Source organism: Umezawaea sp., from assembly GCF_057122925.1.
Genome location: NZ_DBNGPQ010000081.1, coordinates 57165 through 144212, shown reverse-complemented (window position 1 = coordinate 144212; position 87048 = coordinate 57165). Strand labels below are relative to the sequence as shown.

Genomic DNA, 87048 nt, shown 5'->3' with positions numbered 1-87048 from the left:
CCTGGGAGGAAATCGGCTACGCGTTGGGGATTTCGCCTCAAGGTGCTCGCCAACGGCACCTTCGCAAGCGGGAAGGATCGGGTGCGGCTTCCCAGCCGCAAGTGTCGCGAGCAGCGATTGGGCGTGTTGACGCTGGCCAGGGCGATGAAGTTGCGAGCGAGCGGCCTTGTGGACGAGCTACTAGTTGTCCGATTCGGGATCATGGTTGTGGGTAGGTCTCTATGACATTGCGGCGGGCGGCGATCTTGGGTTCGGCCTGGTAGGTGCGGTGCTCGGCGAGTCGGTGCGACTCGTGTTCGACGGATCTGGTCATCCGGCAAGGCAGCAGAACCACGTGTCCATGACTCCACAAGATTGTCCACAGTGGATGTCATGTGTTGCTCTACTCAGGGCGGTCTTCGTACCGAGGACGTACCGAAGTGGCCTGGCTGGGACGGGAAACACCAGGTGAGACCACATGACGGGAACGGTCTGTAAATCCGTCGGCTTACGCCTACGTAGGTTCGAATCCTACACCCGCCACATTTGGGTAACACCCCGTGACCTGGGAAAACAGGTCACGGGGTGTTTTTTGTCCCGGTGTTGTCACCATTCGTTCCGCTGAAGCGTTCTGCGTCTGCCCGGTGTCCTCGCTCCCGCGTCGTCGTCCTGCTCTCACGTGTGAACTGCCCCCGCTGTCGGACCCGGTTGGTACAACTGGCCAACGAAGGTGGGCGACGGTTGGGGGACGCGTGGGGGCATGGTCGCTGTTGTCGTTCGGCGAGGACCGTCATTTCCAGGGCAACACGGGGTACGCGGACGTGCTCGAGCTGATGTACCTCTACGACTCTTCGGTGCCCAACTCCACCAAGGTCTCCGCGGGTGACCTGGTTGTGGTTCGGGACAAGACCTCGGTGCGAGGGCTCGGTTGGGTGCGGCAGATCGCCGAGGAGCCCGGTGCGACGAAGCTGCGCAAGAGGTGTCCAGGGTGTGGCGCGACCGGCTTCAAGAGGCGGATCAAGCGAACGCCCCAGTTCCTCTGCCCTGGTTGCAGGCACGAGTTCGACACCCCGAACCAAGAGACGATCACGGTCACCAGGTACGTGGCCAACTACGCCGGCACGTGGCACCCGCTCAACGGTGCGCTGAGCCTGGGCGACCTGAACCAGCTCGCCGTCAGCAACGCTCAGCAGCATTCGATCCGGGCGCTCAGGCCCGAACCGGTGGAGCGGGTGCTGCGCGATCTGGGCCTCTCGTCGACGCCACCGAACTCCGTACCGGTGGCCAAGATCGACGGCGGACGCCGGATCGCCCTCGTCTCGGTGCGGATCGGCCAGCAGTCGTTCCGGCAAGCCCTGCTGAACAAGTACGGCGCCACCTGCGCCGTGACCGGAGCCTGTCCGCAGGAGGCCCTGGAGGCCGCGCACCTGAGGGCCTTCGCCATCCACCAGAGCCACGAGGTCGACGAGGGGTTCCTGCTCAGGGGTGACGTCCACCGCCTGCTCGACCGCGGTCTGCTGGCCGTGCACCCCGACACGCTCGAGGTGCACGTCTCGCCGAGGCTGGACGGCTACCCGCTCTACACGGCTTTGCGCGGTCGCAGGCTGGAGGTCGTCCCGCCGAGCAGGGAAGCCCTGGCCGACCACTTCTCGGCAGCGTCGGCCATCTGGTCCTAGCGGTCCGACGCGAGTGTTCCGCCGATCGCCCAGTTCTCCGGCTGCACTTCCCGCAGCACCACCCACACGGCCTCGCGCTTCACGTCGCACGTCCGCGCCATCGCCTCGGTCAGCTCGTGCACGAGCGCGCGCTTCTGCTCCGGCGTCCGGCCGGGGAACATGTCTACGGTGATCATGGGCATGGACGGACCTTGAACTGGACGAGGCCTGCGCGCAAGGGCTTCCTCTCCCTTGCGTGCAGGCCTCGCGCGAGCAGCATAACGCATGTCGAACACATGTTCGACTGGTCAGGCCGCTCCGAGTGCCGCCCTGCCCTCGTCGGTCAGCTCGGCGGGCACCCGCTGGCCCCACGCCACCACCGAGGTGGGGCGCAGGAGACCCGCGTGGACGAGGTGGTGGGTGACGGTCTGGTCGCAACAGGGGAGGCCGTCGACGTAGAGGTCGGGCTCGCGCGCGCCGGTGAGTTCGGCTCGGCCCGCGCCGACCGCCCGCAGCGTCGCGAGTTCCCTGCCGGACAGTTCCCGTGTGGTGGTCATCGGCTTCCCCCGCTTCTTCCGGTCTGCTCCCTGTACATCAGGAGGGAAGACGTTCCCGGTGAAATACCTCCCCGGTCCCCGCCCTCCCACCTTGCTCCGATCGGGCGTGCGGACCGCGTCGCCACGCCGATCGGCTGAGCTGTTCAGCCCAACCGAAGTTCGGCGACCGGCCGGCGCTCGGTTCGGGCCCGTTGTCGCGCGAGGGGGCGGCCGACCGGCGCCGGGTGCCGATGACGGGACATGAGCGAAATCCTGATTGCCCTGGCCGCCCTCGCCACCGGGGTGCTGTTCGGCCTGTTCCTGCGTCGGCCGCGCGCTCGCTCAGCACCGCCGTCGCCGAGACCGGCCCTCTCGCGCTCCACGCACAGGGAACTCCTCAACGCCGCAGATGACCTCGAGTACGCCTTGACCACCATCGGCAACTTCGGTCCGCTCAGCGCGTCGGAACTCCACAACGTCGACCTGCCGGCGAAGCTCGACCGGCTCGCCGCCGAGGGCGCGCCACCGGACGTGGTCGCGGAGCTGCGCAAGCGGACCGGTCACATCGCGCTGCACCCGTTCCCCGAGCAGCGGGAACTGGTGTCGGCGGTGCGCTCGGACGAGCAGCCGTCGCCGCTGTCCGCGGTGTGGCTGCTGATCCGGGAGGCGTCGGGCAGCGGCGCGGCGCAGCACCTGGCGGCGGGCGAGGCGAGGAACTGCCTGGAGGAGCTGCGGCGGGTCCTGGCGCTCGACGCGCCCGAGGACGAGCGGGTGCTGGTCTAACCTTGAGCCGCGTGGAGATATTCGTGGTGGACGCGTTCACCGACCGTCCGTTCTCCGGCAACCCGGCCGGGGTGGTCCTGCTCCCCGAACCCGCCGATCCCGCGTGGATGCAGTCGGTCGCCGCGGAGATGAAGCACGCCGAGACCGCCTTCGTGGAGGTCGGCGGCACCGAACCGCTGCCGCTGCGCTGGTTCACGCCGACGACCGAGGTCGACCTGTGCGGCCACGCGACCCTCGCGACCGCGCACGTGCTGGGCGGCTCGGCCGTGTTCAGCACCCGCAGCGGGTTCCTCACCTGCAAGGCGGGCCAGGACGGCTGGGTCGAGATGGACTTCCCGGCCGACCCGCCGGTGCCCGTCGACGCCACGCCGCTGCTGCGCGCGTCCCTGCCCGGCGTGACGATCAAGGCCGTCGCCCGAGGCGTGTCGGACGTGCTGGTGGAGGTCGGGTCGGCGGCGGAGGTGCGCGCCCTGCGGCCGGACCTCGTGCTCCTCGCCGAGGTGCCCGGCCGGGGCGTGGTCGTCACGGCCCGCGGCGACCGGCCGGACGTCGACGTCGTCAGCCGGTGCTTCTACCCCTCGTTCGGCGTGCCCGAGGATCCGGTGACCGGATCCGCGCACTGCACGCTCGCCGCGTGGTGGGCTCCGCGCCTCGGTCGAGTGTCGTTGCTCGGCGAACAGGCGTCCCCACGCGGCGGACGTGTTCAGATGACGCTGCGTGACGACAGGGTCGGATTGGCGGGCCAAGGTGTCACCATGTTGCGCGGAGAGCTGACCGTGTGACCGGTTTCGTCACTTCACGTGGTATATGCCTCGTCGACCTGCCATTTCATCGCCCAACCGAGGTACATTGATGCTCTTAGAGGGGTCCTGGTAGCTGTTCGGGACCCCTCAGTCACGCCGAGTTCGACGGCCGCGACCCGGCCCACCGACACGAGGGCCGACGAGGAGGCTGGATGTCCGACCGCGCGTCGGCCACACTGTCGGACTCGGCAGTACGCGGGTCAGGCAAGACCGCCAACAGGTCGTTGAACTTCAACCTCTTCGCCGTGGTCCTCCTGGTGGCCGGGGTCGCCTCCGCGATAGCCGTCGGCGGCTGGCTGCCCGACCACCCGGTCGACGCCCGCCTGCTGTGGACCGGCCCGCTGCTGGTCATCGGCTTCCTGCTCGCCGAGCAGCTCGCCATCAACGTCGACGTCCGCAGCGGCGTCGCGTGGACCATCTCCTTCACCGAGATCCCCCTGGTGCTCGGCCTGCTGGTCGCCCCGTTCGAGGTCGTGCTCGCCGCGCACGTCGTCGCGGGCGTCGGCACGCTGCTCGGCCGCCGCGTCCTCAACCGCGTCGCCTACAACGCGGGCCTGATGTTCATGGAGATCTCGGTCGCCTTCGCGGTCGCCCACGGCGTCAAGCAGCTCGTCGGCCCCGACGGCCCGTTCTGGGCCGGGCCGTTCCTCGGCACGATCGCCGTCCCGCTGCTGGCCAGCGTCCTCGGCCTGACCGCGCTGCGGATCATGGGCAAGGGGATGCGGGTCACCGCCAGCCTCCGCCTGGTCGGCCAGACCCTGATCGTCGCCCTGCTCAACACCTCCGCGGGCCTCGTGGCCTACGAGATCGCGTCGACCACCCAGTGGGGCGGCCTGCTGATCGCGCTGGTGTTCGCGGGCATCACCGCCATCTACGTGGCCTACTCGTCCCTGCTGCGCGAGCAGCGCGACCTGGAGGCCCTCAGCGAGGTCTCGCTCCGCGTCGCCAGGTCCGGCCAGAACGCGACCGGCCCGCGCACCACGTCCCCGCGGGACGAGGACGGCGACGAGGACGACGAGTGGCAGCTCATCGCGGAACGCATCCGCGAGCAGCTCAACGCCAACCGCGTCGTCCTGCGGCTGCGCACGGACCCGCAGGAGCCGATGCGGACCCTGGTCGCCGGCGACCCGCTGCCGGACGGGATGCGCGAGTCCGACTCCCGCGTCGTCCGCGAGGACCCGATGCTCCAGCTCCCCGGCACGCACGTCCGGTACTTCCGCGTCGTCGACTCGAACGAGGACACCACCGAGGCGCTGGCCCGCCGCGACGCGCAGGAGGCGCTCGTGGTGCCGCTGCGCGGCGCGACCCAGCTGCTCGGCGCCGTCGAGGCGCACGACCGGCTGAGCCGGTGGCGCGGCTTCGGCAAGGCCGACATCCAGCTCCTGCGCACGCTCGCGAGCCACCTCGCCACCGCCGTCGACAACCGCAGGCTGCTCGCCCGCCTGCGCCACGACGCCTACCACGACCCGCTCACCGGCCTGCTCAACCGCGCGGGCTTCCGCGAGGCCGCCGCCGAACCGCTGCGCGAGCACACCGGCGCCGTCGTCCTGCGCATCGACCTCGACGTCCTGTCGACCGTCTCCGACGCGCTCGGCCAGGCGTGGGGCAACCGCATGGTCGTCGCCGCGGGCCGCAGGCTGCGCGACGAACTCGGCCCGGAGGTCTCCCTCGCCCGGCTGGAGGGCGGCATGTTCGCCGCGCTCCTGGTCGACCGCAAGGCCGAGAGGGCCCAGGAGATCGCCGAACGGCTCCGCGCGGCGCTCTCCGTGCCGTACCCCGTCGACCGCCTCACCGTCGAAGCCAGCGCCGTCGTCGGCTACGTCTCGACCGACGAGTCCGAGGACGACCCGGACGTCGACGTGCTCCTCCAGCGCGCGGACGTCGCCGTGCGCGCCACCAGCGAGGGCGAGCCGGTGCGGTCGTACGTGCCGAGCATGGGCCAGATCTTCCTGCGCCGCTTCCAGCTCGTCACCCAGTTCCGCCAGGCGCTGGAGACCGGCCAGATCTCCGTGCACTACCAGCCCAAGGTCGCCCTGCCGAGCCGCCAGGTCGTCGGCGCCGAAGCCCTCGTGCGCTGGAAGCACCCCGAGTTCGGCCGCGTCGACCCCGACGAGTTCGTGCCGGCCGTCGAGGCCACCGGCCTGGTCGACGTGCTCACCGACTTCGTCATGGACAAGGCGCTGGAACGCGTCCGCCTCTGGATGGACCGCGGCCTGCGCATGTCCATCGCGGTCAACCTCTCCGTGCGCACCCTCGCCGACGAGGAGTTCCCGGACCGCGTCGCCAAGGCGCTGGAGCACCACGACGTGCCGCCCCAGCTGCTCACGTTCGAGCTGACCGAGTCCGGCGTGATGGCCGACCCCGAACGCGCCCTCCCGGTCCTGCGGAGGCTGCACGCGCTCGGCGTCGTGCTCGCCGTCGACGACTTCGGCACCGGCTACTCGTCGCTCGCGTACCTCCGCCAGCTCCCGGTCGACGAGGTGAAGATCGACAAGAGCTTCGTGCTCGGCATGGGGACCGACCTCGGCGACATGGCCGTGGTGCGGTCGATCGTCGAACTGGGCCACTCGCTCGGCCTCACGGTCGTCGCCGAGGGCGTCGAGGACGACGCCGCCCGCGACCAGTTGGTCAGCATGGGCTGCGACATCGCCCAGGGCTACCTGATCTCCCGCCCGCTGTCCGAGGAGCGCTTCGAGGCGTGGCTGGGAGCCAGAACGGTGCAGGTCAGGGGAGCCCGCGATGAGACGGTGCTCACCTTGGTGCACTAGAGGGACCCCCCGATTTCCCTTCGGTGGCACCCGTTGTGTAGAGTTCTTCTTGCCCCGCAAGGAGCAAGTGCCCCAATAGCTCAGTCGGTAGAGCGTTTCCATGGTAAGGAAAAGGTCTACGGTTCGATTCCGTATTGGGGCTCCACAACCCGGCCGCGGTGCAGAGCAGTAAGCACCGCGGCCGAGTCGTGTAAAGCGGTGTAGCTCAGTTGGTAGAGCAAGCGGCTCATAATCGCTGTGTCGCCGGTTCAAGTCCGGCCACCGCTACACAGGTGGGAGAGGTGTGCTCGCGGAGATCGTGAGCCTTGCCCGCTCCGCATCACATTGGGGGCCCAGCCCTCAAACCCCGGCCAGGGGGCGAGCCCCCTGGACCCCCAGGTGGTCGCCTTCACCGGTGATCTCCCGAAATCCGGTGGTGGACTTTGTTGTTGAGGTCTCCCGTCGTGCCAGGATCCCCGCCAGGGTGGTAAGCCCGCCCTGGTCGCCCAGTTGGGCCGGGGCTGTCGAGCTCTAGAAAGGCAAGGCCGTGGCTGCAACCGACGTACGTCCGAAGATCACTCTCGCGTGCGAGGAGTGCAAGCACCGGAACTACATCACCAGGAAGAACCGTCGGAACGACCCCGACCGCCTGGAGATCAAGAAGTTCTGCCCGAACTGCAAGACGCACCGCGCGCACAAGGAAACCCGCTGACACCAGCGTTTCCCCCAGGTTCACGAAGAGGCCGTCCCCGTCCGGGGGCGGCCTCTTCGCGTAACCTGCCCCGGTGGCACTGGACCAATCGTTCATCGGACGCACCTACCCCCCGTCACCCGCGTACGAGGTGAGCCGGGAGAAGATCCGCGAGTTCGCCGACGCGGTGGGCGAACCCAGCGAGCTCCACCGAGACCCGGAAGCGGCCAAGGCCGCGGGCTACCCGGACGTGATCGCCCCGCCGACCTTCGCGATCCTGGTGTCGATGAAGGCCAACGAGGTCCTCGTCATGGACCCGGAGCTGGGCCTCGACTACACCCGCGTGGTCCACGGCGACCAGACGTTCGCCCACCACCGCCCCATCCAGGCGGGTGACCGCCTCGTGGTGACGACCCACGTGGACGCCATCAACTCCCGCATGGGCAACGACATCGTCTCCGTCCGCGCGGAGATCAGCACGGAAGACGGCGAACAGGTCACCACCGCCCGCTCGACCCTGGTAGCCAGGGGCACCGCCGCCACGGAGGACCAGTCGTGATCCGCGCAGCAGACGTGACCGTGGGCGACACCCTGCCCCCGCTGACCCTCACCATCACCCGCGCGGACCTCGTCCGCTACGCGGGCGCGTCGCTCGACTTCAACCCGATCCACTGGAACGAGCGCTTCGCGCAGGAGGTGGGCCTCCCCGGCATCATCGCCCACGGGATGCTCACCATGGGCATGGCCATCCGCGTGGTCACCGACTGGACGGGCGACCCGGCCACCGTGGTCGAGTACGGAGTCCGCTTCGGCAGGCCCGTACCGGTGCCCGACAACGCCGAGGGCGCCACCGTGGAGGTCACGGCCAAGGTCACCAAGGCCCTGGACGACGGCACCTTCAAAATCGCGATCACAGCCGCCTACGAGGGCAAGTCGGTACTGGGCGGCGCCACGGCCCGAGTACGCCTCCCGTAACACCGGAGGCCTTGGCGACCCGCGGCCCAACAGCAAGGCGCGGGCAACGGGACGTGGCCGATGTGACTCGGGGTCGTGAGCCTTGAGATCGATGATCGGGCAGGCTTTCGGGACTGCCCCTCTGGCCCGATCAAGGCTCACGAGAGGGGCCCCCGGTCACATCGGCCGCACCACGCTGGACCGGTGGGCACGTGACGGTGGGAAGCCGAAGCCCTCGGCGACCCACGGAGCACGACCCCAAGGGGTCCCCCCACCGCGGGGCCCCCGATTCACACCCTACGACCCGCCACCGACAAATCTGGGAACGCCCAACACCCGCCCCCGCCCGCCTCAGAACCCACTGCACAACGCGCTGCTGAACGCCCCTGACCCGGTGGCGGACTTCTGCTCCACCCCGTCCACCGTGATCTTGCAGGCCACCGCCCCACCCTCGGCCCCGGTGGTCACCACCAGGGTCCCGCCGCTCAACACCCCCTTGGCCGTCATCTCCTTCCGCCAGGGCAGCGCTGTGAGCGCCTCCTCGCTGGTGGAGCTGCTCCCGTCGCTGAACGTCGAGTACCGCACGCTCGCCCCCACCGCGTCGCCGGACACCTCGTACACCACCACGTGCTCCCGATCGGCCTCCTGGTCCACCTCGTTGACCACGGCCCCGAAGAACGCCGTCCACAGGATGCACACGAGCAGCCCCAACCCGGACAGCACGGCGCCCGCGATGGCCAGCCCGCGGTTGTTCGCGACGCCCTTGCCGGCGCGCGAGATCCCCACCACCGACAGCACCAGGCCCACGACGACCAGCGGCCAGGCGACCACCCCGACGATCGGGACGAAGCTGAACAGCAACCCGATCAGGCCGAGCACGAACCCGGCGGTCCCCACCCCGTTCCGCGGTGCGACGACGAGCTGGGGCTGGAAGTTCGACACGCTCATGAACGTCTCCCTGTGAACCGGCGACACGACTGAACAGACCATCGCGATGGTCCGTTCAGCGGTTACCGCGTTCACCCGTTCAGGTTCGTGCGAGCTGCTCCCGAGGGCCTACTCGACCGACCCCAGCAGGTCCACGACCCGCGTCACGCCCTCGATCAGGTCGGCGTCGCCCAGCGCGTACGACAGCCGCAGGTACCCCGGCGTCCCGAACGCCTCTCCGGGCACGACCGCGACCTCCGCGTGCTCCAGCACCAGCGAGGCCAGGTCCGCCGAACTCCCGATCACCGACCCCCGGAGCGTCCGCCCGATCAACGCCTTGACCGACGGGTAGACGTAGAACGCGCCGCGCGGCGCGGGGCACTCCACACCGGGGATCTCCGACAGCATCGACACGATCGTCCGCCGCCGCCGGTCGAACGCCTCGCGCATCTCGTGCACCGCCTCCAGCGACCCGGACACGGCCTCCAGCGCGGCCCGCTGCGACACGTTGGCCACGTTCGACGTCAGGTGCGACTGGAGGTTCGCCGCGGCCTTCACCACGTCCGGGGGGCCGATCAGCCACCCGACCCGCCACCCGGTCATCGCGTACGTCTTCGCGACGCCGTTGATCACGATCGTCCGATCGGCCGCCGCGGGCACGGCGGCGGGCAGCGACACCGCCTCCGCGCCGTCGTAGACCAGGTGCTCGTAGATCTCGTCGGTCACGACCCAGATCCCGTGCTCGACCGCCCACTCGCCGATCTCGACGATCTGGGCCCGCGAGTAGACCGAGCCCGTCGGGTTCGACGGCGAGCACAGCAGCAGCGCCTTCGTCCGCGGGGTCCGCGCCGCCTCCAGCTGCCGCACCGTCACCAGGTAGTCGGCCGACTCGTCCGCCGTGACCTGCACCGGGACTCCGCCCGCGAGGGTGATCGCCTCGGGGTAGGTGGTCCAGAACGGCGCGGGCAGCAGCACCTCGTCGCCGGGGTCGACGATCGTCGCGAACGCCTGGTAGACGGCCTGCTTGCCGCCGTTGGTGATGAGCACCCGGCTCGCGGCGACCTCGTAGCCCGAGTCGCGCAGCGTCTTCGCCGCCACGGCCTCGCGCAGCTCGGGCAGGCCCGCGGCGGGCGTGTAGCGGTGGTTGCGGGGGTCGGCGCACGCGGCCTGCGCCGCCGCGACGATCTTCGCCGGGGTCGGGAAGTCGGGCTCGCCCGCGCCGAAGCCGATCACCGGACGGCCCGCGGCCTTCAGCGCCTTCGCCTTCGCGTCGACCGCGAGGGTGGCGGACTCGGCGATGCCGCCGATCCGCTTCGACACCCTGGAACGGGGAGAACTGCTGGTCACGGAGGTCGTCTCAGGCGAGGGCATGGCTGCCATCGTGGCAGACGAGAAGGTTTTTCCGGCCCTCGGACAACCCTCTTCCCACGGTGTGGGTAGGCTGTGTCCCGACAGTCCAGTCAGTGCGCTGACCGGGGCGGTTGGAGTGTGCGGGTGTTCGTGCCGTATGCTTCCGGACTTGGAAGTCCAACCAGGTGCCCCATGGGTAGCTATGGGGAGGCTGGAAGGCGTCCAAAGCCAGGGGCAGCAGGTGGGTCCCAAAGGGGCGTAGCTCAATTGGCAGAGCAGCGGTCTCCAAAACCGCAGGTTGCAGGTTCAATTCCTGTCGCCCCTGCGTCGAAATGCACGGCGAGTGGAGGACGGCATGAGCGACGACCGCCAGCAGGATCAGCCGGAGGAGCGCGACAGCGCGGCTCGGCCGGTCACCGCTGCGGCCCGGCGTGAGCGTCGTGCTTCCGCCCGTCCGGCTTCCCGCAAGGACGACGCCAAGAAGGTGTCCAAGTCCGACGAGGACGAGGACGCGGCGTCGAAGAAGGGCCGCCCCACGCGGGCGCGGGAAGCGCAGGAGAAGCGCCCGTCGCTGATCTCCAGGGGTTTCCGCTACATCCGCGAGGTCGTCAGCGAGCTGCGCAAGGTCATCTGGCCGACGCGCAAGCAGCTCGTCACGTACACGTCGGTCGTGCTGGTCTTCGTGATCGTCATGGTCGCCTTCGTGTACGGCTTGGACCTGGGCTTCGGCTGGGCCGTGTTCGAGCTGTTCGGCTGAGCCGAGCAGCGACGGCCCCCGGTGAGGTGGCCGAACACGTGATGCACGAAAGGAAGCGAGACCCGCAGTGACCTCCGAGAACGGCGTTGACGCCCACGAGCTGACCGACCTGACCGACGAAGAGGTGTTCGCGGCCGCTCAGGACGGCGACTCCGTGCACGTCGAGCCGGTTGGTGAGCTGGAGGACACCGAGGAGTCCGCGACCGACGAGGTCGACGGCGACGACGCGACCGACGCCGACACCGAGTCCGGCGACGACGCCGAACCGGGCGACGAGGACGGGGACGAGGCGGCCGCTGCCGAGCTGCCCGACATCCACGCCGAACCCGCCGACCCGGTGGCCGAGATGCGCGACGCACTCCGTGCGGCGCCCGGCTACTGGTACGTCGTGCACTCGTACGCCGGGTACGAGAACAAGGTCAAGACGAACCTCGAGACGCGCATCCAGACGCTCGACATGGAGGACTACATCTTCCAGGTCGAGGTGCCGACCGAGGAAGTCACCGAGATCAAGAACGGCCAGCGCAAGCAGGTGCAGCGCAAGGTGCTGCCCGGCTACATCCTGGTCCGCATGGAGCTCAACGACTCGTCGTGGAGCGCGGTGCGCAACACGCCCGGCGTGACGGGCTTCGTGGGCGCGACCTCCAAGCCCTCCCCGTTGACCATCGACGAGGTCCTGAAGTTCCTCCTCCCGCAGGTGGAGCCGAAGGCGGCCGAGGGCAAGAAGGCGGCGACCGGTCCGGTCAAGTCGACCATCGAGGTCGACTTCGAGGTCGGCGAGTCCGTCACCGTCATGGACGGTCCGTTCGCGACGCTGCCCGCGACGATCAGCGAGGTCAACGCCGACGGCCAGAAGCTGAAGGTCCTGGTGTCGATCTTCGGTCGCGAGACCCCGGTCGAGCTGTCGTTCAGCCAGGTTTCCAAGATCTGACCGATCCCCTCGGGGATCGTCGGCCACGCTGCGGCTGGCAGGGCCGCGCGCGGACACTGCAATAACAGGAAGTATTGAGATGCCTCCCAAGAAGAAGAAGCTGTCAGCGATCATCAAGCTGCAGATCAAGGCCGGCATGGCGAACCCCGCCCCGCCGGTCGGCCCCGCGCTGGGTCAGCACGGCGTCAACATCATGGAGTTCTGCAAGGCCTACAACGCCGCGACCGAGTCGCAGCGTGGCACCGTCGTGCCGGTCGAGATCTCCGTGTACGAGGACCGCACGTTCGACTTCAAGCTCAAGACCCCGCCCGCCGCGAAGCTGCTCCTCAAGGCCGCTGGCGTCGAGAAGGGCTCGGGCGAGCCGCACCGCGTCAAGGTCGCCAAGGTGACCATGGCCCAGGTCCGCGAGATCGCCGAGGGCAAGATGGTCGACCTCAACGCCACGAACATCGACCAGGCCGCGAAGATCATCGCGGGCACCGCCCGTTCCATGGGCATCACGGTCGAAGGCTGATCCACCAAACACCGCAGCACGTGGGAGAGCTCAGCGCAGCTCGCACCACAACTGATCCACTGAGTTAGGGAACAGACATGAAGCGCAGCAAGGCCTACCGTCAGGCCGCCGAGCTGGTTGACCGGGAGCGGCTGTACTCGCCGCTGGAGGCAGCCAAGCTCGCCAAGGAAACTTCCAAGGTCAAGCTCGACGCGACCGTCGAGGTCGCCATCCGCCTGGGCGTCGACCCTCGCAAGGCCGACCAGATGGTCCGCGGCACCGTGAACCTGCCGCACGGCACCGGCAAGACCGCACGCGTCATCGTTTTCGCGACCGGCGACAAGGCGACCGAGGCTGAGGCCGCGGGCGCCGACGCCGTCGGCTCGGAAGACCTGATCGAACGCATCCAGGGCGGCTGGCTCGACTTCGACGCCGCGATCGCCACCCCCGACCAGATGGCCAAGGTCGGTCGCATCGCCCGCATCCTCGGCCCGCGTGGCCTGATGCCGAACCCGAAGACCGGCACCGTGACGCCCGACGTCACCAAGGCGGTCCAGGACATCAAGGGCGGCAAGATCAACTTCCGCGTTGACAAGCAGGCCAACCTGCACCTGGTCATCGGCAAGGCCTCGTTCGACACCGAGAAGCTGGTCGAGAACTACGCGGCCGCTCTCGAAGAGGTCCTCCGCGCCAAGCCCTCCGCGGCCAAGGGTCGGTTCCTGAAGAAGGTCACCGTCTCCACCACGATGGGCCCCGGCATCCCGGTCGACCCGAACCGCACGCGCAACCTGCTGGTCGACGAGGTCTGATCGACCCGCACGCCTGACGAAGCCCCCGGCAACCTCGGTCGCCGGGGGCTTCGCCGTTGGTCAGGGCCCGACGCAGTCGGCGGGTTCGGCCGTGTAGTCCGAGATGATCCACGTCTTGTTGACCTGCTGGGTCAGCACGAACGATCCGAGCCGCGGCCCACCCGTGACGACCAGGTCCTTGCACGAGCTGACCTCGGCGGTCGAGGTCAACGGCTCCTTGTACATCGACTCCGGGAACGCCGGCTGCTCGTACGCCGAGACGTCCAGGACCTTCGCCTTCAGCCCGCGGACCGCCGCGCCGCAGTCGGACGCCGCGAACGCCGCGGTGAACTTCTGCCGCGCCCGCCCGTCCTCGGCGAACAGGTTGCACGCCTGGAGGTCGGACCCCTGCGACACGTGCTTGTAGAACAGCCCCACCGTGCCCTGCGTGCCGTACGCCTTGAGCGGCGCGATGATGTTGCCCTTCGTGCCGCCGCTGTCGCTGGCCACGTCACCCGGATCGTCACCGCCGCCGAACCAGCGGTTGTAGCCGTAGTTCGCCAGCAGCAGCAGGATCAGCAGCATCACCAGCCAGCGCACGAGCTTGCTGCTCAGGACGATCTGCCACACGGGCTTCGGTTCGGGCTTCACGTACACGGTCTGGATGGGCGGCGGCACCGCGGGCGGCTGGGACGCGGGCCCGACGTGCCCCGGTGGCAGCGCGAGCGGCCCCTCTCCCCGCTGCGCCTGCTGGAACTTCTGGTACTCCTGGAACCGCTGGAACTCCTGGAACTGCCGCAACTGCTCCGGATCGATCTCCGCAGGTGGCTGCGGTCCGTTGCCTGTGCTGCCCGTGCTGTCCGTCACCCGTACATCATGCCGCCTCGATTTGGAGCCGCGACCGCTCATCGGCTACCTTTGAGGCGTTCCACCAAAGACCGCCGGTCTTCCCGCAAGGGAACGAAGGCCCCGTTGCAATGGGGGCGGCCCGCGCAGGAGGACGAGGAAGCATCCCGGTCGCGGTCCGCCGCGTCTGAAGATCCACGCCCCGTGCCGCTCTGCGCCGGGGCGTTTTTGTTGTTTCGGGACCTCTCAGGCCGCGGTAACACCCAGCCCAGAGAGGAGGCGATCATGGCGAAGCCCACCAAGGTGTCGGCCGTCGCCGAGATCACGGAGAAGTTCCGTGGCAGCTCGGCAGCAGTCATCACCGAGTACCGTGGCCTCTCCATGGCGCAGCTCACCACGCTGCGTCGCGCTCTCGGCACGGGCGCCACGTACACCGTCTCGAAGAACACGCTGGTCAAGCGTGCCGCTGAGGACGCCGGCGTCGAGGGCATCGAAGCCCTCCTCATCGGCCCGACCGCCATCGCCTTCATCGAAGGCGAGCCGGTCGACGCGGCCAAGACCCTGCGCGACTTCGCGAAGGACAACAAGGCCCTGGTCATCAAGGGCGGCTACATGGATGGCCGCTCCCTCTCGGTGGACGAGGTCACCCGCATTGCGGACCTCGACTCCCGTGAGGTGCTGCTCGCCAAGCTGGCGGGCGCGATGAAGGGCAACCTGTCGAAGGCTGCGGGCCTGTTTGCCGCCCCCGCCTCCCAGGTCGCCCGCCTGGCCCAGGCACTTGCGGACAAGCGCGCCGCGGAGGGGTCTTCGGACGCCGCTCCGGCCGCTGACGCCGCAGAGCCCGCCGAGAGCTGATCACAACACCCACGCACTCGCGTCCGCTGTTGTCGGACGTGGTCATAGAAAGGACCGCCATCATGGCGAAGCTCAGCAACGACGAGCTGCTCGACGTCTTCAAGGAAATGACCCTCCTGGAGCTGTCCGCGTTCGTGAAGCAGTTCGAGGAGACCTTCGAGGTCACCGCCGCTGCCCCCGTCGCCATCGCGGGCCCCGCGGGCCCCGGTGCCGCGGCCGCCGAGGTCGAGGAGCAGGACGAGTTCGACGTCGTCCTGGAGTCGGCTGGCGACAAGAAGATCCAGGTCATCAAGGTCGTCCGCGAGGTCGTCTCGGGCCTGGGCCTGAAGGAGGCCAAGGAGCTCGTCGAGTCCGCCCCGAAGGCCATCCTGGAGAAGGTCGCCAAGGACGCCGCCGAGGCCGCCAAGGAGAAGCTCGAGGCTGCCGGCGCCAAGATCACCGTCAAGTGATCTAGCACAGCCAAGAACGGCGGGTGTCCCACAGGGACACCCGCCGTTCTTCATTGCGCAACAAAAACCAACAGGGGCCCCGGCCCAAACCGGTCCCCCGCAGAACAGCGACCAACCGCACTTCCCCAACCTTCCGCCAGGCCCACCCCGAGCGAAGAACTCGCGGACCCGCAGCACCAGGGGACGAGCGACCCGACCCGACCCGCAGCACGACGCGACGCCTCCCAGCGTTATCCGTCCGCAACCCCGCTAGGCCAACTGGTGAGTAACCTCCCAGCTCCGGGCTCGTTGCACCTATGTGTCATGACCCCGAACCGGGAGGTGTGATGGGCGTCGAGGTGGTCGTCGAGGGTCTGACGAAGTCCTTCGGCAAGCAGACCATCTGGCGGGACGTCACCCTCAGCATCCCGCCGGGCGAGGTCAGCGTCATGCTCGGACCGTCAGGAACCGGCAAGTCCGTCTTCCTGAAGTCCCTGGTGGGGCTCCTGAAACCAGAGCAAGGCAAGATCGTCATCAACGGCACGGACCTCGTCCGCTGCTCCGAGCACAAGCTCTACGAGATCCGGAAGATGTTCGGCGTCCTCTTCCAGGACGGCGCCCTCTTCGGCTCCATGAACCTCTTCGACAACGTCGCCTTCCCCCTCCGCGAGCACACCCGCAAGACCGAGGCCGAGGTCCGCCGGATCGTCCTCGAGAAGATGGAGATGGTCGGTCTCGTAGGCGCCGAGAAGAAGCTCCCCGGCGAGATCTCCGGCGGTATGCGCAAGCGAGCGGGCCTGGCCCGAGCCCTCGTCCTCGACCCCGAGATCATCCTGTGCGACGAGCCGGACTCGGGCCTCGACCCGGTCCGCACCGCCTACCTGAGCCAGCTCCTGATCGACCTCAACGCCCAGATCGACGCCACGATCCTCATCGTCACCCACAACATCACCGTCGCCCGCACGGTCCCGGACAACCTCGGCATGCTCTTCCGCCGGGAACTGGTCATGTTCGGCCCGCGCGAAGTGCTCCTGACCAGCGACGAACCGGTGGTGGAGCAGTTCCTCAACGGCCGCAGGATCGGTCCGATCGGCATGTCGGAGGAGAAGGACCAGGCGACCATGGCCGCCGAGCTGGCGCACCGGGACGCGGGCCACTCCGACGGCTCGCCGGACGAGGACGTGCGCGGCGTGGTCCCGCAGATCGAGCCGACCCCCGGACTCCCGGCGAGGGACGCCGTGCGCCGTCGCAAGGACCGCGTCATGAGCATCATCCACACGCTCCCGCCCGAGGCCCAGCAGGGCATCATCGCGAGCCTCACGCCCGCCGAGCAGAGCAGGTACGGCGTGCTCGCGGGCGCGACCCCGAAGACGCCGACCCCCTACCCGCGCGGCCAGGACACCGGGTGGCGGCGCCGGGCCGGTGACCTGTGAGCAGCCCCGTGTCGTTCCCCGGCGCGGGAGCACTGCGGGAGACCGGCAAGCTCTTCGCGCTCGGGATCGACGTCACGCGCAGCGCGTTCAAGCGGCCGTTCCAGCTGCGCGAGTTCATCCAGCAGAGCTGGTTCATCGTCAGCGTCACGGTCCTGCCGACGGCACTGGTCTCCATCCCCTTCGGCGCGGTCATCGCGCTCCAGCTCGGCTCGCTGACCAGGCAGATCGGCGCGCAGTCGTTCACCGGCGCCGCCAGCGTGCTGGCGATCATCCAGCAGGCCAGCCCCATCGTGACGGCGCTGCTGATCGCGGGCGCGGGCGGCAGCGCGATCTGCGCGGACATCGGCTCGCGCAAGATCCGCGAGGAGATCGACGCGATGGAGGTGCTGGGCGTCTCGCCGATCCAGCGCCTGGTCGTGCCGCGCGTGCTGGCCGCGATGCTGGTCAGCGTCCTGCTCAACGGCATGGTCAGCGTCGTCGGCGTCATGGGCGGCTACTTCTTCAACGTCGTCCTCCAGGACGGCACGCCCGGCGCGTACCTGGCGAGCTTCTCCGCGCTGGCCCAGCTCCCCGACCTGTGGATCAGCGAGTTCAAGGCCCTGATCTTCGGGTTCATCGCGGGCATCGTGGCCGCCTACCGCGGCCTCAACCCCGCCGGTGGCCCGAAGGGCGTCGGCGACGCCGTGAACCAGGCCGTGGTCATCACGTTCCTGCTGCTGTTCTTCGTGAACTTCGTGCTGACCACGATCTACCTGACGGTCGTCCCGGCGAAGGGGAGTTGAGGTGGCCATCGACTTCCGCAAGGCCGCGAACCGCCCGCTCCAGGCGCTGGACGGCTTCGGCGACCAGCTCTGGTTCTACCTCCGCGCCCTCGCGTGGACGCCGCGCGTGCTGCGCCGCTACCTGCGCGAGACGCTCCGGCTGCTGGCCGAGGTCAGCTTCGGCAGCGGCGCGCTGGCCGTCATCGGCGGCACGATCGGCGTGATGATCGGCCTGTCGGTGTTCACCGGCACGGTCGTGGGCCTCCAGGGCTTCACCGCGCTCAACCAGATCGGCACGTCGGCGTTCGCCGGGTTCGTCAGCGCGTACTTCAACACCCGCGAGATCGCCCCGCTGGTCGCGGGCCTCGCCCTCTCGGCGACGGTCGGCTCCGGCTTCACGGCGCAGCTCGGCGCGATGCGGATCTCCGAGGAGATCGACGCGCTGGAGGTCATGGGCATCCCGTCGATGCCGTACCTGGTCACGACCCGGATCATCGCGGGCTTCGTCGCGATCATCCCGCTGTACGTGATCGGCCTGCTGACCAGCTACCTCGCCGCCAGGACGATCACCGTGCAGTTCTACGGCCAGTCCGCGGGCACGTACGACCACTACTTCACCCTGTTCCTGCCGCCGGTCGACGTCCTCTGGTCGTTCGGCAAGGTCCTGGTGTTCGCCGTGGTGATCATCATGACCCACTGCTACTACGGCTACCGCGCCAGCGGCGGCCCGGCGGGGGTCGGCGTGGCCGTCGGCCGCGCGGTGCGCACCGCCATCGTCACCACGAGCCTGCTCGACTTCTTCCTGAGCCTGGCGATCTGGGGCACCACGACGACGGTGAGGATCGCGGGCTGATGATCAGGCAACGGCTGCTCGGCGTCGTGTTCCTCACCGTCATCGTGGTGTTCCTCGCCCTCACGGTGGCGCTGTACGACAACGCGTTCACCAAGGTCGTGACCGTGACGCTGAAGACCGACCACGTCGGCAACCAGCTGCTCGCGGCGTCGGACGTGAAGGTGCGCGGCCTGATCGTCGGCGAGGTCCGCGAGATCCGCAGCACCGGCGACGGCGCCGAGCTGGAGCTGGCGCTGCAACCGGACAAGGTCGACCTCATCCCGAAGGACGTGTCCGCGCGGCTGCTGCCGAAGACGCTGTTCGGCGAGCGGTACGTGAGCCTGGTGCTGCCGAAGGACGGCGGCGGGGACCACCTCACCGAGGGCTCGGTCATCGAGCAGGACCGCTCCAGCAGCGCCATCGAGCTGGAGCAGGTGCTCAACGACCTGATGCCGGTGCTCCAGGCCGTGCAGCCGGAGAAGCTCGCGACCACGTTGACCGCGGTCTCGCAGGCGCTGGACAACCGAGGCGAGCCGCTCGGCCAGACCCTGGTGCAGCTCGACTCCTACCTCGGTGAGCTGAACCCGCAGCTGCCCGCGCTCAAGGAGGGCATCAGCAGGCTCGCCGACGTCAGCGACGTCTACTCCGACGCCGCGCCGGACCTCGTGCGGGCGCTCACCGACGCGACCACCACCAGCCGGACCATCGTCGAGCAGCGCGACAACCTGCTGGCGGTGTACGGCGACCTGACGACGACCTCGCGCGACCTGACCGGGTTCCTGGCGGTCAACAAGAACAACCTGATCCAGCTCGCGGGCACCAGCCGTCCGACGCTGGAGCTGCTGGCCAAGTACGCGCCCGAGTACCCGTGCCTGCTCAAGGGGCTCACGGAGTTCGCGCCGGTGATCAGCGAGGCGTTCGGCGCAGGCACGAACAAGCCCGGCCTGCACATCACCATGGAGATCACCGCGAACCGCGGCAAGTACCTGCCGAACCAGGACGAGCCGGTGTACGGCGACAAGCGCGGCCCGCGCTGCTACGACATCATCCCGCGCCCGGACCCGTTCCCGCAGTACCCGCCGGAGGGGCCGCTGGTCGACGGCTCGACGCCGCCACCGGCCGCCCGCAGCGCCAACGACGGCGTCCTGCCGCCCGCCACGGCAGCCAACGGGGGCACGACGAGCCCGTCGGCCGTGTCGGCGCAGAGCATCGCGAACTCGCCGGAGGAGCAGCGGATGCTCGCCGTCCTGCTCAGCGCCGAGGTCGGCGTGCGCAGCGACGAGATGCCCAGCTTCACCAGCCTGCTGCTCGGCCCGCTCTACCGCGGGACGGAGGTGACGGTGAGGTGAGAGGACTCGCGGCCCCGCTGATCAAGCTGATCGCCTTCGCCGTCGTGACGGTCCTGGCGACCACGCTGCTCGCGGTCACGATCGCCAACGTGAGCCTGACGAGCGCCACCGGCTACACCGCGCGCTTCACCGACGTGACCGCGCTGAACGAGGGCGACGACATCCGCATCGCGGGCGTCCGCGTCGGCCAGGTCGAGGACGTCCGCGTGGTCGACCGGCGGCTCGCCGAGGTCGAGTTCAGCATCGACGGCGACCGGGCGCTGCCCGCGTCGGCCACCGCGACGATCAAGTACCGCAACCTCGTCGGCCAGCGGTACATCGCGCTGGAGCAGGGCGTGGGCGACGTCGGCGCGGTGCTCCCCGAGGGCGGTGTGATCCCGCTGGAGCGCACCAGGCCCGCGCTCGACCTGACCGTCCTGTTCAACGGGTTCAAGCCGCTGTTCCAGGCGCTCAACCCCGAGGACGTCAACAAGCTGTCCTACGAGATCATCCAGGTCCTCCAGGGCGAGGGCGGCACGATCGACAGCCTGCTGCGGCACACCGCCTCGCTCACGTCGACGCTCGCGGGCAAGGACCAGGTCATCGGCGAGGTGATCGACAACCTCAACGGGGTGCTCGACACGGTGAACTCGCGCGGCGAGCAGCTCTCGACGCTCGTCACGACCGTGCAGCAGCTCGTGTCCGGCCTGGCGCAGGACCGCCAGCCGATCGGTGACGCGATCACCGCGCTCGGCGACCTCACGTCGACCACCGCCGGGCTCCTCGACCAGGCGCGGCAGCCGTTGAAGGACGACATCGCCGCGCTCGGCCTGGTGTCGAAGAACCTCGCCGACAACGAGGCCGTCGTCGAGGGCGCCATCCAGCGGCTGCCCAACAAGCTGGAGACGATCACCCGCACCGCGACCTACGGCTCGTGGTTCAACTTCTTCCTCTGCGAGGGCACCGGCCAGGTCGCCGTGCCACCGGTGATCCCGAACCCGATCCCGATCACCGCCCTGCCCGTGACCCAGCAGAGGTGCCGGCGATGAAACAACGGAACCCGATCACCGTCGGAGCCATCAGCCTCACGCTGATCGGACTGCTGCTCCTCGCCGCGTTCTACTCCGACGACCTGCCGATCATCGGCGGCGGCACCACGTACTCCGCCGAGTTCAGCGAGGCCGCGGGCCTGGTGTCCGGCAACGAGGTCCGGGTCGCGGGCGTGAAGGTCGGCAAGGTGACCGAGGTGGAGCTGGACGGCGGCGTCGTGCGGGTGTCGTTCAAGGTCAAGGACGCCTGGGTCGGCGACCGCACCACCGCGGCCATCCGGATCAAGACGCTGCTGGGCCAGAAGTTCGTGGCGCTGGACCCGCAGGGCACGCTGCCGATGGACCCCGGCCGACCGATCCCGAAGGACCGCACGCTCGCCCCGTACGACGTGCAGGAGGCGTTCAACGGCCTCGCCACCACGGTCGGGCAGATCGACACCAAGCAGCTCGCCGACAGCTTCGACGTGCTCTCCCAGACGTTCGAGGGCTCGTCGGACAGCGTCCGCGGCGCGCTGGACGGTCTGTCCGCGCTGTCGAAGACGATCTCCTCGCGCGACGAGCAGCTCGCGAAGCTCCTGGGGAACACCAGGGACATCACCAAGACGCTGGCCGACCGCAACGAGCAGTTCGAGAAGCTCCTGTCCGACGGCAACCTGCTGCTCGGGGAGCTGCGCAAGCGCAAGGACGCGATCTCGTTGCTGCTCAAGGGGACCCGTGACCTGTCGACCGAGCTGACCGGGCTCGTGGCGGACAACAACGCGCAGCTGCGGCCCGCGCTGGAGCAGTTGGAGCGGGTGACGACCATGTTGCAGCGCAACCAGGACAGCCTCGACAAGGGCATCGCGCTGATGGCCCCGTTCTACCGGGTGTTCGCGAACACCCTGGGCAACGGGCGCTGGTTCGACGTGTACATCTGCGGCCTGCTGCCCCCCTCGGTGAACCTCGGCGTGGTCGGGTTCAACGAAGAGGGCTGCCTGCCCCCCGGCGTGCAGAGGGGGAAGTAGTGGCGACCACGAAGGTGGGCCGCGACCTCGGCCGAGCGCTGGCGATGGCGTGCGTGCTGGCGCTGGTCGCCACGGCGGCGCTGTGGTGGATCTTCTCCGGCGTGAACGAGCGGAGGGTCACCGCGCTGTTCGGCGCCGCGGTGGGGCTCTACCCCGGCTCGGACGTGCGGGTGCTGGGCGTGAAGGTCGGCACCATCGAGGACGTCACGCCCGAGGGCAGGCTCGTGCGGGTCGTGATGACGCTCGACCGCGACGTGGAGGTGCCCGCCGACGCGCAGGCCGTCGTCGTCGCGCCGAGCGTGGTCAGCGACCGGTACGTGCAGCTCGCCCCGGCCTACACCTCCGGTCCGACGATGGGCGACGACGTGGTGATCCCGCGCGAGCGCACGGCGACCCCCGTGGAGCTGGACGAGCTGTACGCCAGCCTGGACGAGCTCACCACCGCGCTCGGCCCGAACGGCGCCAACCAGGACGGCGCCCTGTCGGACCTGCTCACCAGCGCCGCGAAGAACCTCGACGGCAACGGCCAGGCCCTCAACGACACCATCAAGAACCTCGGCGACGCGACCAGGACCCTCTCCGGCTCGAAGGAGGACCTGTTCGCCACCGTCGACAACCTGTCGAGCTTCACCGCCATGCTGGCGGCCAACGACAGCCAGGTCCGCGACTTCACCGCGCAGCTCGCCGAGGTCGCCGGGTTCCTCGCCGACGAGCGGGAGAACCTCGGTGCCGCGCTGACCGAGCTGGCGAACGCCCTCGGACAGGTGCAGGGGTTCATCAGGGACAACCGCGCGGTGCTGAAGTCCAACGTGGACAAGCTGGCGTCGATCACCGGTGTCCTGGTGAAGCAGCGCGCCGCGCTCGCCGAGACCCTCGACGTCGCCCCGCTCGCGCTCGGCAACCTCCAGAACTCCTACAACGCCGCGTCGGGGACCCTCGACACCAGGGCCGACATCAACGAGCTGAACCAGCCGCCGATCGTGCTCGTCTGCAAGCTGGTCCAGCAGGTCGAGCCCGGCAGCGTCCCGCTCGCGCTGTCGCAGGTGTGCTCACAGCTCGAACCCGTGCTGACCGGCGCGCTGCCGCTGCCCACGCCCGCCGAGGCGCTCGGCTCGCTCAGCCAGGGCAAGCTCCCGCTGCCGTTGCCGCTGGGGGGTGTTCCGCGGTGAGGCGACTGCTCGTGGTGCTCTCCTCGGCGGCCCTGCTCGCGGGCTGCGGCTCCGGCGGCTTCGACGGCGTCTACACGATGCCCCTGCCCGGTGGCGCCGACCTCGGTGACCGCCCGTACCGGGTGACCGTGCGGTTCAAGGACGTGCTCGACCTCGTGCCGCAGGCCGGCGTGAAGGTAAACGACGTCGCCGTCGGCAAGGTGGAGAAGATCGACCTCGCCCCGGACGGCTGGACCGCGCAGGTGACCGTGGCCGTGAACGGCGACGTGGTGCTGCCCGCCAACTCCGTGGCGAAGCTGCGCCAGTCCGCGCTGCTCGGCGAGAAGTTCATCGAGCTGGCGAAGCCCGCCGAGGGCGAGGAGGAGGGCAGGCTGTCCGACGGCGCCCTCATCCCGGTCGACCGCACCAACCGCAACCCCGAGGTCGAAGAGGTCTTCGGGGCCCTGTCGCTGCTGCTCAACGGCGGTGGCGTGGCTCAGCTCCAGGACATCGCCAAGGAGCTGAACGCCGCCACCGAGGGCAACGAGCCGGAGATCCGGTCGCTGCTGAACAACGTGAACACGCTGGTCACCGAGCTGGACGGGCACAAGACCGAGATCACCAGGGCGCTGGACGGCGTGAACAGGCTCGGCGGCACGCTCAACGCCCAGCGCGACCAGATCGGGGGGGTGCTCGACACCCTCGAACCCGGCCTGAAGGTGCTCGCCGAGCAGCGCACCCAGCTCGTCACGCTGCTCCAGGCGCTCGACGAGCTGTCCGGCGTCGCCGTCGACACGGTCGACAGGAGCAAGGCCGACCTGGTCGCCGACCTGAAGGCGCTGACGCCGACGCTCCAGAAGCTCGCCGAGGCGGGCACCAACCTGCCGAACGCGTTCCAGCTGCTCCTCACCTACCCGTTCCCGGACGCGGCGGTCGACGGCATCAAGGGCGACTACACCAACCTGTACGCGAACATCGACCTCGACCTCGGCAACATCGTCGACAACCTGGGCTCCTCGCGCCAGGGACTGGTGCCGGGCGTCCCCGGCCTCGACGGCAAGCCGCTCCCGTCGCTGCCCCTGCCGCTGCCCAACCTCCCGGTGCCCGGCCTCGGCACCGGGACCGGCCTCGGCGACCTGCTCGGCGGACTGCTGGGAGGCGGCCGGTGATCCCCCGCAAGATCAAGCTCCAGATCGGCGCGTTCCTGGTGATCGCGCTGGTCGGCGTCAGCTTCGTCGGCGCGGAGTACGTCGGGCTCGGACGGCTCGTCGGCTCGTCCGGCTACGTCGTGACCATGAGGCTGGCCGACTCCGGCGGCATCTTCACCAACGCCGAGGTCACCTACCGCGGCGTCACGATCGGCAGGGTCGGCGCGCTGCGCCTGGCCGCGGACGGCATCGAGGTCGACCTGGACATCGACCCGGACGCGCCGCGCGTGCCCGCGGATCTCAACGCCGTGGTGGCGAACCGGTCGGCGGTCGGCGAGCAGTTCGTCGACCTGCGCCCGAAGGGCGACGACGGGCCGTACCTGGAGGCGGGCTCGGTCATCCCGCGCAGCGCCACCAGGACGCCGCCGCCGGTCGACGACCTCCTCGCGAACCTCGACGCGTTCGCCAAGTCCGTGCCGACCGACGCGCTGCGCACCGTCGTGGACGAGCTGGACGTCGCGTTCAACGGCACCGGCCCCGACCTGCAAGCCCTGCTGGACAGCACCCGCTCGTTCACCCAGACCGCGACCGAGCACCTGCCCCGGACGAAGGCCCTGCTCTCCGACGGCGTGACCGTGCTGACCACGCAGGCCCAGCAGGGGAGCGCGATCAGGTCGTTCAGCGGGGACCTGCGGCTGCTCGCCGAGCAGCTCAAGAACTCCGACGGCGACCTGCGGAACCTGATCGCCGTGAGCCCGCAGGCCGCCGCCCAGGTGTCCGGGCTGCTGCGCGAGAGCGGGTCCAACCTCGGGGTCGTGTTCGCGAACCTGCTGACCACGTCGAACATCCTGGTCAGCAGGCTGGACGGCCTGGAGCAGATCGCCGTGACCTACCCGATCGTCGTCGCGGGCGGGTTCACCGTCGCGCCCGGCGACGGCACCGCCCACTTCGGTCTCGCGCTCAACGTGTTCGACCCCGCCCCCTGCACGGTCGGGTACGAGGGCACGCCGATCAGGCAGGGCACCGACCTCACGCCCGTCGCGCTGAACACCCAGGCCTACTGCGCGCTGGCGCGGGGGAGCGCCACCACCGTGCGCGGAGCCCAGAACGCGCCCTACGGTGGGCAGCCGACCACACCCAGGGGCGCCGAGACCACCCAACCGGGGCAGGAGCGGGCCGGGACCGGGACCGCCGACGCCCCACCACCCGTGCTGACCAGCCTCGGCCAGCTGCTCGGACTGCCGGGCCAGGAGGACTCATGACCACCGGAATCCGCCGCTGGGCGCTGCCGCTGAGCGCCGTGCTCGTGGTGCTCGCCGTCGGGTACGCGGCCTGGGCCGGGGTGTCCTGGTGGAGCGGGGCGACCGGCGACGGCGTCCAGTACTCGCGCGAGCGCGACGAGGTGCTGCGCGTCGGCCAGGTCGGCATCGCGAACTTCACCACCCTCGACTACCGCAAGGTCGACGAGGACCTGGCGCGCTGGGTGGACTCCTCCACCGGTGACCTGCGCGAGGAGATCGAGACCGGCAGGGACGCCCGCAAGAAGCAGATCGAGGACGCGAAGACGGTCACCACCAGCCGGGTGCTCGACGCTGCGGTCACCGAACTCGACGACCGCGCGGGTCAGGCGCACGTCATCGCGGTCGTCGAGACGACCGTGACACCGGAGAGCGGCCAGGCGGTCAAGAAGGTCAACCGCTACCAGACCGACCTGAGCCGCACGGACGCCGGATGGAAGCTCAGCGCGCTCGGCCCCGTCGCGGCCGGCGGCGCCTGATCAGATTGGACTCCCCAGTGCCCCCGCCGCCCCGCCGCCGCCCGGTCCCGTCGACGCCCGCCTACCGCCCGAAGGTCGCGGGCCTGCACAGGCGGCCGGGCCCGACCCCGCCGCCCGCCGAGTCCACCGAGCCCGTTGACGCCGTCGAGGTGCCCGAGGTCGACGACGCCGCCGCCGACCCGCGGGTCGAGACCCCGGCCGAGTCCACCGAGCCCGAGTCCGACACGGTGGAGCCGGAGCCGGAGACCGCCGAGCCCGCGTCCGAGTCCGCCGAGACGCCGACCGAGACCGCCGAACCCGAGGTCAAGCCCGTCGGCCGGGGCCAGCGGACGTCGACCCGGACCTCCTCGCCGACGCCGGGGGAGCCGGAGGCGGACGACGACGTCGACACCGGCGACAGCGGGAGGACGCGTTCCCCGCTGCTGCTCCCGCTGGTCCTGGTGCTGGTCGCCGCGGTCCTCGCCTGCCTTGGCCTCTGGTTCCAGACCCGGAGCCGCGACGTCCGGTTCAACCAGGCCCTGGTCGACACCGGCGGCACCACCGAGGTCAGCGGCCAGGCCCGCGAGGCGGTGGAGAAGGCCTTCTCCTACAACTTCGCCGACGTGGCGGCCACCGAGCAGGCGGCGAACGAGCTGCTGGTCGGCAAGGCCAAGTGCCAGTACAACGCGATCTTCGGACCGGTGCGCACCCTCGCCCCCGAGCAGAAGCTCGTGGTCACGGTCAGGGTCGTGAGCAGCGGCGTCACGTCCCTCGAAGGCGACCGCGCCACCGTCCTGCTGTTCATCGACCAGGTCACCACTCGCACGACCGACAACCAGACCGGCGGGGGCATCGCGATGATGCGCGTCGGCGCCCAGCGCTCCGACGGCCGCTGGAGGGTCGACAACATGGAGATGTTCGGGCAGACAGGCGACCAGTCGGCCGAGATGGCGAAGTGCGCGAACGCGGGGTAGCCGACCGGGCCGGGACCGGCCTGCGGCGCCGTTCACACCGCCCGACGGGACGTTGAAGATCCACTTCAAGCCCCTAAACGCGTGACGCCGGACACAGTATTGGGCTCATTATTGTCCGCGGTGTACACGGTTCAGTGGAGCCGCCGTGGAGCAGGTTGTCGATCACCGACGCTGGTCTGCTCGTGTTTTCGCTGGTCAAAGACGTTACTTCCGGTAAACATGGCTTGCGCCACCGGAGTGATCGAGGCGTGGCATCTTGACTGTGGGCGCAGGCAGGGTCACTCTGTTTCCGAACACGAGAAAGGTCCTTCCAGGTGCCTCTCGACAGTCGCCGTGTGTGTGGCTAGACTGCTTCTTTGCGCTGCCCTCATCCCGTTTTGCCCCCTTGTTGGGCCCCTCCTCGCCGGGAGGAAGCCTGCCGAGAACGGATGCGCACGGCGGCGCCGCACCCTTGACAGCCGTGCTAGTCCGCTGCTAGCCAGCTAATTAGTCCCTGGAAGGACGCATCTTGGCGATCTCTCGCGCGACCAAGGCCACTGCTGCGACCAACTCCACGTCGGGGATCCCTGGAGCGCCCAAGCGGGTCTCATTTGCGAAGATCCACGAACCGCTCAAGACGCCCAACCTGCTTGACCTGCAGATTCAGTCCTTCGAATGGCTCACCGGCGATGAGGCGTGGTTCCAGCGCCGCATCGACGCCGGTGACGAGGCGCCGACGGGCGGCCTCGAAGAGGTCCTCAACGAGATCTCGCCGATCGAAGACTTCTCGGGATCGATGTCCCTCTCCTTCTCCGACCCGCGCTTCGACGAGGTCAAGGCCTCGACCGAGGAGTGCAAGGACAAGGACATGACGTACGCCGCCCCGTTGTTCGTCACGGCGGAGTTCACCAACCACACCACTGGCGAGATCAAGAGCCAGACGGTGTTCATGGGTGACTTCCCGATGATGACCGACAAGGGCACGTTCATCATCAACGGCACCGAGCGGGTCGTGGTTTCCCAGCTCGTCCGATCGCCCGGCGTCTACTTCGACACGAACGTCGACAAGACGACGGACAAGGACGTCTTCAGCGTCAAGATCATCCCCTCGCGGGGTGCTTGGCTGGAGTTCGACGTAGACAAGCGCGACACCGTCGGTGTGCGCATCGACCGCAAGCGCCGCCAGCCGGTCACCGTGCTGCTGAAGGCGCTGGGCTGGTCCACCGAGCAGATCCGTGAGCGCTTCTCGTTCAGCGAGACCCTCCTCACGACGCTCGAGAAGGACCACACCGCCGGCACCGACGAGGCACTGCTCGACATCTACCGGAAGCTGCGCCCCGGCGAGCCCCCCACCAAGGAGAGCGCGCAGGCCCTTCTGGAGAACCTGTTCTTCAAGGAGAAGCGCTACGACCTCGCCAAGGTCGGTCGGTACAAGGTCAACAAGAAGCTGGGCCTGGCCAGCCCGATCAGCACCGGTGTGCTCACCGAGGACGACGTCGTCACGACGATCGAGTACCTCGTGCGCCTGCACGCGGGCGAGACGACCATGCAGCCCGGCGAGACCGAGGTGCCCGTCGAGGTCGACGACATCGACCACTTCGGCAACCGTCGCCTGCGCACGGTCGGCGAGCTGATCCAGAACCAGATCCGCGTGGGCCTGTCCCGCATGGAGCGCGTGGTCCGCGAGCGGATGACGACCCAGGACGTCGAGGCGATCACGCCCCAGACCCTGATCAACATCCGTCCCGTCGTGGCCGCGATCAAGGAGTTCTTCGGAACCTCCCAGCTGTCGCAGTTCATGGACCAGACCAACCCGCTCGCGGGCCTGACCCACAAGCGCCGCCTCTCGGCGCTGGGTCCGGGTGGTCTGTCCCGTGAGCGCGCGGGCATGGAGGTCCGGGACGTCCACCCGTCGCACTACGGCCGCATGTGCCCGATCGAGACGCCGGAAGGCCCGAACATCGGCCTGATCGGCTCGCTGTCCTCCTACGGGCGGGTCAACCCGTTCGGCTTCATCGAGACGCCGTACCGCAAGGTCGTCGACGGTCGGGTCACCGACCAGATCGACTACCTGACGGCCGATGAAGAGGACCGCTACGTCAAGGCGCAGGCGAACGCCCAGATCGACCTCGACGGCAACTTCATCGAGGAGCGCGTCCTCGTCCGCAAGAAGGGCGGCGAGGTCGAGCTGATCCTGCCCGAGGACGTCGACTACATGGACGTCTCGCCGCGGCAGATGGTGTCCGCCGCGACGGCCATGATCCCGTTCCTGGAGCACGACGACGCGAACCGCGCCCTGATGGGCGCCAACATGCAGCGCCAGGCCGTTCCGCTGCTCCGCAGCGAGGCGCCGCTGGTCGGCACCGGCATGGAGCTGCGCGCCGCGGTCGACGCGGGCGAGGTCGTCGTCGCCAAGAAGACCGGTGTCGTCGAGGAGATCTCCGCCGACTACGTCACGGTGATGGCCGACGACGGTTCCCGCCAGACCTACGGGATGCACAAGTTCCGCCGGTCGAACCAGGGCACCTGCATCAACCAGAAGCCGATCGTCCACGAGGGTGACCGCGTGGAGCAGGGCCAGGTCCTCGCGGACGGCCCCTGCACCGAGAACGGCGAGATGGCCCTCGGCAAGAACCTGCTCGTGGCGATCATGCCGTGGGAAGGCCACAACTACGAGGACGCGATCATCCTGTCGCAGCGCCTCGTGCAGGACGACGTGCTCACCTCGATCCACATCGAAGAGCACGAGATCGACGCCCGCGACACCAAGCTCGGTGCCGAGGAGATCACCCGGGACATCCCGAACGTCTCCGAGGAGGTCCTCGCGGACCTCGACGAGCGCGGCATCATCCGCATCGGCGCCGAGGTCCAGCCCGGCGACATCCTGGTCGGCAAGGTCACGCCCAAGGGCGAGACCGAGCTGACCCCGGAGGAGCGCCTGCTCCGCGCGATCTTCGGCGAGAAGGCGCGCGAGGTGCGCGACACGTCGCTGAAGGTGCCGCACGGCGAGTACGGCAAGGTCATCGGCATCCGCGTGTTCAGCCGCGAGGACGACGACGAGCTGCCCCCCGGCGTGAACGAGCTGGTCCGGGTCTACGTCGCCCAGAAGCGCAAGATCCAGGACGGCGACAAGCTCGCCGGCCGCCACGGCAACAAGGGCGTCATCGGCAAGATCCTCCCCGCGGAGGACATGCCGTTCCTGGAGGACGGCACGCCGGTCGACATCGTCCTGAACACCCACGGTGTGCCCCGTCGTATGAACATCGGCCAGGTGCTGGAGACCCACCTCGGGTGGATCGCCAAGCAGGGCTGGAGCATCGACGGCGAGGCCGACTGGGCGAAGAACCTGCCCGAGGACCTCTACCACGTGGAGCCGAACACGAACACGGCCACGCCGGTGTTCGACGGCGCGCAGGAAGAGGAGATCACCGGGCTGCTCGGCTCGACCATCCCGAACCGCGACGGCGAGCGGATGGTCAAGCAGAACGGCAAGGCGCAGCTCTTCGACGGTCGCTCCGGCGAGCCGTACCCGCACCCCGTGTCGGTCGGCTACATGTACATCCTGAAGCTGCTGCACCTCGTGGACGACAAGATCCACGCGCGTTCCACCGGCCCGTACTCGATGATCACGCAGCAGCCGCTGGGTGGTAAGGCGCAGTTCGGTGGCCAGCGCTTCGGTGAGATGGAGTGCTGGGCGATGCAGGCGTACGGCGCCGCATACACCCTGCAGGAACTTCTCACGATCAAGTCCGACGACGTGCTCGGCCGCGTGAAGGTCTACGAGGCCATCGTCAAGGGCGAGAACATCCCGGAGCCGGGTATCCCGGAATCCTTCAAGGTGCTGCTCAAGGAGCTGCAGTCGTTGTGCCTCAACGTCGAGGTGCTGTCTTCGGACGGCGCCGCGATCGAGATGCGCGATGGCGACGACGAGGACCTGGAGAGGGCTGCCGCGAACCTCGGCATCAACCTCTCGCGGTCGGAGTCGCCGTCAGTCGACGACGTCGTCAACTGACCTCGCTGGTCACGGGTGGGAGCACGCCTCCCGCGCGCTCCCACCCGTGACCGACTTCCACAGCAGCCCGCGCGCCAGCACAACAACCGAAGGGGAGAAGAGAAGACGTGCTCGACGTCAACTTCTTCGATGAGCTCCGCATCGGTCTCGCGTCCGCCGATGACATTCGCCAGTGGTCGTTCGGCGAGGTCAAGAAGCCCGAGACCATCAACTACCGCACGCTCAAGCCCGAGAAGGACGGCTTGTTCTGCGAGAAGATCTTCGGTCCCACCAGGGACTGGGAGTGCTACTGCGGCAAGTACAAGCGCGTGCGCTTCAAGGGCATCATCTGCGAGCGCTGCGGCGTCGAGGTCACTCGCGCCAAGGTGCGCCGCGAGCGGATGGGCCACATCGAACTGGCCGCTCCGGTCACGCACATCTGGTACTTCAAGGGCGTCCCCAGCCGGTTGGGCTACCTGCTCGACCTGGCTCCCAAGGACCTCGAGAAGATCATCTACTTCGCCGCCTACGTGATCGTGGGCGTCAACACCGAGCTGCGCCACAACGACCTGTCCACGTTGGACAGCGAGATGCAGGTCGAGCGCAAGCGCGTCGAGAACAAGCGCGACGCCGACGTGGAAGGCCGCGCGCAGAAGCTCGAGGCCGACCTCGCCGAGCTGGAGGCCGAGGGCGCCAAGTCCGACGTCCGCCGCAAGGTCAAGGAGGGCGGCGAACGTGAGATGCGCCAGCTCCGCGACCGCGCCCAGCGCGAGCTGGACCGGCTGGACGAGATCTGGTCCACGTTCACCAAGCTCGAGCGCGCCCAGCTGATCGCGGACGAGATGCTGTACCGCGAGCTGTACGACCGCTACGGCGACTACTTCACCGGTGCCATGGGCGCGGAGGCGATCCAGCGACTGCTGGGCGACTACGACGTCGACGCCGAGGCCGACGTGCTGCGCGAGACCATCCGCAGCGGCAAGGGCCAGAAGAAGCTGCGTGCGCTCAAGCGGCTCAAGGTCGTGGCCGCCTTCCAGGCGACCCGCAACAACCCGCAGGGCATGGTCCTCGACTGCGTCCCGGTCATCCCGCCGGACCTGCGCCCCATGGTGCAGCTCGACGGTGGCCGCTTCGCCACGTCGGACCTGAACGACCTGTACCGCCGCGTGATCAACCGGAACAACCGCCTCAAGAGGCTGATCGACCTCGGCGCGCCCGAGATCATCGTCAACAACGAGAAGCGGATGCTCCAGGAGGCCGTCGACGCGCTGTTCGACAACGGCCGCCGCGGCCGCCCGGTGACCGGGCCGGGCAACCGCCCGCTCAAGTCGCTGTCCGACCTGCTGAAGGGCAAGCAGGGCCGGTTCCGCCAGAACCTGCTCGGCAAGCGCGTCGACTACTCCGGCCGTTCGGTCATCGTGGTCGGCCCGCAGCTCAAGCTGCACCAGTGCGGTCTGCCCAAGCAGATGGCGCTGGAGCTGTTCAAGCCGTTCGTGATGAAGCGGCTGGTCGACCTCAACCACGCGCAGAACATCAAGTCCGCCAAGCGGATGGTCGAGCGTGCGCGCCCGGCCGTGTGGGACGTGCTGGAAGAGGTCATCACCGAGCACCCCGTGCTGCTGAACCGCGCGCCCACGCTGCACCGCCTGGGCATCCAGGCCTTCGAGCCCCAGCTGGTCGAGGGCAAGGCCATCCAGCTGCACCCGCTCGTGTGCGAGGCGTTCAACGCCGACTTCGACGGTGACCAGATGGCGGTCCACCTGCCGCTGTCCGCCGAGGCGCAGGCCGAGGCGCGCGTGCTGATGCTGTCGTCGAACAACATCCTGTCGCCCGCGTCCGGCAAGCCCCTGGCGATGCCGCGACTCGACATGGTGACCGGTCTCTACCACCTCACCCGGCACAAGGAGGGCGACCTCGGCGAAGGCCACGCCTACTCCTCCCCGGCCGAGGCGCTGATGGCGTTCGACCGCAAGGTCCTGGGCCTGCAGGCGATGGTGAAGATCCGCGTCACGGACAAGAACCCGCCGAAGAACGAGACGCCCGAGGGCTGGGAGCCCGGTCAGCCGTGGCTGGCCACGACCACCCTGGGTCGCGTCCTGTTCAACGAGGTCCTGCCGCAGGACTACGCGTTCATCAACGAGGTCATGCCGAAGAAGCGGCAGGCCACGATCATCAACGACCTGGCCGAGCGGTACCCGATGGTCACCGTCGCCCGGACGCTGGACAAGCTGAAGGACGCCGGCTTCTACTGGGCCACCCGGTCCGGCGTCACCGTCGCCATCTCGGACGTCCTCGTGCCCGCTGCCAAGCAGGGCATCCTCGAGGAGCACGAGAAGCTCGCGGAAGCGGTCGAGAAGCGCTACCAGCGCGGTCAGCTCTCCTACGTGGAGCGCAACAACGAGCTGGTCAAGGTGTGGACCAAGGCGACTGAAGAGGTCGCCGAGGTCATGGAGGCCAACTTCCCGGACGACAACCCGATCCGCATGATCGTGAAGTCGGGCGCGGCGGGCAACATGACCCAGGTCCGGTCGCTGGCCGGTATGCGTGGTCTGGTGACGAACCCGAAGGGCGAGTACATCCCGCGTCCGATCAAGGCCTCGTTCCGCGAGGGCCTGTCGGTGCTGGAGTACTTCATCGCCACGCACGGTGCCCGCAAGGGTCTGGCCGACACCGCGCTGCGCACCGCCGACTCGGGTTACCTGACCCGTCGTCTGGTGGACGTGTCGCAGGACGTCATCATCCGCGAGGTCGACTGCGGCACCACCCGCGGCGTGACCCTGCCGGTCGGTGAGAAGGTCGGCGACAAGGTCGTCATGCACGAGTTCGCGCAGACGAGCGTGTACGCCCGCACCATCGCGGACGACCTGAACGACCACAACGGCAACCTGCTCCTCAACCGCGGCGACGACCTGGGCGACCCCGCCCTGGCGAAGCTGGTCGAGGCGGGCATCCTCAAGGTGAAGGTCCGCTCGGTCCTGACCTGCGAGACCCCGGTCGGTGTGTGCGCGAGCTGCTACGGCCGCTCGATGGCGACGGGCCAGCTCGTCGACGTCGGCGAGGCCGTCGGCATCGTCGCCGCGCAGTCGATCGGTGAGCCCGGCACGCAGCTGACGATGCGCACGTTCCACCAGGGTGGTGTCGCCGGTGACGACATCACGACCGGTCTGCCCCGTGTGCAGGAGCTGTTCGAGGCTCGTGTGCCCAAGGGCAAGGCGCCCATCGCGGACGTCGACGGCCGGGTTCGCCTGGAGGACGGCGACCGCTTCTGGAAGATCACCCTCATCCCGGACGACGGGTCCGAGGAGATCGTCTTCGAGAAGCTGTCGAAGCGCCAGCGGCTCGCCAACACGCCCACCGGCCCGCTCGCGGACGGCGACCACGTCACCGTCGGCCAGCAGCTGCTGGAGGGCACGCCCGACCCGCACGAGGTCCTTCGTGTCATGGGTCCGCGCGAGGCCCAGCTCCACCTCGTGGACGAGGTGCAGAAGGTGTACCGCGCGCAGGGTGTGGCGATCCACGACAAGCACATCGAGGTGATCGTCCGGCAGATGCTCCGCCGGGTCACGATCATCGACTCGGGTGCCGCGGAGTTCCTCCCCGGCTCCCTGGTCGAGCGCGCCGACTTCGAGGCGGGCAACCGCAAGGTCGTCGCCGAGGGCGGCGAGCCCGCGGCAGGCCGTCCGGTGCTGATGGGCATCACGAAGGCGTCGCTCGCGACGGACTCGTGGCTGTCCGCGGCCTCCTTCCAGGAGACCACCCGAGTCCTGACCGACGCGGCCATCAACGGCCGTTCGGACAAGCTCATCGGTCTGAAGGAGAACGTGATCATCGGTAAGTTGATCCCGGCTGGTACGGGCATCAACAGGTACCGCAACATCCAGGTCCAGCCGACCGAGGAAGCACGGGCCGCGGCCTACGCGATCCCCTCGTACGACGACGGGTACTACACCCCCGACGTCTTCGGCACGGGCACTGGCGCGGCGGTGCCGCTGGACGACTACGACTTCGGTCGCGACTACCGCTAGTCGATTCGTGTGGAAGGCCCCGTGGACCCCGGTCCGCGGGGCCTTCCCGCGTTCTGCCGCCGATCTTCGGTTCTGTGAGAATCAGGGCATGGACGTGCTCGCGGAACAGGACGCCTTGCAGACCGAGTCGAACGCCGTCGTCGACGCGCTGGGGTTGAACCAGTCGTTGGCCGCGGTGGGGGAGCCCGTGCGGGTGGGCGGTTCCGCACTGGGGCTGCTGGTGAAGAGGGACATCGACATCACCGTCGTCTGCCCGGACCTGGGCAAGGCGGTCCACGAGGCCGTGGTGGGCATCGGTGCCGAACTGGCCCGCCACCACCGCGTGGAACGGGTGCTGTTCCGCAACGACACCGGTGACTGGAACACCGACGCCGACTACCCGGACGGCTTCTACCTCGGCGTCGGCTGCCGGTCCGCCGCGGGGGACGACTGGAACCTCGACATCTGGTTCGTGGACGAGCCCGAGCGGCAGCCGGACCTCCAGCACATCAGGTCGATGCCCGCGCGCCTCAGCCCGGAGATCCGGACGGCGATCATCGAGATCAAGAAGGCCTACCTCGGCCGTCCCGAGTACGGGAAGTCGGTCAACGGGTTCGAGATCTACCGGGCCGTGGTCGACGGCGGTGTGCGCACGCCGGAGGAGTTCGAACTCCACCGCGCCGAGGGATCGGCCTAACGCCGTTCGGCGAACGCCGCCAGCGCCGCCCTGATCCGCTCGCCCAACTCCGGACTGCCCTTGTGGCCCGCGTCGGCGAACGTGTGCAGCTCCGATCCCGGCCACGCCCGGTGCAGCCGCCAAGCCGCCTCGACCGGGCAGCTCAGGTCCCGCAGCCCGTGGACCAGCACGCCGGGGATGTCCGCGAGCGTGCCGACGTCGCGCACGAGCACGCCCTCCTCCAGCCACGACCCGTGGCCCCAGTAGTGCGAGCAGATCCGGGCGAACGCGAGCGCGTCCGCCGACGGTTTCGCGCTGAACTGGTCCGGCTTGCCGTGCGACTCCAGCGACAGCACGGTGTCCTCCCACAGCAGCCACTCCGCCGCCGCCCGCTCCCTGACCTCCGCGTCGGGGTCGGCCAGCTGCCGCGAGTAGCCCGCGAACAGGTCGTCATCGCCCGCCGCGGCCCGGAACCGTTCCCACGCCTCGGGGAAGAACCGCCCGACGCCCCGGTAGAGCCAGTCGTTCTCGGCGCGCGTGCTCGTGGTGACGGCGACCAGCACCAGCTCGCTGACCCGTTCCCGGAACCGCTGCGCGTAGGCCAGTGCCAACGTCGACCCCCACGAGCCGCCGAACACCAGCCACCGCTCGATCCCGAGGTGCTCCCGCAGGGCTTCGATGTCGCGCAGCAGGTGGTCGGTGGTGTTGACGCCCAGGTCCGTCGACGGGTCGCTCGCGTGCGGGGTGCTTCGCCCGCAACCGCGCTGGTCGAACAGCACCACCCGGTACGCCGCCATGTCGAAGCTGCGCTGCGTGCCCTTCGGACTGCCCGCCCCCGGCCCGCCGTGCAGCACCACGGCCGGTTTCCCGTCGGGGTTGCCGTAGACCTTCCAGTAGAGGGTGTTCCCGTCGCCCACGTCCAGGAAGCCCTCGTCGTACGGCTCGATCACCGGAGTCGTCATGCCGTTGAACCTAGCGCCGCCGCGCCCGCGTGATGGCCCGTGCGCGGGCCACCAGGTCGTCGATCAGGTCGGCGTCCACGACCGGCGGGGCGCCGGTGTCGTCGTCGCAGCAGCGGGGCTTGGTGCGCTTGTCGCCGGTGCGGGGGCGGACGCCCGCCAGTTCGTACAGGGCGTCGTAGAGGTTGCGGCCGGGGTCGTCGTCGTGCGGGCCGACGAGCAGCACCCACACGGTGTCGGGGGACGGGAAGGCCACCACCACGCGGTCCGCGCCGCGCAGGTGCTTCACGCACAGGCGGGGGAGCGGGTCGGGGCCGGTGACGCGGTAGCCGAGCGCCGCGCAGCCGCTGTGGGCGAGTTCGTCCAGGAAGCGGTCGTAGGCCTGACGGGCCGGGCCGCGCAGGCCGGACGCCTGGGAGCCGGCCACCGGGGTTTCGACGACCTGGATCAACCGGTGCGGACCACGCGTCCTTCGCCCCGGTGCATCTGCTCCAGGCTGGCGGCGAGGTCGGTGCGGTCGAGCAGGGCCAGGTCGCTGAGCCTGCGGTGGACCTCGTCGAGCAGGCCGCGGTTCTTGCCCGCGCGGCGCAGGTCGGAGACGAGGTGCAGCACCTCGTGGAGGCGTTCGGCGTCGAGCAGCATCCGCGGCTCTCGGCTGCTGATGGCGAGCACGCCTTCGCGCGCCCACGCCTTCACGGTCTTCTCGGTGAGGTCGAGCAGTTCACCCGCCACGACGGGCCGGACGGGTGGCGCCTGCCGCAGCGCCCTCGTCACGACGGCCACGAGCTTGTGCCTGCGCACGTCGTCCTCGGAGAGGGTCGACGCCACCTCTTCGATCTCCTCGATCTGCTCGAACAGATCGCGGATCTGCGCTGCCTCGGTCGCTACGGACATGACGACCTCCCCTCAGTCACTACCAAGTATCAGTCATATTCTCGGTAGTCGCAACCGCCGCGTGGCGGCCCCCGCTCCACCGGGAGCCGCCACGGCGGGTGGGTCAGGAGGAGTAGAAGAGACCGGCCAGACCACCGTGCTTCCGACGGTGGCCGTGGTGCCCGTAGTGCACCTGCGGCGCGCCCCACGCGGGAGCGGGCTGGGCGTAGCCGGGCGGCGGGTAGGCGGCCGGCGGCGGCGCGACGGGCGGCGGAGTCGCCATCTGGGTCTCCAGACGGGTGATCGCCTCAAGCTCGCCGTAGTCGAGGAACACGCCGCGGCAGCCATCGCACTGGTCGATGTGCACCCCCATGCGGTCGTAGGTGCGCATGTTCGCGTGACACTTCGGACACTGCATCGTGTGGGCCTCCTGCTCGTACACGCCCCTTCGGCGATACGTCCGATATTAGCCGCGAGCCATGTGTGGATGTGCCGCGACGATCCGATCGCACGTCTCGACGAGTGCTTCCTGTGCTTCGTCCAGGGGCTTCTCGTCGCGCTGAGCAGCCAGGAGGGCACGGGCCGCCATCTGGACGACCAGCGCGCGGGCCGGGACCTCCAGTGCGGCCCACGGGTCGCGCGGGTCGACGGCGGCACCACCGGCGGCGACGTACGCGTCGAGGAACCGTCCCCAGGTCTCCGGGTCGAGGACCCCGGCGGCGTGCAGGGCGGCCGGGCGGGCCAGGTCCCAGGCCGGGTCCCCGATGCCGAGGTCGTCCACGTCGATCAACCGCCAGCCGTCCGCCTCCACCATCTGCCCGAGGTGCCAGTCGCCGTGGCACACGGTGAGGTGGGTCGGGGTGTCGACCCCCGGAAGGGTGTCGAACGCTCGCAGCACCCCGTCGGCGTGGCCGCCCAGGTCGGCCTGGCGGAGTTCCGCGATCGTGCGGGCCATCCGGTGCGGTGCCCCGGAGGGGGGTTGGACGCCGGGGAAGTCGGTCGGGCCGAAGCGGTGCAGGTCGGCCAGGAGGGTGGCGGCTTGTTCGAGGGGAGCGGTGTCGGGGTCGCGTTCCGGGACCGGGGTGCCCAGGGGCCACGTCGTCACCGCGCGTCCGCGGACCTCGGCCGGGATGACGGTCAGGGGTGGGAGGACGAGGGTGCGCAGGCGCGGGTCGGCCGCCAGGCGGAGCCTGGCCGACAGCTCCGCCGGGTCGGTGTTCGGTTCGTGGGCCTTCAGGACCGTGTCGCCGACGCGGATGACCACCACCTCGCCGCGCACGGCCAGTACCACCGGGGGGTCGTCGCCGGGGATCAGCGCGGCCATACCGGCTACCAGGTCTGGGGTCACCTGTTCAGTGAATCATCCCGGCCGGTCGGAGAACCGCGGCTCCCGGTGCCGGCGTGGTGAGGCCGAGGCGACGTGGAGCCCCTCCTTCTGAGCCTTCGACCGGGCTGGAGGGGCGGTCCCGAAAGCCTGCCCGATCATCACCGTCCACGCTCGGGAGCCCAAGCCGAATCGGCCGCGTTCCGCTGCGGGGCCTTGCTGTTCGTGGTGGGTCGCCCTGGTTCGTCTGCTGTGGTGACGCTCACCGGGGGGTGGGGGCGCCCGCGGGTGAAGATGGGCCGTGCCCTCCCGTGTCGATCCGCTCACCGTTGTCGCCATCGGTGTCGCGCTGGTGGCCGTGTCGTTCTCCGGTCCGCTGATCGCGTTCGCCGCCGCTCCGGCCTTGGCGATGGCCTTCTGGCGCAACAGCCTCGCCGTCGGGGTGCTGGGGCCGTTCACGCTGGTTCGGCGGGGGGAGGAGTTGCGGGGGCTGGCGCGGCGGCGTGCTGGTGGGTACAGCGTTCTCGCCGGTGTCGCGCTGGCCGCGCACTTCGCCACCTGGATGCCCAGCATCCAGCTCACCAGCGTCGCCACGGCCACCGCGCTGGTGGCCACCCAGCCGATCTGGCAGACGGTGATCGCTCGGCTGCAGGGGCGTCGGGTGCCCGCCGCCACGTGGTTCGGCACGGTGCTCGCGGTGGCGGGCGTCGCCATCGCCACCGGGGCGGACTTCTCCGTTGCCGGGCCCGCCCTGGTCGGTGACCTGCTGGCGTTGGCCGGTGGTGCGACGGCGGCCGTCTACACCGCGTTCGGGGAGCGGGCGCGCGGGTCGGTCACGACGACCACGTACACGCTCGTCTGCTACTCGGTGTGCGCCGCGCTGCTGCTGGTGGGCTGCCTGGCGTTCGGCGTCCCGCTGGTGGGCTTCAGCGCGAGCACCTGGCTGGCGATCCTCGGTCTCGTGGTGGGTGCGCAGCTGCTCGGGCACTCGATGTTCAGCTACGCGCTGCACCAGGTGTCCGCGAGCACCGTCAGCCTGCTGATCCTGCTGGAGGTTCCCGGCGCGGCCGTGATCGCGTGGCTGTGGCTCGGCCAGGTGCCGCGTCCTGAAGCGCTGCCGGGGCTGGTGCTGCTGCTCACGGGGCTCGCCGTGGTGGTGGTGACGGGCGCGCGCGCCAACCGCCGTGTCGCGGTCCCCGCGGTCGGGTAGTGGTCGGGTTTGGCGCACCGCGCTTCCGGGGAACCCCGGCGGGTCCGCCGTCGTCGAGCGGGTGAACACCGGGGGCCAGGTGGTACCCGTTTTGACCCCGGTAGACGAAGAGAGGTATCTTTGGTACTCGTGCCCGACCCATGTCGGGCCGCTCCGTGTGCCTATGCACCGGCAACGCCCTCGCGTGGCGGCGCCGGTTTGCCTGAAGCATCGGTGTCCTCCACTCGCTGGAACACCTGCGGTGTTACCCGCGGACCTTGGGATCCGGGCGACACGCCCGACCTCGGGTGCAGAGAGGGATCAAGTAAACAGGGCTCGCCAGCACGTGTGACGAGACGCAACAACGGAAGAAGCAGCCGGCGTATGCCAACGATCCAGCAGCTGGTCCGCAAGGGCCGCACTGACAAGGTCGCCAAGCAGAAGACCGCGGCCCTCAAGGGGAGCCCGCAGCGGCGCGGTGTGTGCACCCGCGTCTACACCACGACCCCGAAGAAGCCGAACTCGGCGCTCCGCAAGGTCGCTCGCGTGAAGCTGACCAGCGGCATCGAGGTCACCGCGTACATCCCTGGTGAGGGCCACAACCTCCAGGAGCACTCGATGGTGCTCGTGCGCGGCGGTCGTGTGAAGGACCTGCCGGGTGTTCGCTACAAGATCATCCGCGGTTCCCTGGACACCCAGGGCGTGAAGAACCGCAAGCAGGCTCGCAGCCGCTACGGCGCGAAGAAGGAGAAGTCCTAATGCCCCGCAAGGGACCGGCCCCGAAGCGGCCGCTCATCTCCGACCCGGTCTACAGCTCTCCGCTGGTGACCCAGCTCATCAACAAGGTGCTGGTCGACGGCAAGCGGTCGGTCGCCGAGAAGATCGTCTACGAAGCGCTCGAGGGTGCTCGCGAGAAGACCGGCACCGACCCGGTCGTCACGCTGAAGCGCGCTCTGGACAACGTCAAGCCGACCCTCGAGGTCCGCAGCCGCCGTGTTGGTGGCGCGACCTACCAGGTGCCGGTCGAGGTCCGTCCGTCGCGCTCCACCACGCTGGCGCTCCGCTGGCTCATCACCTTCTCCCGGCAGCGCCGTGAGAAGACGATGGTCGAGCGTCTGATGAACGAGCTGCTCGACGCGAGCAACGGCCTCGGCGCGAGCGTCAAGCGTCGCGAGGACACGCACAAGATGGCCGAGTCCAACAAGGCCTTCGCTCACTACCGCTGGTGATGCGCAGCCCGGCCCGCGATCCGCGGGTCGGGCTCCCCCAGCCCTAGGTGAGCGCTGCTACCAGCTGCTCAAAGACAGGGGAAGACACCCGTGGCACAGGAAGTGCTCACCGATCTGGCCAAGGTCCGCAACATCGGGATCATGGCGCACATCGACGCGGGCAAGACCACGACGACCGAGCGAATCCTCTTCTACACGGGGAAGAGCTACAAGATCGGCGAAGTGCACGACGGCGCTGCGACGATGGACTGGATGGAGGAGGAGCAGAAGCGCGGCATCACGATCACGTCCGCCGCGACGACCTGCTTCTGGAAAGACCACCAGATCAACATCATCGACACGCCGGGCCACGTGGACTTCACGGTCGAGGTCGAGCGTTCGCTGCGCGTTCTCGATGGCGCTGTTGCCGTGTTCGACGGCAAGGAAGGCGTCGAGCCCCAGTCCGAGCAGGTCTGGCGGCAGGCGACCAAGTACGACGTGCCCCGCATCTGCTTCGTCAACAAGATGGACAAGCTGGGCGCCGACTTCTACTTCACCGTGCGCACCATCCAGGAGCGGCTCGGCGCCAAGCCGCTGCCGATCCAGCTCCCCATCGGCTCGGAGAGCGACTTCATCGGAGTCGTCGACCTGGTCGAGATGCGCGCCCTCACGTGGCGCGGCGAGGTGGAGAAGGGTGAGGACTACACGGTCGAGGAGATCCCGGCCGACCTCGCCGACAAGGTCGCCGAGTTCCGCGAGAAGCTGATCGAGGCCGTCGCGGAGACCGACGACGACCTGATGGAGCTGTACCTCGGTGGCGAAGAGCTGTCGGTGGAGCAGATCAAGACCGGTATCCGCAAGATCGTGACCAACAGGTCCGCGTACCCGGTCCTCTGCGGTTCCGCGTTCAAGAACAAGGGCGTCCAGCCCATGCTCGACGCGGTCATCGACTACCTGCCGTCGCCGCTCGACGTGCCGCCGGTCGAGGGCACCCTGCAGGACGGCGTCACCCCGGCGTCCCGCAAGCCCTCGAAGGAAGAGCCCTTCGCGGCTCTCGCCTTCAAGATCGCGGCGCACCCGTTCTTCGGCAAGCTGACCTACATCCGGGTCTACTCGGGCAAGCTCTCCGCGGGCACCCAGGTCATCAACTCGACCAAGGACCGCAAGGAGCGCATCGGGAAGCTCTTCCAGATGCACGCCAACAAGGAGCAGCCCGTGGATGAGGCCCAGGCGGGCCACATCTACGCGGTGATCGGTCTCAAGGAGACCACCACCGGCGAGACCTTGTCGGACTCGCAGAACCCGATCGTCCTGGAGTCGATGACGTTCCCCGACCCGGTCATCCGGGTCGCGATCGAACCGAAGACCAAGGCCGACCAGGAGAAGCTGGGCACGGCGATCCAGAAGCTGGCCGAGGAGGACCCGACCTTCCAGGTCCAGCTGGACGAGGAAACGGGTCAGACCATCATCGCGGGCATGGGCGAGCTGCACCTCGAGGTGCTCGTCAACCGCATGAAGTCGGACTACAAGGTCGAAGCGAACATCGGTAAGCCTCAGGTGGCGTACCGGGAGACCATCCGCGGCACCGTGGAGAAGTACTCCTACACGCACAAGAAGCAGACCGGTGGCTCCGGCCAGTTCGCCAAGATCCTCATCACCCTGTCGCCTCTGGAGAGCACCGACGGTGCCCTCTACGAGTTCGACAACAAGGTCACCGGTGGCCGCATCCCCAGGGAGTACATCCCGTCGGTGGACGCGGGCGCCCAGGACGCCATGCAGTACGGCGTGCTGGCGGGTTACCCGCTGGTGGGCATCAAGCTGACCCTGCTCGACGGTGCGTACCACGAGGTCGACTCGTCCGAGATGGCGTTCAAGATCGCGGGCTCCATCGCGCTCAAGGAAGCCGCTCGGAAGGCCAACCCCGTGCTCCTCGAGCCGGTCATGGCGGTCGAGGTGACCACGCCCGAGGACTACATGGGCGACGTCATCGGTGACCTCAACTCCCGCCGTGGCCAGATCCAGGCCATGGAGGAGCGCAGTGGCGCCCGTGTCGTGAAGGCACTGGTTCCGCTGTCGGAAATGTTCGGGTATGTCGGCGACCTGCGGTCTCGCACCCAGGGTCGCGCGAACTACTCGATGGTGTTCGACTCCTACGCCGAGGTTCCGACCAACGTGGCGAAGGAAATCATCGCGAAGGCGACGGGCGAGTAACCCAAACCGGAGCACCGCAGTTCTAGCGGGCTCTCCGGGGGTTCTCCCTGGGGTCCGCACAATCGACCCTGACGTGTAGTCCGGCGGGCGCGAAGCCGCCCGCCGGACAAGCAATACGAAGTCCAGGAGGACAATCCAGTGGCGAAGGCGAAGTTCGAGCGGACGAAGCCGCACGTCAACATCGGCACCATCGGTCACATCGACCATGGCAAGACCACGCTGACTGCTGCTATCTCCAAGGTGCTGCACGACAAGTACCCGGAACTCAACCAGTCGTTCGCGTTCGACCAGATCGACAAGGCGCCGGAAGAGAAGCAGCGCGGCATCACGATCTCGATCGCGCACATCGAGTACCAGACCGAGAAGCGCCACTACGCGCACGTCGACTGCCCCGGTCACGCGGACTACATCAAGAACATGATCACGGGTGCGGCGCAGATGGACGGCGCCATCCTGGTCGTGGCCGCGACCGACGGCCCGATGCCGCAGACCAAGGAGCACGTGCTCCTGGCCCGCCAGGTCGGCGTGCCCTACATCGTCGTCGCGCTGAACAAGTCCGACATGGTGGACGACGAGGAGATCCTGGAGCTCGTCGAGCTCGAGGTCCGCGAGCTGCTCTCCGAGTACGAGTTCCCCGGCGACGACCTCCCCGTGGTCCGCGTCTCGGCGCTCAAGGCCCTCGAGGGCGACGCCGAGTGGGCCGACAAGCTCATCGGTCTCATGGACGCGGTCGACGAGGCCATCCCGGAGCCGGAGCGCGAGGTCGACCGTCCGTTCCTCATGCCCGTCGAGGACGTCTTCACGATCACCGGCCGCGGCACCGTGGTGACCGGTCGCATCGAGCGGGGCATCCTCAAGGTCAACGAGGAGATCGAGATCGTCGGAATCAAGGAGACCTCGCGCAAGACGACGGTCACCTCGATCGAGATGTTCAAGAAGTTCCTCGACGAGGGCCGCGCGGGCGACAACGCCGCGCTGCTGCTCCGCGGCATCAAGCGCGAGGAGGTGGAGCGCGGCATGGTGATCGTGAAGCCGGGCACCACCACCCCGCACACCGAGTTCGAGGCGCAGGTCTACATCCTCTCGAAGGACGAGGGTGGCCGCCACACGCCGTTCTTCAACAACTACCGCCCGCAGTTCTACTTCCGCACCACGGACGTGACCGGCGTCGTTGACCTCCCCGAGGGCACCGAGATGGTCATGCCGGGTGACACCACGGGCATGACGGTGAAGCTGATCCAGCCCATCGCCATGGACGAGGGCCTGCGTTTCGCCATCCGCGAGGGTGGGCGCACCGTGGGTGCGGGCTCGGTCACCAAGATCATCAAGTAAGTGATCCTGGTCTAATTCCAGACCCCGATTTGGACCGTCACACCCCCGTGTGGCATCCTTAACGGGTTGCTCGTCGGGGCGGCCGCGTTCATCAGAATTCGGCCGCCCCGTCACGAGCGGTCCGCGCCCTGAGTCATTGGACATCGGTTAACCCCGCTGGCTGATCAGGGTGCTGCGGGTCAGGCAAGACCCATCCCACGGAGTTATCTCAGTGGGACCGGCTTATGCATCGGGCGCGACACGCCCGACCGCGTGGACCGGGCACCGTGACATTTGAACAGGGGCGGAGCGCGCCAAGGGTCCCCAGTGACCCCCATTAGGCACCGCACCGCAGCGGTACGAGAAGCAGAGGAACGGCAAGCCACTATGGCGGGACAGAAGATCCGCATCCGGCTCAAGGCCTACGACCACGAGGCGATCGACGCGTCCGCGCGCAAGATCGTCGAGACCGTGACGCGCACCGGCGCTCGGGTCGTCGGGCCTGTGCCGCTGCCCACTGAGAAGAACGTTTACTGCGTCATCCGCTCGCCGCACAAGTACAAGGACTCGCGCGAGCACTTCGAGATGCGCACGCACAAGCGTCTGATCGACATCCTCGACCCGACGCCGAAGACGGTGGACGCGCTCATGCGCATCGACCTGCCGGCGAGCGTCGACGTCAACATTCAGTAAGTGGACGCGGCAGTGTTGATCCCATTTGGGGCGGAGAGTAACGAGACCCATGTCTGACAGGCAGGTTAAGGGGCTCCTGGGCACCAAGCTCGGCATGACTCAGGTCTTCGACGAGAACAACCGGATCGTTCCGGTCACCGTCGTCAAGGCCGAGCCGAACGTGGTCACCCAGGTGCGAACCCAAGAAATCGACGGCTACACGGCTGTGCAGCTGGCCTTTGGCGCTATCGACCCGCGCAAGGTCAACAAGCCCGTGACGGGCCACTTCGCCAAGGCTGGCGCGACGCCACGCCGCCACTTGGCTGAGCTGCGCACCACGGACGCGACCGAGTACCAGGTCGGCCAGGAGCTCACCGCTGAGGTGTTCGAGGCCGGCGCTGTTGTCGACATCATCGGCACCAGCAAGGGCAAGGGCACCGCGGGCGTCATGAAGCGACACGGCTTCAAGGGCCTGGGCGCGAGCCACGGCACGCAGCGCAAGCACCGCTCGCCGGGTTCCATCGGCGGGTGTGCCACTCCTGGTCGCGTGTTCAAGGGTGTCCGCATGGCTGGCCGCATGGGCCACGAGCGCGTGACCACTCAGAACCTGACCGTTCACCGCATCGACGCCGAGGCGGGGCTGCTGCTCATCAAGGGCGCTGTTCCCGGTCCCAAGGGCGGTGTGGTGTTCATCAAGAGCGCTGCGAAGGGTGGTGCCTGATGACGAACACCGTTGAGGTGCACACGCCGGACGGCAAGACCGACGGCAGCGTCGAGCTGCCCGCCGCGATCTTCGACGCGCAGGCGAACATCTCGCTGCTGCACCAGGTCGTCGTGGCCCAGCGGGCCGCGGCTCGCCAGGGCACGCACAGCACGAAGACCCGCGGCGAGGTCTCCGGTGGCGGCAAGAAGCCGTACCGCCAGAAGGGCACCGGCCGCGCCCGTCAGGGCTCGACCCGCTCGCCCCAGTTCGCCGGTGGTGGTATCTCGCACGGCCCGCAGCCGCGCGACTACACCCAGCGGACGCCCAAGAAGATGAAGGCCGCCGCCCTGCGCGGTGCCCTCTCCGACCGGGCTCGCGCCGGCCAGCTGCACATCGTGAGCGCTCTGGTGAACGGGGACACCCCCTCCACCAAGACCGCCCGCAAGCTGCTGGAGACGGTGACCGAAGCACGTCGCGTTCTGGTCGTGCTGAACCGCACCGACGAGGTCTCGTGGGTCAGCCTGCGCAACCTCGACCGCGTGCACGTGATCGCGCCCGACCAGCTCAACACCTACGACGTGCTGGTCAACGACGACGTGGTGTTCACCAAGGACGCGTACGACGTGTTCATCGCCGGACCGGCCCGTGGCCGCTCCGCGAAGGCCGTCGCCCGTTCCTCCGAGGTGTCCGAGGAGGCCGAGAAGTGATCCCCGACCACAGGGACATCCTGCTCGCGCCGGTGATCTCCGAGAAGTCCTACGGGCTGCTCGAGGAGAACAAGTACACCTTCGTGGTGGCGCCCGGCTCGAACAAGACCCAGATCAAGATTGCCGTTGAGAAGGTCTTCGGCGTCAAGGTCGTCAGCGTCAACACGCTCAACCGGCAGGGCAAGCGCAAGCGCACCCGGTCCGGCTATGGCAAGCGCAAGGACACCAAGCGCGCCATCGTGACGCTGTCTGCCGAGAGCAAGCCGATCGAGATCTTCGGCGGCCCGGCCGCCTGATGACGACGAGGACTGCGTAGAGATGGGCATTCGCAAGTACAAGCCGACGACCCCCGGTCGTCGCGGTGCGAGCGTCTCCGACTTCGCCGAGATCACTCGGTCGACGCCGGAGAAGTCGCTGGTCCGTCCGCTGCACGGCCGAGGTGGCCGTAACGCGTCGGGCAAGATCACCACGAGGCACAAGGGTGGCGGTCACAAGCGGGCTTACCGCTTGATCGACTTCCGCCGCACCGACAAGGACGGCGTGCCGGCCAAGGTCGCTCACATCGAGTACGACCCCAACCGCACGGCGCGCATCGCACTGCTGCACTACTTGGACGGCGAGAAGCGCTACATCATCGCCCCCGAGAAGCTGCGCCAGGGCGACATGGTGGAGAACGGGCCCAAGGCTGACATCAAGCCGGGCAACAACCTCCCCCTGCGCAACATCCCGGTCGGTACGGTCATCCACGCGATCGAGCTCCGCCCCGGCGGCGGCGCGAAGATCGCCCGTTCCGCAGGCGTGAGCGTCCAGCTTGTCGCCAAGGACGGCCCGTACGCCCAGCTGCGTCTCCCCTCGGGCGAGATCCGCAACGTGGACGTCCGCTGCCGCGCCACGGTTGGTGCCATCGGCAACGCCGAGCACAGCAACATCAACTGGGGCAAGGCCGGCCGTATGCGCTGGAAGGGCCGCAAGCCCACCGTCCGTGGTGTCGCCATGAACCCGGTCGACCACCCGCACGGTGGTGGCGAGGGCAAGACCTCCGGTGGTCGCCACCCGGTCAACCCGGCTGGTAAGCCCGAAGGCCGTACCCGCCGCCGCAAGCCAAGCGACAAGCTCATCGTCCGGCGTCGTCGCACCGGTAAGAAGCGCTGAGCAGGAAGGGAGTGAAGGATGCCTCGCAGCCTTAAGAAGGGCCCCTTCGTTGACGACCACCTGCTCAAGAAGGTGGACGTTCTCAACGAGTCGGGCAAGAAGACCGTCATCAAGACCTGGTCCCGCCGGTCCACGATCATTCCGGACATGCTGGGGCACACCCTCGCGGTGCACGACGGCCGGAAGCACGTCCCGGTGTTCGTGACCGAGGCCATGGTTGGGCACAAGCTGGGCGAGTTCGCCCCGACGCGCACCTTCAAGGGCCACATCAAGGACGACCGGAAGTCGCGCCGCCGCTAGGCGACGAACTAGGAAGAAGCTAAGGGGAAGCAGCGATGAACGCCCGCAACGATGCCAGTGCGCCGGAGTACCCGCGCGCCGTGGCTCGGGCTCGCTACGTCCGCGACACGCCGATGAAGGTGCGTCGCGTGATCGAGCTCATCAGGGGCCGTAGCGCCAGCGACGCCCTGGCCGTGCTCCAGTTCGCGCCTCAGGCGGCAAGTGAGCCGGTCGCGAAGGTGCTCGCCAGCGCCGTGGCCAACGCCGAGAACAACCTCTCCCTGGACCCGACCACCCTCTGGGTGTCGAAGGTCTACGTGGACGAGGGGCCGACGCTGAAGCGTTTCCGTCCGCGGGCCCAGGGCCGCGCGTACCGGATCCGCAAGCGCACGAGTCACATCACCGTCGAGGTCGAGTCCCGTCCCAAGACGGAAGCCCGTCCCAAGGCGGTTCGCAAGACCAGCGCGAAGGGAAGTAACCGGTAGTGGGTCAGAAGATCAACCCGCACGGCTTCCGGCTGGGGATCACCACTGACTGGAAGTCCCGCTGGTACGCCGATAAGCAGTACGCCGAGTACGTGGCCGAGGATGTCAAGATCCGCAAGCTGCTCGGCCGTGGCATGGAGCGTGCCGGCATCTCGAAGGTGGAGATCGAGCGCACCCGTGACCGCGTTCGCGTCGACATCTTCACCGCACGGCCGGGCATCGTCATCGGTCGTCGCGGTGCCGAGGCCGACCGCATCCGCGGTGAGCTGGAGAAGCTCACCAAGAAGCAGGTGCAGCTGAACATCCTCGAGGTCAAGAACCCCGAGTCGGATGCGCAGCTCGTTGCCCAGGGTGTGGCGGAGCAGTTGTCCAACCGCGTCGCCTTCCGGCGCGCGATGCGCAAGGCCATCCAGTCGGCCATGCGCTCCCCGCAGGTCAAGGGCATCCGCGTGCAGTGCGGCGGTCGTCTCGGCGGTGCCGAGATGTCCCGTTCCGAGCACTACCGCGATGGCCGAGTGCCGCTGCACACGCTGCGCGCGGACATCGACTACGGCTTCTTCGAGGCCCGCACCACGTTCGGCCGTATCGGCGTGAAGGTGTGGATCTACAAGGGTGACGTCGTCGGTGGTCTGAACGCCAAGCGTGAGCGTGACGCCGCCCCGTCGGCCGACCGCGCGCCTCGTCGCGACCGCGATGCCCGCCCGAACCGGGCCCGTCGTTCTGGTGCCAGCGGCACCACGCCGACGAGCACCGAGGCTGGGCGCGCCGCGGCCGACGCACAGGCCAGCGAGACGCCGGCAGCCCCGGCCGCTGAAGAGAAGACGGAGGGCTGAGTCGTGCTCATCCCGCGGAGGGTTAAGCACCGCAAGCAGCACCACCCCGGTCGGTCGGGTGCTGCCAAGGGCGGCACGAGGGTCACCTTCGGTGAGTTCGGCATCCAGGCTCTGGAGCCGGCCTACGTGACCAACAGGCAGATCGAGTCCGCGCGTATTGCCATCAACAGGCACATCCGTCGTGGTGGCAAGGTCTGGATCAACATCGTCCCGGACCGCCCGCTGACGAAGAAGCCCGCCGAGACCCGCATGGGTTCCGGTAAGGGTTCTCCGGAGTGGTGGGTGGCCAACATCAAGCCGGGTCGGGTGCTCTTCGAGATGAGCTTCCCGAACGAGGCCGTGGCCCGCGAGGCACTGCGCCGCGCGATCCACAAGCTCCCGATGAAGTGCCGCATCGTTACGCGTGAGGGTGGTGAGTTCTGATGGCAGCGGGTACCACCGCTTCCGAGCTGCGTGAGCTCACCGAGGAGGAGCTCGTGCTGCGCCTGAAGGAGGCGAAGGAGGAGCTGTTCAACCTCCGCTTCCAGATGGCCACCGGGCAGCTTGACAACAACCGTCGTCTGCGGACGATCCGGCACGAGATCGCCCGGATCTACACCGTGATGAGGGAGCGGGAGCTCGGTCTCTCGGTTTCCCCCGACGCGGTCTCCACTGGTGAGGGTGCGGCATGACCGAAAGCAACGAAGCCACGACCGAAGACCGCAACGACCGCAAGGTCCGCGAGGGTTACGTCGTCGGCGACAAGATGGACAAGACGATTGTGGTCGCGCTCGAGGACCGCAAGAAGCACCGCCGGTACTCCAAGGTCCTGCGCTCCACCACCAAGGTGAAGGTGCACGACGAGGAGAACACGGCCGGTGTGGGTGACCGCGTTCGCCTCATGGAGACGCGTCCCCTCTCCGCCACCAAGCGCTGGCGGCTCGTCGAGATCCTCGAGAAGGCCAAGTAGTAGTTCGTTGGACCGAGCCTGTCAGGTCGGAAATCTGGCAGGCCAGGAATGGTCAGGAGTTGTAAGTGATCCAGCAGGAGTCGCGGCTGCGCGTCGCCGACAACACCGGTGCGAAGGAAATCCTTTGCATCCGTGTTCTCGGTGGCTCGGGCCGCCGCTACGCGGGTATCGGGGACATCATCGTCGCGACGGTGAAGCAGGCCATCCCCGGTGCCAACGTGAAGAAGGGCGATGTCGTCAAGGCCGTCATCGTTCGGACCGTGAAGGAGCGTCGTCGTCCCGACGGTTCCTACATCCGGTTCGACGAGAACGCCGCCGTGCTCATCAAGCCGGACAACGAGCCGCGGGGTACCCGCATCTTCGGACCGGTCGGCCGTGAGCTGCGCGACAAGAAGTTCATGAAGATCATCTCGCTGGCACCGGAGGTGCTCTAGCCATGAAGGTCAAGAAGGGCGACACGGTCGTCGTCATCGCCGGCAAGGACAAGGGCGCCAAGGGCAAGGTCATCCAGGCCCACCCGGACACCAACAAGGTGCTGGTCGAGGGCGTGGCCAGGGTCAAGAAGCACACCCGGATCTCGCAGACCCAGCGTGGTGCGCAGTCCGGTGGCATCGTGACCCAGGAGGCCTTGATCCACGTCTCCAACGTGATGGTCGTCGACGCGGACGGCAAGCCGTCCCGCATCGGCTACCGGACGAACGACGAGGGCAAGCGCGTCCGCATTTCCCGTCGTAACGGGAAGGACATCTGATCATGACTACTGCTGAGAAGATCATTCCGCGGCTGAAGACCCGCTACCGCGAGGAAATCGCCGCCGAGCTGAACAAGCAGTTCGAGTACGCCAACGTCATGCAGATCCCCGGCGTGGTGAAGGTTGTCGTCAACATGGGTGTCGGCGACGCCGCCCGTGACGGCAAGCTGATCGAGGGTGCCGTCCGCGACCTCTCGATCATCACCGGCCAGCGTCCCGAGGTTCGGCGCGCTCGCAAGTCCATCGCGCAGTTCAAGCTCCGCGAGGGCATGCCCATCGGCGCCCGCGCGACGCTTCGTGGCGACCGCATGTGGGAGTTCCTGGACCGGCTGCTGACCATCGCGCTGCCGCGTATCCGTGACTTCCGCGGCCTGTCGGGCAAGCAGTTCGACGGCAACGGGAACTACACGTTCGGTCTCAACGAGCAGTCGATGTTCCACGAGATCGACCCCGACGCCATCGACCGCCCGCGCGGCATGGACATCACGGTCGTCACCACCGCGACCACCGACGAAGAAGGTCGGGCGCTGCTGAAGCTCCTGGGCTTCCCGTTCAAGGAGAACTGAGTCGATGGCCAAGAAGGCATTGATCAACAAGGCTGCCGCCAAGCCCAAGTTCAAGGTGCGGGGTTACACCCGTTGCCAGCGCTGCGGGCGTCCCCACTCGGTGTTCCGCAAGTTCGGCCTGTGCCGGATCTGCCTCCGGGAGATGGCGCACCGCGGCGAACTGCCGGGTGTCAGCAAGTCCAGCTGGTAAGAAGCGTTTCCACTTCGCTGTAGGCCTGCCCACGACCGATTTTCGTCCCGGACCCTGGGCTGGGGAACCGCAGTGAGAAAGGTTGACTAGGTCACCATGACGATGACCGATCCGATCGCAGACATGTTGACTCGTCTGCGCAATGCGAACTCGGCATACCACGACAAGGTCGTGATGCCGCACTCGAAGCTCAAGGCGAACATCGCCGAGATCCTCAAGCGCGAGGGCTACATCTCGAGCTACCGCGACGAGGCGGGTGACGTTGCGAAGAACCTGGTGGTCGAGCTGAAGTACGGCCCGAACCGGGAGCGCAGCATCGCGGGCCTCCGCCGGGTGTCCAAGCCCGGTCTCCGCGTGTACGCGAAGTCGACCAACCTCCCCAAGGTGCTCGGCGGCCTTGGCGTTGCCATCATTTCGACCTCTGGTGGTCTGCTGACCGACCGCCAGGCCAACAAGCAGGGTGTAGGCGGAGAAGTTCTCGCCTACGTCTGGTAAGGGAGGGGGACCGCATGTCGCGCATTGGAAAGCTGCCGATCACCGTTCCCTCTGGGGTCGACGTGAACATCGACGGCCAGGCCGTGAGCATCAAGGGCCCGAAGGGCACCTTGAGCCTCACGATCGCCGAGCCGATCGTGCTGGAGAAGGCCGAGGACGGCACCCTCGAGGTGAAGCGTCCGGACGACGAGCGGCGCAGCCGTTCGCTGCACGGCCTCTCCCGCACCCTGGTCCACAACATGGTCATCGGTGTGACCCAGGGGTACGAGAAGAAGCTGGAAATCCACGGGGTCGGTTACCGCGTCGCGCTCAAGGGTTCCGACCTGGAGTTCGCGCTCGGCTACAGCCACCCGGTGAAGGTCGAGGCCCCCGAGGGCATCACCTTCGTCGTCGAGAACCCCACGCGTTTCTCCGTCAAGGGTATCGACAAGCAGCTGGTGGGCGAGGTTTCCGCCAACATCCGCAAGCTGCGCAAGCCCGACCCGTACAAGGGCAAGGGTGTGCGGTACTCGGGCGAGAAGATCCGCCGCAAGGTCGGAAAGACGGGTAAGTGACATGAGCGAGTCGACTGCTACGAAGCGCAAGCCGGTGGGCAAGGACATCTCGACCACGCGTCGCATCGCCAAGGCCCGTCGTCACTTCCGCCTGCGCAAGAAGGTCAGCGGCACCGCCGAGCGTCCGCGCCTGGTCGTGCACCGTTCCTCGAAGCACATCACCGTGCAGATCGTGGACGACCTGAAGGGCCACACCATCGTGTCGGCCACCTCCCTGGAGGCGGACGTGCGCGCGGTGGACGGCGACAAGAAGGCCCGTGCGGCCAAGGTCGGTCAGCTGGCCGCGGCTCGCGCCAAGGACGCCGGGATCACGGCGGTCGTCTTCGACCGCGGTGGCAACGCGTACCACGGCCGCATCGCCGCTCTGGCGGACGCGGCCCGCGAGGCGGGGCTGGAGTTCTGACAATGCACATCACCGGAATTGAGAGGGACGCCTGATGCCAGGACGCACGCGTCGCGAAGGCGGCGGGGGCGAGCGCGGAGAGCGCCGCGACCGTCGTGACGGCGGCCGCGGCGGCGCGGCCCAGGAGAAGACCCCGCACCTCGAGCGCGTGGTTGCGATCAACCGCGTGTCCAAGGTGGTCAAGGGTGGTCGCCGCTTCAGCTTCACGGCCCTCGTGGTCGTGGGCGACGGCGACGGCATGGTGGGCGTCGGCTACGGCAAGGCCAAGGAAGTTCCCGCGGCCATCGCCAAGGGTGTCGAGGAGGCGAAGAAGAACTTCTTCCGCGTCCCCCGCATCGCGGGCACCATCCCGCACCCCATCCAGGGTGAGAAGGCCGCGGGCGTCGTGCTGCTGCGTCCGGCCTCGGCCGGTACCGGCGTCATCGCCGGTGGCGCCGTTCGCGCGGTGCTGGAGTGCGCGGGCGTCCACGACGTGCTGAGCAAGTCGCTGGGCAGCGACAACGCCATCAACATCGTGCACGCCACCGTTGCGGCCCTCAAGGGCCTGCAGCGTCCCGAGGAGGTCGCGGCCCGCCGCGGCCTGCCGCTCGAGGACGTCGCTCCCGCCGGCATGCTCCGCGCTCGCGCGGGTCAGGGGGTGTGACCTCAATGGCACAGCTCAAGATCACGCAGGTGAAGAGCACCATCGGTACCAAGCACAACCACCGCGAGTCGATCCGCACCCTCGGGCTGCACAAGATTCGCCAGTCGGTGGTGCGCGATGACACCCCCCAGGTCCGCGGTCTGATCCACGCCGTGCGCCACCTGGTGGTCGTCGAGGAGGTCAACTCATGACCATCAAGATCCACCACCTCCGTCCTGCCCCCGGTGCGCACACCGCCAAGACCCGCGTCGGCCGCGGTGAGGGCTCCAAGGGCAAGACCGCTGGTCGCGGTACGAAGGGCACGGGTGCTCGCAAGAACACCCCGGCGCGCTTCGAGGGTGGCCAGATGCCGCTGCACATGCGGCTGCCGAAGCTCAAGGGCTTCAAGAACCGGTTCCGCACGGAGTACCAGGTCGTGAACGTCGGCGACCTGGCCCGCCTCTTCCCCGAGGGCGGCACGATCGGTGTCGACGAGCTCGTCGACGCGGGCGCGGTCCGCAAGGGCCAGCTCGTGAAGGTGCTCGGCGACGGTGACATCTCGGGCGTCAAGCTCGACGTCACCGCGCACAAGTTCTCGGGCAGCGCCGTCGAGAAGATCGCCGGCGCCGGTGGCACCACCACCGCGCTCTGACAACCGCTCCACCTGAAGGGCCCTCGGAGCTCCGGCTCCGGGGGCCCTTTGCCTTGTGCGCCGGGGTTCCGCGGCCCTCAGGGCGGCGCTGTCGCTCGAACGTGTGTCCACCATGCGGACGGGCTTTGTCCGCCCGTAGCGAAGCCCTCAGGGCTCGACGGGCTCGTGCGCCCGTCGTCCCCGAACTGTCACCGGAGGTCGTGGCCACAGGCACCCGGCTCCGTCTACGGTGGTGCTGAAGTGGAATTACCCGGACCCCCCAGCGGGTGCGCCCGGCGGGTCCGGGTGCTCCGCGGGGCGGGGTGATCAGCTCAACCGGTTGATCCATCAGGCCCATCGGGACCCAAAGATCAACCGTCCTGCAAGGTGTGAATGACGACTGGCTGCGGAGTTGCCCCCGATGACTGTTAAAGTCGCGGGCTGAACCCGGATGTCCTCCGGGTCGGTGGCGGCTACCTGCTGCGACCGGTCGAAAACCGTCGGCAATTCGCCCGGCGGTAAGTCAGTGCCGGCGGACGGCCGGTACCGCTCGATGTCGGCCCTGGGCCGACAACGCTCAGGAGGTTCGCGTGCTCGGCGCATTCCGCTCGGCTCTCGCGACGCCGGACCTACGGAAAAAGATCCTCTTCACACTGGGGATCATCGTGGTGTACCGGTTGGGCGCGACCCTGCCCGCGCCGGGCGTGTCCTTCAAGAACGTCAAGCTCTGCGCTGAACAGATCGACCAGCAGGGGATCTACTCGCTGATCAACCTGTTCAGCGGTGGCGCACTGCTCAACTTGTCGATCTTCGCGTTGGGCATCATGCCCTACATCACCGCCAGCATCATCATCCAGTTGCTCACCGTGGTCATCCCGCGGTTCGAGCAGCTGAAGAAGGAAGGCCAGGCGGGCCAGGGCAAGCTCACGCAGTACACCCGGTACCTGACGATCGCGCTCGCGGTCCTCCAGTCCACCGGCATCGTCGCGCTGGCCGTGCGCAGGCAGCTGTTCCCGAACTGCGCCGAGCCGGTCGTCCCGAACGACACCATCTTCACGCTCGTCGTCCTGGTCATCACGATGACCGCGGGCACCAGCGTCATCATGTGGCTCGGCGAGATCATCACGGAGAAGGGCATCGGCAACGGCATGTCGTTGCTGATCTTCACCGGCATCGCCGCCCGCATCCCGGCCGAGGGCTCGAACATCCTGGCCAAGGGCGGCCTGACGTTCTTCCTGGTCCTCGTCGCCGGTCTGATCATCATCGCCAGCGTCATCTACGTGGAGCAGGCCCAGCGCCGCATCCCGGTCCAGTACGCGAAGCGCATGATCGGTCGCCGCATGTACGGCGGCACCTCGACCTACCTGCCGCTGAAGGTGAACCAGGCGGGCGTCATCCCGGTCATCTTCGCGTCCTCGCTGCTCTACCTGCCCGACCTGATCGCGCGGCTGACGGCCTCCACCGACCCCGGCGCCACGCCGAGCTGGTGGGCCACCTTCGTGGCGACGCACCTGGTGAGCCAGTCCAGCCCGGTGCACATCGCGCTGTACTTCCTGCTGATCGTCTTCTTCACGTACTTCTACGTCGGCATCACGTTCAACCCGGACGAGCGCGCCGACGAGATGAAGAAGTTCGGCGGGTTCATCCCCGGCATCCGGCCCGGACGTCCCACCGCCGAATACCTGCGCTTCGTTCTCGGCCGCATCACGCTGCCCGGCTCGCTCTACCTCGGCATCGTGGCCATCCTCCCGAACATGTTCCTGGAGCTGACCGGTGAGGGTCAGAACCAGAACTTCCCGTTCGGCGGCACGGCCGTGCTGATCATGGTGGGCGTCGGCCTCGACACCGTGAAGCAGATCGAGAGCCAGCTCATGCAGCGCAATTACGAAGGGTTCCTCCGCTAGTGCGACTCGTTCTCGTTGGCCCGCCTGGAGCGGGCAAGGGCACCCAGGCCACCGTGTTGAGCGAGAAGCTCGGCGTGCCGCACATCTCCACCGGGGACCTCTTCCGCGCGCACATCAGCAACCAGACCGAGCTCGGCCGGGAAGTCCAGAGGTACCTGGACTCCGGCGAGCTGGTCCCGGATGCCGTGACCAACGAAATGGTCCGCGAACGCCTGGCCCAGCCGGACGCCGTCGACGGCTTCCTGCTGGACGGCTTCCCGCGCAACGTCGCACAGGCCGGGGTGCTCGGCGAGATCCTGGCCAGGGACGGGAACAAGCTCGACAACGTCCTGGAGTTCAAGGTCGACGAGAACGTCGTGGTCGAGCGCCTGCTCGCCCGCGGCCGCACGGACGACAAGGAAGACGTCATCCGCCACCGCCAGCAGCTCTACCGCACGGAGACCGCGCCGCTGCTCGACTACTACGACGACATCGTGGTGAGCATCGACGCCGTGGGCGACGTGCACGAGATCAGCGAGCGCGCCCTGCGTGCCCTGCGCGGCGAGCGGTGAGCGGTGGAGTCCTCGATGTCCTTCGTCGCTTCGCACCAGGTGGCCGTGAACGCATGATCGAGATCAAGTCCCGCGGCGAACTGGAAGCCATGCGCGCCGCAGGCCTCGTGGTGGCCCGCACGCTGGCCCTGGTGTCCTCGCACGCCAAGGCGGGCGTCAGCACCCACGAACTCGACGAGCTGGCCGAGCAGAGCATCCGCGACGCGGGCGCCATCCCGTCGTTCAAGGGCTACAACGGGTTCCCGGCCAGCATCTGCGCCTCCGTCAACGAGCAGGTCGTGCACGGCATCCCCAGCCGCACCCAGGTCCTCAAGGAGGGCGACCTCATCTCGATCGACTGCGGCGCCATCCTCGAAGGCTGGCACGGCGACTCGGCGCTCACCGTGCCGATCGGCGAGGTGACCCAGCAGGAGCTGCTGCTCTCGGAGGCCACCCGCACGTCGATGCTCGCGGGCATCGAGGCGGCCATCGCGGGCGGCAAGCTCAGCGACATCTCGTTCGCGATCGAGGCCGAGACCATCGCGGCGGGCGAACGGGACGGCATCGAGTACGGCATCGTGGAGGGCTACGGCGGCCACGGCATCGGCACCAAGATGCACATGGAGCCGTTCCTGCCGAACTACGGCAAGCCTGGCAAGGGGCCGAGGCTGAAGCCCGGTATGGCGATCGCCATCGAGCCGATGCTGACGCTCGGCACCGAGCACACGGCGGAGCTGGACGACGGGTGGACCGTCGTCACGACGGACAAGTCGCGCGCGGCCCACTGGGAGCACAGCATCGCGATCACCGAGGACGGTCCCTGGGTGCTCACGGCGCTGGAAGAGGACTGAGATCGCAGCTCGTTTGACGAGGGGGCCCCGCCTGTCGGTGGGGCCCCTTTGTCGTTGCTGTGGGGGTGTGGGGGCGTTCTGAGGGGTGGCTGGGCGGCGGTCCCGTGGGTGGTCGGGGTTGTAGGTGACGGTCGGCTGGGTGGCGGTCCCGTAGGTGATCCGGGCTGTAGAGGTAACGGTCCGCTGGGTCCGTTGAGTCCGCTGGGTGGCGGTCAGGCGGTGGTCTTGGTGCGGGGGTGTGGTCGATTTGACTTGGGGCCCCTCTTTTGACCCTTGTCGACCCAAAACGGCAGGTGGTAAAGCTGCCGGCCGACAAATTTTAGGGCCAAAAACCCCAAGTCAAATCGACCACGCACTGCGCCAACGTGACAAAACCCCAGGCCACCTGGCCCGTGGCTCTCCAGGTCGGCGCTGGAAGGTGGGGTGGTGGCCCTGAACGTGGGGGATTTTGCTCGGGGGATTTGACCCTTAAAATTTGTGATCGGGCAGGCTTTCGGGACTGCCCTTTTTGCCCGATCAAGGGTCAAATCTAGGGGTCCCCGAGTCAAATCGCCCACACCCCGCTGGGAGCCGAGGTCACCTGGCGACCACGTCGGCAGCCACTGCTCCGACATCGACAGCCGCTGCCGCTGGCACCCGCCGGCACCGTCACCCGCTGGCACCGACAACCGCCAGCACCGGCATCCACCGGCCCCGGCACCCACCGGCCCCGGCACCCGCCGGCCCCGGCACCCGCCGGCACCGGCAACCCGGCCCCGACCACCGGTCCCCAGCCTCCACCCGGCCCAGGGGTAACGGGGGCTAGCCCTATTTACCCGAGCCCCCGCCCAGCCCACCATGGAGCACGTGAGCGACGACACGCCGACCATGAGAGCCGCGGACAACGATCGCGAGGCGGTCGTGGAGCGGTTGACGCGCGCGCAGGCCGAGGGGCGTCTGGACCTGGCCGAGTTCGACCACCGGACCCAACTGGCCTGGGCCGCGCAAACGTATGCCGAGCTGGCCGCGCTCGTGGCCGACCTCCCGACGGACGGCGCCGCCGCCCAGCGGTCCCCGGCGCCCGCGTACGTCCCGCCGCCCTACCAGCCCGCCTACCTGCCGCGACCCGCCGCGCCAGGGGTTCCCGGCAAGGCGGGCAACGTCCTCGTCCGCACCTGGCTCGCCGTCAGCATGATCAACTTCGTCGTCTGGGGACTGGTCTGCGTCACCGAGTTCGAGTGGGTCTACCCCTGGTGGATCTGGGTCGCGGGCCCCTGGGGAGCGCTGGTCCTCGCCGCGCGGATGACCCGATTTGGGCAACCGCGCTGAACTGCGTACTATGGGTAGGTGGCGCACACGTCGCGCCGGTTCCGTCATGCCTGTGGTGGTTGGCCTGAGGCCAGATCCAGGTGATCAGAGGTTCCGCAAGGGCCCGTCGGAGTCGGGGAGGCGCGTGTCCACATCCGGGAATACCACCGTCACGAAACGCGGAGGACATGGGCAAGAAGGACGGGGCCATTGAGGTCGAGGGCCGCGTAGTCGAGCCGCTCCCCAACGCGATGTTCCGAGTCGAGTTGGAGAACGGTCACAAGGTCCTGGCACACATCAGCGGCAAGATGCGTCAGCACTACATCCGCATCCTTCCTGAGGACCGGGTTGTCGTGGAGCTCTCGCCCTACGACCTGTCCCGAGGGCGCATCGTCTACCGCTACAAGTGACCTCCACGGTGTCCGGGGCAGCCGCCTCGGGCACGCGGCAAAGCAGGAGAGCGCAGGCGTGAAGGTCCAGCCGAGCGTCAAGAAGATCTGCGACAAGTGCAAGGTGATCCGCCGTCACGGGCGAGTCATGGTGATCTGCGAGAACCTGCGTCACAAGCAGCGTCAGGGCTGATCAACCCCTAGCACTTCGTCGCAGTCCTCAGGATGACGCGACACATGATTAAGCCTCCTCGTACCTGCCAGGCGTGAACGCGCCTGGCGCACCCCCGGACTCCAGGCCGGGGCCGGGACACCACGTGCGAAAGCACGCGGAACGGCACAGCGAGTCAGTCCCGGAACCGGACGAGGAGCAGACCTGGAGCGACACCTGTTAGGAGCAAGCGCCGTATGGCACGACTCGCTGGCGTCGACCTCCCCCGCGAAAAGCGGATGGAGATCGCGCTGACCTACATCTTCGGTATTGGTCGCACGCGCTCGAAAGAGCTGCTGACCGCTACCGGGATCAGCTTTGACCTCCGGGTCAAGGACCTGGGTGACGACGACCTCGCGAAGCTGCGCGAGTACGTCGAAACCAACTTCAAGGTTGAGGGTGACCTTCGCCGCGAGGTTCAGGCCGACATCCGCCGGAAGATGGAAATCGGCTGCTACGAGGGTTTGCGCCACCGTCGCAACCTGCCCGTCCGCGGGCAGCGCACCAAGACGAACGCGCGTACCCGCAAGGGGCCGAAGAAGACCGTCGCCGGCAAGAAGAAGGCCGGAAAGAAGTAAGACCTCGCGTCTTAGGTAGGAGATCACCGAAGTGCCACCCAAGTCCCGCACGGGCGCCGGGGTCAAGAAAGTCCGGCGCAAGGAAAAGAAGAACATCTCGCACGGCCAGGCTCACATCAAGAGCACGTTCAACAACACGATCGTGTCGATCACCGACCCGACCGGGAACGTGATCGCCTGGGCGTCTGCCGGACACGTCGGCTTCAAGGGCTCTCGCAAGTCCACGCCGTTCGCCGCGCAGATGGCTGCTGAGAGCGCTGCCCGCAAGGCCGCTGAGCACGGCATGCGCAAGGTGGACGTGTTCGTGAAGGGTCCCGGCTCCGGCCGGGAGACCGCGATCCGTTCGCTGCAGGCCGCCGGCCTCGAGGTCGGCACCATCCAGGACGTGACCCCGCAGCCCCACAACGGCTGCCGCCCGCCCAAGCGGCGCCGGGTCTGAGGCACGGGGAGGAGTAAGAAACCATGGCTCGTTACACGGGACCAGCAACGCGCATCTCGCGCCGGCTCAAGGTCGACCTCGTCGGCGGCGACAAGGCGTTCGAGCGTCGTCCTTACCCGCCCGGCCAGCACGGCCGCGGTCGGATCAAGGAGTCCGAGTACCTGCTTCAGCTCCAGGAGAAGCAGAAGGCTCGCTACACGTACGGCGTGCTGGAGAAGCAGTTCCGCCGCTACTACGAGGAAGCGGTTCGTCGCCCCGGCAAGACCGGCGAGAACCTGCTCCAGATCCTCGAGACCCGTCTGGACAACGTGGTGTACCGGGCCGGTCTGGCCCGCACCCGTCGGATGGCCCGCCAGCTCGTCGCTCACGGTCACTTCATCGTGAACGGCCAGAAGGTCAACATCCCCAGCTTCCGGGTGTCGAAGTTCGACATCATCGACGTGAAGCCGAAGTCGCTGCCGACGCTGCCCTTCGAGGTCGCCAAGGCCACCTTCGGTGACCGCCCGATCCCCGGTTGGCTCCAGGTCGTCCCCTCGACCCTCCGCATCCTGGTCCACCAGGTTCCGGAGCGGGCGCAGATCGACACGCCGGTGACCGAACAGCTCATCGTCGAGCTCTACTCGAAGTGATCCTCCTCCGGCCGGTCACCACCAGGTGACCGGCCGGAGTCGGGTCCCACGGCGGCGCGAATGGTGTGCCGCACGTGTTTGCCGGTCTCCGCGACCGGCGTTTCTTTCGGCGTCAAATAGCGGGCGTCGATGAGAGAAGGAAGAACCCAGTGCTTATTTCCCAGCGCCCCTCGCTCGGCGAGGAGTCCGTCAACGAGACCCGCTCTCGGTTCGTGATCGAGCCGCTCGAGCCGGGCTTCGGCTACACCCTCGGCAACTCCATCCGCCGCACCCTGCTCTCCTCGATCCCCGGCGCAGCCGTGACCAGCATCCGCATCGACGGCGTGCTGCACGAGTTCACCACCGTGCCCGGTGTCAAGGAGGACGTCACCGACATCATCCTGAACCTCAAGGAGCTCGTCGTCTCCTCCGAGGAGGACGAGCCGGTGACGATGTACCTGCGCAAGCAGGGCCCCGGTGCGGTCACCGCAGGCGACATCGTGCCCCCGGCCGGTGTCACCGTGCACAACCCCGACCTGCACATCGCCACCCTGAACGGCAAGGGCAAGCTGGAGATCGAGCTCGTCGTCGAGCGCGGTCGCGGCTACGTCCCCGCCGTCCAGAACAAGCAGGCCGGTGCCGAGATCGGCCGCATCCCGGTTGACTCGATCTACTCGCCCGTCATGAAGGTGACCTACAAGGTCGAGGCCACCCGTGTCGAGCAGCGCACCGACTTCGACAAGCTGATCCTCGACGTGGAGACCAAGCCCTCCATCACGCCGAGGGACGCGGTTGCCTCCGCGGGCAAGACCCTGGTCGAGCTGTTCGGTCTCGCTCGCGAGCTGAACATCGACGCCGAGGGCATCGAGATCGGCCCCTCGCCCGCCGAGGCGGACACCATCGCGGCGTTCGCGATGCCGATCGAGGACCTCGACCTCACCGTGCGGTCGTACAACTGCCTCAAGCGCGAAGGCATCCACACGGTGGGCGAGCTGGTCTCGCGCAGCGAGGCGGACTTGCTGGACATTCGCAACTTCGGTGCCAAGTCGATCGACGAGGTCAAGATGAAGCTCGTCGGTCTCGGCCTGGCGCTGAAGGACAGCCCCCCTGGGTTCGACCCGTCGGCCGCTGCGGCCGACTACCCGGCCGAAGGCTGGGCGGACGGCGGCGTGGACACCCACGACGACGGTCAGGACTACGCGGAGACCGAGCAGCTCTGAAGGCCGTGACAACGGCTGGGCCGGAGCAGAGGATCAGAAAGTAATCCGAGGAGCAAGCGATGCCCACCCCCACTAAGGGACCCCGTCTCGGCGGGTCGCCGGCCCACGAGCGGCTCATGCTGGCCAACCTGGCCACCGCGCTGTTCACCCACGGCCGGATCACGACCACCGAGGCGAAGGCGAAGCGGCTGCGGCCGTACGCCGAGAAGCTGATCAGCAAGGCCAAGGTCGGTGACCTGCACAACCGTCGCGAGATCTTGAAGGTCATCCGCGACAAGGACATCGTCCACAAGCTGTTCGCGGAGATCGGCCCGTTCTTCGTGGACCGCAACGGTGGCTACACCCGCATCACGAAGACGCTGGCGCGCAAGGGCGACAACGCCCCCATGGCCGTCATCGAACTGGTGCAGCAGAAGCTGGTCGCCACCGAGGCCGAGGCGGCCCGGAAGACCAAGTTCGCCAAGGACGAGAAGGCTGAGAAGCCCGCCGTCGTTGCCGACGACGCTGACGCCGAGGTCAAGGACCAGGACGCCGACGCGCCCGAGTCCGCGACCAAGGACGCCGCGGAGGCCCCCGCCGAGGGTGCTGACGAGGCTCCCAAGGCCGAGGACAAGAAGGACGAGTCCTGACGGACCCGCTCATCGCCGACGAGCCCGTTGTCCCCGCTGGGGACGACGGGCTCGTTCGCGTCCGCCTCGACCTGGCCTACGACGGCACGGACTTCTCCGGCTGGGCGAGGCAACCGGGTCGCCGCACGGTCTGCGGCGTCCTGGAGGACACCCTGTCGATGGTGCTGCGCGAGGACGTGAAGCTCACCGTCGCGGGCCGCACCGACGCGGGCGTCCACGCCACCGGGCAGGTCGCCCACGTCGACCTGCCGTCCACCGTGGACGTCGACGGCCTGCCGAAGCGCCTGTCCCGCGCACTCCCCGCGGACGTCCGCGTCTTCCGGACCAGGATCGTGCCGCCGGAGTTCGACGCCAGGTTCTCCGCCATGCGCAGGCACTACGAGTACCGCGTCACGGACGCCGTGGCGGGAGCGCACCCGTTGCGCCGCCTGGACACCCTCTCCTGGCCCCGCCCGCTGGACCTGGACGCCCTCACCGAGGCCTCCGCGCTCCTGCTGGGCGAGCGCGACTTCTGCGCCTTCTGCCGCCGCCGCGAGGGCGCCACCACGATCCGCGAGTTGCAGCGCCTCGACTGGACGCGGGCCGAGGACGGCGTGCTGACCGCGTTCGTGTCCGCCGACGCGTTCTGCCACTCCATGGTCCGCAGCCTCGTGGGAGCGCTCCTGGCCGTCGGGGAGGGCCGCAAACCGCCTGCCTGGCCCGCGTCGCTGCTGACGTCCACCGAACGCTCCAGCCAGGTCACCGTCGCGCCCCCGCACGGGCTCGCCCTCGTGCGCGTCGACTACCCGCCGGACGCCGACCTGGCCGCCCGCTCCGCCATTACCAGGAATGTGCGAGTGCTGGGTTAACCCCTGTTTCCACGGGGAGAACTAATGGGGGCGACCCCTTTTCGCGCGAATCACGAGTCCAGCGCACCGAGGTACGCCTCGACGACTTCGACGAACTCCTGGCGGCTCAGCACGGTTTCCTCGTCGGTGTACTCGTTCACGACGAGCACGTCCTCCTGCCGCACCACGGCGGTCGTGCAGTCACCGCCCCACCTCTGGTCGTCGCCGTCGTCGGGCGCCTCCCGAGCGGCGTCTGCGGCCTCCACGAGGTACCGGCGGGGCAGGTCCTTGAGCAGGTCGTAGAGGGCCGCGGCGTCGTCGTCCGGGTAGATGGCGACGGTGCCGTCGGCCTTGAGCGCGAACCGGACCTTCACGGGACCTCCCTCGGCGCGTACACCGGCCACGCGGTGCTCACGTCCTCGAACGCGGCTGTCCGGGAATCGTGCCCGGCGGTCACGAAACCGCGGATCAGGACTCCCCGGTAGCGGCCCTCCCACTGCGACAGGGTGGGTCTGCCGTCGTCGCGCACGACCGGTCTCCGGTGCTGGAAGGCGCAGCGGATCGCGTGGGCGACCTCGTGCCTCGACCAGTGGTCCGGGAAGAAGGAGCTGTTGACCTTGGCGGCGGTGCGGCCGTCCGGCAGCACGTGCTCCAGGCGGGCCTCGTAGACCTGGCGGCGGTCGGGGGTGGTCCGGCCCAGCAGGTTGATCCGGCCGCCGGAGTGGTGGTGGTAGCCGAGCAGCCTGAGCCTGCGGCGGTGGCCCTCGAAGATGTGCGTGTGCAGCGGGTCCGGCATCGGGTGGCGCGGCAGCGTGAACGGCTCCGCCGCGACCGGCACGGGGTAGACGGGCTCACCCGCCGGGGTGAGGCCCACGTGGTCGCGCACGGCCCCGGCGACGGTGCTCTCCAGGACGGGGGCGACGTCGGCCAGGTCGTCCAGCGCGCGCAGGCGCGAGCCGAGGTCCGCGGTCATCCCGATGACCTCCTGGCACACCTTGGCGACCTCGTCGAACGTCGACACCCCGACCCCCCGGCGCCAGGTTAGCGAGAAGGGCCCCGCCGAGTGGACGGGGCCCTTCTCCTGCTGGGGAGTGCCTAGATGTCGAGCGTCCAGCTGTCGATCAGGCCGGTGTCCTGCGCGTACACGTCCTTCGCCTGGAGCTTCCACTCGCCGTTGGCGTTGTCCGTGGACACGTCGACCGTGTAGGTCGCGTTGACGTCGTCCGCGCTGTCGCTGCCGTTGGCCACCTTCAGCGTGCGCACGGCGCCGCTGGGCGTGATGAGCGCCAGTTCCACGTCACCGCGGTAGGTGTGCTTGACGTGCACCTCGACCTTGGTGCCCGCGGCGGCCTTGCCGACGCAGCCCGACACGGAGATGGAGCTGGTGACGCCCGCGCCCTTGTCCGGGATCGCGACGTCGGTGTCGTTGGTCTGCGCGGTGCAGCCGGTGGGCGGCGGGCCCGTGGTGCCGCCGACCAGGAACAGCAGCTTGTTCGGCGACCCGGTGCCGGGGTTGGTGACGACGTCGGGGGTGGCGCCGTCCACCAGGGCGTCGCGGACCTCGGCGGGGGTGGCCGCCGGGTTGCTCGCCAGGTAGACCGCGGCGGCGCCGACCACGTGGGGCGTGGCCATCGAGGTGCCGCTGATGGTGTTGCTGGCGTTGTCGTCGGTCAGCCAGGACGAGGTGATGTCCGTGCCGGGGCCGAAGATGTCCAGGCAGGTGCCGATGTTGGAGTACGACGCGCGGGCGTCGGTCCGCTCGGTGGCGCCCACCGTGATGCCGTTGGGCGTGCGCGCGGGCGAGGTGTTGCACGCGTTCGCGCCGAAGCTGTTGCCCGCGGCGAGGCCGTAGGTCACGCCCGAGGCGATGGAGTTCGTGACGGCCAGGTCGACGGTGTCGTTGGCGCCGCCGCCGAGGCTCATGTTCGCGACCGCCGGGCCGGGGTTGGCGATGTGGTGCTGGGTGACCCAGTCGATGCCCGCGATGACGCCCTCGAACGTGCCGGAGCCCGCGCAGTTGAGGACTCGGACGCCCACCAGCTTGGCGGCCTTCGCGACGCCGTACTTCGTGCCGCCGACGGTGCCCGCGACGTGCGTGCCGTGGCCCGCGCAGTCGGTGGAGTCGTCGTCGTTGTCGACGGTGTCCCGGCCGGACACGGCCCGACCACCGGCGAACTCGCTGTGGGTGAAGCGGATGCCGGTGTCGATGATGTACGCCGTGACCCCTTCACCGCTGTTCGGGTAGGTGTAGGAGTTGTCCAGCGGGAGTGCGTGCTGGTCGATCCGGTCGATGCCCCACGACGGTGTGGGCGTCTGCGTCTCCGAGAGGCTGACCTCGGCGTCCTGCTCCACGTAGGCGACCGACGGGTCCGCGGCGAGCTTGCGGGCCTGCGCCTCGGTCATCGTCGCGGAGAAGCCGCGGACCGCGCTCTGGTAGGTGTGCTTGACCTTCGCGTCGTACTTCGCGCTCAGGCTCGCGGTCGTCGCGCTGACACCGGCGGAACCGGTGTCCTTCAGGACCACGATGTAGCTGTCCTTCAACGCCTTCGCGGCTCCGAAGCCGCGAATCTCGCCCTCCGGGGCCGCGCCGGCCGTGGCTCCGGTCAACGCCGCGGTGATCGCCACCGCGGCGCCGGTGGCCAGCCCGACGACGGCCACCCTCCTGGCCCAAGATGCCCGAACATCTCCCATATCTGGGTTCTCCCTCATCGCAGGGGTGCACGCAGCGTGTCCTGCCCGATCCGCTCCGTGCCCTACGGATGTGATAGTTCTTTCGCTACCCACAGCGCAAGAATTTCGCGGGATATGACTGCGGACAAATTGTCAACAGATTTGCCGCGCCTGTTAACGAATTGGTTCCCGAAGTCGATCGACACGGACATAAAATTGTGCCCCGGTCCTAATTGGTCCGGGGCACAAGTCTTTCCGAAGAATGGGAACGTCAGTCGCCTCGGCGCACGGCTCCCAGGATCTGGGTCTCGCCCGGCGTGGTCACCAGGCGCAGCGGACGCCACAGGTTCTGGCCCAGCGCGATCACCTGGTCGTCCTTCAGCGTCGTCAGCTGGTGCGCCATCTGCGGCGGCAGCCGCCAGATCTGGCTCGCCAGCTGCGCCTGGCCGACCGGCAGCCGCTGGACCAGCACCAGGTCCGCCGAGGACGCGGTGCTCGTCGCCTGCGGGTGCAGGTAGGGGAGCACGTACATGGTCGTCTGCCACGGCGACCGCGGCGGGAACAGCTCCTGCGGCACGTGGCCGCCGTCGTGCACGACCAGCAGCGGCGCGTCCTCCGACGGCCTCGGCAGCTCGACGGGGCTGAGCCTGCGCAACTGCGCCAGCGGTGACGGCCTGCCGTCCTGGCCGGTGCCCGCGGCCCGCATGACCGCCTGCCACGCGGCGGGCCTGCCGGTCGCGATGGTGATCCACGCGCCGGTCGCCATCGCCCTCAGGGCCACCTGGCGGGCCAGGTAGAGGCCACCGACGACGACCATCCTGGTCGGCGCCGACCGCAGCACGGAGATCGTGAGCGGCTCGCCGTTCATGCCGGAGCCGAGCACCATGCCGCCGCGGTCGCCGCTGGGGCTGACCACGTCCAGCATCCCCGGCGAGACCAGGAACTCCGGCGCGATGCCCTTGCCGCGGCTCTGCGCGTCCAACAGCCGTGAACTGCTCATGCCACGCCTCCCAGCGGGAGCGTCGCCGCGAGGCCCGCGACCTGGAGGCCGCGCAACGGGGTGAGGGTGATGTCCAGCTTGTCGCTCAACGTCTTCAGGCGGTCGTCGGCCTTGTCCAGCTCGGTGGGCGTCCTGGCGCTCACGCGCACCAGCCCGCGCAGCCCGACCTGGCCGTCCTCGCTGCTCGGCGAGATCGACATGGACAGCGTCGACGACAGCGCGCGGACACCGGTCAGCGAGTTCAGGTTGTCCCGCATGCCCTTCGAGGGCCAGCCGGTGATCGCGTAGCTGGCGTGACCAACGCCACCCACCGTCACGCCGGACCACTTCTCCCGCAGCGTCACGGGGTTCGTGCCCGCAGCGGCGGCCGACAGCTCGGCGGCCGAGATGCCCGCGCGGATCAGCTCGTCCGGGTCGAGCGGGCGGATCGTCACACCGGCCGACTCCAGGGCGTTGCGGACGCGGGACAGCGCACCGATCAGCGCGCGGTGCGCACCGACCACGCCGCCGCCGCGCTCCCGGATCGCCGCGGCGCAGCGGCGGGGGTCGAGGCGGACCGCGATCCACGTGGTGCGCCGGGCCACGGCGGGCAGCGGGCCGAGCACCTCCAGGTACGACGCCAGCGCCGGTGAACCGGGCGGCAGCGCCGCGCTGCCGGGGTAGCAGTGCCAGATCACCGAGATGGCGTCGAGCACCACACCGCGGTCTTCGAGGCACGGGGCGAGCGCGCCGAGCGGCAGGCTGGGCGCGCTGCCCACCGGCGAGATCAGGCCGGGCGCCGGGTCGACCAGCAGCACGGCCGTCCACGCGCCCTGGTGCCACGCGAGGCCCAGCGGCCTGCGCTCGTGGTCCTGGCCGTGCGCGACGACCAGGTCCGGCACGGCCAGGCGCAGCAGCGCGACGCGCGGGTCCTCCGGGCCGATGACCGAGGTCTCCTCCTCCGACGGGGGTTTCATCTCCGTCGGGGTGTCCCGCTTGGCGGTGCGGCTGTGCGAGCGGAACTTGTAGCGGGCCGTCAGGCCGATCCACTGGGTCAGCCAGCGCCCGCGCCTGCGCGCGAACGCGAGGACCAGCGCGACGAAGGCGATGCCGCCCGCGACGTACACCAGGCCGAGGTCGATCGCCAGCAGCACGAGACCGATCGCGATGCCGACCTCCAGCACCACCAGGTTGGCGACCGGCAGCGCGCCGAGGCTCGCGCCCGTCGCGCGGCGCCGTGCCCGACCGGCGGGACGGGCGGCGGCCGGAGGCCCAGCGGGCTTGCCCTGCTGCGGCGGTGGCGGCCCCGACGGGCGAGCCGTGCCGGGATTGGGCGGGCCCGGATGTGGAGTGGTCACGGACATCCGTTCTGGTCTCTTTCGCCTCGGTGTTCGGTGCGCCTCGGACTGCGAGGAAGATGTCCTCGGGAGGTGTTCGGGTCAGGTCTTGTCAACCGGCCCACGGAGCAACCCCCATCGGGATATCCTGCCGAACCGTACCGCGACTGGGAGAGCAGCGAGCCGAGAATGGCATCAACACCCACCACCAAGTCACAGGTCCAGGCATATCGCTTCGTGCTGCGCCGGATGCAGTCGGCCCTGGTGCGCAGAGACGCCGTCATGCTCCACGACCCGATGCGGAACCACTCCCGCGCCACGCTGGTGGGCGTGGTCCTCGCCGCCGTCGGCATGATCGGGTTCCTGATCTGGGGCCTGTTCTCGCCCGACCCCAAGCTCGACGACCAGACGCAGATCGTCATGAGCAAGGAGAGCGGCCAGATCTACGTGGTCCGCCAGGCGCCGCAGAAGCAGCTCATCCCGGTCTTCAACCTCGCGTCGGCGCGACTGCTCCTGCTCGGTGAGTCCAACCCGGACAAGGGGCAGATGGGGCAGGGCGGCGGGGACGCCGCCGCGACCCCGGCGTCGGTCGCGGGCGGCGAACTCAAGATCGTCAGCGAGAAGGCGCTCGCCAAGTACCCCAAGGGCAGGCTGACCGGGATCGTCGACGCCCCGGACATGCTGCCCGGCAGCACGGACCAGCGGATCGGCGCCGAGTGGTCGGTCTGCGACCAGACGACCCTCGACCGCTCCCAGAACGACCCCGAGGCCAACACCAAGTTCACGACCACCGTCCTCGCGGGGATCTCGGGCGGCGGCAAGAAGCTCGACGGCAACCGCGCGGTGCTGGTGACGACGGACAAGACCAGCAAGAAGGCGTTCCTGGTCTACAAGCGGCCCGACAACAGCAGCCTCACGTCGACCAGCACGGTGCGCGCCCCCGTCGACCTCTCGGACGTGAAGCTCGTCAACGCGCTGAACCTCCAGGGCAAGACGCCCCGCCCGATCAGCGCGGGTGTGCTCAACGCCATCCCGCAGGTCGGCGACCTCAAGGCCCCCGACATCCCCGACCAGGGCACGCCCGTGGAGTACGTCCAGGGCGGCGTCGTGGTGGGCGACATCCTCGCGGCGCACCGCACCGGCGAGAAGGACGTCTTCTACGTGGCCCTGAAGGAGGGCATGCAGGAGGTCCCGGTCGCCGTGGCCGACATGATCCGGTTCGCCATCCGGGGCGGTGACTCCAAGCCGAAGGAGATCGTCCTCTCCCAGGTGAACAAGGTCGTCTCGATCCTGAACCTGGAGAACTACCCGACCGAGATCCCGCAGGTCGTCGACCTGAACGAGGACAACGTCGTGATGTGCCTCGGCTGGCGCGCGGACAACGTGACCGCGGACAACAAGTCCGAGCACACCGAGGTCACCCTCGCCCCCACGCTGCCGGGCAACAGCAACCTGGTCCCGGTGCGGATCAACCAGGTCGGCGCCACCGGCGAGGTCGTCAGCCAGTTCGTCATGGCCGAGGGCAAGGTGGGTGTGGTGCGCAGCACGACGTCCATCGAGAACTTCGGCAGCGGCCCGATCCAGCTGATCACCGGTCGCGGGGTGAAGTACGGCATCCCGGACACCACCACCAGCGGCGGACTCGGTCTCGGCAAGGACGGCTTCATGCCCGCTCCCGCCAACATCGTCGGCCTGCTCCCGGACGGTCCTCAGCTCAACCGCAACGACGCCGCCCGCAGCTACGACTCCGTGCCCGCGCCGAAGGGCGTGCTGCCGGAGGACACGACCAAGCAGAACACCGAGGGCGGCTGACCCGGCGGGAACCGCGACGAGCCCGGCGGCGTCCGAGCGGGTGGTGCACGCTGGTCGCCGGGGAGGCACGCGATGAGTGACGTGGTACGACGGCTGGGCAGCGGCGGAGGCGCTCCGCCGAGCTCGGGCGGCATCTCGGTCGACGCGCGGTGGCTGGAGCTGTACGCCGAGCGCGTCGACGACGCCGCCGAGGAGCTGGCGAACGCCCGTGCGGAGCTGCGGGCCGATCCGCTGCGCCCGCAGAGCTTCGGCGAGATCGGCAGGACCCTGCGCAGCGCGGAGGCCTACGGCCGGGCGGCCGGGCTGCTCCAGCAGCAGCTCGACCGCGCCTGCGAGGTGCTGGCGGCCGCGGGCAAGGGCCTCCACGAGGTCGCGGGCCACTACGGCGGTGCCCAGGACGAAGCCGTGCAGCAGATCAAGAAGGCCGACCGCCGGTAGGGGAAGCACATGCGAGGCAAGGACGGACGGCAGATCGAGTCGGAGGTCGGGGCCGAACTCGACTACCTGTCGCAGATCAGCCGCCGCCTCGGCGTCGCGGACCTGGTCGAGGACTACTTCGCGCCCGTCGTCGGCGACTGGAACGACCTCCACGACGAGGCCGAGCGCTGGCGCGCGGCGGGCAAGGCCGCGGAGGCCGTGACGAAGGACCTGCTGAAACCGTTGGGGCGCTTGGATTCCGCGTGGCAGGGCGCGTCGGCGGACTCCTTCGTGGAGCACATGCGGAAGGTCGGGCTCGCCGGTCACGACATGACCGACGTGATGACCGCGATGGGCGACGCGCTCGACGAGACCGCCGAGGGCATCCGCGGGATCGTGCAGGACATGTCCCACGTGTTCCAGGACACCGCCGACGTGGTGTCCGGCGCGGCCGGGCTGCCGCTGGACGGCGACGCGCGGATCATCGGGCACCTGGACGAGCTGCGTGAACCGGCGAAGGAGATGTACGAGTCGGTCCGCGACGTCCTGGAGGCGTTCGGCAGGCTGTGCGAGGGCTTGAGCGGTGCCGACGCCGAGTTCGCCGGGCCGACGATGGACCACCGGTACCCGGAGGAGAACTGGGCGTTCGCCGAGCCGACGAGGCCCGTCGACACCCCGAGGACGACACCCGCGCCGTCCGGCGGTGGAGCCGAGGCGCCCGCTCCCGCAGCGGCCGGTGGCGGTTCGCTGAGCGGCACCCTGCCGACCGGTGGTGGCTCCGTGGGCGGCGGTTCGGTCGGTGGTGGCTCGGTGGGCGGTGGTTCGGTGGGCGGCGGCGTGGGGAGCGCCCCCGCTGCGGCCCAGCAGGGCCCCACGGAGTCCGGCGGGTACACGGCGGTGCAGGAACCCCGCCCCGTGGACTCCGGCGCCACCCGGCCCGCCGCGGCCGTCGCGGGAGGCGGGGGCGGTGCGGCCTCCGGCGGCCAGCCGGTGGGCGGCGCCATGATGGGCGGCGCCCCGATGGGCGCGGGCGGGCAGCAGGGCGGCGACAAGGAGCACAGGTCCAAGGTCCGGCTCGCCGGTTCCGCGGAGGACGTGCTCGGCAAGCCGAAGAAGACCGCGCCGCCCGTGCTGGGCACGGACTAGTCCACCTGGGACCGCTGCGGGACCGGACGGTGCTCGGGAGGCCGAGGAGGACCGTGCCGCGCGTGCTGGGGACGGACCAGTCCACCTGGGACCGCTGCGGGTGGGGGTGTCGGTGCTCGGCAGGCCGAGGAAGACCGCGCCGCCCGTGCTGGGGACGGACCAGTCCACCTGGGACCGGCGCGGGACCGGACGTCGGAAGGGGCGGTGCCCGGCGGGTCGAACCGCCGGGCACCGCCCCTTCACCGTCCTGGTGGGATCAGCCGCGGCGGACCGCGGACCGCGCCCGGTTCCGGCCCGTGGTGTGCACCACGAACAGGGTCAGCAGCAGCAGCCCGACGCCGATCCCCGTGCCGGACAGCGCGACCACGAGCCGCGTGTTGTCCTTGTGCAGCCCCGGACCGAGGTCGGTGATCAGCGGTGCGCTCTGCGGGACCACCGCGCCCTCCTTCTCGGCGGGCAGCTCCGACGTCAGCGCGGCGATCGGGTTGATCATCCCGGCGCCGACCTTGTGGTCGCGGCCGGTCGGGTTGCCGGGGTGCTGGGCGGTGGACGTGAGGCGGTCCATCACCTGCCGCGCGGTCAGGTTCGGGAACTTCTCGCGGACCAGCGCCGCGACGCCCGCCACGTACGGCGAGGCGAACGAGGTGCCCTGGATCGTCGTGAGCTTCCCCTGCTCGTCGGCGTTCGCGTTGGTCAGGCCGGTGCCCTTGGGGTCGATGGTGGTGATGTCCTCGCCGGGAGCGGCGATGCTCACCCACGGGCCCCACACGCTGAACGCCGAGGACTCGCCGTCCTTGTTGATCGACGCCACCGACAGCACGTCCTCGCTGTACCAGGGCGGGGACGCGATCACCTTCACGGTGTCCGGGTTCTGGTTGTCGTTCTGGTCCTTGCAGCCCGTCCCGTCGGTGCCGATGTTGCCCGCGGCGGTGACGATGACGACGTCCATCTGGTTCACGGCCCAGTCGATGGCCGCCTGGAGCTTCCGCTCGCCCGCGCTCGGGGCCTTGGGGGAGTCGCACGAGGTCAGCGAGATGTTGATGACCTTCGCGCCCTTGTCGACGGCCCGCACGATCGCCTGCGCCAGCGTCGTCACCTTGCCCGCGGACTTCCGCACGTCGGCACCGGTCGGGTCCTTGAACTCGTACCGGTCGCTGGTCTGCCGGATCGCCAGGACCTGCGCGTCGGGAGCGGCGCCGACGAAGCCGGTGTCCGGGTCCTTGCTGGCCGCCGCGACCCCGGCGACCTCGGTGCCGTGGCCGTCGCAGTCGGTCGTGCCGTTCTCCGCCGTCACGACGTAGTCGCCGCCCGCCTCCACGCGACCCTTCAGCCGGGGGTGCTCCTCGACCCCGGTGTCGATGATCGCGATCTTCACGCCCTTGCCGGTGGCGAACTCGTGCGCCTCCTCCAGCCGCAGCAGCATCTGCGCGCGCGGCTTGGGGATGACCGAGCGGTTGCCGGTGTTGGAGGCGATGCAGGCCTTGTTCGTCCGCGTGTAGGTCACGTCGGCCTTGGGCTCGGTCGGCCGGTCGAGCAGGCTCTTGTCGACCGGTGGCGGCACCGAGTTCGGTTCGGTCTGCGCGACCGCCGCTGGACCGGGCGCGAGCGGCCCGGTGGCGAGCAGCAACGCGACGGCCGTGGCGGCGGCTGCCTTCTTGACGGTCCGGGAAACACGCATGGTGTCGGCGTCCTCGCGGGTCAGGGCGCGATGAGTTGGCGCATCACGATGTAGAGGTCCATCACGGCGAGCGCGAGCGGCAGCACGGAGGCGATGAGGATCCCCTCCAGCACGTCCACCGTGCGGCGGAGCACCGGCGAGAACTTCTGGTTGGGGAAGATCACGCCGAGCACCAGCGCGCTCGCCGCGACGACGACCAGCGCGCCGAACACGTACAGCAGCCGGGTCGTCGGGGTGGCGTCCATCATCCAGCCGAGCAGCACGCCCGCGCCCGCGACCATGCCGCTGGCGAGCAGGGCGACGGCCTGGGCGCCGTTGGCGTAGGCCCGGCCGCGCAGCAGCAGCACGAGGGTCACGACGCCCGCGAGCAGCGGGCCCCAGACCGTGCCGTCGGAGGCGGCGATCACGGCGGCGACGGCCGTGACCACGCCGCTGCCGATGATCATGCCGGTCATGTACTCGTGCGCCGTGGCCGTGCGCCGCTCGATGACGGCGTACTCCGGGAAGCCGGTGTCCTCCTTGAGGTCCTCCGCGCTGCCCGGCACGACCGGCAGCGGCAGCTTCGCCAGCTGGATCGTGATCCTGGGCAGCACCGACAGCGCCGCGAGCGACACCGCGGCGGTCGCGGCGGCGATGCCCGGCGACGGGTGCGCGATCAGCGACGCGAAGAGGAAGGCGATGGCCCCGAGGCCCGCGGCCGTCGCGGCGGCCACGAACACCGTGATGCCCTGCCCGATGAGCAGGATCGCGGCCGACGCGAAGATCAGCACCAGCACGCTGCCCAGCAGCAGGTTCGGCCTGCCGAGCGCGCCCGGCACGATGTAGAGGCCGGACACGAACGACATCGGCAGCGCGCCCGCGGCGGCGATCAGCACGCCCGTGTCGACCGCGCTGTAGGAGCGGGCCACGACCGCGCCCGCGGCGAGCGCCGCGATGGCCGTGACACCGGCGGTGATGGCGACGGGGAGGCTGCTGCCGCCCGCCATGCTGCCCGCCATCAGCAGCGCCACCGCGGCGGCGATCATCGCGAGCGCGCCCGCGATGTGGCCGTAGCGGCGGGCGGTGTCCTTCGTCCACGGCCGGAAGCTGTCCGGGTTGGACTCCGCGATGGCGTCCACCACGTCGTCGAACAGCGGCGGCGGCGGGTTCTCGTTCCGCCTGCGCAGTTGGAGCAGGTCACCGTCGACGACGCCGAGCGAGGCCAGCGTGCGGCCGGGGTCGAGGGGGCTGTCGCCCAACCTCGCCAGGCACCAGCCGCCGTGCCGCACACCGCCGTCCGGAGTCGCCTCCTTGGCCATGTCCAGCAGCATCGGCAGCAGGTCGGCCACCGCCACGTCGGCAGGCAGCGCGACGTCGATGCGCGTTCGCGGCGCAACCACCGTCACCCGGCTGAACACCGTCGTACCGGTTGCCACCAGTACCTCCTGAGTTTCTGTTTCGCTCGTTGCGCCGAACGGACACACCGGTCCGGCGAGCGACCCTAGTATGGCCGCACCGGTCACGTGCGCACCGGCGGTTCGGGGGAACACGCGCGACCGGGTTTTCCGTCGACCCGATTCGGCTTCCCCGAGTGGTGCGCCATAGTGTCGGTCACGTGCTGGTGGCGCCCCCGTCGAGCGGAGCGGGAACGCGTCGAGGGGTTGTTCGACACACGACTTGAAGAGGTGCCTGTCCGGTGAGCACGCTGCAGTTCAAGCGAACGCCACGCCTCGCTGCCCCACGCCCGCCCGGCGGTGAGGTGCACCTCGAACCACCGCCCGAGGTGCCGAGGATCATCCCCGGCAACATCATGATGAAGGCGCTGCCGGCCGTCATGATCGTGTCGTCGCTCGGGATGATGGCGCTGATGTTCAGCACCGGGTCGAGGGCGCCCGCCGCCATGATCATGCCCGGCATGATGATGATCTCGACCATCGGCATGATGGCCGGCGGCATGGGCAGCGGCAAGGGCCAGAAGAAGGCCGAGATGAACGAGGACCGCAAGGACTACCTGCGGTACCTCGGCCAGATGCGGGACCGCGCCCGCGAGGCGGCCGACGAGCAGCGCGCGGAGCGCGAGTGGGTCCACCCCGACCCGCAGATGCTGTGGTCCCTCGCCACCACCCGCCGCATGTGGGAGCGCCGCCAGAACGACCCCGACTTCTGCCACCTGCGCGCGGGCCGCGGCTCGCAGCGGCTGGCCACCCGGCTCGTGCCGCCGCAGACCGGCCCCGTCGAGGAGCTGGAGCCGATCGCCACGCTGGCGCTGCGCCGCTTCGTGCGCGCCCACTCGCTCGTGCCCGAGCTGCCGATCTCCATCGCGCTGCGCGGGTTCGCCGCGGTCGGCCTGATCGGCGACACCGAGGTCAAGCGCGGCCTGGCCCGCGCGCTGCTGGCCCAGCTCGCCACGTTCCACTGCCCGGACGACCTGCTGATCGCCGTCGTCACCACCGGCCGCACCAAGGCCCAGTGGGAGTGGGCGAAGTGGCTGCCGCACGTGCAGCACCCGACGATCGTCGACGGCATCGGCCAGATGCGGATGATGGCGGGCTCGCTCGCCGAGGTCGAGCAGATGCTGGACGAGCAGCTCCGCGACCGCCAGCGGTTCACCCGCAACGCGCCGCCGCCCGCCGACCAGCCGCACGTCGTGATCGTGATCGACGACGGCGACGTGACCCGCGAGGAGCAGATCCTCCTCGAGGAGGGCCTCGTCGGCGTGACGCTGCTCGACCTGTCGGAGTCGCTGGGCAACCTGACCGCCCGCCGCGGCCTGCGCCTGGTGATCGAGGACGACAAGCTCGGCGCCCGCAGCGCCAGCGGCGTCGAGTGGTTCGGCCGCCCGGACTGGCTGTCCGTGGTCGAGGCCGAGGCGCTGGCCCGCCGCCTCTCGCCGTACCGGGTCGGCGGCGTCGACACCGGTGGCAGCGAGGAGGACCCGCTGTCGATGAGCAACAACCCGCCGCTGCTGGAGTTCCTCAACATCCCCGGCGACCCGATGACGTTCGACGTGCAGCAGGCGTGGCGGCCCCGGCCGGTGCGCGACCGCTACCGGGTGCCGTTCGGCATCGGCGAGTTCGGGCAGCAGGTCGAGCTGGACATCAAGGAATCCGCGATGGAGGGCATGGGTCCGCACGGCCTGTGCATCGGCGCGACCGGGTCCGGCAAGTCGGAGTTCCTGCGCACGCTCGTGCTGGGCATGCTGGCCACGCACTCGTCGACCTCGCTCAACATGATCCTCGTCGACTTCAAGGGTGGCGCGACCTTCCTCGGCCTGGACAAGGCGCCGCACGTCGCCGCGACCATCACCAACCTCGCGGGCGACCTGACGCTGGTCGACCGCATGAAGGACGCCATCGCGGGCGAGGTGTCCCGCCGCCAGGAGGTGCTGGCGAAGGGCAACTACAAGAACGTCTGGGACTACGAGAAGGCCCGTGAGAACGGCGCCGACCTCGACCCGCTGCCCGCGCTGTTCATCTGCATCGACGAGTTCTCCGAGATGCTGACGGCGAAGCCGGACTTCATCGACATCTTCCTCCAGATCGGGCGGGTCGGCCGCTCGCTCCAGATCCACATGCTGCTCGCCTCGCAGCGCCTCGAAGAGGGCAAGCTGCGCGGCCTGGACACGTTCCTGTCCTACCGGATCGGTCTGAAGACGTTCTCCGCGGCGGAGTCGCGCGCGGCGATCGGCGTGCCCGACGCGTACGAGCTGCCGCCCATCCCCGGCTCCGGCTACCTGGGCATCCAGGGGTCGCCGCTGGTCCGCTTCAAGGCCCTCTACGTGTCCGGCCCGTACCGGCCCGCCGGTCTCCAGGCCGCGGGCCCGACCTCCGCGGTCAGCGGTGACAAGCGCCCCCGCTACTTCGTGCCGGACTACATCGAGATCCCCAAGGAGCCGATCCGGCCCGTGCAGCCGGTCGTCGAGGAGAAGAAGGAGGACAGCAACGAGCCGAGCCAGCTCGAGGTCATCGTCAACAAGCTCGTCGGCCAGGGTCCTCCCGCGCACGAGGTGTGGCTGCCCCCGCTGAACGAGCCGCCGTCGCTGGACACGATGCTGCCCCCGTTGCAGCCCACCGAGGACCGCGGGCTCACCGCGCCCGGCTTCGTCACCAACGGCAAGCTCCAGGTCGCCATCGGCGTCGTGGACAAGCCGTTCGAACAGCGCCGCGACCTGCTGTGGGCGGACTTCTCCGGTGCCGCGGGCCACGGCGCGATCGTCGGCGGTCCGCAGTCGGGCAAGTCGATGATGCTGCGCACGTTCATCACGTCGATGGCGCTCACGCACACCCCGCAGGAGGTGCAGTTCTACTGCCTCGACCTCGGTGGTGGCACGCTCGCCGCGCTGGAGCGGATGCCGCACGTCGGTGGCTTCGCCAGCAGGCTCGACGTGGACAAGGCTCGCCGCATGGTCGCCGAGCTGTCCGGTCTGATCTCCGAGCGCGAGCAGCGGTTCCGCGCGCAGGGCATCGACTCCATGGTCGAGTTCCGCAACCGCAAGCGGCGCGGCGAGATCAAGGACGACGCCTTCGGCGACGCGTTCCTCGTCGTGGACGGCTGGATGAACTTCCGCCAGGAGTTCGAGACCCTCGAACCGCTGGTGCAGCAGCTCGCGGCGCAGGGCCTGTCCTACGGCGTGCACGTCGTCATCGCCGCCAACCGCTGGGCCGAGATCCGGCCCGCCATGAAGGACCTCCTCGGCACCAGGTTCGAGCTGCGGCTCGGTGACCCGTCGGAGTCCGACGTGGACCGCAAGGTCGCCGTGAACGTCCCGCCCGGCAGGCCCGGTCGTGGCCTGTCGCCGCAGAAGCTGCACTTCCTCACCGCGCTGCCCCGCATCGACGCCTCGTCGGACCCGACGAACGTCGCCGCGGGCATCGCGGACCTGATCGGCAAGGTCACGCAGGCCTGGCGCGGCCCGCACGCCCCTGCCGTCCGCCTGCTGCCCGACCTGCTGCCGTACCCGCAGCTCATCGCCCAGGCCGACCAGGTGAGGCCGAACCGCGGCCACATGGTCCCGATCGGCGTGGACGAGGACGAGCTGGCCCCGGTCTACCTCGACTTCGACAACGACCCGCACTTCATGTCGCTGGCCGACGGCGAGTCCGGCAAGACCGGCATGCTCCGCGCGATCGTGCGCGGCATCATGACGCAGTACACGTCGTCCGAGGCCCTGATCCTGCTGGTCGACTACCGCCGCACGATGCTCGGCTTCATCGACACCGACCACCTGCTCAGCTACGCCGTCTCGTCGGCGCAGCTGGTCGACCTGGTCAAGGACGTCCGCGGGTCGATGGTCGGCAGGCTCCCCGGCCCCGACGTCACGCAGGACCAGCTCCGCAACCGGTCGTGGTGGAAGGGCCCCGAGCTGTTCGTCGTGGTCGACGACTACGACCTCGTGGCCCCCCAGGGCGGCCAGAACCCGCTCCAGCCGCTCGCGGAGTTCATCCCCCAGGCCAAGGACGTCGGTCTCCACATCGTCGTCGTCCGCCGCATGGGTGGCGCCTCGCGCGCCATGTTCGACCCGATCATCGGCAAGCTGAAGGAGATCGCCTCGCCGTTCATGATCGGTAGCGGCTCCAAGGAGGAGGGCAACCTCGTGGGCAACCTCAAGGCCTCCCCCCAGCCCCCCGGCCGCGGCACGCTGGTCACCCGCAAGAACGGCCAGCAGCGCATCCAGTTCGCCTGGGTGGACCCGGAGTAGCCCGTCCCGCGCACGTCGGAGGGCCCGCGGCGCACGCCGCGGGCCCTCCGCCTTCGCCGACCGGTCGGACCCCGGCTTCCGGTGACCGGCGTTTCCGCCGGTGGCATCGCCGCCGAGGTGGGCGACCCCGTCCCCGCCAGGCCGCTCGCACCGCGGTCACGCGCCCCGCGGGGTGCGCATATGCTGGATTTTCGCGACCCCCGGAGGTGGCCCCGCGGTGTCGGGGAGGCCGTGGACCGTCCGGTCGCCGGGGCCGAACGACGGGTGCCACCGCGGTCGTGCGTTTCCGCGGGGGAGGTGCCGTGTTCGTCGGGTTCGAGGTCGTCCGCCGCGCCGGGCACCCCCTGAACGGCCGGGTTGTGCCACGTCGTCCGGCCGCATCGGGTATGCATGTGTCGCCCGGCTGTCCTGCCGGATGAGGGGATTCGGATGAGCTTGCACGTCGCGGTCGACTTCGGCACGTCCAGCACCTGCGTCGCGCTCTCGGTGCACGGGCGGGAGCCGCAGGTCGTCGTGTTCGACGGCCAGCCGCTGGTGCCGTCCGCCGTGTTCGCCGCCGCCGACGGGACGCTGTTCGTGGGGCACGAGGCGGAGCGGCAGGCCGCCGTGGACCCGTCTCGGTACGAGCCGAACCCGAAGCGGCGGATCGACGACGGCGAACTGCTGCTGGGCACGAGCGTGCTGCGGGTGTCCGACGTCGTTCGGGCCGTGCTGACCCGCGCGGTGGGCGAGGCGCGGCGGGTGGCGGGCGGGATGCCGGTCGACCTGCTCGTGCTCACCCACCCGGCCGACTGGGGGGCGGTGCGGACCCGCGTGCTGCTCCAGGCGGCGAACGGGCTCGCGGGCGAGGTGCGGCTGGTGCCCGAGCCGGTGGCCGCCGCGGTCTTCCACTCCGCGGGCCACGCCATGGCCGAGGGCTCGACGCTGGCCGTGCTCGACCTCGGGGCGGGCACGGTCGACGCGACGGTCATCAGCCGCCAGGGCGGCGCGTTCCGGGTGCTGGCCACCAAGGGCGACCAGAGCTTCGGCGGCGCGGACGTCGACCAGATGCTGCTCGAACACCTCGGCTCCCAGGTGCCGCCCGCCGACCGCGACGGGTGGCGGCAGCTCGTGGAGGGCCAGGCGCTGGCCGACCGGCGCCGCCGCCGGGTGCTCCGGCAGGACGTGCGCGGCGCCAAGGAGACGCTGTCCCGCCACGCCTACACCGACGTGCCCATGCCGCCGCCGTTCCCCGACGCTCACGTCACGCGCGGTGACCTGGAACGGCTGATCAGCGCGCCGCTCAACCGGGCCGTCGCGCTGGTGCTCGGCGCCGTGCGCAACACCGGCCTGAACCCCCGTCAGCTGGCCGGGATCTTCCTGGTGGGCGGGTCCAGCCGCATCCCGATGGTGGCCAGGCTGGTCATGGAGCAGTCCGGCGTGGTGCCGACGAGCATCGACCAGCCGGAGACCGTGGTCGCCCGCGGCGCGCTGCGGGCGGTGCACGTGGAGCAGGCCAAGCAGCAGGCGCCCGCGCCGCCGGAGGACAGCACCCGCAAGATCACCCGGCGGATCGGGGCGGCCGAGACGTACCGGGGCGCGTTTCCCCCGACGCCTGCTCCGGGATTTCCCCAACAACCGCAGTTCCCCGTGGTGAAGGTTCCGGCAAAACGCCGGTCGCGCGTTCCGCTGTTCATCGGATCGGCCGTTCTGCTCGTCGTGGCAATAGGCGCGTCCGTCGCATATGCGATCAACAGCGGTGGTACGCCGAATGCCGGGAATCCGAGCACCTCGTCGAGCGCACCCGCAGGCAAGCAGATAGCGATGTACGACTACAGCTTCACCGCCCCCGCGGAATGGGAGCAGAGCGGTGGCGATTCCACGGCGCGAAAGGTGCAGTTGCGCCCGGTCGGTGGTGATTCCACGAAGGAGGTCATCGCCGTTCAGGAGCAAAAACTCACCTACGACGCCTCGGCCGACCGCGACCGGGCCGTCGGTGAACTGCGGACCCAGTACGACAGCGCCAAGAACCTCGCCGATTTCACCCCGTCGACCCGCTTCGCCGACAAGGATGTCGTTTACTACCGGGAACGGCCGCAGGGCCTGACCATCGACTGGTACATCGTGCTGAAGGGTGACGCGCAGGTCAGCGTCGGCTGCCAGTACACGCCCTCGGGCGAGGAACGGGTGCGCGCGGCGTGCGAGCAGGTGGTCAGGACGATGGACGTGACCAGTTGACCCAGCAGGAGGGCTCGGCATGACCTCGGAAGCGTTTGCCAGGTTCCGCGCGGACCTCGCGGCGGCGGTCACGAGAGGTCGTCGGGCCGCGTCCGAGGCCGGGGTGCGCAACGGAGCCGCTCGCGGCCGCAACCGCGAACTGGCTGATCAGGCGAAGGCGAAGCAGGCGGCACCGGGCCAGCGGGCGACGTCCCCGGACGTGCGCCGGGTCGCGAACGGGTTCCGCGAGGAGCGCGGGCTGCCGGTCGAGCGGCTCCCGGACGAGGCCGAGCTGTTTGCTCCTGAAAAGACCGCGAACGCTAATGCAAATGTTTCCCCGATCACTCCGGGGCCCCGTCCGGCACCCGGTCCGAGGGGGCAACTTCCCCGTTCAGGTGACGATGACGAGGACTTTTCGCAAGGGCAAATCCTCTACTGACCGCGGCGGGTTCCCCCTGCGACCGTTCACTAGAGCAACTGTTTCCGGCGAAGTCGCGACAGGACGGAACCGGCATGGCACTGTGTCCGTCGTAGGGGCAGTACAAGCCGAGAACGTACAGCCCGGCACCATCTATCAAGGGGGCTTTTCCCAATGGCAGGTTTCTCTACTGGCAGCGAAGAACTCCTGACCGCGGGTCGGGACATCGTCAGCACTGGCGAAGAGATCGACGGCATTCTGAAGAACCTCAACGGCATCATCGACGCGATTGGTGGCACCTGGAAGGGTGCGGCCAAGGACGCCTTCGACATGCTGAACCAGCGGTTCGACGAGGACGCCATCAAGCTGAACCAGGCTCTGAAGGAGATCGCCGAGCAGGTGACCGGAACGGCCACCGCGTACCTCCAGTCGCAGGAGGACCAGGCGCAGGCGATCAGCCAGGTCACGTCGCGCCTCGGCGGCTGACGCTGCTTTCCGGCTCGCTTTCTTCTCGCTCGGTTCAGCTCGCTTCAGAATAGAATTTGGGGAAAACAGTGGACATCAAGATCGATTTCGGCAGCATGGACGCACTCGCCAGTGACATCGGGAACCAGGCGAGCACCCTCCAGAGCACCCTCGAGAACCTGAAGTCGCGCATCGACCCGGTCATCGCCCAGTGGGAGGGTTCCACCAGTGGCGCGTACCAGGCGTCGCAGAACAAGTGGAACCAGGCGGCCGAGGACCTCCAGCAGGTGCTCGCGCAGATCGGCACCGCCGTCCGCGCCGCGGGCGAGGCCTTCCAGCAGGGTGAGCAGCAGAACACGGCCCGCTGGGGCTAGGAACACCTGTCACCCAGCGTGACCTCGCGGGCCCCGGAACCCATGGGTTCCGGGGCCCGCGCACGTTCAGACCGCCGGTTGGCGGGGGCCGTTTTGACCCGGCCACGACCCAACCGGTATCTTCCTACGTTGTTGTGCGGTATCCGGTGCGACATTGCGCGCCGCGTGTGTTCTGGTCCACTTGCCCAGCTCGTTCTCGAGGGGCAATCCGGCCTGGAGCAGCCGCCGCAATGTCCACCAGACGCAAGTGACGACGAGGTAGATCCGTGCGCACGTACAGCCCGAAGGCCGGCGAGGTGACCCGCGCCTGGCATGTGATCGACGCCCAGGACGTGGTGCTCGGTCGGCTCGCCACCCAGGCCGCGACGCTGCTGCGCGGCAAGCACAAGCCGACTTACGCCCCGCATGTCGACACTGGCGACTTCGTCGTCATCATCAATGCTGACAAGGTTGCCCTCACCGGCAACAAGCGGGACCAGGAGTTCGTCTACCGCCACAGCGGTCACCCGGGCGGTCTGCGCAAGCAGTCGTTCGGTGAGGTGCTTGACACCCGCGCTGACCGGCTCGTCGAGAAGGCCATCAAGGGCATGCTGCCCAAGAACCGCCTCGGCAGCGTGATCGGCAGCAAGCTGAAGGTCTACAGCGGCCCTGAGCACCCCCACGCAGCGCAGCAGCCGCAGCCCTTCGAGATCACCAAGATCGCCCAGTGACCGGCGACGAGCACACCGAGGAAGTCACTGTGACCACCCCTGAGAACGAAGTCGAGGCCGTCGAGACCGACGCCGTCGACGCCGTTGAGGCCGACGACGCCACCGAGGTCGACGCCGTCGACACCGAGGTCGAGGCTGTCGAGACCGACGTCGACGAGGACGAGGACGAGGCCGCCGCGCCCGTCGTCAAGCACTCGCTGAACGGTGCCCACCACCTCGCGCAGACCGTTGGTCGGCGCAAGGAGGCCATCGTCCGCGTGCGGCTCGTGCCCGGCACCGGCAAGTTCACGCTCAACGGCAAGAGCCTGGAGCAGTACTTCCCCAACAAGGTGCACCAGCAGCTCATCCGTGAGCCCCTGGTCACCACGGAGAAGCCCGAGACGTTCGACGTGCTCGCCACCCTGCGCGGCGGCGGCACCACCGGCCAGGCCGGTGCGCTCCGCCTCGCCATCGCGCGTGCGCTGATCGCGATCGACATCGAGGACCGCCCGGTCCTCAAGAAGGCCGGCTTCCTCACCCGTGACCCGCGGGTCAAGGAGCGCAAGAAGTACGGTCTGAAGAAGGCCCGCAAGGCGCCCCAGTACAGCAAGCGCTGATCGAGCCTTCACCCAGCTTTACCCTGCGGGAGCAGCCAGTTCTTCACCGAACTGCTGCTCCCGCAGTGCTTTCCGGCCCCTTTTGCTGTGCGGTTGATCACGGAGGACCCTCGGATCATGGCTCGCCTGTTCGGCACCGACGGAGTACGCGGTCTCGCCAATGCGGACCTCACCCCCGAACTGGCACTGTCCGTGGCCGCGGCCGCGGCGCGGGTGCTCGCCGAGCACGATCGGAGCCACCGCCCGGTGGCCCTGGTCGGTCGTGATCCACGGGCGAGCGGCGAGATGCTGGAGGCCGCGGTCGTCGCTGGCCTCAGCTCCGCGGGCGCGGACGTGCTCCGCGTCGGCGTGCTGCCGACGCCCGCCGTCGCGTTCCTGGTCGCCGCGCTCGGCGCGGACGTCGGCGTGATGATCTCCGCGTCGCACAACGCCATGCCGGACAACGGGATCAAGCTGTTCGCCGCGGGCGGCCACAAGCTCCCGGACTCGGTCGAGGACGAGATCGAGCAGAAGATGCTCACCCACGACGGCCGCCCCACGGGTGCCGCCATCGGTCGGGTCCGCGACGTCGAGGACGCCGAGGTCCAGTACGTCGAGCACCTGCTCAAGATCACCCCGCACCGCCTCGAAGGCATCAAGGTCGTCGTGGACTGCGCGAACGGGGCCGCCTCGATCGCCGCGCCGGACGCCTACCGCCGCGCGGGGGCCGAGGTCGTGGAGATCAACTCCACTCCGGACGGTCTGAACATCAACGACAACTGCGGTTCGACGCACCTCGACGTGGTGCGCGCCGCGGTCCTCGAACACGGTGCCGACCTGGGCATCGCCCACGACGGCGACGCCGACCGCTGCCTCGCCGTGGACGCCCAGGGCAACGAGGTCGACGGCGACCAGATCATGGCCGTCATCGCCGTCGCGATGCGCGACGCGGGCGAGCTGACCGACAACACGCTGGTGGCGACGGTGATGAGCAACCTCGGGCTGCACATCGCCATGCGGGAGCAGGGCATCGCGCTCCGCACGACCGGGGTGGGCGACCGGTACGTGCTGGAGGAGCTGCGGGCCGGTGGCTTCGCCCTCGGCGGCGAGCAGTCCGGCCACGTCGTGCTCCCGGCGCACGCCACCACCGGCGACGGCCTGCTGACCGCGCTGCGCCTGATGGCGCGGATGGCGGAGACCGGCAGGTCGCTGGCCGAGCTGGCGGGCGTGATGAGCAGGCTCCCGCAGGTGCTGATCAACGTCCGGGTGTCGGACAAGGCCGTGGTGGCGAAGGACACGTCGGTCAACGACGCCGTCGCCGAGGTGACCGCCGAACTGGGCGACGCGGGCCGCGTGCTGCTGCGCCCGTCGGGCACCGAGCAGCTCGTCCGGGTGATGGTCGAGGCCACCAGCCACGAAGCCGCCGAGTCCGCTGCGCGCAGGCTCGCCGGTGTGGTTTCCTCGGTCCACTGATCCGGAGTCGGGGGCGCGGGCATGGTCAATCTGGTCTTGGGTTTCATCGTCGGTCTCGCCGTGGGTGGGGGTGGCGTCTTCGCCATCACCAAGGCCAAGGCCAAGCAGGGGTTCACCCCGAACCAGGGCTACCCGCCCCCCACCCAGGGCTACCCGCCGAACCAGGGCTTCCCGCAGGGCCCGCCTCCTCCCGCGGGCCAGTTCCCGCCCCAGCAGCAACAGCAGCAGCGGCCGCCCCAGCAGTGGTGACCCGCTGCGCACCGCGCGTGGCGGCTGTTTACTAAGGCAACCGACTGGTCCAACCGGCCTCTCCCGGGCTGGTGGCCTGGGAGTCTTGTGCGGAACCCGGAGGGGCATGGCCGCGTCTCACCGGGGACTTCAGGGGAGGCAGGAGCACATGGCGGGTTTTCAGGCCAACGCGGGCGAGATGATGTCGTCGGCGACCACGATCCAGGGTGTGGCGTCCGACGTCGAGGAGTACAAGGCGAAGGTCACGGCCAGTGCGGTCGGGCCCAGCGACTTCGGCAGGGCGCACACGGCGGGCGGGTCCCGCTACCTCGCCGGGCTGCCCAAGGTCGCCGAGGCCGTCGCCGCCCACTCCGCCGCCCTGAAGGGCCTCGCCGACAAGCTCCGCAACTCCGCCAACGGCTACGACTGGTCCGACACGGCGAACGCGCAGAACCTCGCCAACACCGGGGGCAAGTGATGGCCACCCCGTCCTGGGACGACGTCAAGTCCGTCGTCGACAACCCCGCGGTGTCCTACGAGGACAAGAAGGCGCTCCTCGAGGCCTACTACGCGAACGACGTCAAGACCGACATCACCGGCACCCACAACGACGAGCTCGAGGAGTACCTCGACGACTACGACATCTCGTGGGGCGACGGGCAGTGGCAGGCCACCAAGGACTCCATGCCGTGGGCGGACAGCTCGGAAGACCGGCTGAACAACGCCTACGACAAGGGCAAGAAGGCC

96 protein-coding genes and 4 tRNA genes (1 of these 100 cut by a window edge) are annotated in these 87048 nt (G+C 69.0%); 83 read left to right on the top strand and 17 right to left on the bottom strand.

Annotated elements, in window-relative coordinates; all coding sequences use genetic code 11:
• Positions 1-435 precede the first annotated feature (435 nt).
• Positions 436-522 (top strand) — tRNA-OTHER (locus tag AC156L_RS18680).
• A gap of 209 nt (positions 523-731) precedes the next feature.
• Positions 732-1655: an HNH endonuclease gene (locus AC156L_RS18675; RefSeq protein ID WP_484407105.1), complete on the top strand. Its 924-nt coding sequence runs from the start codon at positions 732-734 to the stop codon at positions 1653-1655.
• Here AC156L_RS18675 and AC156L_RS18670 read toward each other — a convergent pair.
• Together AC156L_RS18670 and AC156L_RS18665 are read right to left on the bottom strand one after the other, a co-directional pair.
• Positions 1652-1831 carry a tautomerase family protein gene (locus tag AC156L_RS18670; RefSeq protein WP_484407103.1) on the bottom strand — a complete coding sequence of 60 codons (180 nt, stop codon included), beginning with the start codon at positions 1829-1831 and terminating at the stop codon, positions 1652-1654. The two genes, AC156L_RS18675 and AC156L_RS18670, sit on opposite strands and share 4 nt — an antisense overlap.
• A gap of 111 nt (positions 1832-1942) precedes the next feature.
• The gene (locus AC156L_RS18665; protein WP_484407102.1) at positions 1943-2191 is read right to left on the bottom strand and encodes a hypothetical protein; all 249 of its coding nucleotides are present in this window, start codon (positions 2189-2191) and stop codon (positions 1943-1945) included.
• 240 nt (positions 2192-2431) lie between these two features.
• On the opposite strand from AC156L_RS18665, the gene AC156L_RS18660 reads away from it, so the two are divergent.
• The 8 genes from AC156L_RS18660 (at position 2432) to AC156L_RS18625 (ending at position 8169) form a co-directional block, all read left to right on the top strand.
• A complete protein-coding gene (locus AC156L_RS18660) occupies positions 2432-2953 on the top strand; it encodes a hypothetical protein (RefSeq protein ID WP_484407101.1) in 522 nt (173 codons plus the stop codon).
• 11 nt (positions 2954-2964) lie between these two features.
• A complete protein-coding gene (locus AC156L_RS18655) occupies positions 2965-3735 on the top strand; it encodes a PhzF family phenazine biosynthesis protein (RefSeq protein ID WP_484407100.1) in 771 nt (256 codons plus the stop codon).
• A 173-nt stretch (positions 3736-3908) separates the two neighbouring features.
• Complete coding sequence (locus AC156L_RS18650; RefSeq protein WP_484407099.1) at positions 3909-6524, top strand: putative bifunctional diguanylate cyclase/phosphodiesterase; 2616 nt, start codon at positions 3909-3911, stop codon at positions 6522-6524.
• 69 nt (positions 6525-6593) lie between these two features.
• Positions 6594-6669, top strand: a tRNA-Thr gene (locus AC156L_RS18645).
• Positions 6670-6718: 49 nt separating this feature from the next.
• Positions 6719-6791 (top strand) — tRNA-Met (locus tag AC156L_RS18640).
• A gap of 259 nt (positions 6792-7050) precedes the next feature.
• The gene (rpmG, locus tag AC156L_RS18635) at positions 7051-7215 is read left to right on the top strand and encodes a 50S ribosomal protein L33 (RefSeq protein WP_015105301.1); all 165 of its coding nucleotides are present in this window, start codon (positions 7051-7053) and stop codon (positions 7213-7215) included.
• Between the two features lie 73 nt (positions 7216-7288).
• Positions 7289-7753, top strand: a complete 465-nt coding sequence (locus AC156L_RS18630) for an FAS1-like dehydratase domain-containing protein (RefSeq protein ID WP_484407097.1) — start codon at positions 7289-7291, stop codon at positions 7751-7753.
• A complete protein-coding gene (locus AC156L_RS18625; protein ID WP_484407096.1) occupies positions 7750-8169 on the top strand; it encodes a MaoC family dehydratase in 420 nt (139 codons plus the stop codon). The genes AC156L_RS18630 and AC156L_RS18625 overlap by 4 nt, the downstream gene beginning before the upstream one ends.
• 330 nt (positions 8170-8499) lie before the next feature.
• On the opposite strand, the gene AC156L_RS18620 is transcribed toward AC156L_RS18625, so the two are convergent.
• Both AC156L_RS18620 and AC156L_RS18615 read right to left on the bottom strand, forming a co-directional pair.
• A complete protein-coding gene (locus AC156L_RS18620) occupies positions 8500-9096 on the bottom strand; it encodes an MmpS family transport accessory protein (RefSeq protein ID WP_484407095.1) in 597 nt (198 codons plus the stop codon).
• A 108-nt stretch (positions 9097-9204) separates the two neighbouring features.
• Complete coding sequence (locus AC156L_RS18615; protein ID WP_484407094.1) at positions 9205-10446, bottom strand: pyridoxal phosphate-dependent aminotransferase; 1242 nt, start codon at positions 10444-10446, stop codon at positions 9205-9207.
• A gap of 231 nt (positions 10447-10677) precedes the next feature.
• On the opposite strand from AC156L_RS18615, the gene AC156L_RS18610 reads away from it, so the two are divergent.
• The 5 genes from AC156L_RS18610 to rplA all read left to right on the top strand — a co-directional run bounded on the left by AC156L_RS18610 (position 10678) and on the right by rplA (position 13415).
• Positions 10678-10750 (top strand) — tRNA-Trp (locus AC156L_RS18610).
• A gap of 30 nt (positions 10751-10780) precedes the next feature.
• Positions 10781-11182: a preprotein translocase subunit SecE gene (gene secE, locus AC156L_RS18605; protein ID WP_484407093.1), complete on the top strand. Its 402-nt coding sequence runs from the start codon at positions 10781-10783 to the stop codon at positions 11180-11182.
• Positions 11183-11249: 67 nt separating this feature from the next.
• A complete protein-coding gene (gene nusG / locus AC156L_RS18600; protein ID WP_484407091.1) occupies positions 11250-12113 on the top strand; it encodes a transcription termination/antitermination protein NusG in 864 nt (287 codons plus the stop codon).
• Positions 12114-12192: 79 nt separating this feature from the next.
• Positions 12193-12627: a 50S ribosomal protein L11 gene (gene rplK / locus AC156L_RS18595; protein WP_484407090.1), complete on the top strand. Its 435-nt coding sequence runs from the start codon at positions 12193-12195 to the stop codon at positions 12625-12627.
• Between the two features lie 77 nt (positions 12628-12704).
• Entirely contained in the window at positions 12705-13415 is a 711-nt protein-coding gene (rplA, locus tag AC156L_RS18590) for a 50S ribosomal protein L1 (protein ID WP_484407089.1), read from the top strand.
• A 60-nt stretch (positions 13416-13475) separates the two neighbouring features.
• On the opposite strand, the gene AC156L_RS18585 is transcribed toward rplA, so the two are convergent.
• Positions 13476-14261, bottom strand: a complete 786-nt coding sequence (locus AC156L_RS18585; RefSeq protein ID WP_484407087.1) for a hypothetical protein — start codon at positions 14259-14261, stop codon at positions 13476-13478.
• A gap of 264 nt (positions 14262-14525) precedes the next feature.
• Between AC156L_RS18585 and rplJ the strand changes: the two genes are divergently transcribed.
• From rplJ to AC156L_RS18505, 16 genes are all read left to right on the top strand, one after another.
• Positions 14526-15095, top strand: a complete 570-nt coding sequence (gene rplJ, locus AC156L_RS18580) for a 50S ribosomal protein L10 (protein WP_484407086.1) — start codon at positions 14526-14528, stop codon at positions 15093-15095.
• A 62-nt stretch (positions 15096-15157) separates the two neighbouring features.
• On the top strand, positions 15158-15544 hold the full coding sequence (rplL, locus tag AC156L_RS18575; RefSeq protein ID WP_484407085.1) for a ribosomal protein bL12: 387 nt from the start codon (positions 15158-15160) through the stop codon (positions 15542-15544).
• 326 nt (positions 15545-15870) lie between these two features.
• Positions 15871-16956, top strand: coding sequence for an ABC transporter ATP-binding protein (locus tag AC156L_RS18570; protein WP_484407084.1), 1086 nt, complete (start codon positions 15871-15873; stop codon positions 16954-16956).
• Positions 16953-17738 carry an MlaE family ABC transporter permease gene (locus AC156L_RS18565; RefSeq protein WP_259627845.1) on the top strand — a complete coding sequence of 262 codons (786 nt, stop codon included), beginning with the start codon at positions 16953-16955 and terminating at the stop codon, positions 17736-17738. The genes AC156L_RS18570 and AC156L_RS18565 overlap by 4 nt, the downstream gene beginning before the upstream one ends.
• Before the next feature lies 1 nt (position 17739).
• Positions 17740-18570 (top strand): MlaE family ABC transporter permease, encoded by an 831-nt coding sequence (locus AC156L_RS18560; RefSeq protein ID WP_484407082.1) that lies wholly within the window; start codon positions 17740-17742, stop codon positions 18568-18570.
• On the top strand, positions 18570-19898 hold the full coding sequence (locus AC156L_RS18555) for an MCE family protein (RefSeq protein ID WP_484407081.1): 1329 nt from the start codon (positions 18570-18572) through the stop codon (positions 19896-19898). Before AC156L_RS18560 ends, AC156L_RS18555 begins: the two co-directional genes overlap by 1 nt.
• A complete protein-coding gene (locus AC156L_RS18550) occupies positions 19895-20926 on the top strand; it encodes an MCE family protein (protein ID WP_484407080.1) in 1032 nt (343 codons plus the stop codon). Before AC156L_RS18555 ends, AC156L_RS18550 begins: the two co-directional genes overlap by 4 nt.
• On the top strand, positions 20914-21930 hold the full coding sequence (locus AC156L_RS18545) for an MCE family protein (protein ID WP_484407079.1): 1017 nt from the start codon (positions 20914-20916) through the stop codon (positions 21928-21930). Before AC156L_RS18550 ends, AC156L_RS18545 begins: the two co-directional genes overlap by 13 nt.
• Entirely contained in the window at positions 21930-23099 is a 1170-nt protein-coding gene (locus AC156L_RS18540) for an MCE family protein (RefSeq protein ID WP_484407077.1), read from the top strand. Before AC156L_RS18545 ends, AC156L_RS18540 begins: the two co-directional genes overlap by 1 nt.
• Positions 23096-24247 (top strand): MCE family protein, encoded by a 1152-nt coding sequence (locus AC156L_RS18535; protein WP_484407076.1) that lies wholly within the window; start codon positions 23096-23098, stop codon positions 24245-24247. The genes AC156L_RS18540 and AC156L_RS18535 overlap by 4 nt, the downstream gene beginning before the upstream one ends.
• Positions 24244-25488, top strand: coding sequence for an MCE family protein (locus AC156L_RS18530; protein ID WP_484407075.1), 1245 nt, complete (start codon positions 24244-24246; stop codon positions 25486-25488). Before AC156L_RS18535 ends, AC156L_RS18530 begins: the two co-directional genes overlap by 4 nt.
• Entirely contained in the window at positions 25485-26003 is a 519-nt protein-coding gene (locus AC156L_RS18525) for a nuclear transport factor 2 family protein (RefSeq protein WP_484407074.1), read from the top strand. Before AC156L_RS18530 ends, AC156L_RS18525 begins: the two co-directional genes overlap by 4 nt.
• Before the next feature lie 17 nt (positions 26004-26020).
• Positions 26021-26956: a hypothetical protein gene (locus AC156L_RS18520; protein ID WP_484407073.1), complete on the top strand. Its 936-nt coding sequence runs from the start codon at positions 26021-26023 to the stop codon at positions 26954-26956.
• A 508-nt stretch (positions 26957-27464) separates the two neighbouring features.
• Complete coding sequence (rpoB, locus tag AC156L_RS18515) at positions 27465-30947, top strand: DNA-directed RNA polymerase subunit beta (RefSeq protein ID WP_259627835.1); 3483 nt, start codon at positions 27465-27467, stop codon at positions 30945-30947.
• A gap of 107 nt (positions 30948-31054) precedes the next feature.
• Complete coding sequence (locus AC156L_RS18510) at positions 31055-34951, top strand: DNA-directed RNA polymerase subunit beta' (RefSeq protein WP_484407071.1); 3897 nt, start codon at positions 31055-31057, stop codon at positions 34949-34951.
• A gap of 88 nt (positions 34952-35039) precedes the next feature.
• Complete coding sequence (locus AC156L_RS18505) at positions 35040-35627, top strand: hypothetical protein (RefSeq protein ID WP_484407070.1); 588 nt, start codon at positions 35040-35042, stop codon at positions 35625-35627.
• Here AC156L_RS18505 and pip read toward each other — a convergent pair.
• The 5 genes from pip to AC156L_RS18480 form a co-directional block, all read right to left on the bottom strand.
• Positions 35624-36568 carry a prolyl aminopeptidase gene (gene pip, locus AC156L_RS18500; RefSeq protein WP_484407069.1) on the bottom strand — a complete coding sequence of 315 codons (945 nt, stop codon included), beginning with the start codon at positions 36566-36568 and terminating at the stop codon, positions 35624-35626. The two genes, AC156L_RS18505 and pip, sit on opposite strands and share 4 nt — an antisense overlap.
• 10 nt (positions 36569-36578) lie before the next feature.
• Positions 36579-37016 (bottom strand): hypothetical protein, encoded by a 438-nt coding sequence (locus tag AC156L_RS18495; protein ID WP_484407068.1) that lies wholly within the window; start codon positions 37014-37016, stop codon positions 36579-36581.
• Complete coding sequence (locus AC156L_RS18490) at positions 37013-37459, bottom strand: hypothetical protein (protein ID WP_484407066.1); 447 nt, start codon at positions 37457-37459, stop codon at positions 37013-37015. The genes AC156L_RS18495 and AC156L_RS18490 overlap by 4 nt, the downstream gene beginning before the upstream one ends.
• 103 nt (positions 37460-37562) lie before the next feature.
• Positions 37563-37856, bottom strand: coding sequence for a TFIIB-type zinc ribbon-containing protein (locus AC156L_RS18485; protein ID WP_484407065.1), 294 nt, complete (start codon positions 37854-37856; stop codon positions 37563-37565).
• A 48-nt stretch (positions 37857-37904) separates the two neighbouring features.
• Positions 37905-38786: a phosphotransferase gene (locus tag AC156L_RS18480; RefSeq protein WP_484407064.1), complete on the bottom strand. Its 882-nt coding sequence runs from the start codon at positions 38784-38786 to the stop codon at positions 37905-37907.
• 277 nt (positions 38787-39063) lie between these two features.
• Here AC156L_RS18480 and AC156L_RS18475 point away from each other — a divergent pair, with 277 nt between their 5' ends.
• The 38 genes from AC156L_RS18475 to truA all read left to right on the top strand — a co-directional run bounded on the left by AC156L_RS18475 (position 39064) and on the right by truA (position 64167).
• Positions 39064-39972, top strand: a complete 909-nt coding sequence (locus tag AC156L_RS18475) for a DMT family transporter (RefSeq protein WP_484407063.1) — start codon at positions 39064-39066, stop codon at positions 39970-39972.
• A gap of 363 nt (positions 39973-40335) precedes the next feature.
• The gene (rpsL, locus tag AC156L_RS18470) at positions 40336-40710 is read left to right on the top strand and encodes a 30S ribosomal protein S12 (RefSeq protein WP_090015396.1); all 375 of its coding nucleotides are present in this window, start codon (positions 40336-40338) and stop codon (positions 40708-40710) included.
• Positions 40710-41180 carry a 30S ribosomal protein S7 gene (gene rpsG / locus AC156L_RS18465; protein WP_106187108.1) on the top strand — a complete coding sequence of 157 codons (471 nt, stop codon included), beginning with the start codon at positions 40710-40712 and terminating at the stop codon, positions 41178-41180. Before rpsL ends, rpsG begins: the two co-directional genes overlap by 1 nt.
• A gap of 90 nt (positions 41181-41270) precedes the next feature.
• On the top strand, positions 41271-43370 hold the full coding sequence (gene fusA / locus AC156L_RS18460; protein ID WP_484407061.1) for an elongation factor G: 2100 nt from the start codon (positions 41271-41273) through the stop codon (positions 43368-43370).
• A gap of 138 nt (positions 43371-43508) precedes the next feature.
• Positions 43509-44702 carry an elongation factor Tu gene (gene tuf / locus AC156L_RS18455; protein ID WP_484407060.1) on the top strand — a complete coding sequence of 398 codons (1194 nt, stop codon included), beginning with the start codon at positions 43509-43511 and terminating at the stop codon, positions 44700-44702.
• A gap of 366 nt (positions 44703-45068) precedes the next feature.
• Positions 45069-45374: a 30S ribosomal protein S10 gene (rpsJ, locus tag AC156L_RS18450; protein WP_003938093.1), complete on the top strand. Its 306-nt coding sequence runs from the start codon at positions 45069-45071 to the stop codon at positions 45372-45374.
• A gap of 49 nt (positions 45375-45423) precedes the next feature.
• The gene (gene rplC, locus AC156L_RS18445) at positions 45424-46074 is read left to right on the top strand and encodes a 50S ribosomal protein L3 (protein ID WP_259627823.1); all 651 of its coding nucleotides are present in this window, start codon (positions 45424-45426) and stop codon (positions 46072-46074) included.
• Positions 46074-46763 carry a 50S ribosomal protein L4 gene (gene rplD / locus AC156L_RS18440; protein WP_484407058.1) on the top strand — a complete coding sequence of 230 codons (690 nt, stop codon included), beginning with the start codon at positions 46074-46076 and terminating at the stop codon, positions 46761-46763. The genes rplC and rplD overlap by 1 nt, the downstream gene beginning before the upstream one ends.
• A complete protein-coding gene (gene rplW / locus AC156L_RS18435; protein ID WP_259627821.1) occupies positions 46760-47059 on the top strand; it encodes a 50S ribosomal protein L23 in 300 nt (99 codons plus the stop codon). The genes rplD and rplW overlap by 4 nt, the downstream gene beginning before the upstream one ends.
• Before the next feature lie 22 nt (positions 47060-47081).
• Positions 47082-47915 (top strand): 50S ribosomal protein L2, encoded by an 834-nt coding sequence (gene rplB / locus AC156L_RS18430; RefSeq protein WP_484407057.1) that lies wholly within the window; start codon positions 47082-47084, stop codon positions 47913-47915.
• An 18-nt stretch (positions 47916-47933) separates the two neighbouring features.
• Positions 47934-48215, top strand: coding sequence for a 30S ribosomal protein S19 (rpsS, locus tag AC156L_RS18425; RefSeq protein ID WP_086669030.1), 282 nt, complete (start codon positions 47934-47936; stop codon positions 48213-48215).
• 35 nt (positions 48216-48250) lie between these two features.
• Positions 48251-48679, top strand: a complete 429-nt coding sequence (rplV, locus tag AC156L_RS18420; RefSeq protein WP_259627819.1) for a 50S ribosomal protein L22 — start codon at positions 48251-48253, stop codon at positions 48677-48679.
• Complete coding sequence (gene rpsC, locus AC156L_RS18415; RefSeq protein WP_106187116.1) at positions 48679-49512, top strand: 30S ribosomal protein S3; 834 nt, start codon at positions 48679-48681, stop codon at positions 49510-49512. Before rplV ends, rpsC begins: the two co-directional genes overlap by 1 nt.
• Positions 49513-49515: 3 nt before the next feature.
• Positions 49516-49935, top strand: coding sequence for a 50S ribosomal protein L16 (gene rplP / locus AC156L_RS18410; RefSeq protein WP_484407055.1), 420 nt, complete (start codon positions 49516-49518; stop codon positions 49933-49935).
• On the top strand, positions 49935-50183 hold the full coding sequence (gene rpmC, locus AC156L_RS18405; RefSeq protein WP_106187118.1) for a 50S ribosomal protein L29: 249 nt from the start codon (positions 49935-49937) through the stop codon (positions 50181-50183). Before rplP ends, rpmC begins: the two co-directional genes overlap by 1 nt.
• Complete coding sequence (gene rpsQ, locus AC156L_RS18400) at positions 50180-50461, top strand: 30S ribosomal protein S17 (RefSeq protein WP_259627818.1); 282 nt, start codon at positions 50180-50182, stop codon at positions 50459-50461. The genes rpmC and rpsQ overlap by 4 nt, the downstream gene beginning before the upstream one ends.
• A gap of 65 nt (positions 50462-50526) precedes the next feature.
• Positions 50527-50895, top strand: a complete 369-nt coding sequence (gene rplN / locus AC156L_RS18395) for a 50S ribosomal protein L14 (RefSeq protein ID WP_106187120.1) — start codon at positions 50527-50529, stop codon at positions 50893-50895.
• 2 nt (positions 50896-50897) lie between these two features.
• Positions 50898-51212, top strand: a complete 315-nt coding sequence (rplX, locus tag AC156L_RS18390) for a 50S ribosomal protein L24 (RefSeq protein WP_106187121.1) — start codon at positions 50898-50900, stop codon at positions 51210-51212.
• Between the two features lie 2 nt (positions 51213-51214).
• Positions 51215-51778 (top strand): 50S ribosomal protein L5, encoded by a 564-nt coding sequence (rplE, locus tag AC156L_RS18385; protein WP_390388235.1) that lies wholly within the window; start codon positions 51215-51217, stop codon positions 51776-51778.
• A 4-nt stretch (positions 51779-51782) separates the two neighbouring features.
• On the top strand, positions 51783-51968 hold the full coding sequence (locus AC156L_RS18380) for a type Z 30S ribosomal protein S14 (protein WP_053715226.1): 186 nt from the start codon (positions 51783-51785) through the stop codon (positions 51966-51968).
• 96 nt (positions 51969-52064) lie between these two features.
• A complete protein-coding gene (gene rpsH, locus AC156L_RS18375; RefSeq protein ID WP_106187123.1) occupies positions 52065-52463 on the top strand; it encodes a 30S ribosomal protein S8 in 399 nt (132 codons plus the stop codon).
• Between the two features lie 14 nt (positions 52464-52477).
• Positions 52478-53017: a 50S ribosomal protein L6 gene (rplF, locus tag AC156L_RS18370; protein ID WP_390388238.1), complete on the top strand. Its 540-nt coding sequence runs from the start codon at positions 52478-52480 to the stop codon at positions 53015-53017.
• A gap of 1 nt (position 53018) precedes the next feature.
• A complete protein-coding gene (gene rplR, locus AC156L_RS18365) occupies positions 53019-53420 on the top strand; it encodes a 50S ribosomal protein L18 (RefSeq protein WP_259627815.1) in 402 nt (133 codons plus the stop codon).
• A gap of 34 nt (positions 53421-53454) precedes the next feature.
• On the top strand, positions 53455-54063 hold the full coding sequence (gene rpsE / locus AC156L_RS18360) for a 30S ribosomal protein S5 (RefSeq protein WP_259627814.1): 609 nt from the start codon (positions 53455-53457) through the stop codon (positions 54061-54063).
• Between the two features lie 5 nt (positions 54064-54068).
• Positions 54069-54254, top strand: a complete 186-nt coding sequence (rpmD, locus tag AC156L_RS18355; RefSeq protein WP_259627813.1) for a 50S ribosomal protein L30 — start codon at positions 54069-54071, stop codon at positions 54252-54254.
• A complete protein-coding gene (gene rplO / locus AC156L_RS18350; protein ID WP_484407053.1) occupies positions 54251-54694 on the top strand; it encodes a 50S ribosomal protein L15 in 444 nt (147 codons plus the stop codon). The genes rpmD and rplO overlap by 4 nt, the downstream gene beginning before the upstream one ends.
• A gap of 569 nt (positions 54695-55263) precedes the next feature.
• Positions 55264-56577 carry a preprotein translocase subunit SecY gene (gene secY, locus AC156L_RS18345; protein ID WP_484407052.1) on the top strand — a complete coding sequence of 438 codons (1314 nt, stop codon included), beginning with the start codon at positions 55264-55266 and terminating at the stop codon, positions 56575-56577.
• Entirely contained in the window at positions 56577-57128 is a 552-nt protein-coding gene (locus AC156L_RS18340) for an adenylate kinase (RefSeq protein ID WP_484407051.1), read from the top strand. Before secY ends, AC156L_RS18340 begins: the two co-directional genes overlap by 1 nt.
• A 53-nt stretch (positions 57129-57181) precedes the next feature.
• A complete protein-coding gene (gene map / locus AC156L_RS18335; protein WP_484407049.1) occupies positions 57182-57958 on the top strand; it encodes a type I methionyl aminopeptidase in 777 nt (258 codons plus the stop codon).
• Positions 57959-58804: 846 nt separating this feature from the next.
• Positions 58805-59266 (top strand): DUF1707 SHOCT-like domain-containing protein, encoded by a 462-nt coding sequence (locus AC156L_RS18330; protein WP_330879568.1) that lies wholly within the window; start codon positions 58805-58807, stop codon positions 59264-59266.
• 167 nt (positions 59267-59433) lie between these two features.
• Positions 59434-59655 (top strand): translation initiation factor IF-1, encoded by a 222-nt coding sequence (gene infA, locus AC156L_RS18325; RefSeq protein ID WP_005166804.1) that lies wholly within the window; start codon positions 59434-59436, stop codon positions 59653-59655.
• Positions 59656-59713: 58 nt separating this feature from the next.
• Positions 59714-59827, top strand: coding sequence for a 50S ribosomal protein L36 (gene rpmJ, locus AC156L_RS18320; RefSeq protein WP_010148647.1), 114 nt, complete (start codon positions 59714-59716; stop codon positions 59825-59827).
• A gap of 215 nt (positions 59828-60042) precedes the next feature.
• Positions 60043-60423, top strand: coding sequence for a 30S ribosomal protein S13 (rpsM, locus tag AC156L_RS18315; RefSeq protein WP_259627807.1), 381 nt, complete (start codon positions 60043-60045; stop codon positions 60421-60423).
• A gap of 31 nt (positions 60424-60454) precedes the next feature.
• Entirely contained in the window at positions 60455-60862 is a 408-nt protein-coding gene (gene rpsK / locus AC156L_RS18310) for a 30S ribosomal protein S11 (protein ID WP_106187134.1), read from the top strand.
• A gap of 23 nt (positions 60863-60885) precedes the next feature.
• Positions 60886-61491, top strand: a complete 606-nt coding sequence (gene rpsD, locus AC156L_RS18305; protein ID WP_259627806.1) for a 30S ribosomal protein S4 — start codon at positions 60886-60888, stop codon at positions 61489-61491.
• A 149-nt stretch (positions 61492-61640) separates the two neighbouring features.
• Positions 61641-62690, top strand: coding sequence for a DNA-directed RNA polymerase subunit alpha (locus tag AC156L_RS18300; RefSeq protein WP_259627805.1), 1050 nt, complete (start codon positions 61641-61643; stop codon positions 62688-62690).
• 59 nt (positions 62691-62749) lie between these two features.
• Positions 62750-63319, top strand: coding sequence for a 50S ribosomal protein L17 (gene rplQ / locus AC156L_RS18295; RefSeq protein WP_330879567.1), 570 nt, complete (start codon positions 62750-62752; stop codon positions 63317-63319).
• Between the two features lie 11 nt (positions 63320-63330).
• Positions 63331-64167: a tRNA pseudouridine(38-40) synthase TruA gene (gene truA, locus AC156L_RS18290; RefSeq protein ID WP_330879570.1), complete on the top strand. Its 837-nt coding sequence runs from the start codon at positions 63331-63333 to the stop codon at positions 64165-64167.
• A 50-nt stretch (positions 64168-64217) separates the two neighbouring features.
• Here the strand turns inward: truA and AC156L_RS18285 are convergent, their stop codons facing one another.
• The 5 genes from AC156L_RS18285 to eccE form a co-directional block, all read right to left on the bottom strand.
• The gene (locus tag AC156L_RS18285; protein WP_330879566.1) at positions 64218-64520 is read right to left on the bottom strand and encodes a hypothetical protein; all 303 of its coding nucleotides are present in this window, start codon (positions 64518-64520) and stop codon (positions 64218-64220) included.
• On the bottom strand, positions 64517-65167 hold the full coding sequence (locus tag AC156L_RS18280; protein WP_330879565.1) for an EndoU domain-containing protein: 651 nt from the start codon (positions 65165-65167) through the stop codon (positions 64517-64519). The genes AC156L_RS18285 and AC156L_RS18280 overlap by 4 nt, the downstream gene beginning before the upstream one ends.
• Before the next feature lie 74 nt (positions 65168-65241).
• Positions 65242-66837: a S8 family peptidase gene (locus AC156L_RS18275; RefSeq protein ID WP_330879564.1), complete on the bottom strand. Its 1596-nt coding sequence runs from the start codon at positions 66835-66837 to the stop codon at positions 65242-65244.
• A 250-nt stretch (positions 66838-67087) separates the two neighbouring features.
• Entirely contained in the window at positions 67088-67816 is a 729-nt protein-coding gene (locus AC156L_RS18270; RefSeq protein ID WP_330879563.1) for a hypothetical protein, read from the bottom strand.
• On the bottom strand, positions 67813-69159 hold the full coding sequence (eccE, locus tag AC156L_RS18265; RefSeq protein WP_330879562.1) for a type VII secretion protein EccE: 1347 nt from the start codon (positions 69157-69159) through the stop codon (positions 67813-67815). The genes AC156L_RS18270 and eccE overlap by 4 nt, the downstream gene beginning before the upstream one ends.
• A gap of 162 nt (positions 69160-69321) precedes the next feature.
• On the opposite strand from eccE, the gene eccB reads away from it, so the two are divergent.
• From eccB to AC156L_RS18250, 3 genes are all read left to right on the top strand, one after another.
• Positions 69322-70944: a type VII secretion protein EccB gene (gene eccB, locus AC156L_RS18260; protein ID WP_330879561.1), complete on the top strand. Its 1623-nt coding sequence runs from the start codon at positions 69322-69324 to the stop codon at positions 70942-70944.
• 72 nt (positions 70945-71016) lie between these two features.
• Entirely contained in the window at positions 71017-71382 is a 366-nt protein-coding gene (locus AC156L_RS18255; protein ID WP_330879560.1) for a hypothetical protein, read from the top strand.
• A 9-nt stretch (positions 71383-71391) separates the two neighbouring features.
• Positions 71392-72507: a WXG100 family type VII secretion target gene (locus AC156L_RS18250; RefSeq protein WP_330879559.1), complete on the top strand. Its 1116-nt coding sequence runs from the start codon at positions 71392-71394 to the stop codon at positions 72505-72507.
• A gap of 256 nt (positions 72508-72763) precedes the next feature.
• Here AC156L_RS18250 and mycP read toward each other — a convergent pair whose 3' ends face one another.
• Together mycP and eccD are read right to left on the bottom strand one after the other, a co-directional pair.
• Positions 72764-74185, bottom strand: a complete 1422-nt coding sequence (gene mycP / locus AC156L_RS18245; protein WP_330879558.1) for a type VII secretion-associated serine protease mycosin — start codon at positions 74183-74185, stop codon at positions 72764-72766.
• Positions 74186-74205: 20 nt separating this feature from the next.
• Positions 74206-75600, bottom strand: a complete 1395-nt coding sequence (gene eccD / locus AC156L_RS18240; RefSeq protein ID WP_330879557.1) for a type VII secretion integral membrane protein EccD — start codon at positions 75598-75600, stop codon at positions 74206-74208.
• A gap of 260 nt (positions 75601-75860) precedes the next feature.
• On the opposite strand from eccD, the gene eccCa reads away from it, so the two are divergent.
• The 11 genes from eccCa to AC156L_RS18185 form a co-directional block, all read left to right on the top strand.
• Positions 75861-79862 (top strand): type VII secretion protein EccCa, encoded by a 4002-nt coding sequence (gene eccCa, locus AC156L_RS18235; RefSeq protein WP_330879556.1) that lies wholly within the window; start codon positions 75861-75863, stop codon positions 79860-79862.
• Positions 79863-80291: 429 nt separating this feature from the next.
• Positions 80292-82079 carry a type VII secretion-associated protein gene (locus AC156L_RS18230; protein WP_330879555.1) on the top strand — a complete coding sequence of 596 codons (1788 nt, stop codon included), beginning with the start codon at positions 80292-80294 and terminating at the stop codon, positions 82077-82079.
• A gap of 19 nt (positions 82080-82098) precedes the next feature.
• Positions 82099-82497: a hypothetical protein gene (locus AC156L_RS18225; protein WP_330879554.1), complete on the top strand. Its 399-nt coding sequence runs from the start codon at positions 82099-82101 to the stop codon at positions 82495-82497.
• Positions 82498-82650: 153 nt separating this feature from the next.
• Positions 82651-82962, top strand: a complete 312-nt coding sequence (locus tag AC156L_RS18220; protein ID WP_330879553.1) for a WXG100 family type VII secretion target — start codon at positions 82651-82653, stop codon at positions 82960-82962.
• 68 nt (positions 82963-83030) lie between these two features.
• Entirely contained in the window at positions 83031-83315 is a 285-nt protein-coding gene (locus tag AC156L_RS18215; RefSeq protein ID WP_330879552.1) for a WXG100 family type VII secretion target, read from the top strand.
• 266 nt (positions 83316-83581) lie between these two features.
• Positions 83582-84025 carry a 50S ribosomal protein L13 gene (gene rplM, locus AC156L_RS18210; protein WP_259627787.1) on the top strand — a complete coding sequence of 148 codons (444 nt, stop codon included), beginning with the start codon at positions 83582-83584 and terminating at the stop codon, positions 84023-84025.
• Between the two features lie 29 nt (positions 84026-84054).
• Positions 84055-84621: a 30S ribosomal protein S9 gene (gene rpsI, locus AC156L_RS18205; RefSeq protein ID WP_330879551.1), complete on the top strand. Its 567-nt coding sequence runs from the start codon at positions 84055-84057 to the stop codon at positions 84619-84621.
• A 117-nt stretch (positions 84622-84738) separates the two neighbouring features.
• Positions 84739-86073, top strand: a complete 1335-nt coding sequence (gene glmM / locus AC156L_RS18200) for a phosphoglucosamine mutase (protein WP_330879550.1) — start codon at positions 84739-84741, stop codon at positions 86071-86073.
• 21 nt (positions 86074-86094) lie between these two features.
• A complete protein-coding gene (locus AC156L_RS18195; RefSeq protein ID WP_330879549.1) occupies positions 86095-86322 on the top strand; it encodes a hypothetical protein in 228 nt (75 codons plus the stop codon).
• Positions 86323-86470: 148 nt separating this feature from the next.
• Complete coding sequence (locus tag AC156L_RS18190; RefSeq protein ID WP_330879548.1) at positions 86471-86779, top strand: type VII secretion target; 309 nt, start codon at positions 86471-86473, stop codon at positions 86777-86779.
• Positions 86779-87048, top strand: the 5' portion of a protein-coding gene (locus tag AC156L_RS18185) for a hypothetical protein (protein ID WP_330879547.1). Its footprint extends 2679 nt past the window's final position; 270 of the gene's 2949 nt are visible here — the first part of the coding sequence; the start codon lies at positions 86779-86781; its stop codon lies off the right edge, out of view. The genes AC156L_RS18190 and AC156L_RS18185 overlap by 1 nt, the downstream gene beginning before the upstream one ends.

What these genes read in the sequence shown, in the direction of transcription:
- rpmD (WP_259627813.1), top strand. Translation starts at nt 54,069, where the DNA reads ATGGCACAGCTCAAGATCACGCAGGTGAAGAGCACCATCGGTACCAAG.
- AC156L_RS18485 (WP_484407065.1), bottom strand. Translation starts at nt 37,856, where the DNA reads ATGCAGTGTCCGAAGTGTCACGCGAACATGCGCACCTACGACCGCATG.
- AC156L_RS18250 (WP_330879559.1), top strand. Translation starts at nt 71,392, where the DNA reads ATGCGAGGCAAGGACGGACGGCAGATCGAGTCGGAGGTCGGGGCCGAA.
- secE (WP_484407093.1), top strand. Translation starts at nt 10,781, where the DNA reads ATGAGCGACGACCGCCAGCAGGATCAGCCGGAGGAGCGCGACAGCGCG.
- AC156L_RS18220 (WP_330879553.1), top strand. Translation starts at nt 82,651, where the DNA reads ATGGCAGGTTTCTCTACTGGCAGCGAAGAACTCCTGACCGCGGGTCGG.
- AC156L_RS18670 (WP_484407103.1), bottom strand. Translation starts at nt 1,831, where the DNA reads ATGATCACCGTAGACATGTTCCCCGGCCGGACGCCGGAGCAGAAGCGC.
- rplK (WP_484407090.1), top strand. Translation starts at nt 12,193, where the DNA reads ATGCCTCCCAAGAAGAAGAAGCTGTCAGCGATCATCAAGCTGCAGATC.
- rplJ (WP_484407086.1), top strand. Translation starts at nt 14,526, where the DNA reads ATGGCGAAGCCCACCAAGGTGTCGGCCGTCGCCGAGATCACGGAGAAG.
- AC156L_RS18650 (WP_484407099.1), top strand. Translation starts at nt 3,909, where the DNA reads ATGTCCGACCGCGCGTCGGCCACACTGTCGGACTCGGCAGTACGCGGG.
- glmM (WP_330879550.1), top strand. Translation starts at nt 84,739, where the DNA reads ATGGCTCGCCTGTTCGGCACCGACGGAGTACGCGGTCTCGCCAATGCG.
- AC156L_RS18505 (WP_484407070.1), top strand. Translation starts at nt 35,040, where the DNA reads ATGGACGTGCTCGCGGAACAGGACGCCTTGCAGACCGAGTCGAACGCC.
- eccE (WP_330879562.1), bottom strand. Translation starts at nt 69,159, where the DNA reads ATGTCCGTGACCACTCCACATCCGGGCCCGCCCAATCCCGGCACGGCT.
- AC156L_RS18275 (WP_330879564.1), bottom strand. Translation starts at nt 66,837, where the DNA reads ATGGGAGATGTTCGGGCATCTTGGGCCAGGAGGGTGGCCGTCGTCGGG.
- AC156L_RS18225 (WP_330879554.1), top strand. Translation starts at nt 82,099, where the DNA reads ATGACCTCGGAAGCGTTTGCCAGGTTCCGCGCGGACCTCGCGGCGGCG.
- rpsD (WP_259627806.1), top strand. Translation starts at nt 60,886, where the DNA reads ATGGCTCGTTACACGGGACCAGCAACGCGCATCTCGCGCCGGCTCAAG.
- rpsG (WP_106187108.1), top strand. Translation starts at nt 40,710, where the DNA reads ATGCCCCGCAAGGGACCGGCCCCGAAGCGGCCGCTCATCTCCGACCCG.
- rplE (WP_390388235.1), top strand. Translation starts at nt 51,215, where the DNA reads ATGACTACTGCTGAGAAGATCATTCCGCGGCTGAAGACCCGCTACCGC.
- AC156L_RS18195 (WP_330879549.1), top strand. Translation starts at nt 86,095, where the DNA reads ATGGTCAATCTGGTCTTGGGTTTCATCGTCGGTCTCGCCGTGGGTGGG.
- rplV (WP_259627819.1), top strand. Translation starts at nt 48,251, where the DNA reads ATGAACGCCCGCAACGATGCCAGTGCGCCGGAGTACCCGCGCGCCGTG.
- AC156L_RS18570 (WP_484407084.1), top strand. Translation starts at nt 15,871, where the DNA reads ATGGGCGTCGAGGTGGTCGTCGAGGGTCTGACGAAGTCCTTCGGCAAG.
- rplO (WP_484407053.1), top strand. Translation starts at nt 54,251, where the DNA reads ATGACCATCAAGATCCACCACCTCCGTCCTGCCCCCGGTGCGCACACC.
- AC156L_RS18380 (WP_053715226.1), top strand. Translation starts at nt 51,783, where the DNA reads ATGGCCAAGAAGGCATTGATCAACAAGGCTGCCGCCAAGCCCAAGTTC.
- AC156L_RS18660 (WP_484407101.1), top strand. Translation starts at nt 2,432, where the DNA reads ATGAGCGAAATCCTGATTGCCCTGGCCGCCCTCGCCACCGGGGTGCTG.
- pip (WP_484407069.1), bottom strand. Translation starts at nt 36,568, where the DNA reads ATGACGACTCCGGTGATCGAGCCGTACGACGAGGGCTTCCTGGACGTG.
- rplF (WP_390388238.1), top strand. Translation starts at nt 52,478, where the DNA reads ATGTCGCGCATTGGAAAGCTGCCGATCACCGTTCCCTCTGGGGTCGAC.
- AC156L_RS18255 (WP_330879560.1), top strand. Translation starts at nt 71,017, where the DNA reads ATGAGTGACGTGGTACGACGGCTGGGCAGCGGCGGAGGCGCTCCGCCG.
- eccB (WP_330879561.1), top strand. Translation starts at nt 69,322, where the DNA reads ATGGCATCAACACCCACCACCAAGTCACAGGTCCAGGCATATCGCTTC.
- AC156L_RS18525 (WP_484407074.1), top strand. Translation starts at nt 25,485, where the DNA reads ATGACCACCGGAATCCGCCGCTGGGCGCTGCCGCTGAGCGCCGTGCTC.
- AC156L_RS18615 (WP_484407094.1), bottom strand. Translation starts at nt 10,446, where the DNA reads ATGCCCTCGCCTGAGACGACCTCCGTGACCAGCAGTTCTCCCCGTTCC.
- map (WP_484407049.1), top strand. Translation starts at nt 57,182, where the DNA reads ATGATCGAGATCAAGTCCCGCGGCGAACTGGAAGCCATGCGCGCCGCA.
- rplX (WP_106187121.1), top strand. Translation starts at nt 50,898, where the DNA reads ATGAAGGTCAAGAAGGGCGACACGGTCGTCGTCATCGCCGGCAAGGAC.
- rplA (WP_484407089.1), top strand. Translation starts at nt 12,705, where the DNA reads ATGAAGCGCAGCAAGGCCTACCGTCAGGCCGCCGAGCTGGTTGACCGG.
- AC156L_RS18190 (WP_330879548.1), top strand. Translation starts at nt 86,471, where the DNA reads ATGGCGGGTTTTCAGGCCAACGCGGGCGAGATGATGTCGTCGGCGACC.
- AC156L_RS18490 (WP_484407066.1), bottom strand. Translation starts at nt 37,459, where the DNA reads ATGTCCGTAGCGACCGAGGCAGCGCAGATCCGCGATCTGTTCGAGCAG.
- rpmC (WP_106187118.1), top strand. Translation starts at nt 49,935, where the DNA reads ATGGCAGCGGGTACCACCGCTTCCGAGCTGCGTGAGCTCACCGAGGAG.
- rplQ (WP_330879567.1), top strand. Translation starts at nt 62,750, where the DNA reads ATGCCCACCCCCACTAAGGGACCCCGTCTCGGCGGGTCGCCGGCCCAC.
- rpsE (WP_259627814.1), top strand. Translation starts at nt 53,455, where the DNA reads ATGCCAGGACGCACGCGTCGCGAAGGCGGCGGGGGCGAGCGCGGAGAG.
- rpsH (WP_106187123.1), top strand. Translation starts at nt 52,065, where the DNA reads ATGACGATGACCGATCCGATCGCAGACATGTTGACTCGTCTGCGCAAT.
- AC156L_RS18665 (WP_484407102.1), bottom strand. Translation starts at nt 2,191, where the DNA reads ATGACCACCACACGGGAACTGTCCGGCAGGGAACTCGCGACGCTGCGG.
- rplC (WP_259627823.1), top strand. Translation starts at nt 45,424, where the DNA reads ATGTCTGACAGGCAGGTTAAGGGGCTCCTGGGCACCAAGCTCGGCATG.
- rplL (WP_484407085.1), top strand. Translation starts at nt 15,158, where the DNA reads ATGGCGAAGCTCAGCAACGACGAGCTGCTCGACGTCTTCAAGGAAATG.
- rpsJ (WP_003938093.1), top strand. Translation starts at nt 45,069, where the DNA reads ATGGCGGGACAGAAGATCCGCATCCGGCTCAAGGCCTACGACCACGAG.
- AC156L_RS18230 (WP_330879555.1), top strand. Translation starts at nt 80,292, where the DNA reads ATGAGCTTGCACGTCGCGGTCGACTTCGGCACGTCCAGCACCTGCGTC.
- rpsS (WP_086669030.1), top strand. Translation starts at nt 47,934, where the DNA reads ATGCCTCGCAGCCTTAAGAAGGGCCCCTTCGTTGACGACCACCTGCTC.
- rpsM (WP_259627807.1), top strand. Translation starts at nt 60,043, where the DNA reads ATGGCACGACTCGCTGGCGTCGACCTCCCCCGCGAAAAGCGGATGGAG.
- AC156L_RS18555 (WP_484407081.1), top strand. Translation starts at nt 18,570, where the DNA reads ATGATCAGGCAACGGCTGCTCGGCGTCGTGTTCCTCACCGTCATCGTG.
- rplD (WP_484407058.1), top strand. Translation starts at nt 46,074, where the DNA reads ATGACGAACACCGTTGAGGTGCACACGCCGGACGGCAAGACCGACGGC.
- mycP (WP_330879558.1), bottom strand. Translation starts at nt 74,185, where the DNA reads ATGCGTGTTTCCCGGACCGTCAAGAAGGCAGCCGCCGCCACGGCCGTC.
- rpsQ (WP_259627818.1), top strand. Translation starts at nt 50,180, where the DNA reads ATGACCGAAAGCAACGAAGCCACGACCGAAGACCGCAACGACCGCAAG.
- rpsL (WP_090015396.1), top strand. Translation starts at nt 40,336, where the DNA reads ATGCCAACGATCCAGCAGCTGGTCCGCAAGGGCCGCACTGACAAGGTC.
- rplR (WP_259627815.1), top strand. Translation starts at nt 53,019, where the DNA reads ATGAGCGAGTCGACTGCTACGAAGCGCAAGCCGGTGGGCAAGGACATC.
- infA (WP_005166804.1), top strand. Translation starts at nt 59,434, where the DNA reads ATGGGCAAGAAGGACGGGGCCATTGAGGTCGAGGGCCGCGTAGTCGAG.
- rplB (WP_484407057.1), top strand. Translation starts at nt 47,082, where the DNA reads ATGGGCATTCGCAAGTACAAGCCGACGACCCCCGGTCGTCGCGGTGCG.
- AC156L_RS18270 (WP_330879563.1), bottom strand. Translation starts at nt 67,816, where the DNA reads ATGAGCAGTTCACGGCTGTTGGACGCGCAGAGCCGCGGCAAGGGCATC.
- AC156L_RS18620 (WP_484407095.1), bottom strand. Translation starts at nt 9,096, where the DNA reads ATGAGCGTGTCGAACTTCCAGCCCCAGCTCGTCGTCGCACCGCGGAAC.